This is a genomic window from Knoellia sp. 3-2P3 (genome assembly GCF_029223115.1).
Classification (GTDB): Bacteria; Actinomycetota; Actinomycetes; order Actinomycetales; family Dermatophilaceae; genus Pedococcus_A.
Genome location: NZ_JARGZE010000002.1, coordinates 1 through 114,936, shown reverse-complemented (window position 1 = coordinate 114,936; position 114,936 = coordinate 1). Strand labels below are relative to the sequence as shown.

The window sequence follows — 114,936 nt, the reverse complement described above, 5'->3', positions numbered from 1 at the left end:
GTCACGGAAGAGCAGCGCCCACCGCCACCCGGGGCTGCCCACCTCGCGCACGTGGATGTGCACCGGCCGGCCGGGGTCGGCAGCACCGTGGAACCGCTTGGGCCACGTGCCGCCGTCCTTGGCGTTGTCGGCGCGGGGCGCGTCGACCGGACGGGGGAAACCCGCCCGCGCGAGTCGGTCGAGCAACTCAGGGTCGTCGGCGGCGTGCAGGTCGGCGACCCCGACCTGAAGGTCGATGACGTCCTTCGCCACGAGCCCGGCGACAGCCGTGCTCCCGATGTGGTCGGCCGTCCACAGGGCGTCACCGAAGGCGAGGCGTAGCCGCTCGAGGAGGCGCTGTGCCTGCGCCGCCCACGTGGGGTCGTGCGGCACCAGCTCCAGTCGCTCCGGCCGGCGCACCCGTATGCCGTGGCGCACGTTGTGCTCGAAGGGCACCAGCCGCTCGTGCCAGAGCTCGTCCACCGCGCGCCGGAGCTCGTCCCTGGTGCCGCCGTTGTCGAGCCACACGTCGGCAGCGGCCCGTCGCTCCGCGTCGCTGGCCTGGGCGGCCATCCGACCGCGCACGTCGTCCTCGGTCATGCCGCGGCCCTCCATCAGCCGGCGCAGCCGGGTGCGCTGGTCGGCCCCGACGATGACGACCAGGTGGTACGACGGGCCGTAGTGCTTCTCCACCAGGAGCGGCACGTCGTGGACGACGACGGCGTCCTCGGGTGCCGCGGCCACGAGCTCGGCCGTTCGTTGGGCGATCCGCGGGTGGGTGAGCTGCTCGAGGTCGTGTCGCGCACGCTCGTCGGCGAAGACCACGGCTCCGAGCGCGGCACGGTTCAGGCTGCCGTCCTCCTCGAGGACGTCGTCGCCGAACCGGTCGACGATCGCAGCCAGTCCCTCCGAGCCGGCGGCGACGACCTCGCGGGCCAGCTGGTCCGCGTCGATGACCACGGCCCCGAGCTCGGAGAACCGCTGTGCGGCGCAGGACTTCCCCGACCCGATGCCCCCGGAGAGGCCGACGCGCAGCATGGGCGCCACTGTAGCGGCGGCGGCGTCGGCTCAGTCCGCGAGGCGGGCCGGGAAGCCGCCGGTGGCGACCGGCGACCAGCGCGTGGGCGTGATGCGCAGCAGCGACTTGCCCTGGTCGCGCATCGCCTGGCGGTACTCCTCCCAGTCGGGGTGCTCCCCGGAGATGCAGCGGAAGTACTCCACGAGGGGCTCGACCGAGTCGGGCGCATCGATCACCTCGCAGTCACCGTCGACCTGCACCCAGGCACCGCCGAAGTCGTCGGACAGCACGACGACGCTCACCGCGGGGTCGCGTCGCGCGTTGGCCGTCTTGGCCCGCTCGGGGTAGGTGGAGACGACGATCCGGCCGGCCCCGTCCACTCCCCCGGTCACCGGCGAGGCCTGCGGCCTGCCGTCCGAACGCGTCGTGATCACCACCATGTGGTGCCTGGGGCGCACGAAGTCGAGCAGTCCCTCGAGGTCGACCTCGGTGTTCGTCGCGATGGTGCGTGCCATGCCGGCCATCCTGACACGGCAGGCACGGCACGCAACGCCCGCGCACGGCGAAGGCCCGGCCCCCTCGCGGGGACCGGGCCTTCACGGCATACCGACGAAGGTCAGTTGCCGGTGAGCTTCTCACGCAGAGCAGCCAGCGCCTCGTCCGAGGCCAGGGTGCCCTCGGAGGCCGGGGCGCTCGGGCGACCCGCGCCCTCGTCGGACGAGCCGGCACCCGAATCCGAGGAGTAGGACGTCGAGGTGCTCGCACCCGCAGCGGCCTCGGCGTCGGCAGCGTGAGCCGCCTCGACCTGGGCCTTGTGGGCCTCCCAGCGGGCGTGGGCCTCGGCGTACTGCTTCTCCCACTTCTCGCGCTGGGCGTCGAAGCCCTCGAGCCACTCGTTGGTCTCCGGGTCGAAGCCCTCCGGGTACTTGTAGTTGCCCTGCTCGTCGTACTCGGCGGCCATGCCGTAGAGGGTCGGGTCGAACTCGGCGACCGGGACGCTCTCGTCGTTGGCCTGCTTGAGCGACAGCGAGATGCGGCGACGCTCGAGGTCGATGTCGATGACCTTGACGAAGATCTCGTTGCCGACGTTGACGACCTGCTCCGGCAGCTCCACGTGGCGCTCGGCCAGCTCGGAGATGTGGACCAGGCCCTCGATGCCGTCGTCGACGCGGACGAACGCACCGAACGGGACGAGCTTGGTGACCTTGCCCGGCACGACCTGGCCGATCGCGTGGGTCCGGGCGAAGTGCTGCCACGGGTCCTCCTGCGTCGCCTTCAGCGACAGGGAGACACGCTCGCGGTCCATGTCGACGTCGAGCACCTCGACGGTGACCTCGTTGCCGACCTCGACGACCTCGGACGGGTGGTCGATGTGCTTCCAGGACAGCTCGGAGACGTGGACCAGACCGTCCACACCACCGAGGTCGACGAACGCACCGAAGTTGACGATCGACGACACGACACCGGAGCGGACCTGGCCCTTCTGGAGCTCCTTGAGGAAGGTCGTGCGGACCTCCGACTGGGTCTGCTCGAGCCACGCACGGCGCGACAGGACCACGTTGTTGCGGTTCTTGTCGAGCTCGATGATCTTGGCCTCGATCTCCTTGCCGACGTACGGCTGGAGGTCGCGGACCCGGCGCATCTCGACGAGGGACGCCGGGAGGAAGCCACGCAGGCCGATGTCGAGGATGAGACCACCCTTGACGACCTCGATGACGGTGCCGGTGACGACGCCGTCCTCCTCCTTGATCTTCTCGATCGTGCCCCAGGCGCGCTCGTACTGCGCACGCTTCTTGGACAGGATCAGGCGGCCTTCCTTGTCCTCCTTCTGGAGGACGAGGGCCTCGACCTCGTCGCCGACGGCAACGACCTCGGACGGGTCGACGTCGTGCTTGATTGACAGCTCACGCGAGGGGATGACGCCCTCGGTCTTGTAGCCGATGTCGAGCAGGACCTCGTCCCGGTCGACCTTGACGATGCGACCCTCGACGATGTCGCCGTCGTTGAAGTCCTTGATGGTCGCGTCGATCGCGGCAAGGAGGTCTTCCTCAGAGCCAATGTCGTTGATGGCAACCTGAGGGGCGGTCTTTTCGACCGTGCTGGCAGTCATGTAGTAGGAACTCCGATGGTGGACAGTGAATAGAAGGTGTTCGGTTGTGGGCACGCTGTCGGACATGCCAAAGCGCGCACACGGATGTGCCCGACCAGACTACCGATGCCGTCAGGGCGAGGTCAAAAAGCGGGAGGTGTGCGGGTGAGCGGGTTTGCGCAGGTCAGCCGTCGGGTCGCCGGGCCCGAGGAGACCGCGGTCGCCAACCGCGGGTGGTGGGACGCCGAGGCCGGCGAGTACTACGCGGAGCACGGCGCCTTCCTCGGCGACGCCGAGCTCACCTGGGGCCCGGAGGGCTGGCGGGAGGCGGAGCTGCACCTCCTGGGAGACGTGGCCGGTCGCCGCGTCCTCGAGATCGGCGCCGGCGCGGGCCAGTGCTCCCGCTGGCTGGCCACCCAGGGGGCGACCGTCGTGGCCACGGACCTGTCCCTCGGCATGCTGCGCACCGGCCTGACCCTCAACTCGAGGGTGAGCGACCCGCGCGCGGCGGTTCCCCTCCTGCAGTGCGACGCCACGGCCCTTCCCTTCGGTGACGCGTCCTTCGACGCCGTGTTCACGGCATACGGTGCGGTGCCGTTCGTGGCGGACTCTGCGCTGCTCGTGCGCGAGGCGGCCCGCGTGCTGCGGCCCGGCGGCCGCTTCGTCTTCTCCACCACCCACCCGTTCCGGTGGGCCTTTCCCGACGACCCCGGTGAGCCCGGCCTGACCCTCACCCAGTCCTACTTCGACCGCACGCCCTACGTCGAGGCGGACTCGGACGGCGAGGCGACCTACGTCGAGCACCACCGCACCGTCGGCGACCGGGTGCGCGAGGTCGTGGCCGCGGGGCTGGTGCTGACCGACCTCGTCGAGCTCGAGTGGCCCGAGCGCAACACCGCGACCTGGGGCGGGTGGTCACCGCTGCGCGGCCGGCTCTTCCCCGGGACGGCCGTCTTCGTCTGCGACAAGCCCTCCGCCTGATCCGCGGCGGCCCGGGTCAGCGGTGGCCGAGGAAGGCGTCGACCTGCTCGCCGAGGTGTCGGTCGGCCACGGTGGCGGCGTGTCCGGCCCCCGGGAGGAGGACGAGGTGGCCGAACGGCAGTGCGTCGGCGGTCTCGCGGAAGACGCCCTCGCCGTAGTAGGCGTCGCGGTCGCCGCCGATGACGAGGGTCGGCGCGCTGATCGACTGCAGCCGGTTGGCGAGGTCGAAGGCGTCCTCGGCCTGCATCGTGACCCGCAGGTCGTGGGTGTCGCGGGCGACGACGAGCGACGGCACGAGCCAGCCGACGGCCCGCAGAGCGGCGCGGGTGAGGCGTCCCGCGGCGGCCAGCTCCATGAGGATGGCCGCCGCCGCCCGACGGTCCCCGCGCTCCAGTGCCTCGATCGCGCGACGTTGCCCGGCGTGGCCCTGCGGCCCGAGCCGACAGCCGGAGGCGACGAGGACCAGCCGTCGCACGACCTGCGGGTGGTCGGCAGCGAGCTGCAGGGCGACGCTGCCGCCCGTGGAGACGCCGACGACGTCGATCGGTGACGCCTGCCACTCCCGCAGCATCGTCGCGTAGTCCTCGGCGAGGTCGGCCATGGTGGTGCCCTCGGCGAGCCCACGCCTGCGGTTCACCCACCAGACCTGGCGAGCCGGTGCGAGGCGGCGCATCGACCGCAGCTGGAACCAGCGGTCCGCGCCGGTGGGCGGCTCGTGGTCCGGGGTGAGCCCGGGCAGCAGCAGCAGCGGCTGGCCCGCCCCGAGGGACAGGCTCGCCATGCCGACCGGCTGCCCGTTCACCTCCGCCTCCCCAGGGCGCCCGGCCACCTCGTCACGCGAGAACGCTAGGCGCCGGAGCGCTCCGGCCGCATCACCCCATCAGAGCAGCGCCCGGTCATGCATTTGCGGTGAGTGGAGGGCGCAGACGGGTGTGGGGCCGGTCCGAGATGGACCGACCCCACAGTCCTGCCCGCTCTGGTCAGATGACTCTGGTCAGATGAAGCGGCGCCGCAGGAACGCGGCGGCCCCGGCGAGTCCGAAGACCGCGGCGGCGCCCAGGCCGCGTCCGAGGTTGCGGCTGCCCTCCCCCGACATGGCGGCCAGCTCGAAGCTGTATGCCGTGTTGCCCGCGGCATCCGCCGGTGCGCCGTAGGCCATGCCCTCGGCCTTGGCCCGCTGGGCGCCGGCCTCGATCAGGGCGTACTTCTGCCCGTAGTCGGCCGCGGTCGACTTGCCCGCCTCGACGAGCTTCTTGGTGCCCTCGTCGGACAGGCGCTGGGCGCCGTCCTTGATCTGCGGGGCACCGTCGGCCGCCTTCTCGAGGCCGTCGGCGATCTGGCCAGAGCCCTCCGCCGCGTCACCGAGACCGGACGAGAGCTGGTTCGCGCCGTCGGCGATCTGCTGGTTGCCGTCAGCGAGCTGGCCGGCGCCGTCGCGGGCCCTGCCCGTGCCGTCGGCCAGCTGGCCCGCTCCGTCGGACAGCGTGCCGGCACCGGCGTCGAGCTTGTCTGCACCGGCGGCCAGCTCGTCGGCACCGCCGGCGATCTGGTACACGCCGTCGGCCAGTTGGGCGTTGCCCTCGGCCACCAGGCCGGCCCCGTCACTCAGCAGACCGAGCCCCTCGAGGAGGTCGCCACCACCGACGGACAGCAGGCCGACACCCTCCTGGAGCGAGTGGACGCCGCCACGAAGGGTCTCGTCCTCCTTGGTGTCGTCATCGTCGCCGATGCCACCCTGCACATTGCCGATCACGCCGTTCACCAGCGCGGTGAGACCTGCGTCGACCGCTCCGATGCCCTCGAGCAGGCCCGGCTTGGCCGGGTCACACACCGGCAGCGAGGCCGAGCTGAGCCCGCACTCGATCTTCGCCAGGCCCACGGCACCCTCACTCAGGCTCGTCTTGAGCTGGGCCAGTCCGGGAGAGACCTGCGTGCTCAGCCCGCCGGACAGCTTCTGCAGACCAGGGATGGCGGTACCGCTGAGACCACCGCTGATCTGTCCCAGCCCCATCGATGCCGCGGTCGAGCTGTCGCGCAGCTTGGTCTCGATCTGCGCGGCAACCCCGTCCACAGTGCCGAGGCACACCGGGTCGGCACTGCACGACGGGACGCCCTTGATCGACTTGATGCCGAGCTCGACCTGGTCGATGCTGCCGCCGGCGGCGAGCGCGTCGTCGTGGCCCTTCTTCACTGCGTCGATGCCGGCAACTGCGTCCGCAACGCCCGCTGCAAGGTCCAGCGCACCCTGCGCCGATGCGTCGACCCCACCCTTGAGCTGGTCGAGGCTACCGCCGCGACTTGTCGCAGCTGCGAGTCCGGCCCGCAGCTTCTCCACGCCGCCGATGAGGGTCTGGTCGTTGTCCGTCGTGCCGAGACCCTTGATCATCGCCCCCATGCCCTCGTGCATCTTGACCACGCCCGGGTGCTCGTGGAGGCCTCCGATGGACGTGTACATCTTGACCAGGCCGCCGTCGACGAGCTTCAGCCCGTCGGAGACCTGGGTAAGGCCGTCGATGAGGGCCGGTGCCTTCGCGCCCGCCTCGAGGAGGCCGTCGGCAACCTGGGCCGAGCCCTCGGCGAGGGCATCGGCGCCCACACTGGCCTCGGCCGCGCCGTCGGCCAGCCGGTCCGCGCCGCCCGCGAGCTGGCCGGTCCCGCCCGCGAGCTCCTTCGAGCCCGCCGACAGCTTCTTGGCACCGTCGTCGAGCTGGCCCACACCGTCGCTCAGCTCGCCGGCGCCTGCTGCGGCCTGGGTTGCCCCGTCGGCGAGCTTCCTGGCGCCGGGTGCGGCCTCGCCGGACAGCCCGGCGTTGAGCTTGTTCGCGCCGTCGCGCAGCTGGATGAGGCCCGCGAGGAGCTCGCCTGCGCCGTCACGCAGCTTCAGGAGGTTCGCGTCGATCTCCGTGGCACCGGCGGTGAGGGTGGCACCGGTCTGCGCCCCACCTTTGTAGGACTCGGCGCCACCCTTGAAGGAGGGGCTGTCCAGGGGGCTGACCGGCAGGGCCGAGATGGACGCCTTCGGGACCACGCCGTCGGTGATCTGCGCCTCGTAGCCGAACGTCGCCTCGGGCTTCCCGATCGGGCCGAAGAGGGTCATCGTGAAGGACATCTTCGTGCCCCCACGCCCGTCACCGGCCATGTTGGCCTCGGCCGAGCGCACGTCGGTGAAGTTCGACGGCAGGACGGTCGACAGGGACCCCACCATGGGGATGACGACGTCCTCGGTTGCCGTGACCATCGTGCCGGTGCCGTCGTCGAAGGTGACTTCCTGCGGCTTGCCGGTCACGTTGCGGACGGTGTACTGCACCTTGAGCACGCCGGACTTGCCGACGACGTCGCCCGGCTTCACCTCCTTGCCGTCGAGCGTGTAGGTCACGTCGACGTCGAGCGGGAGTTCCCTGGTGAAGTCGCTCACGGTGCGCAGGCGCTTCTCACCGTCGACCTCGTAGGTGCCGACGACGTTGCCGTCGCGCACCTCGAAGCCGCCGAACTCGTCGAGGTTGCGCAGACCGTTGGCCTCGACGGGGTTGGACAGCTCGACCGTCCCCTTGCCCTTCATGGCCACCTGCTCGTAGACGCGCGCGACCTCGAGCCGGCCGGTGGCGCTCAGGTAGGCCTGGACGGTCTCGGTGTTGGTGACGAGCACGTCACCCGATGACGCGGCCATGGACGGACCAGCCGCCATGACGACCGCAGCGGGCACGGCGAAGAACGAGGCGCCGGCGCGTGCGGCGGTCTTCCTGCTGATCACTTGCTCTCTCCTACAAGAAGGTGGTCCATGGCGTTGGTCGTGGGGGCGTCATCGTCGGCACGGCGCACGTGGCGGCCCCGCTCCTGCTCGCCCTCCGTGGCGACGACCTGCTCCTCGCGCTCACCCACCAAGGTGGTGGCGAGGTAGCCCAGGGCCGCCGCGAACAGGACCGTGGTCGCCGCCGTCGGCGACTCCTTGAGGAACTGCGAGGGGGCGTTGGTGTAGATCTCCTCGTAGGCGCCGGCGATCGCCACGGCACCCAGCAGAGCGCTCCAGACAGGGACGCGGCCCGCACTCAGGGCGCAGCAACCAGCGATGACGGCGACGACGACGAACACAGCAACGGCTCGTCCGGCAGGCGCGTCCGGCAGCACCGCGGCCCGCAGCGCGTAGCCCACCCACGCCACCACGAACCCCAGGACGAACCCGCCCAGCTTGCCCAACGGGAAGCGGTGGGGCACCAGCCCGAGAACACCGCCGAGTGCCGCACCGAGCAGCGCGACGGGCTGCAGGTCAAGGCCGAAGAACTGCCCCAGCCCGATGACGAGCGCTGCGAACACGGCCAGGACCAGCCCGGAGATCAGGCTCCTTCGCATTTCCACCTCACGTAAAAAGGCACCCGGCTTCTGCGGCGGGTGCACGGTTACCGGGAAGTATGGGGGAAAGTCGGGTCGCTCAGCCCCAAACCCCGCAAAAACGCTCGTGTCGTGGCGAAGACGGAACCGAACGGCTGATGCCCCACGAGCACCAGCCGCCGGGATGCGCCCCCGACCGCCCGCTCAGTGAGCCGCGTCGTGCCAGGAGTGCCCGACGCCCACGCTGACCTCGAGCGGCACATCCATCGCGATGGCCTCGCCCATCTCCTTGCGCACCAGCGCCTCGACGTCGCCCTTCTCCCCCGGCGCGATCTCGAGCACGAGCTCGTCGTGCACCTGGAGCAGCTGGCGCGACCTCGCACCGGCCTTGCTGAGGGCGTCCTCCACCCGCAGCATGGCCAGCTTGATGATGTCGGCGGCCGAGCCCTGGATGGGGGCGTTGAGCGCCATCCGCTCGGCACCCTCGCGGCGCTGGCGGTTGTCACTGGTCAGGTCCGGCAGGTAGCGGCGGCGCCCCAGCATCGTCGCGGTGTAGCCCGTGGCGCGGGCCTCGGCCACCACGTCGCGCAGGTAGTCGCGGACGCCGCCGAACCGGGCGAAGTACTCATCCATGAGCCCCTGCGCCTCACCGGTGGAGATGGTCAGCTGCTTGCTCAGGCCGAAGGCCGACAGCCCGTACGCCAGGCCGTAGGACATCGCCTTCACCTTGCTGCGCATCTCGGGCGTGACGTCCTGCGGGTCGACGCCGAAGACCCGCGACCCGACGAAGCGGTGCAGGTCCTCCCCCGTCCGGAACGCCTCGATGAGACCGTCGTCGCCGGAGAGGTGGGCCATGATCCGCATCTCGATCTGGCTGTAGTCGGCCGACATCAGCGACTCGTAGCCCTCCCCCACGACGAAGGCGTGACGGATGCGACGGCCCTCCTCGGTGCGGATCGGGATGTTCTGCAGGTTGGGGTCCGTCGAGCTCAGCCGCCCGGTCGCGGCGATGGTCTGCTGGTAGGTCGTGTGGATCCGGCCGTCGTCCGCCACGGACTTGAGCAGTCCCTCGACGGTCACGCGCAGCCGCGTCGCGTCACGGTGGCGCAGCAGGGCCTCGAGGAAGGGGTGCTCGGTCTTGGCGTAGAGGTCGGTGAGCGCGTCGGCGTCGGTGGTCCAGCCGGTCTTGGTCTTCTTCGTCTTCGGCATGCCGAGGGTGTCGAAGAGCACGACCTGGAGCTGCTTCGGCGAGCCGAGGTTGATCTGCTCGCCCCCGATGGCGTCGTAGCAGTCCTCCTGCGCCTCGCGCACCTTCGTGGCGAAGTCGGACTCGAGCCGCTGCATCTGCTCGCAGTCGACGGCGATGCCGGTGCGCTCCATCTTCGCGAGCACGTAGACCAGCGGCAGCTCCACGTCCTTCTGCAGCTGCGCTCCCCCCGTGGCCTCGAGCTGCTCGCCGAGGGCACCGGAGAGGTCGAGCACGGCCCGGGCCCGGACCATGGCGTCCTGAGCCTCGCTGTCGCCGTCGGCGCTGAAGTCGAGCATCCCCTGACCGTCGCTCTCGGCCTCCGCGCGCAGCTCGCGGCCGAGGTTGCGCAGCACGAGGTCGGCGAGGTCGTACGAGCGCTGGTCGGGCCGCACGAGGTACGCCGCCAGTGCGGTGTCGGTGGCGATGCCCTGCAGGTCCCAGCCGCGGGCCGCGACGGCCTGCAGCGGTCCCTTGGCATCGTGCAGCACCTTCGGCCGGGTCGCGTCCGACAACCAGGACGCCACCGCCTTCTCCGCCGTGTCGTCGAGGGTGGCCACGTCGATGTATGCCGCCGGGCCGGCTGCCGTGGCCACGGCCAGTGCCTGCACGTCACCCGTCCCGCGCGCCCAGGTGCCCACCAGGTGCAGGCCGACCGGTCCGCCCGGAGCGGCGTGCTCGTCCAGCCAGCCGGGCACGTCGGCGGGCGCCAGGGTGACGCCCTCGACCTCGAAACCGGACTCGGCCTCCTGCTCGGGGGCCTCGATGGTCGAGAACAGCCGGTCGCGCAGCACCCGGAACTCCAGGCCGTCGAAGACGGTGTGGACCTTCTCGCGGTCCCAGTTGTGCCGCTCGAGCTCCCTGACGCCGACCGGGAGTCCCAGGTCGCGGACGAGTCCGTTGAGGCGCCGGTTGCGCAGCACCCCGTCGAGGTGCTCCCGCAGCGACTCCCCCGCCTTGCCCTTGATCTGGTCGACGTGGGCCACCACGCCGGCCAGGTCGCCGTACTGGCCCAGCCACTTGGCTGCCGTCTTCGGGCCGACGCCCGGCACGCCGGGGAGGTTGTCGGACGACTCGCCGACGAGCGCGGCGAGGTCGCTGTAGCGGTCGGGCCGCACGCCGTACTTGGCCTCGACGGCCTCCGGCGTCATGCGGGCCAGGTCGGAGACGCCCTTGACCGGGTAGAGGACCGTGACCTTGTCGGACACGAGCTGCAGGGTGTCGCGGTCGCCCGAGCAGATGAGGACGTCCATACCCTCCGCCACGGCCTGCGTCGTCAGGGTGGCGATGACGTCGTCGGCCTCGTAGCCCTCGACCTCGACGTGCCTGATGTTGAGGGCGTCGAGCACCTCGTGCAGCAGCGACACCTGCCCGTTGAACTCGTTCGGGGTCGCGGACCGGCCGGCCTTGTACTCGGCGTACTCCTGCGTGCGGAACGTCTGCCGGGAGACGTCGAAGGCCACGCCCACGTGGGTCGGCTGTTCGTCCCGGAGCACGTTGATGAGCATCGAGGTGAAGCCGTAGACGGCGTTGGTGTGCTGCCCGGTGCTGGTGGAGAAGTTCTCGACCGGCAGCGCGAAGAACGCCCGGTAGGCAAGCGAATGGCCGTCAAGGAGGAGAAGTCGACTCACGCATGGCAGCCTAGGCCCCGCCACCCACAGCGACCCAGCACACCCCGCCGACCGGAGGAGGAGACGCCATGAGCGCCGGCCCCCAGAGCGACCACGACGCCTTCATGCACGCCGTGATGGAGATGAACCCCAACTCGCTGATGAAGCGGATGCACATCGAGGTGCTCGAGGCGAGCCCCGAGCGGCTCGTGGGCCGGATGCCGGTCGAGGGCAACACCCAGCCCTACGGCCTGCTGCACGGCGGCGCCTCGGTCGTGCTCGCCGAGACCCTCGGCTCCCTCGGGTCGGCGATGCACGCCGGCCCGGAGCGCGTCGCGGTGGGCCTGGACATCAACGCCACCCACCACCGCGCCGTGCGCACCGGGTTCGTCACCGCCACGGCGACTGCGATCAGCCTCGGCAACACGCTGGCCTGCTACGAGGTGGTCGTCACCGACGAGAGCGACCGGCGGGTCTGCACCTGCCGCATCACCTGCCTCATCCGCGACACCGCGCCCGCCAGCTAGCCGTCCTCGGTCACGGCAGGTCTTGACCCGGGGGCGCCCGCGGGTCAGGGTCGTGGGGAGCGCGGGCACGCCACCGGCCCGCCGACCGCAGGGAGGGACCCATGGCTCACGGCGACATCACCCACATCGACATCCCGGTCAGCGACCTGAAGCGCGCCGCGTCGTTCTACTCGGGGCTCTTCGGCTGGCAGATCGCCGAGTACCCCGGCTTCGAGGGCTACCCCATGTGGCAGGCCCCCAACACGGTGTCGGGCGGCGGCCTGGCCTCCCGCTCAGAGGACTTCACCCAGCCGCGCTCCTACGTCGAGGTCGACTCGATCGACGAGGTGCTCGCCAAGGCTGTCGACAGCGGCGCCACGGTCGTCATGGACAAGCAGCCGATCAGCGAGACCAGCTGGTGGGCGATCTTCCAGGACCCCGACGGCAACCACGTGGGCCTCTACGAGGGCACCACCGCGACCTGACGCTCAGCCGGCCAGCCGGCTCGCCCCGGCGCTCGCGCGGGCCCGCAGCGACCGGCGCTTGTGCAGGATCTGGTCGAGGCTGATGCGCGGCTCGTCCGCGCCGAGCCGGCGGCGCAGCGCGCTGGTGCTGGTGACCCGGCGCACGACCTGGGAGCTGAACCCGAGGCGGGCGAAGAAGCGGTTGGCGTCACGCTGCTGGCTGGGCACGTTGCAGCCGATCTGCTCGCAACCCTGCTTCTCGGCATACGCCGTCACCGCGGCGAGGAGGTGCCGGGCGATGCCGTGCCGGCGGGCCTTGGGGGCCACGTAGAGCTGGTCGATGGCCACGCTCGGCGAGTCGGTGAGTCCCGAGAACGGGCTGTGGGTGGCGACGACGAACCCGACGGGCAGGCCGCCCTCGCCGAGGGCGACGAACGCGCGCACGTCCTCGCGCTGCAGTGCGGACCGGACCTTGCCCTCGGAGGCGGCCCGGGCCGCGACCTCGGGGCTGACGCCGCTCTCGACCCGCGAGGACATCCACAGCTCGGTGAACGACCGCTCCAGGTCGTCAGACACCCGCTTGACGCAGACTCCCGGCCGGCTCACAGGCACTCCTCCATCGTCGTGGCACACCATGCAGTTCTTCCTGCGGCGTCCCCCGGCGCTCGCCGGAGCCTCCCCGGGGGTGACGTCCGGGGGGAGACTCTATGCCCACAATGCCGCCGTGGTGAAGGGGTCCGGAGGAACCGGTCGAATCGCTGCATAGGGTGTGCCCCGTGACACTCGACTTCCCCGGGCTCGGGACCGTCATCAACGTGGCCACGGTGGTCGTGGGCTCCCTGCTCGGCATGGCGGTCGGCCACCGCCTGCCCAGCCACACGCGCTCCGTGGTCACCGACGTGCTCGGCCTGACCACGCTCCTCATGGCGGGGCTGTCGGCCGTCAGTGTGGGCGACGCATCGCTCCGGGAGGCGACCGGTGCCGGCGCCCCCGTGCTCATCGTGCTGGGGTCGCTGCTCATCGGCGGCATCAGCGGCTCGCTGCTGCGCATCGAGGAGCGGCTGGAGAGCCTGGCCGGCGTGGTCCAGTACCGGCTCGCGAGGAAGCCGGCCCTGGTCGGAGCTGAAGAGGCGGGGGTCGACCACGCCGCCCGCGAACGGTTCATCGAGGGATGGATGAGCGCGTCGCTGCTGTTCTGCGTCGGGCCCCTGACCATCCTCGGCTCGCTCTCCGACGGCCTCGGCCGCGGCATCGAGCAGCTCACCCTCAAGGCGGTGCTCGACGGCTTCGCCGCGATGGCCTTCGCCTCCTCGTTCGGCGTCGGCGTGCTGTTCTCGGCCGTCTCGGTGGCAGTGGTCCAGGGCCTGCTCACGCTGCTCGGCGTGCTGCTGGGCTCGGTGCTGCCCGACGCGCACATCGCCGCCCTGACCGCGACCGGCGGCCTGATGCTGGTGGGCATCAGCTTCCGGCTGCTCAACATCAAGCAGGTGCCGGTCGGCGACATCCTGCCGGCGCTCGTGGTGGCGCCACTGCTGACCCAGCTGGTGGTCGCCCTCCGCTGACCCCACAGCCGCGGCGGCGGCGCCACGGTGTCCACAGGCCGAGGGCGCGCCCTCCTGGTGTGCACCGACCAGCACCACCCTCGGCCGGTGCTCTTCGACCTTGCCCCGAGTCCCCGGCGACGCCGGCTCACCGCCGTGCCCGGTTACGCCGAGCGCCTGTATGCCGTGCGTGCGGTGCTCGGCGACGCGCCCGTGTTCGTCGGACCCAGCGCCGCGTGGGCGCACGGCAGCGAGGTCGCCTGGGACACCGATCCGGTGCACGTCAACGTCGACAGCCCGCACGCCCTCGACCACCGCGACGGACTCACGGTGCACCGGAGCCAGCTGCTCGGCTCGGAGGTGGGGCTGACCCCGTTCGGGAGGACGACAACCGTCCGCCGCACCGCCCTCGACCTCGCCTGCACGGGCAGCCGTGCGACCGCGCTCTCCCGTCTGGACGCGCTGGCCCGGGCACACCCGCTCGACCTCGAGCTGCTCGTCGCCGACGCGCACGCGGTGCGTGGTCGACGCGGCATACGGCAGGCTCGCGAGCTCCTGCCGCTGGTGGACCGGCGGGCGGAGAGCCCCCGGGAGTCCATGTTGCGCCTGGCGGTGCACGACGCGGGTCTGCCGCCGCCCACGCCACAGCTCGAGGTGCATGACGCGGGTGGGCGGTTCCTGGCCCGGCTCGACCTCGGGTGGGAGGAGGAGCGGGTCGGCGTCGAGTACGACGGCGCGGCCTGGGCGGGGTCGCGAGGACACCTCGACGCGCAGGTGCACAGCCGCGACCTGCGACGCCACAACGGGCTGCGGCAGGAGGGCTGGATCGTCTTCCAGGTCGACGCCGCCGGCTACCGCACCCCCGAGCGCGTGCTCACGGCGGTCGCGGGGGCTCTGCGCTCACGCCGAGCTGGGGCTCGGTAACGCGACACGCCGGGCCCCGCTGTGGCGGAGGTCCATCTCGGCGAAAGGAGTCGGGGCTACTTCATCCCGGAGATGACGGCGTCGGCGACCTCTTTCATGCCCAGTCGGCGGTCCATGGCCGTCTTCTGGATCCAGCGAAAGGCGTCGGCCTCGGAGATCTTGAGCTTCTTCATGAGGATGCCCTTGGCGCGGTCGACCTGCTTGCGGGTCTCGAGCCGCTCGCCCAGGTCGGCGATCTCGCTCTCGAGCGCCTTCATCTCGGTCCACCGCGACCGCGCGATGTCGATGGCGGGGGCGAGGTCGGCTGCCGTGAACGGCTTGACGATGTAGGCCATCACGCCGGCGTCACGGGCACGCTCGACCAGCTCGGTCTGGCTGAAGGCGGTGAGCATGACGACCGGGCAGATCTTGGCCGCGCCGATCTCCTCGGCCGCGGTGATGCCGTCCATGACCGGCATCTTGACGTCCATGATGACCAGGTCGGGCGTGAGCTCGCGGGCCATCTCCACGGCCTGCTCCCCGTTGCTGGCCTGACCCACGACCTCGTAGCCGGACTCCCCGAGCATCTCGGCGAGGTCCATGCGGATGAGGGCCTCGTCCTCGGCCACCAGGATGCGCGTGCCCTTCGGGCCGGGCTGCGACGGGTCGGGCTGGGACGGCTCGGGCTGGGACGGCTCGGGCTGGGCGGCGTCGGGCTGGGCGGCGTCGGGCTGGTTGTCGCTCACGCGGGGCAGCCTATTGGATGCGCCGGGTGGAGCCATCGGGCGCCCGCAGTGCGGTCGGCGACCCGTCGCACTAGCGTCGAACCACCCAGGGAACGCCCCGGAAGGAGAAGTGCATGCACGTCACCCGCGAGACCATCCTCGACATGATTCGTGCCCGCGCCGACGAGGAGGGTGCGCTCGAGCGGGCGCAGCAGGTGCTGCCCGAGTCGTTCGACACCGACGACCACCTCGGGGAGCTGGAGAAGCTGGGGATCAACCCCGCAGACCTCCAGACCGAGGGCGCCGGGTCGTTCGGCCAGGCCGGTCGGGCCGACGACCAGGGCCAGGAGCCGGACGAGGGACCTGCCGCCACCTGACGGTGGGGCGGTCGCCCCTGGTGCCGAAGGCGGGACTTGAACCCGCACGCCCTTGCGGGCAGAGCATTTTGAGTGCCCCGTGTCTGCCATTCCACCACTTCGGCGAGCAGCCGGCGGCGTCACCGCCCGGACTGCGGCGGCCAGCATACCCGGCACCACGGCATACCCCGTCGTGCGGCACACGGGGAGGGGACGTCAGGACGCGACGGTCATCTCGTCGTCGTCGATGTCCTCGTATGCCGGGGCGACCCGGTTGATGGCGTCGCCCATCCGGTGCACGCGCAGGGCGTTGGTGGAGCCGGGGATGCCGGGCGGGGAGCCGGCGACGATGACGACGAGGTCACCCTCCTGGAGGCGCCCCTCCTTCAGCAGCACCTGGTCGACCTCCATGGCGTAGTGGTCGGTGTGGCGCGGCTTGGGCCCGAGGTAGGTCTCGATGCCCCACGAGAGCGCGAGCTGCGAGCGGACGGCCGGCTCGGGCGTGAACGCCAGCGTCGGGATCTGGGTGCGCATGCGGGAGAGGCGCTTGGCGGTGTCGCCGGACTGCGTGAACGTGATGAGGTACTTCGCGCCGACCAGGGTGCCGATCTCGACCGCGGCCGCGGCGACCGCCCCGCCGATGGTGCTCGGCCGGGTGCCCAGCGGGCGGATCCGGTCGAGGCCGTGCTCCTCGGTGCTGGCGATGATGCGGGCCATCGTCTGCACCGCCTCGACGGGGTAGGAGCCGACGCTGGTCTCCCCCGAGAGCATCAGCGCGTCGGCGCCGTCGAGCACGGCGTTGGCGGCGTCGGAGGCCTCGGCCCGGGTGGGACGCGGGGCGTCGATCATCGACTCGAGCACCTGGGTGGCGACGATGACCGGCTTGGCGTTGCGGCGCGAGAGCTCGACGGCCCGCTTCTGCACCAGCGGCACCTCCTCGAGCGGCAGCTCGACGCCGAGGTCGCCGCGGGCCACCATCACGCCGTCGAAGGCGCGGATGATCTCGACGAGGTTCTCGACGGCCTGGGGCTTCTCGATCTTGGCGATGACCGGCAGCCGCACCCCCACCTCGTCCATGATCCGGTGGACGTCCTTGATGTCCTCGGCCGAGCGGACGAAGGACAGGGCGATCATGTCGGCGCGCAGGCCGAGCGCCCAGCGCAGGTCCTCCTTGTCCTTCTCCGACATCGCGGGCACGCTCACGGCGACGCCGGGCAGGTTGATGCCCTTGTTGTTGGAGCAGGTGCCGCCGACGACGACCTTCGTGCGGACGTCGGTGTCGGTCACCTCGACCGCCTCGAGCACGACCTTGCCGTCGTCGATGAGCAGGCGGTCGCCGGGCTTCACGTCACCGGGTAGGCCCTTGTAGGTCGTGCTGACCTCGGTCTCGGAGCCGTCGATGTCGCGGGTCGTGATGGTGAACTCCGCGCCGGGTGCGAGGTCGACCGGCCCCTCGGAGAAGCGCCCGGTGCGGATCTTGGGCCCCTGCAGGTCGACGAGCACGCCGACGGCGCGGCCGCTCTCGTCGCTGGCCTTGCGGACCTCCTCGTAGACCTTCTCGTGGTCGGCGTACGAGCCGTGCGAGAGGTTGAGCCGGGCGACGTCCATCCCTGCGGCCACGAGGGCGCGGAGCTTCTCCGGGGAGGAGCAGGCAGGACCGAGAGTGCAGACGATCTTGGCGCGGCGCATGGCCCAAACCCTATCGGTCGGACCCTCACCAACGTGATGGAGGTCACCTGTCGGGACGGTGTGCGGCCGTGGTACGCCGGGTGGCCGGCGCCCGCTCAGACGACGAGCGGGCGGTCGGTCGGGTTGATGGGCCGCGGCAGCGCCGTGGTGCCCGTCAGGAACCGGTCCACGCCCGCGGCGGCCGCCCGGCCCTCGGCGATCGCCCAGACGATCAGCGACTGCCCACGCCCGGCGTCACCGGCGACGAAGACACCCGGGACGGAGGACATGTAGTCGTTGTCGCGCTTGACGTTCGAGCGCTCGTCGAGCTCGACGCCGAGCTGCTCGACCACCCCGGGTCCTTCAGGGCCGAGGAAGCCCATGGCGAGGAGCACGAGCTGCGCCGGCAGCTCGCGCTCGCTGCCCTCGACCTCCTGGAAGCGGCCGTCGACCATCTCGACCTGCACGAGGCGGATGCCGCGGACGCGGCCCTGCTCGTCGCCGAGGATCTCCTTGGTGCTCATGGAGTAGAGCCGCTCGCCGCCCTCCTCGTGCGCGGAGGCGACGCGGAAGATCATCGGGTAGGTCGGCCACGGCTGGCCCGCAGCACGCTCCTCCCCCGGCTGCGGCATGATCTCCAGGCTGGTCACCGACTTCGCGCCCTGGCGGATCGACGTGCCGAGGCAGTCGGCGCCGGTGTCGCCACCGCCGATGATGATGACGTCCTTGCCCTCAGCGGTGACCTGGCCCTCGACCGTCTCCCCCAGCGCCACGCGGTTGGCGGGCGGCAGGAAGTCCATCGCCTGCATCACGCCGTCGAGCTCGCGGCCCGGCACTGGCAGGTCGCGCGGCACCGTGGAGCCGATCGCGAGCACCACGGCGTCGTATCGGTCGCGCAGCTGCTTGCCGGTGATGTCCTCGCCGACCTTCACGCCGTTGCGGAACCGGGTCCCCTCGGCCTCCATCTGGGCCAGGCGGCGGTCGAGGACCGACTTCTCCATCTTGAACTCGGGGATGCCGTAGCGGAGCAGACCGCCCGGACGGTCGGCCCGCTCGTAGACGGCCACGGTGTGCCCGGCGCGGGTCAGCTGTTGGGCTGCCGCGAGGCCGGCGGGACCGGAGCCCACGACGGCGACGGTCTTGCCCGAGAGGCGCTCAGGAGCCTGTGGCTTGACGTAGCCGGCGTCGAAGGCCTCCTCGATCACGGTGACCTCGACCTGCTTGATCGTCACCGCGGGCTGGTTGATGCCGAGCACGCAGGCTGTCTCGCAGGGCGCCGGGCAGAGCCGGCCGGTGAACTCCGGGAAGTTGTTCGTGGCGTGCAGCCGCTCGATCGCCTCCCGCCAGTCGCCCTTCCAAGCCAGGTCATTCCACTCGGGGATGAGGTTCCCCAGCGGGCAGCCGCTGTGGCAGAACGGGATTCCACAGTCCATGCAGCGGCCGGCCTGGCGCTGGAGGGTGCCGAGCTTCTGCTCCTCGTACACCTCTTTCCAGTCCCGGATGCGGACGGGGACGGGGCGACGGGTCGGGAGCTCCCGCTCGCGAGTCCTGAGAAAGCCCTGCGGGTCAGCCACGAGATGCCTCCATGATCCGCTCCCACACGTCGGAGCCGTTGACGTCGAGGCCCTCGGCCTCGGCTGCCGCGCGCACGTCGAGCACGCGCTGGTAGTCACGCGGCAGGACCAGGGTGAAGCGCTGGCGCGCGGCCTCCCAGTCCTCGAGCAGCCGCGCCGCAACGGACGACTCTGTCCACTGCTGGTGCGCACCGAGCAGCTCACGGACGACCGTCTCGTCGTCGGGCCGCAGCGGCGAGAGGTCCACGAGCTCGGGGTTGACCCGGTCGTGGTCGAGGTCGAGCACGTAGGCGACGCCGCCCGACATGCCCGCGGCGAAGTTGCGCCCGGTCGGGCCGAGCACGAGCACGGTGCCGCCGGTCATGTACTCGCAGCCGTGGTCGCCCACGCCCTCGACGACCGCGGTGGCGCCGGAGTTGCGCACGCAGAACCGCTCGCCGACCTGCCCGCGCAGGAAGATCTCGCCGGACGTCGCGCCGTAGCCGATGACGTTGCCCGCGATGACGTTCTGCTCGGCCTGCAGCGGGGCGGCCCGGTCGGGGCGCACCACGACCCGGCCACCGGAGAGGCCCTTGCCCACGTAGTCGTTGGCGTCGCCGAGCAGCCGCAGGGTCACGCCCCGGGGCAGGAACGCCCCCAGGGACTGGCCCGCCGAGCCGGTGAGGGTGAGGTCGATCGTGTTGTCGGGCAGGCCGTCCGGGTGGTTCTTGGTCACCTCGTGACCGAGCAGCGTCCCGACCGTCCGGTTCACGTTGCGCACCTGGGCCTCGCCGGTGACCGGCGTGCCCTCGGTGATCGCCTCCCGGGCGAGGTCGATCAGGCTGTGGTCGAGCGCCTTCTCGAGCCCGTGGTCCTGGCCGGTGGTGTTGCGCCGTGCTGCGCCGTCCGGGCTCTGGACGTCGGCGAAGATCGGCGACAGGTCCAGGCCCGAGGCCTTCCAGTGGTCGATCGCCTTGCCGGCGTCGAGCGCCGACACCTGGCCGACCGCCTCCTCGACCGAGCGGAAGCCGAGCGCGGCCAGGTGCTCGCGCACCTCCTCGGCGATGTACTCGAAGAAGGTCTCGACGAACTCGGGCTTGCCCGAGAAGCGCGCCCGCAGCTCGGGGTTCTGCGTGGCGATGCCGACCGGGCAGGTGTCGAGGTGGCAGACGCGCATCATGATGCAGCCGCTGACCACCAGTGGCGCGGTGGCGAAGCCGAACTCCTCGGCGCCGAGCAGCGCTGCGACGACCACGTCGCGGCCGGTCTTGATCTGGCCGTCGACCTGCACGACGATCCGGTCGCGCAGGTTGTTGAGCACCAGGGTCTGCTGCGTCTCGGCGAGGCCGATCTCCCACGGACCGCCCGCGTGCTTGAGGGACGTGAGCGGCGAGGCGCCGGTGCCGCCGTCGTGACCCGAGATGAGCACGACGTCGGCATGCGCCTTGGACACGCCTGCGGCCACCGTGCCGACGCCCACCTCCGAGACGAGCTTGACGTGGATCCGCGCCTCGGGGTTGGCGTTCTTGAGGTCGTGGATCAGCTGCGCGAGGTCCTCGATCGAGTAGATGTCGTGGTGCGGCGGCGGGCTGATGAGGCCGACACCCGGCGTGGAGTGCCGGGTCTTGGCGACCCACGGGTAGACCTTGTGGCCGGGCAGCTGGCCGCCCTCGCCCGGCTTGGCGCCCTGGGCCATCTTGATCTGGATGTCGCCGGCCTTGGTGAGGTACAGCGACGTGACGCCGAAGCGGCCGGAGGCGACCTGCTTGATCGTCGAGCGCCGCTCGTCGTCCATGAGCCGCTCGACGTCCTCGCCGCCCTCGCCGGTGTTGGACCGGCCGCCGAGGCGGTTCATGGCGATGGCGAGGGTCTCGTGCGCCTCCTGGCTGATGGACCCGTAGCTCATCGCGCCGGTGTTGAAGCGCTTGACGATCTCGCTGGCCGGCTCGACCTCCTCGAGGGGCACCGGCGGACGCGGGTTCGCGCCACCGAGCTCGAACAGGCCGCGCAGCGTCATCAGCCGCTCCGACTGCTCGTCGACCCGCTGGGTGTACTGCTTGAAGATGTCGTAGCGCCGGGACCGGGTCGAGTGCTGCAGCCGGAAGACCGTGTCGGGGTCGAACAGGTGGGGCTCGCCCTCACGCCGCCACTGGTACTCGCCGCCCACCTCGAGCTTGCGGTGCGGCAGGCGCACGCCGTCCGGCGGGTATGCCGCGGCGTGCCGGGCCGCGGTCTCCGCGGCGATGACGTCGAGGCCCACGCCGCCGAGCTGGGAGACGGTGCCGGTGAAGTACCGGTCCACCAGCTCCTGGGACAGGCCCAGCGCCTCGAACACCTGGGCCCCGCGGTAGGACGCCACCGTGGAGATGCCCATCTTCGACATCACCTTGAGCACGCCCTTGCCGAGCGCCTTGATGAGGTTCTTGACGGCCTGCTCGGGGGTCACGTCGGGGATGGAGCCCGCGCGCGCGAGGTCCTCGACCGACTCCATCGCCAGGTAGGGGTTGACCGCGGCGGCGCCGTAGCCCACCAGGAGCGCCACGTGGTGGACCTCGCGGACGTCACCGGCCTCCACGAGGAGGCCGACCTGGGTGCGGGTCTTCTCGCGGATGAGGTGGTGGTGCACCGCGGAGGTGAGCAGGAGCGACGGGATCGGAGCGTAGTCGCGACCGGAGTCGCGGTCGGAGAGCACGATGAACCGCGACCCCCTGGCGATGGCCTCGGAGACCTCGGCGAAGATCTCCTCGAGCCGGGCCTGCATGGCCGCCGCGCCGCCGGAGACGTCGTAGAGCCCGCGGACGACGTGGGTGGCGTAGCCGGGCAGGTCGCCGTCGGCGTTGACGTGGACGATCTTGGCGAGCTCGTCGTTGTCGATCACCGGGAACGGCAGCACGACCTGGCGGGCATGGGCGGGCGTGGCGCTGAGGGCGTTGCCCTCGGGGCCGATCGTCGTGCCCAGCGAGGTGACGAGCTCCTCGCGGATGGCGTCGAGCGGCGGGTTGGTGACCTGCGCGAAGAGCTGCGTGAAGTAGTCGAAGACCAGCCGGGGACGCTCGGACAGCACCGCGATGGGGGTGTCGGTGCCCATCGAGCCGAGGGCCTCTCCCCCGGTCCTGGCCATGGGCGTGAGCAGGACGCGCAGCTCCTCCTGCGTGTAGCCGAAGGTCTGCTGGCGCCGCGCCACCGAGGCCGCCGTGTGCACGATGTGCTCGCGCTCGGGCAGGTCGTCGAGGTGCATGAGGCCGGCGTGCAGCCACTCCTCGTAGGGGTGCTGGGCGGCCAGGCCGGCCTTCACCTCGTCGTCGGGCACGATGCGTCCGTGCTCGGTGTCGACGAGGAACATCCGGCCCGGCTGGAGGCGGCCCTTGCGCACGACCCGCGACGGGTCGAGCTCGAGCACGCCGGCCTCGGAGGCCAGCACGACGAGGCCGTCGTCCGTGACCGAGTACCGGGCCGGCCGCAGGCCGTTGCGGTCGAGCACGGCACCGATCAGCGAGCCGTCGGTGAAGCACACGGCGGCGGGGCCGTCCCACGGCTCCATGAAGGTCGAGTGGAACTCGTAGAAGGCCCGGCGGGCCGGGTCCATCTCGGCGTGGTTCTCCCAGGCCTCCGGGATCATCATGAGCACCGCGTGCGGCAGCGAGCGCCCGCCGAGGTGCAGCAGCTCGAGCACCTCGTCGAAGGAGGCCGAGTCCGAAGCGTCCGGGGCGCAGATCGGGAAGAGGCGCTCGAGGTCGCCGGGGATCAGGTCGGAGGCGAGCTGGCTCTCGCGGGCCCGCATCCAGTTGCGGTTCCCCTTGACGGTGTTGATCTCGCCGTTGTGGGCGATCATCCGGTAGGGGTGCGCGAGCGGCCACGACGGGAAGGTGTTGGTCGAGAAGCGCGAGTGCACGAGAGCCATCTGGGTGGCGAAGCGCCGGTCCGACAGGTCGGGGAAGAACGGCTCGAGCTGCCCGGTGGTGAGCATGCCCTTGTAGACCAGCGTCCGCGACGAGAGCGAGGGGAAGTAGACCTCGACCTCGTGCTCGGCGCGCTTGCGCAGGCAGTAGGCGAGGCGGTCCAGGCCGACGCCGACGAGGCGACCGGACGAGGCCGCGACGAAGAGCTGGCGGAAGAACGGCATGCAGTCGCGCGCCACCTGCCCGACGATCTCGGTGTCGACGGGCACGTCGCGCCAGCCCAGGACACGCAGCCCCTCCTCGGCGGCGAGGGCCTCGATCGCCGCGGTCGCCTCGGCACGCTCGGCCTCGCCGGCCGGCAGGAACGCGGTTCCCACGGCATACGCGCCGGTCACCGGCAGGTCGAAGTCGACCACCTCGCGGAAGAAGGCGTCCGGCACCTGGGTGAGGATCCCGGCACCGTCACCGACCAGCGGGTCGGCCCCGGTGGCGCCGCGGTGCTCGAGGTTGCGCAGCGCCGTGAGGGCGTGGTCGACGATGTCGTGTCCTGCGCTGCCGCGCATCGTGGCCACCATGGCCACACCGCACGCATCGTGCTCGAACTCGCGGCGGTACAGCCCGGTGTTGGCAGGCTGGGCGGAGAAGCGCGCAGAGGACACTCAGGTCACCGTCCTTGGGGGTACAGAGGCGGGCGTGCCTGCAGAGCATGCACACGGGACTGCGCGTGGACGGCGTTGGCCACGGCTTGCCCGAGACCATAGCCGAGCCCGCCGGAAGCGTCCTAGTATGTGAACGTCTTTATCCCGGATTCTGAGACGCTTCCAGGGGCTCCCGCTCGGCCCGCGCCCGCTTCCCGAAGAGCCAGAAAAGGGTCAGGCCCAGGGCGAAGACCAGCACCGAGGTCCACACGTTGACGCGCAGGCCGAGGATCTCGTTGGCCTTGTCGCTGCGCATGAACTCGAACACGATGCGCCCGACCGGGTACCCCGCCACGTACAGGGCGAACACCTGGCCGCGTCGCAGTGCGAAGCGTCGGTCGGCCAGCACCAGCGCCAGGGCCAGGAGCAGGCACCAGAGGGACTCGTAGAGGAACGTGGGGTGGTAGGTGCCGAGGACGACAGCCTTCCCGCTGGCGTCGCGCACGGCCTCCCCCGCGCCCTGGTCCCACTGGTGGATCGTGAGCGCCCACGGCACGTCGGTCTCGCGTCCGTAGAGCTCGTTGTTGAACCAGTTGCCCCAGCGGCCGAGAGCCTGGGCGACCGCGACGCCGGGCGCCGCGCTGTCGGCGAAGTCGAGGAAGCGCACCCCGTTGCGCCGGCACCCGATCCACGCCCCGAGCGCCCCCAGGGCGATGGCCCCCCAGATGCCGAGCCCGCCCTCCCAGATGAACAGCGCCCGCACCGGGTCCCCGCCCTCACCGAAGTAGGGCTGGGGGGTGGTGATGACGTGGTAGAGGCGGCCCCCGACGATGCCGAACGGCACCGCCCAGGCTGAGATGTCCAGTGCCTGCTCGGCGCTCCCGCCCCGGTCGGCGAGCCGGCGCCCCGTGATCCAGACGGCGACGACGATGCCCGCGAGGATGCACAGGGCATAGGCACGGAGCGTCAGCGGGCCGATCTGCCACGCGGCGTCGACCGGGCTCGGGATGGCCGTCCTCACTGCGAGGCGGCCTTCACCCGGTCGGCGAACGACTGCGGGGTCAGGCCCCTGAGCTCGAGGGCCTCACCGTCCAGCTTCAGGGTCGGCGTCCCGTTGACGCCGTCCTTGGCCGACTGGGTCTGCACCGACTCGACGTACTGGTTGTGCTCGCGGGCGTCGTAGCACTTCTGCCACGTCTCGAGGCCGGCACCGGTGATGCCGGAGGCCTCGGCCACCTGCCGCAGCTGCTCGTCGGTGTAGCCGTCGCCCTCCTGGGCGGGCTGGATGGCGTACACGCCGCGGTAGTACGGGAAGAATGCCTTCTGGTCGGCGGCGCAGAACGCGGCGTTGGCGGCGCGGTTGGACGAGTCGTTGCCCAGGTTCTGGTCGAGGAACGAGAGCACGTGCACCACGAGCTTGACCTCGTTGTTCTGGGCCATCTCGTCGAGCTGGCCGCCGAAGGAGTCCTCGAACGACTTGCAGGCGGGGCACTGGAAGTCGGCCCACAGGTCGAGCGTCGGCACGTCGGCCGGTGCGGACGGGTTGACCACGAGGCCGGCCCCCATCGCCGCGGCTCCCGCCGGGATCGAGCTCCCGCCGGCGGCGAGGTCGGACTTCTTGCTCTGGTCGGCGATGATCACGCCGGCGACGACGGCCGCGATCGCGAGGACGGCGACGACGGTGGCCACGACGATCCTGTTGGCACCACCCCGGCTCTTCGGCGCGGCCGCCTCGATCTTGGCGCGGCGGTCCGCGGGCTTGGTTGCCATCTGCTCGTTGCCTTTCGTCACGTGAACAGGGTGCGTTCGAGGCTGTATGCCGTGCGCGGCCGGATCGCGAGCCACGCAGCGCACAGGACAAGCCCGACATCCCGGAGTATTTCCTCCAGATAGCGGGTCTGGGAGGGGTCGATGGTCCCGCCCTCGCCGAAGCAGCCACAGTCGATGTTCAGGCCGCGCGCCCAGGCCGACGCGATGCCGATGATGAACGCCACCAGCAGGACGCCGGACACGGCCGCGCCGGCGCGGGTGAACAGGCCCAGGACGAGCAGGCTGCCGAGGACCACCTCGAGGATGGGCAGGCCGTAGCCCACGTAGGTCGCCACGTCGAAGGGCAGGAGCTGGTAGGCCTGCACGGCCCGTGCCGAGACCTCGGGCTTGGTGACCTTCAGCAGCCCCGCGACAAGCATCACGCCACCGAGGGCCAGCCGGGCGAGCAGGCCGATGGCGTCGAGCGTGCGCGGACGGCGCAGCAGGTCCGCCTCCCCCGTGGGCGGCCGCTGCGAGAGCAGGCTCATGCGCGGGCGGCCTCTCGGACGCCGGCGGCAAGCTCCCCGACCACCTCACGCAGCCGGGCGATGCCCGCGTCGAGGTCGTCGGCCTCGGTCAGGCACCGGACCAGCGCAGAACCCACGATCACGCCGTCGGCGAACGCGGCGACCTCCGCCGCCTGCTCGCGCGTGGAGACCCCGAGGCCCACGCAGACCGGCTTGTCGGTCACCTTCTTCGTGCGGCCCACGATGACCTCGGCCGCGTCTCCCAGGCTCGTGCGTGCGCCAGTGACACCCATGTGCGAGGCCGCGTAGACGAAGCCCCTGCAGGCCTGGGTGACCGCGGCGAGGCGCTGGTCGGTCGAGCTCGGCGCGACGAGGAAGACCCGGTCGAGACCCGTCGCCTCGGTCGCCTCGATCCACGCCCCGGCCTCGTCGGGGATGAGGTCGGGGGTAATCATCCCCGCCCCGCCGGCCTCCGCGAGGTCGTGGGCGAACGCCATCGGGCCGTAGTGCAGGATCAGGTTCCAGTAGGTCATGCCGAGGGGCGGGGCACCCGCGTCGCGAACGGCGCGGGTGGCCGTGAAGAGGTCGCGGACCCTGGCCCCGCGCTTGAGCGCCTGGTCGGCGGCATACGCGATGACGGGGCCGTCCATGAGCGGGTCGCTGTAGGGCACGCCGACCTCGACGATGTCGACGCCGGCCTCGACCATGGCCACCATGGCGCGGACCGATCCGGGGACGTCGGGGAACCCGACGGGCAGGTATCCGACCAGTGCTGCGCGGCCCTCCTCCCGGCAGCGCTCGAGCACTCCGCCCACCCCGACGCTGACAGGGCTCACCAGGCTCACTGGGCGTTGCCCTCCTCGTCGATCAGCCCGAACCATCGGGCAGCAGTGTGCACGTCCTTGTCCCCGCGTCCGGAGAGGTTCACCAGCAGCAACGCGTCAGGTCCGAGTTCGGTGCCCAGCTCCATGGCGCCCGCCAGGGCGTGCGCCGACTCGATGGCCGGGATGATGCCCTCGGTCTTGCACAGCACCTCGAAGGCCCGCATGGCCTGCTCGTCGGTCGCGTACCGGTACTCGGCGCGGCCCGAGTCGCGCAGGAACGCGTGCTCAGGCCCCACGCTGGGGTAGTCGAGCCCGGCCGAGATCGAGTGCGACTCGATGGTCTGGCCGTCCTCGTCCTGCATGAGGTAGCTGAAGGTGCCGTGGAGGACACCCGGCTCGCTGCCGGCGAACCGCGCCGCGTGGCGGCCGGACTCGATGCCCTCTCCCCCGGCCTCGACCCCGACCAGGCGCACTCCCTCGTCGTCGATGAAGCGGTGGAAGATGCCCATGGCGTTGGAGCCGCCGCCGACACAGGCGACCACGGCGTCGGGAAGCCGGCCCGCGAGGTCGAGCACCTGCGCGCGGGCCTCGACGCCGATGATGCGGTGGAAGTCGCGCACCATCTCGGGAAACGGCGCCGGACCGGTCACGGTGCCGAGCAGGTAGTGGGTGTTGTGGACGTTGGTCACCCAGTCGCGCAGCGCCTCGTTGATCGCGTCCTTCAGGGTGGCGCTGCCGGTGGGCACGGCGACCACCTCGGCACCCAGCATGCGCATCCGGGCGACGTTGAGCGCCTGCCGCTCGGTGTCGACCCTGCCCATGTAGATGCGGCACTCCAGGCCCATCAGGGCGGCCGCCGTGGCGGTGGCGACACCGTGCTGGCCGGCGCCGGTCTCGGCGATGACGCGGGTCTTGCCCATCCGCTTGGTCAGCAGGGCCTGTGCCAGCACGTTGTTGATCTTGTGCGAGCCGGTGTGGTTGAGGTCCTCGCGCTTGAGCAGGACGCGGGCGCCGCCGCAGTGCTGGGCGAACCGCGGCACCTCGGTGACCAGGCTGGGTCGGCCGGTGTACGTGCGGTGCAGGTGCTCGAGCTCGCCGAGGAAGCCCGGGTCGACCATGGCCTTCCTGCGGGCCTCGTCGAGCTCCTCGAGCGCCGGGATGAGCGCCTCGGGCACGTAGCGCCCGCCGAACTCGCCGAAGCGGCCCGGCCGGGGCACGTCGACGGGGGCGTGCTCGTGCTGCTGGGTCATGCGTGTGCTCCCGCCGTGATGAGGTCATGGGCTGCCGCCCGGGGGTCGCCACCGACGACGAGCGCCTCCCCCACGAGCACCGCGTCAGCGCCCTGGGCTGCATAGGCGGCCGCGTCCTGCGGCCCCCGGACCCCGGACTCCGCCACGCGGACGCAGGTGTCGGGGATGAGCGGCACGAGCCGGCCGAAGGTGTCGGGGTCGACCTCGAGGGTCTTGAGGTTCCGCGCGTTGACGCCGATGACGCTGGCGCCGGCGTCCACCGCCCGGCGGGTCTCCTGCTCGTCGTGCACCTCGACGAGCGCGGTCATGCCGAGCGAGCGGGCGAGGTCCTGCATGCGCACGAGCTCGTCCTGGGTCAGCGCGGCGACGATCAGCAGGATGATGTCGGCGCCGTGCGCCCTGGCCTCCCAGACCTGGTAGTCGGTCACCATGAAGTCCTTGCGCAGGACGGGGATGCGCACAGCAGCGCGGACGGCGTCGAGGTCGGCCAGGCTCCCCCCGAACCGGCGGTGCTCGGTGAGCACGCTCACGGCCGTCGCACCCCCGGCCTCGTAGGCCGCGGCGAGGGCGGCGGGGTCGTCGATGGCGGCCAGGCTGCCCTTGCTGGGGCTGGCACGCTTCACCTCGGCGATGAGGGACAGACCGGTGCGGCGCAGGGCCGCCTCGGCGTCGAGCGCGACCGGCGCCTGCTCGGCGAGGCGGCGCACCTCATCCACGGAGACGGCGGCCTGCCGCGTGGCGAGGTCCTCGCGCACGCCAGCGATGATCTCGTCGAGGACGGTGGGCATGCGGCAAGGCTAACCGCCGGGGCGCGAACGCCCGGGTCAGGGTCGCAGTCCGGACAACCCCGGCAGCAGGCGCAGGAGGCCGAAGGCGACGAGCCCGGTGAACCAGGCCACCAGCAGCGGGGTCCCGTGGCGGCGCAGCGGTAGCTCCCGGCCGCGGGCGGCCGCCACGGTCCACGCCGTGAAGGCGACGGCGGCGAGGCCCGCCGTGCCCACGGCATACAGGTTGGACCCGGCGGCCTCGGCGAACCGCCCGTGGAGCAGGTCGTTGGCCGCTCGCATGCCGCCGCAGCCGGGGCAGGGCACGCCCGTGAGGAGGAGGAAGGGGCACCAACCCCAGGACCCGTCGTCGTGGGGGTCGCGCAGGACGAGCGCGGCCCCCAGCGCGGCGCCGGCCAGGGCGACCACCGCAGGAGCGCGCAGCCGCGACGAGAGCGTCGAGGTCATCGCCGCCGGAGCGTCGGCGTCAGCGGACGCCGGACTCCTGCTCCGTCTGGCGGGGCGCCGGCACGTCCTTGGCGCCGTAGCCGGCCATGCCGAGGACCTTGCCCGCGACCGCGCCGAGGACGGCCACGCCAATGCCGACCCAGAAGAGGACCGGGCTGGCCACGACGACGGCCCAGGAGGCGATGGCGCTGCCGATGAGGATGATCGTCACGGCAGTCCAGGCGGCGACGCTGTGGCCGTGGTCTTCGTGGTGCTCGTGCTCTGCCATGGTGGCGACATCTCCTGTGCTGCGAGAGGCGTGGGGTCTGGGCGCCATTGTGTCAGGTGCTGCTGCGGTCGTCGCGCACGGCCGGGCCTGCGGTGTCCGCGTCCTCGCCGGTGGCGTGCTCGCCCTCACCGGTGGCGTGCTCGCCCTTGTCGGTGGCGTGCTCGCCCGTGTCGGTGGGGTCCTCGCCCGTGTCGGTGGGGTCCTCGCCCGTGTCGGTGGGGTCCTCGCCCGCGTCGGTGGGGTCCTCGCCCGCGTCGAGCCGGTCCCAGTCGCTGGCGACGCGCTGGCCCCGTGCGCCCGCGCGGTCGGCGTCGGGGGCCTCGTAGCGTGCCCCGAGGCCCCGCCACCGGCCCGAGCCCAGCCACCCCCCGACCGCCGCCACGACCAGGAGGACCACGGCCCCGAGGGCGAGCCACGCCCACGCGGTCGCCGCGGCCCGGGTCTCGATCGTGCCCGTGCGGCCGGTGCTCGCGGCCGCGACCGACCCCAGCACCCCGGAGGGGTCGAGCAGCACGCGGCCGACGAAGGCCGCCTCGGCGAGCGCCGCGAGCAGCAGCAGGGCCAGGGTCACCCGACGGACGACCCGCCCCGAGGTGGTGCTGGCGATGGCGGCGGCCAGGGCGGCCAGGGCCAGGGCCACCACGCCGGAGGCGACCTGCGTGCCGGTGCCGCTGATCCGGCTGGCCCCCAGCACCGCGTCGTCGACGGTGCCGGTGACCCACGTGCGGGAGCCGCTGACCAGCAGCAGGCCCGCCCCGAGGATCGCCAGCAGTACCACGCCGGACTTGGTCAGGGGGTTGAGACGGCTCACCGCACGGTCCTCAAGGCGCTCGCCGCGGCCACGGCCCGCAGCGCGGCGGCGGCCTTGTTGACCGTCTCCTGGTACTCGGCCCGCGGGACGGAGTCGGCGACGATGCCGGCACCGGCCTGCACGTGCGCGACGCCGTCCTTGACCACAGCGGTGCGGATCGCGATGGCCATGTCGAGGTCGCCGTGGAAGTCGAGGTACCCGACGACCCCTCCGTAGACGCCTCGGCGGCTGGGCTCCCACTGCTCGATGAGCTGCAGGGCGCGCGGCTTGGGGGCACCGCTGAGCGTGCCCGCCGGGAAGGTGGCCGCCAGCACGTCGTAGGCGGTGCGGTCGTCGGCGATCTCGCCGACCACCGTCGACTCGAGGTGGGTGACGTGGCTGTACCGGCGCACCGTCATGAACTCCACGACGTCGACCGTGCCGGGCTTGCAGACGCGCTGCAGGTCGTTGCGACCGAGGTCGACGAGCATCACGTGCTCCGAGCGCTCCTTGGGGTCGGCCAGCAGGTCCTCGGCCAGCACGCGGTCCTCCTCCGGCGTCGCACCCCGGGGCCGCGACCCGGCGATCGGGTGGGTGATGGCCCGACGACCGGTCACCTTGACCAGCGCCTCCGGCGACGAGCCCACGACGTCGTATGCCGTGCCGTCCGGCGAGGGGAGCCGGAACAGGTACATGTAGGGGCTGGGGTTGGAGGCCCGCAGCACCCGGTAGACGTCGAGGGCGTCGGTGGTGCAGGGGGTCGAGAACCGCTGGGACACGACGACCTGGAAGACCTCGCCTGCCCGGATGGCCTCCTTGGCCTCCTCGACCATGGCCTCGAACGCCTGCTCGGTGAAGTTGCTCTCGACCTCGGCCAGCGCCGTCGACACCGCGTCGGCGTCGATCACCGCGACCGTGCTCTCGGCGGGCTGGGCCAGGTCGGCGGTCATGCGGTCGAGCCGGTCGACCGCATCCGCCCAGGCGGCCTCCACCCGCTCGTCGGTGGCGTCGTAGTTCACGGCGTTGGCCACGAGCAGCAGCGAGCCGTCGGCGTGGTCCAGCACGGCCAGGTCGGTGGCCAGCATCATCGCCAGCTCCGGCAGGTGCAGGGCGTCGAGGGCGACGGACGGGACCCGCTCCCAGCGCCGCACGGCGTCGTAGCCGACCACGCCCACCATGCCGCCGGTGAGCGGGGGCAGCCCCTCCACCGGGTCGGTCGCCAGGGCGGCCACGGTGTCGCGCAGCGCCTCGAGCGGGTTGCCCGTCGTCGGCACCCCGACGGGGGGCTCACCGATCCAGAACGCCTCCCCGTCGCGCTCGGTCAGGGTCGCCCGGCTGGCGGCCCCCACGATCGAGTAGCGGGACCAGACGCCGCCGTGCTCGGCCGACTCCAGGAGGAAGGTGCCCGGCTGGTCCTTGGCGAGCTTGCGGTAGACCCCGACCGGCGTCTCGGCGTCGGCCATGAGGCGCCGGACGACAGGGATGACCCGGCGTCCGCGGGCCAGTTCCGAGAACTCCTCGAGTGCCGGCCAGGTGGCGCCGAACGACAGGGGCGCTCGCGGGTCAGCCACGGGCGCCGCTCTCGCCCGTGGGCTCCGTGGGGGCAGCGGGCAGGTCGCGCCCGTCGAAGCAGGTGCGGGTGCCGGTGTGGCAGGCCGCGCCGACCTGGTCGACCTGCACGAGCAGGGCGTCGCCGTCGCAGTCGAGGGCGACGGACCTCACGTGCTGGACGTGCCCGGACGTGTCGCCCTTGCGCCAGTACTCACCCCGCGACCGCGACCAGAAGGTGACCCGGCCCTCGGTGAGCGTGCGGCGCAGTGCCTCGTCGTCCATCCAGCCCAGCATCAGCACCTCTCGGGTGTCGTGCTGCTGGATGATCGCGGCGACGAGGCCGCTGCCGTCACGCTTGAGGCGCGCGGCCACGGCCGGATCGAGGACGGGTGTGGCGTCGGGGGTCACCCCGTCATTCTGCCGTGCCGCCCCGGGGCGCCGGCCGCCCGCCCACGGCCCGGACCCCGCGGCATATCCGGTGCCGTTCATCGGGTGACCCGATGAACCGTCGCTCCACCCCGGGTGGCACCTCGGGTCAAGCGCACCTTCATCGGGTGACCCGATAAAGGTGCAGCGGCGTCAGTGGCGCTGCTGGGCGGCCCACGAAGCGTGCAGCGCGGCGTACACGCCGTTGTTGCGGACGAGGTCGCGGTGCGGTCCGCGCTCGACGACGCGTCCGGCGTCGACGACGACGACCTCGTCGGCCGCCTCGGCCGTGGAGAGCCGGTGCGCGATGGCGATCGACGTGCGGCCCCGAGTGAGCCCCTCCAGCGCCCGCTGGAGACGGACCTCGGTGGACGGGTCGACGGCCGAGGTGGCCTCGTCGAGCACCAGGAGGTCCGGGTCGGCGAGGTAGGCCCGGGCCAGCGCCACCAGCTGCCGCTCCCCGGCCGACAGCGACTCGCCACGCTGGCCGACGTCGGTCAGCAGGCCGCGGGGCAGGCCGTCGAGCCAGTCGGCGAGACCGAGCTCGGTCAGGGCGAGACGCACGTCGTGGTCGGTCGCGTCCGGTCGTCCGAAGCGGATGTTCTCGAGCAGCGAGGCGTCGAAGAGGAAGCCCTCCTGCGGCACGAGCACCACGCGCTCGCGCAGCGACGAGAAGCGGACGTGACGCACGTCGACGCCGTCGAGGCGCACGACGCCCTCGGTGGGGTCCATGAGGCGGGTCAGCAGCTTGGCCAGCGTCGACTTGCCCGAACCGGTCTCGCCGACGACCGCGACGCGGGAGCGCGGCGCGATGTGGAGGTTGACGTCGTGGAGCACCGTCGCGCCGCCCGGGTAGGCGAAGGAGACCCCGTCGAAGTCGACGGTGATCGGCCCGCGCGGCAGCACCTCGCCCTCGTCGCCGGGGTCGGCCACGTCGGCGGGCGTGTCGATGACGCCGATGACGCGCCGCCACCCGGCGACGGCGTTCTGCAGCTCGTTGAGCACCTCGGTGGCCTGCATCACCGGCTGGGTGAACAGGTTGACGAGGAAGAGGAAGGCCAGCAGCTGGCCGAGGGTCAGCGCGTCGCGGGTGGCCAGCACCGTGCCCACGACCAGCACGACGGCCAGGGTGAGGCCGGCGACCAGCTGCCCGGAGGAGAAGGCCACGACCGAGCGGATCTGCGCGCCCACCGCGGCCTTCCGGTGCGCCTCGACGGCCTCGTCGATGCGGGCCGCCGTGCGCTCCTCAACGCCGTAGGCGCGGATCGTCGCGGCCCCCACCACCGACTCGGAGATGGCGGCCAGCATGTCACCGACGCGCTCACGCACCTGGGTGTAGGCCCGGCCCACCGCCGTCTGGAAGCGGCGGATGACCAGCAGCAGCGGCAGGAAGCACAGCCACACCACGGCGGTGAGGGCCGGGCTGTAGACCAGCATCAGCGCCGTGGCGATCGCGATCTGGCCGAGGCTGAGGATGAGCAGGATGCCGCCGAACTGGACGAACATCGAGATGGTGTCGACGTCGGACGTCACGCGGGAGACCATCGACCCGCGCCGCTCGGTGTTCTGGGTCAGCATCGACAGGTCGTGCACGTGACGGAAGGCCTTGAGCCGCAACGTCGCCAGGCCCGACTCCGAGGCGCGGAACAGGCGGACGTTCACGGCATACGAGGTCAGGGCGGTGAGCAGCACCGCCACCGCCGCCAGCCCGACGTAGCGCCACACCAGCGCGGTGTCGGGGCCGCCCTCGGCCAGCAGGCCGTGGTCGGTGACCTGCTGCACGGCGAGCGGGACGACCACCCGTCCCAAGGTCGTGAGGCCGGCCAGCACCAGCGTGACGCCCAGGCCGCGGCGCAGCTCGGGCGAGAGCTCCAGCCCGCGGCGCAGCGTCGCCCGGGTGCCGAGGTGGGAGGTGGAGCCGATCGTGGTGCTCACCGGGCCTCCTCGTCGGCCGCGACAGCGGCTCGTTCCGCGGCCTCCCGCGCGTATGCCGTGACGAGCCGCTCGTAACCCTCGCACCTCGTGCGCAGCTCGCCGTGGGTGCCGTGGTCGACGACCCGGCCCCGCTCGAGGTAGATGACCTCGTCGGCGAGCACGATGGTCGACATGCGGTAGGCGACGACGAGGACGGTGGTGCCGGCGCTGGACTGCCGCAGCGCGGAGAGGATCGACTGCTCGACGGAGGGGTCGACGGCACTCGTCGCGTCGTCGAGGACGAGCAGCTGCGGACGGCGGATCACCGCTCGGGCCAGGGCGATTCGTTGCCGCTGGCCGCCCGAGAGGCTGGCGCCGCGCTCGCCCACGCGGGTGTCGAGCCCGTGCTCGAGGTGCTGGACGAAACCGGTGGCCTGGGCGATGCGCAGGGCCTCCCAGACCTCGTCGTCGGTGAAGTCGGCGCCGAGGGTGACGTTGCCGCGCACCGTGTCGTCGAACATGAAGGTCTGCTGCGGCACCAGCACCCCGACGGAGGGGACGCCGCCGCGGGTGACCTCTCGGACGTTGACGTCGTCGATGGTGACCGACCCCCGGTGCGGGTCGACGAGCCGCAGCGTGAGGTTGGTGAGGGTGGACTTGCCCGAGCCCGTCGGACCGACCAGCGCGGTCGTCGACCCCGCCGGCACCTCGATGGTGACGCCGTGGATGGCCTGGTGCTGCGAGACGTGCCCCTGCTCGTCGACGACGTCGTAGAGGTAGTCGACCCCGCTGAGGTGGGCGGCGGAGGCCCCCTCCTGCGGGATGTCGCGCTGGCCGTAGGCCATCTCCCCCGTGGCCCGGAGCACCGCGTCGACCCGGTCCCAGCCCACGACGGTGCGGGGCAGCTCACCGAGCACCCAGCCCAGGGCGCGGACGGGGAAGGCGAGGATCGAGATGAGGTAGGCCATCTGGACCACCTCGGCCGGTGTGATGTCGCCGCTCGCGACCCGTCCCGTGCCGACGGCCAGGACGAGCAGGGTGCCGATGGTCGGGATCGCCTCGATCACCGGGTCGAAGGTGCCGCGGGTTCGACCCACCGCGATGTTGGCGTCCCTCAGCTCGTTCGCGACGGCGGCGAACCGCTCGGCCTCCTCTGCCTCCCTACCCATCGCCTTGACCACGAGGCCCGCCTCGAAGCTCTCGTGCGCCACCTCGGAGACGTCGGCGCGCAGCTGCTGAGCTCGGGTGACCCGGGGGGACATGTGGCGCTGGAAGACCATGTTGGCCAGGAACAGGGCCGGGAAGACCGTCAGGCCGATGAGCGCCATCACCTCGTCTACGGCCAGCATCTGCACGATCCCGGCGACGAGCATGATCACGACGCCGAGCGCCATCGGCAGCGGCGCGAACACGTTCCACGTGGCCTCGACGTCGGCGTTGGCGTTGGAGAGCAGCTGCCCCGAGGGGTGCCGGTGGTGCCACGACAGCGGCAGGCGGAGGTACTGCCGGGTGACCTGGCGGCGGAAGTCCGCCCCGACGTTGTACATCGTGATGCCGGCCGCGACGCGGCGGATGACGACACCGATGACGTTGAGGAGCACCACCCCGGCCATCCACCCGCCGATGGCGAGCAGCTGGTCGGCCGTGACCTCCCCGGCCTGCACCGCGGGGGTGACGTAGTCGCGGGTGACCTTGCCGATGACCCAGGCGGTGCCGACGGTCATCACGCCGTACAGGGCGCTGCCGGCGACGGCCAGGGCGAACCACCAGGGCTGCCGGCGCACCCCGATGCCGATGATGCCGAAGCTGCGCCGCAGCGTCGGCACGGCCGCAGTGGACACACGTGCTCCTGGGGAAAGCGGTGGAGGGGGCGGGGAGCAAGCCTCTCACGCGGCAGGCATGATGGCCCGCATGACCCATCACGCCCAGGCCGAGCGCGCCGCCCTCTGCGACACCTTCGAGGCGCTGGGTCCCCACGCGCCGACCCTGTGCTCACCCTGGGACACCTCCGAGCTCGCCGCGCACCTCGTCATCCGGGAGCGGCGGCCCGACCTCGCGGCCGGCATCGTCCTGCCCGGCCTGCGCGCCCGCACCGAGCGGGTGCAGCGCGACTACGCGGCGAAGCCGTGGCCCGAGCTGGTGCACCTGGTGCGGTCCGGCCCCCCGATCTGGTGGCCGACGCGGCTCGGCCCGGTCGACGAGGCCACCAACCTGCTCGAGTTCTTCGTGCACCACGAGGACGTCCTGCGGGCCGAGGCCACGGGACCCCAGCGCGAGGTGGGCGACGACCTGCAGGCCGCCCTGTGGACCTCCCTCGGTCGCATCGGGCGGCTGCTCTTCCGCCGGGCCCGCGCCGGCGTGGTGCTCATCGCCCCCGGGCACGGCCGCCACACCGTCCACGGCCCGACCGGGCTGGGCACGGTGATCCTCCAGGGCGCGCCGAGCGAGCTGGTGCTGTTCGGGTTCGGGCGTCCGCAGGTGGCCGCGGTCGAGCCCCAGGGCGCCCCCGAGGCGGTCGAGGCCCTGCACGCCAGCCCGCTCGGCCTGGCCTGACGCGGTCTCGGGTGTCGGTGTCCACGCCTAGCATCGAGCCATGGGCGCGACCTGCCGTTTCACCGCCGAGCTCTGGCCCTGGAAACCGGACGGCGGCTGGTACTTCCTGACGCTGTCGGCCGACGCCGCCGAGGTCGTCCGTGAGCGGCCCCGGCCGCATCGCGGCTTCGGCTCCGTGCGGGTCAGGGCGACCGTCGGGAACACCACCTGGGCGACGTCGGTGTTCCCCGACGCGGGCAGCGGGAGCTACGTGCTGCCGGTGAAGAAAGCGGTCCGGCGTGCGGAGGGACTCGAGGACGGCGAACCCGTCGAGGTCGACCTCGACATCCTCGAGTAGCCGGGCGCTCAGCGCACGCAGATGCCCTCGGCGCGCATCGCGGCCTTCACCTCGCCGACGGTCAGCTCGCCGAAGTGGAACACGCTGGCGGCGAGCACGGCGTCGGCCCCCGCCTGGACTGCCGGGGCGAAGTGCTCCACCGCGCCGGCCCCGCCGCTGGCGACGATCGGGATGTGCACCTCGCGGCGCACCTCGCGGATGAGCTCGAGGTCGTAGCCGTCCTTGGTGCCATCGGCGTCCATCGAGTTGAGCAGGATCTCCCCCGCCCCGAGCTCGGCCGCCCGGGCACACCACTCGATCGCGTCGATGCCGGTGCCGGTGCGACCCCCGTGGGTCGTCACCTCGAACCCGCCGAGCAGGCTGCCGTCGTCGGCCCGGCGACGCCGCACGTCGGCGGACAGCACCAGCACCTGGGCTCCGAAACGGGCGGCGATGTCGTGGATGAGCTCGGGGCGCGCGATGGCTGCGGTGTTGACACCGACCTTGTCGGCACCGGCGCGCAGCAGCTTGTCGACGTCGTCGACGGTGCGCACTCCCCCACCGACGGTCAACGGGATGAACACCTGCTCGGCCGTGCGGCGCACGACGTCGTAGGTCGTCTCGCGGTTGCCGCTGCTCGCCGTCACGTCGAGAAAGGTCAGCTCGTCCGCGCCCTGGCGGTCGTAGGCCTTGGCCAGCTCGACCGGGTCACCCGCGTCCCGCAGGTCCTGGAACCTCACGCCCTTGACCACACGCCCGGCGTCGACGTCGAGACAGGGGATGACACGGGTGGCGACGCTCACCCGCAAAGGGTATCCGTCTAGGCTGCCGACCATGGCGGGCGACCTCATGGCTGAGCGGCTGGCCGCCATCATCACGCTGGTCGACACCAGCGAACCGCGTTGCGGCACAACCCGGCTGGTGGCCATCGACGGCCCCAGCGGCGCGGGCAAGACCACCCTCGCCCGCAGGGTCGCCGAGGCGCTCTTCGCCCCGACCATCCACATGGACGACCTCTACCCCGGCTGGGACGGCCTCTCCGAGGGTGTCCAGCGGGCCCAGGAGTGGGTCGCCGAGCCACTGGCTGCGGGGCGGCCCGCACGCTACCGGACGTGGGACTGGGTGGCCGGCCGGTACGGCCCCTGGGTGCAGGTGCCGGCCAGCGAGGTCGTCGTCCTCGAGGGCTGCGGCTCGGGGGTCCACCCGGTGGGTGCAGCGGTGTCGACGCTGGTGTGGGTGGAGGCCGACGAGGCGGTCCGGCACGCGCGCGGCCTGGCGCGCGACGCGGCATACGAGCCGTTCTGGGACCGCTGGGCGGCACAGGAACAGAGGCTGTATGCCGCGGACGGCACCCGGGCCCGCGCCCACCTGGTGGTCGACACCACCGCCGACGGGTACGTGCCCCTGCGCTGAGGCGGGCACGGGACCGTTGCCCCGCGAACCTCGTCCTTCTGCATCTGTCGGGGGCTTCCGGGGCGCACCTAGCCTGCGAGACGTGGGCCAGCTCGGCCACCGGGAACGCGTCACCCTGCCCACCGGGGTGACGGTGCCGGTCACGGAACAGGGGGACCCGACGGGGCCCGTCCTCGTGCTGCTCCACGCCTGGGCGGAGGCGACGGGGAGCTTCGACCGACTCGTCCCCCGCTTCCCGCGCTGGCTGCGTGTCGTCGCCTTCGACCAGCGGGGGCACGGCGGGGCGTCGAGACCCCCGGACGGGTACCGGCTCATGGACTTCGCCAACGACGTCGCCGCCGTGCTGGACCACCTCGGCATCGAGCGCGCCACGCTGCTCGGCTCCTCGAGCGGCGGCTACGTCGCCCAGCAGGTCGCACGGCTGCACCCCCTGCGGGTGTCGGGGCTCGTGCTCGTCGGAGCCCCGCACAGCCTGCGCACCCGGCTCCCCTTCGCCGACGAGGTGGAGGCGCTGCGCGACCCGGTGGACCCCGGCTGGGTGCGGGCGTCGCTGTCGTGGTTCCCCCTGTACGCACGGGTGCCCGAGTGGTACCTGAGGGACCGCGTCCAGGACGGGCTGCAGGTGCCTGCACTGGTCTGGCGCAAGACCTTCCAGGGACTCGTCGAGGCGGAACCGCCCACCCTGCGGCAGAAGCTGCGCGGCCCGGGGCTCGTTATCTGGGGAGCCCACGACCGCACGCTCTCGCGGGCGAGCCAGGAGGCGCTGGTGCGCTCGATCGAGAACTCCAGCCTGCTCGTCTACGAGGACACCGGACACCTCGTGTTGTGGGAGCAGCCCGGCCGCGTGGCCAACGACGCGACCCGCTTCATGGAGACCGTGGTGCTCGCCAGCCAGTCGCACGGCTAGTCGCGGCTCGCCAGCTCGAACAGGCGGTGGTCCACACCCCGGCGAGTGACGTCACTCCGTCCACAGGCGCCCGTCCTCGGGTTGCACTGAATGGGCAGGTATGCCGTCGCATCTCGTTGTGGCACAACGCTTGTCGATCGCATCCAGTCACCCTGGCTTGTCGGTGGTCGGCTCTACTGTGGTCGTCATGGAGGGGAAGCAGCAGCTGAGCATGGCCGAGTGCCGCGAGCGGTTCGCGGCTGCCCGGACGGCGATGGCTGCCCTCGGCGACGTGCTGTGGCAGGCGCCGTCGGGCGGTGGTCCGGACGGGCTGGCTGGGTTGTTGAGCGAGGTGGACGCGCTGGTCGTGGCCGGCGAGGCCGGACGGGTGGCGGTGGTCGGTGAGGCGATGGAGCGCGGGGAGACCTCTGGTGGACCCGCGGCGATGTCGGTGACCCAGTGGGTGCGCCACCATGCGCCGTCGACTCGGGCCGGTGGGGCGGGCGCGATCGTCAGCGTCGCGCAGGCGTTCCAGAAGCGGGTCAACGCCCCCGTGAAGGAGGCGGTGGACACCGGCCGGCTGCCGGCGACCTCCGCTGCCGCGGTCGTGTCCGAGCTCGAGAAGCTGCGGCCGCTGCTGGCCGAGGGCGCCGAACCGCACGTGCTCGAGGGGCTGATCGGCCTGGCCGCCGAACAGGGCCCGCGGGCCTGCCGGCAGCTGCGCCCGGCGATGCTGGCCCGCTACGGGCTGACCGACGTCCTGCAGGACCAGCAGAACCTGGGCAAGTCCTTCATCGCCCTGTCCCAGCCGAGGGACACCGGGACCGACACGTTCGAGTACCGGCTCACCCTCGACGTCGAGGGCAAGGCAGTCCTGGAGGCCGCGCTGGGCCCGCTGTCGGCGCCGAAGCCGGTCGACGGCGAACGCGACCTGCGCTCCAGCGACCGCAGGCGCGGCGACGCCTTGGTGACCCTGGTCCGGCGGGCGGTCGCGGCCGGTGACGAGGTCGGCAAGACGAACAAGACGACCCTGCTGCTCACCATGGACTGGGAGTCCTTGCGCGACGGGCTGGGCGCGGCCACCACCCTGGGCGGGCTCGACGCCGGCACCCACCTCGCCCCGGAAACAGTCCGGCGGCTGTGCTGCGACGGCTCCGTCATCCCGATCGTCCTGAACGGCCAGGGCGAGGTGATGGACTGGGGCCTGGAGAAGCGGTACTTCACCGACGCCCAGACCAAACGGCTCTGGCTGCGCGACGGGGGCTGCACCTACCCGGGCTGCGACGCCCCGCCGCAGTGGACCGACGCCCACCATCTTGCCCACTGGGCAGACCTCGGCCCCTCGGGCCTCGACAACGCCGCCCTGCTGTGCGAGCGGCACCACACGATCGTGCACACCCGCCGCTACGCCGGCCGGGTCGTCCGCGACGCGCACGGCGAACGGGTCGAGTGGGACCTGGTCCGCGGGTCCTACGACGAGCTCCTGGCCCGTCGCGCCGCCCAGGAGCCAGCGTGACCCCGCCCCACACCCCGCCAACCGCCGGCGGGGCCCCACCCCTGCGCCGAACAGGATGCGGCCTCGAGCACGTCGCACGGCGCGGCCGGCGGTGTCGCCCGCCATAATCGCCGCATGGAACCGGCAGACATGATGGCCGCGGTCACCGCCTCCCTGGAGGAGCGCACCGGTCGCACCCTCGAGGACTGGGTGGAGGAGGTGCACAAGGCGGGGCTCGATCCGCTGGACCAGAGGTCCGTGCGCGCGTGGCTCAAGGAGGTGCACGGCGTGCCCCAGAACTCCCAGTGGGCCATCGCCGACGCTGCCGCGCGCAACGCCGGCTGGGTCCGGCCCGACACCGACACCTACACGGACAACCTCTACTCGGGGGCGAAGGCCCACCTGCGACCGGTGCACGACGCCGTCATCGCCCTCGCCGAGGGCTTGGGCGACGATGCCCACCGCGAGGGCCGCAGCACCTACATCCCGGTGGTCCGCAAGACGCAGTTCGTCGCCGTGGCCCCCGGTCCCCGTGACACGGTGCGCGTCGGCTTCCGGTTCCGCGGCACCGTACCCGATGACGAGCGCCTCTCCCCCGCCAAGGGGTTCGCCCAGGCCACGCACTGGCTGCACCTGCCGGCCGACGCCGACGAGGACGACCTGCGCTCCCTCGAGCCGCTCCTCGAGGCGGCATACGAGCAGAACGCCTGAGCGTGCCCACAGGGGACCGACTCTTCCCCCGTCCCGGGGGTCTGGCACCGCGCGCTGCGCGGCGGTCACGCTCCGAGCTGCGGGCCAGGCTGCAGCGGCTGCGCCAGCGCAGCTTCCTCATCCTGCAGTGCGCCATCGGCGCCAGTGCCGCCTGGTACATCGCCAGTGACGTGCTGCACCACCGGGAGCCGTTCTTCGCGCCTGTCACCGCGGTCATCTGCCTCGGCATGTCCTACGGCCAGCGGGTCCGGCGCGTCGCAGACGTCATGCTCGGCGTGGCGATCGGCGTGCTGATCGGTGACATCTTCACCCACTTCTTCGGCTCCGGGGCCTGGCAGATCACCGTCGTCGCCGTGCTGGCCATGAGCGTGGCGACCCTGCTCGGAGCCGGTCTGCTCCTCATCACCCAGGCGGGGCTGCAGGCGGTCATCGTCACGACCCTGGTCGCCCAGCCGGGCGAGGCGTTCTCGCGCTGGATCGACGCCGTCATCGGCGGGTCTCTCGCCCTCGCCCTGACGCTGCTCGCACCCGCGGCACCGGTGCGCCGTCCGCGCCAGCGCGCAGCGGCAGTGGTGCGGGAGCTGGCCGCGATGTTGCGGGACACCGAGCGGGCGCTCCGGGAGGGCGACCACGACCTCGCCTCACGGACCCTGAGCCGGGCCCGCGCCTCGGAGTCCATGCTCAGCGACCTGCGCTCGGCCTCGGAGGAGGGCATGGCGGTCGTGCGCCTGTCTCCCTTCCGACGCCGCGACCTGCCGTCGGTGCAGGTCATCGCGGGGCTGCTCGAGCCCCTCGACCGCGCCATCCGCAACCTGCGCGTGCTGGTGCGCAGGGCCTCGATCGCCACGTGGCGCCGCGAACCGGTGCCCGCGGCATACCTGGGCCTGCTCACCAGCCTGGCGGAGGCGACCGAGGAGATCGCCGGCGAGCTCGAGGAGCGCCGCATCCCCGAGCACTCCCGCCGGGGCCTGGCCGCCATCGCTGAGGTCAGCGCCGTCATCGACCCGACGGCCGGGCTCTCCAGCGAGGTGATGCGGGCGCAGATCCGCTCCATGGTCGTCGACCTCCTCATGCTCACGGGCCTGCCGTACGAGGAGGCTCGGGAGTACATGCCGGAGTCGATGGGTGGCGAGGGCCCCGACGACCCCGATGAGGAGCTCACCGACCGCTGAGGCAGACTGCGCCGGTGAGCTCTGAGCGCCACCACCTGCCACCGCTGTGGGTCATGGTCCTCGGTCTGGTGGCCGTGGCCGCCAACCTGCGCACCGTCATGGCGAGTGTCCCGCCGCTGGTGCAGACCATCTCGAGCGACCTGGGCCTGTCCAACGCGGCGATGGGCGCCCTGACCACCCTGCCGGTGCTCTGCATGGGCGTCTTCGCCCCCTCGGCCCAGCGCCTGGCGGCCCGCGTCGGGACGGCCGGCGCGGTGGAGCTCGCTGCCGCGTGCCTCGCCGTCGGCACCGCGCTGCGGTTCTTCGGAGGGCACGTGTGGCCCCTGTATGCCGGCACGTTCGTCGCCGGGGTCGGCATCGCCGTGGGGGGCACCCTGCTGCCCGGCCTGGTCAAGGAGATGTTCCCACCGCGCCGCTCGGGCCTGGTCACCGGGCTCTACATGTTCGCCATGATGGGTGGGGCCACCGCCTCCTCGGCGCTGGCGGTGCCCCTTCGGGACTGGCTGGGCTCCTGGCAGGGGTCGCTCGCCTCCTGGTCGCTGCTCGGCGCCGTCGGCCTGCTCGCCTGGTTCCCCGTGGCCCGGGGCGCCGAGCGGCACCGGGCCGCCCACCCGCCGGCCTCGGTCGACCACCGCCTGCCGTGGCGGCACGCCACCGCCTGGCTGGTCGCGGCCTACCTCGCCGCGCAGTCGTGGCAGTTCTACTCCTCGCTGGCCTGGCTGGCGCCCACCTACGTCTCCGAGGGCTGGACCCCCACCCACGCCGGCTACCTGCTGTCGGCGTTCTCCTTCGCCCAGCTGGTGTCCGGCCTCGTCGGCCCGATGCTCACCGACCGGGTGCACGAGCACCGGATGCTCCTCCTCGGGGCGGGTGGTCTGGGGCTGCTCGGCCTGCTCGGCCTGTGGCTGGCCCCGGAGGCGGCTCCCTGGGTGTGGGCGGTCGTGCTCGGTCTCGGCCAGGGCGCGGCGTTCTCGCTCGCCCTGGTGCTCATCGTCGACTACGGCGCGACGCCCTCCGGCAGCGGCCGGCTGGCGGGCATGGCGTTCCTCATCAGCTACACCCTCGCCTCACTGGGCCCCACCACGATGGGCGCCGTGCGCGACGCCACCGGTGGCTTCGACGCGGTGTGGCTCTCCCTCGTCGCGGTGATGCTCGTGCAGCTCGCCCTGGTCCGCCAGCTGCGTCCGGGGCTGCGCCAAGTGGGGTGACCAGCGGGCCGAGCCCCGCCTCAGTCGGCGGTGACCTCGGGGCTCTGGGCGCTCGGGCCCAGGGCCTGGACCAGCGCCGCCAGGCGGCTGGCCTCGGCACGCCCCCAGGGTCCGTCGGCCTTCTGCACGGCCATGACGGCCAGGGTGTCGGCGTCGTCGAGCTCGAGGGTCACCCACGGGTCACCGCCGGAGAAGCGCAGGTCGACCACGCTGCGCCACGACACGGTGCGGGTCGTGAACAGGTTGCGCACCGTCAACGCCTCCCGCGTCGGGGTGGCGCGGATGGTCGCGTAGCGCCACAGCAGGGCCCCGATGGACAGGCCGACCGCGGCGACCAGCACCCGGTCGGCCGGTCGCCAGAGTCCGTCGGGCGGGCCCGGCAGCAGCAGCGCGATCACGCCGAACACCAGCACGCTCAGCACGGCGAACGTCCCGGAGACGACCCTGCCCCGGCGTGGGCGGAAGGTGGCGAAGGCCCCCTGACCCGAGTCGCCGGGTCCCTGCCCCGGCTCACGGGATGCGGCTCGGTGTGGCACGCTCACCCGGCCCTCAGAGCCGGCACGCGGCGATGTCCGTCACGAGGATGGCCCGGGCGCCGAGGTCGTAGAGCTCGTCCATGATCGCGTTGGTGCGGTTGCGCGGCACCATGGCGCGCACGGCCGACCACTCCTTGTTCTGCAGCTGCGACACGGTCGGCGACTCCAGGCCCGGCGTGATCGCGCACGCCTGCTCCACGAGGGCGGCCGGCACGTCGTAGTCGAGCATCACGTAGTGACGCGCCGTGATGACGCCGGTCAGCCGGCGGCGCAGCACGTCCACCGCTGCCGTCTCGTGCGTTCCCTCGCGGCGGATGAGCACGGCCTCGCTGCGCAGGATGGGCTCCCCGAAGACCTCGAGGCCCTGGCTGCGCAAGGTGGCGCCGGTCTCCACGACGTCGGCGATGACGTCGGCCACACCCAGCGTGATGGCGGTCTCCACGGCGCCGTCGAGGCGCACGACCTGGGCGCTCACGCCGTGCTCGGCCAGGTGCTTCTCCACCAGGCCGGCGTAGCTCGTCGCCACGCGGTGCCCCGCGATGTCGGCGACCGACGCGCACTGGCCCGGCCGGCCGGCATACCGGAACGTCGACCCGCCGAAGCCGAGCGTCATCACCTCGATCGCGGCGCTGCCGGAGTCGAGCAGCAGGTCACGGCCGGTGACGCCGCAGTCGACGGTGCCGGATCCGACGTAGACCGCGATGTCGCGCGGCCTCAGGTAGAAGAACTCCACCTCGTTGTCGGCGTCGATGAGCACGAGCTCCTTGGAGTCGCGGCGGACCCGGTAGCCGGCCTCCCGCAGCATCTCGGCGGACGACTCGGCAAGAGAGCCCTTGTTGGGCACGGCAATTCGCAGCATGAGTGGTGTTTCCTACAGGTGGGCGTAGACGTCGTCGAGGGTGATGTCGCAGGCCTTCATGAGCACCTGCAGGTGGTAGAGCAGCTGGCTGATCTCCTCGGCCGCACGGTCCTTGCCCTCGTGCTCGGCGGCCATCCACACCTCGGCGGCCTCCTCGACGATCTTCTTGCCGATGGCGTGCACGCCAGCGTCCACGGCTGCGACCGTGCCCGAGCCCTCCGGCCGGGTCGCCACCTTCTCCGTCAGCTCGGCGTAAAGCTCATCGAACGTCTTCACGGGACAAGGGTACGGGGCGCCAGGGAGGCCAGGGTCACCGCCGTGGCCACTGCGGCCATGGCCGCCTCGTGCCCCTTGTCCTCCGAGGAGCCGGGCAGCCCTGCGCGGTCGAGGGCCTGCTGCTCGTCGTCGCAGGTGAGCACGCCGAAGCCGACGGGCACGCCGGTGCGGGTGCTCACGTCGGTCAGCCCGTGCGTGACGCCCGAGCAGACGTAGTCGAAGTGCGGTGTGCCACCACGGATCACGACACCGAGCGCGACGAGCGCGTCGTGTGTGGGTGCGAGACGCGCGCACGCGACGCTCAGCTCGACCGTGCCGGGCACCCGCACGAGCGTGACGTCGGTGACGCCGGACTCCTGCAGCGCCCGCTGGGCCCCGTTGACGAGGCCGTCCATGACGACGGTGTGCCACGACGCGGCGACGACGGCCACCCGCAGGCCGGTGCCGTCCGCGGTCACGACCGGGGCTCCCCTGCCGCTCACGCCGTGGCCCCGGAGTCGTGGGCGCCGAGGATGAGGTCGTGGCCCATCCGGTCGCGCTTGGTGCGCAGGTAGGTCGCGTTGCTGGCGACCGGCGCGATGCTGATCCGCTCGACCGCCGCCACCTCGATCCCGTGCTCTCGCATGGCGTTCACCTTCACCGGGTTGTTGGTGAGCAGGCGCACCGCGTGGATGCCCAGCTCGGTGAGGATGGCGGCCCCGGCCGCGTACTCGCGGGCGTCGACGGGCAGGCCCAGCTCGACCTGGGCGTCGATGGTGTCGAGACCGGCGTCCTGGAGGGCGTAGGCCTGGAGCTTGGCGAGCAGCCCCACCCCGCGCCCCTCGTGGCCGCGCAGGTAGACCACCACACCGCCCTCCGCGGCCACCCGCTGCAGGGCTCGCTGCAGCTGGGGCCCGCAGTCACAACGCTGCGAGCCGAGCATGTCGCCGGTGAGGCACTCGGAGTGCAGCCGCACCAGCGGAGCCTTGCCGCCGAGCCCGCGCGGGCTGACCAGCGCAAGGTGTTCGTCGCCCGTGATGACGTCACGGAAACCGGTCACGGTGAAGGTCCCGTGCTCGGTCGGCAGCACCGTCTCGGCCAGCCGCTGCACCCTGTCGTGCCGCTGCCGCCAGGCCGCGAGCTGCTCGATGGTGATGACCGGCAGGTCGTGCTCCTCGCCGAGGGCGAGCACCCCCGGGAGGCGCATCATCGTGCCGTCGTCGTTGACCAGCTCGCCGATGGCCCCGACCGGAGCCAGTCCCGCGAGCCGGCAGAGGTCGACGGTGGCCTCGGTGTGCCCGGGGCGCACCAGCACGCCGCCCTCCCTGGCACGCAGGGGCACGACGTGGCCGGGACGGGTCAGGCTGTCGGCCGTGGACGCCGGGTCGGCGAGGGTGCGCACGGTGTGGGCTCGGTCGGCCGCGGAGATGCCGGTGGTGACGCCCTCGGCCGCGTCGACCGTCACGGTGTAGGCGGTGCGCAGCGGGTCGCGGTTGTCGGGCACCATCAGCGGCAGGTCGAGCCGGTCGGCCACGTCGTCGGTCATCGGCGCGCAGATGTAGCCGGAGGTGTGCCGGATGGTCCACGCCATCCACTCGGCCGTGACGGTCTCGGCGGCGAGGACGACGTCGCCCTCGTTCTCGCGGTCCTCGTCGTCGGTGACGAGCACGGGCCGCCCCGACCGCAGGGCGGCCAGTGCCTCCTCGACGGTCGCCAGCCTGCTCATGCGCGTGCCCCCTCGAGCTCGGGGGCTGCGGCGCCCTCGACCCGCGAGGCGCGCAGCCAGACGAAGAACCCGTAGACGACCAGGACGCCGTAGACGATGAAGAGGATCGCCGTCGGGTAGTAGCCGGAGTGCCACAACAGCGGGACACCGACGAGGTCGACCGCGATCCACGCGAGCCAGAACTCGTTCCAGCCGCGCGCCATCGCGTAGGTCGCCAGCATCGAGCCGACGAAGATCCACGCGTCGCACCAGTAGTACCAGCGTGGCGCCGGCCACCCCGCACCCACGACCGAGAAGACCCACTGCAGCACCACCACACCGCCCGCGGCGGCCAGGAGGTATGCCGTCCGCTCGCGGGGCGTGGCCCAGCGGGGCGTGATCGCGTGGCCGCTCGCGTCGTGCCGGGCCCTCTTCTGCTCGCTCCACCGCCACCAGCCGTAGACGCTGGTGATGATGAAGAACACCTGGCGTCCGGCCTGGCCGAACAGCGGCTGCTGGGCTTGCGCGTCGAACGTGGCCGCGATGAACACGGTGAAGAGCAGCACGTTCCCGACGATGCCGACCGGCCACGCCCAGACCCGGCGACGCAGGCCCCCGATGGCCGAGGCGAACCCGAAGCCGTTGCCGATGATCTCCCGCCAGGCGATGTCGTGACCGGCGATGGTCACGTGCGCCTCGTAGAGCCACTCGAGGATGTTCATGCGGGGTCCTTCGCTGTGGGGGCCGTGGTGGAGGCAGTGGACGTGGACGGTGAGGTGGACGTGGGGGTCCCGGGGCTCGTGGTCGCGGTGAGCAGGCGCTCGACGTACTTGGCCAGGACGTCGACCTCGAGGTTGACGAGGTCGCCGACGCCCTTGCGGCCCAGCGTCGTCAGGTCGAGCGTGGTGGGGATGAGCGAGACGGTGAACGAATCGTCGTCGACCGAGGCGACGGTCAGGCTCACGCCGTCGACCGTGATCGAGCCCTTCTCCACGACGTAGCGCGCGAGGTCGTCCGGGAGGCTGAACCGCACCACCTCCCAGCGGTCACCGGGCACGCGTTCGACGACCTCGGCCGTGCCGTCGACGTGGCCCTGGACGACGTGTCCGCCGAACCGGCTGCTGGCCGCCATGGCCCGCTCGAGGTTGACACGGTCGCCCGGGCGCAGCGCCCCCAGGCTGGAACGGCGCAGCGTCTCGGCCATGACGTCGACCGTGAACTCGCCGGCACGGTGCTCGACGACGGTCAGGCACACCCCGTTGACGGCGATCGAGGCGCCGTGGACGGCGTCGCTGGTGACCAGCGGTCCGCGCAGGGTCATCCGGGCCGAGTCCGCGCCGGGCTCGATCGCGGCCACCTCGCCGAGCTCCTCGACGATGCCGGTGAACATCAGTGCTCCTCCTTCGCGGAAGCGTCGTGCAGGTCGGCGGTGATGCGCACGTCGTCACCGATCAGGGTGATGTCGGTGGGACGCAGCCGCAGGGCGGCGTCGATGGTGGTGATGCCGAGGTCGGTCACGGCCTGCCGACCCCGGCCGAGCAGCACCGGCGCCACGTAGGCGACGACCTCGTCGACGAGACCGGCGCTGAGGAAGGCGGCGGCGACCGTGGGGCCGCCCTCGAGCCAGAGCCGGTGCACCTCGGCGTCGGCCAGGGCCCCCAGCACGGCCTTGGGGTCCCGGGTGCGCAGCAGCCACGTGGGCGCCGCGTCGTCGAGAACCCTTGCGCCCGCGGGCAGCTCCCGCTCCCCCATCACCACGCGCATCGGCTGGCGCGGGTAGAGGCTGCCGTCGGGGCGCCGGGCGGTCAGCTGCGGGTCGTCGACGAGCGCGGTGCCGGTGCCGACCAGGATGGCGCCGCACTCCGCGCGCAGCCGGTGCACGTCGGCACGGGCGGCCTCGCCGGTGATCCACTGGCTCGTGCCGTCGGCGGCGGCGCTGCGGCCGTCGAGGGTGGCCGCCAGCTTCCAGGTGACCCAGGGGCGGCCGGTCGTGACGAGGTGGGTCCAGGAGCGGTTCAGCGCGTGCGCCTGCTCGGCCAGCACTCCTCCTTCGACGGTCACTCCCCTGCCCCGCAGCACGTCGGCGCCACCAGCAGCCCGGGGGTTGGGGTCGGACTGGGCATGGACGACGCGGGCCAGCCCCGCGGCATACAGCGCCGTGCTGCACGGCTGCGTGCGGCCGGTGTGGTTGCACGGCTCGAGGGTCACGTAGGCGGTGCCGCCACGGGCGCGCTCACCGGCGTGGCCCAGCGCGTCGACTTCTGCGTGGGCCGTGCCGGCCCCGCGGTGCCAGCCCTCGCCGACCACCTCACCGTCGACGTCCGTGACGACGCAGCCGACGCGGGGGTTGGCGTCAGCAGCCGGTCCCCGCGCAGCCAGCTCGAGGGCACGGCGCATGTGGGCGAGGTCGGTTGCCTGCGCGGCGGTCGTCTCCATGGTCCTTCCCTGTGGCTCCAGACGATCGTGGTCGTCGAGCTCCGGGGGGACGTGCAGGAGGGCGAGGGCGGCGCGCTCGAGGCGACGGATGTCGACCCCGAGACCCACCGGTCCCGCTGTCAGCGCGTGCTGCCTCCCATCCGGACTTTCACCGTCGGTCCTGGAGTTCCACCAGGTCAACCGGCCGCTGGCTGCGGTCGGGTCGCGGACTGTCACCGCCGGTTCGGAATTGCACCGACCCCGGAGCACGTACCGCCAGTATGGCACCGGTGCTGGGGCAGGTCGCGGTCACGTCCGGGTGATGGTCCTCACGCGAGGCCCCGCTCGCGTCAGTGCCGGTGCTTCTCCGCGAGCCGGCGCAGCTCGTCGACCGCGCCTGCCGCGTCGTCGGCGCCGTAGACGGCCGAGCCGGCGACGAACACGTCTGCCCCCGCCTCGGCGCACTGCTCGATGGTCGACGCGGACACACCCCCGTCCACCTGCACCCAGATCTCGCCGCCGTGGCGCCGGACGGCCTCGCGCACCTGCGCCACCTTCGGCATCTGGTCGGCCATGAACGACTGCCCGCCGAAGCCCGGCTCGACGGTCATGACGAGCACCATGTCGAGTTCGGGCAGCAGCTCCTCGTAGGGCGCGAACGGCGTGCCGGGCTTGACCGCCATGCCCGCCCGGGCACCGGCCGTCCGCAGGTCACGGGCGACCTGGCGGGGGTCGGCGGCAGCCTCGACGTGGAAGGTGACCGACGTGCCCCCGGCCTCGGCGTACTGCGGCGCCCAGCGGTCCGGGTCGTCGATCATGAGGTGGCAGTCGAGCGGGATGGGGCTGACCCTGGCGAGCGCCTCGACGACGGGCAGGCCCAGGGTCAGGTTCGGCACGAAGTGGCCGTCCATGACGTCGACGTGGGCCCAGTCGGCGTTGCTGATCCGCTTCAGCTCCGCCTCGAGGTTGGCGAAGTCGGCGGACAGGATGCTCGGGGAGATCTGCACGTGCTCACCCTAACGGCTGGTTTTGGGCCGTTTCGACGACGAGGGAGCGCTGTCGTCATGCACGATCTCGGGCGTGCTGTGGCTGATCTCGGGACTGGTGGCGATCTGGGTGCTCAGCCATGCGCTGGTGACGACCTCGCGCGACCGGCGGATCGTCAACTCGTTGAACTCCCTTGCGGCAGAGGGCCGCCACGCCGAAGTGCTCGACCACCCGCTGCCCTCGCGAGTGAACCGGCCGGCCGTGCGGGTGCTCCAGGCGGCCAGTGCGGTCCAGACCGGTCGGTATGCCGTGGCGCTGGCGCTGCTGCACCGCCTCGACCCGCGGGTCCGCGGCTCGGACCCCCAGGCGCCGATGCTCATGCGGGCGGCGGCGCTGGTCGGGCTCGGGCGGTACCTCGAAGCGGCCACCATGCTGGGCGACCGCCCCGTGCCGGGCGCCGTGAGGCGACTGCGGGCTGCTGTGGCGGTCGAGCTCGGCGACGACGCGCTCGCCGAGGAGCTGCTGGGCGGGCCACACCTCGACCTGCTCGAGGAGTCCGGACGGCTGCGGCTGCTCGGCGACTTCCGGATGCGCCGGGGGCGGCTGCAGGAGGCCGCGGAGCTGGTGACCCAGAGCGCGGCCCTGAACGCCCGCCTGGACATTCCCGGTGCCGACGTCGACGGCGCCTACTGCCAGGTGCTGCTCGGCAAGATCGCGCTGCGCGCCGGGGACGTCGTGCGGGCGGTGGCCCTGACCACACAGGGCCTGGCTGCCATGGAGCAACGCCCGGACAACGCCCCCGGCCTGGCCGAGGCCCACGCCGTCGCCGCCCAGGCCGTGGCTGCCTCCGGCGACGCGGCGGGCGCCCAGCAGCACCTGCGCGCGGCCCACCATCATGCTTCGTCCTGCGGCTCCCCCGCCCTCGACGCCGAGCTGGCCCACGCCACTGCGCAGGTGTCGCTCCACCTGTGCCAGCCGGCGGAGGCTCGGCGCTGGCTGCAGGAGGCACTGCGACGTCGGCTGGACCTCGGCGAGAAGCCGGCTGCCGACGAGATCCGCGACGCCCTGGCAGCACTGGAGGTCGAGGGGGTCCGCGAGGCTGACGCTGCCCTCGACTCCTGAGCGCCGGGGAAGCCTCAGCCCAGCGCCTGCTCGAGGTCGGCCTGCAGGTCGGCAGCGTCCTCGAGCCCGATGGACAGGCGCAGGACGTCGGCCGACGGCCGGGCCTCGGGCGCCACGGGCCGGTGGGTCAGCGCGGCCGGGTGCTGGATGAGCGAGTCGACCCCGCCGAGCGAGACCGCATGGGTGAACAGGCGCACCCGCTCGGCCACCCGCGCCGCCTGCTCGTAGCCGCCGGCGACCTGGATGGCCACCATCGCTCCCGGGCCGCGCATCTGGCGTCCCACCAGTCCCATGGGGTCACCCTCGGGCGTGCCCGGGTAGAACACCCGGCGCACTGCGGGGTGCGCCGACAGCCAGGCCGCCATCTTCTCGGCCGACGCCTGCTGCGACCGCACGCGGACGGGCAGGGTGGGCAGGCCACGGTGGAGCAGGTAGGCGGCCATCGGGTGCAGGATGCCGCCGGTCACGGCACGGACCCGGCGCAGGGCCGCAGCCCAGTCGGCATCGCCGGCGACGATGCCGCCGACCGCGTCACCGTGCCCGCCGAGGTACTTCGTGGCGCTGTGCAGCACCAGCGAGGCGCCCTGGTCGGCGGGGTTCTGGAGCACGGGCGTGGCGAAGGTGTTGTCGACGAGCACCGGGCGACCTTGGGCCGCCTCGACCACGGCCGCGACGTCCACCAGCTCGAGAGTGGGGTTGGCCGGGGTCTCGACCACCACGAGGCAGGTCTGGGGTCGCAGCGCCGCGGCGACGCCGAACGGGCTGCAGAACGTCGTCTCGACGCCGAGCAGCCCCGACGCCAGCAGGTGGTCGGTGCCGCCGTAGAGCGGACGGACAGCGACCACGTGGCCCACCGCTGCGCCGCTCTCCTCGCGTGAACGGACTGCGGCAGCCAGCACGGTCGCGGTGACCGCCGCCATCCCCGACGAGAACGCGACCGCCTCCTCCATCCGCTCCAGCGACGCCAGCGCGGACTCGAAGCGGGCCACCGTGGGGTTCCACAGGCGGGCGTAGACGTTGCCGCCCTCGGTGGGGTGCCCTCCCGTGGCCATCGCCTCGTAGGACCCTCCGCCGCAGTCCACCCCCGGCAACGGGTTCGTCGACGACAGGTCGAGCGGTGGTGCATGGACCCCCAGGGTCACGAGGTCGTCGCGGCCGGCGTGCACCGCGAGGGAGTCGAGCGTCAGGTCGTGTGCTAGGTCCGGGGCCCCATTGCCCCGCAGGCTGCTCATGGCCGCAGGCTCGCGGATTCCGCGACTGGTCTCAACCGGCACCGAAGAACCCGAGGACCATCCGCACGATCCTGCGGCTTCCTGCACAATCGACGGGTGGCCACCCCGTCGTCGCCGAAGAAACCGCGCACTGGCGCTCTCGACCGCACCGACCTGCGCATCCTCGCCGAGCTCGAGGAGAACGGCCGGCTGACCAACGCCGCCCTCGCGAGCCGCGTCGGCATCGCGGAGTCGACCTGCGTCCAGCGGGTCCGCGCCCTGCGCGAGGCCGGCGTCATCACCCGCTTCCGGGCGGAGGTCGACCCCGCCGCGCTCGGGCTCGGCATCCAGGCGGTCATCAAGGTGCGGCTCGGCAGCCACAGCCGCGACCACGTGAAGAGCTTCCACGCGACACTGGCCGACATCCCCGGGGCGCTGACGATTTTCCACGTCGCGGGCGAGGACGACTACCTCGTGCACGTGGCCGTCGAGTCCGCGGCGGCCCTGCGCGACCTCGTGCTCGAGCACATCACCGTGCACCCCGCCGTGCGCCACACCGAGACCCAGCTGGTGTTCGAGGTCATTCCCGGCGCCGGCGTCCTACCCCGTCACTGAAGGGCGCTTGCGCGCCACCGCCCCGACACCAGCGCCCTTCGGGTCAGCGCTTGCGCAGCAGGGTGAGGAACATCCCGTCGGTGCCGTGCAGGTGCGGCCATATCTGGGCGGTGGGCCCGTCTCCAAGGTGGTCCAGGGGCGTGCCGGACGCATCGACGAGGAAGGGTCGGGCGTCGATCGGCTCCACGTCGTCGCGGCGCTTGAGCACGTCGGAGACGACGAACTGCGTCTCGGCCAGGTGCGGGCTGCACGTGGCGTAGGCGACCACCCCGCCGGGTGCGGTGGCGTCGATGGCCGAGGCCAGCAGCTCGCGCTGCAGCCGGCCGAGCTCAGGCAGGTCGGCGGGGGTGCGGCGCCAGCGAGCCTCGGGCCGCCGGCGCAGGGCCCCCAGACCGGTGCAGGGGGCGTCGACCAGCACCCGCTGGTAGCGGCCGGGCTCGGCCTCCCCCACGTCGCGCCCGTCGCCGGTGCGCACCTCGAGCCGCCTGCCCTGCTCCCGGGCACGCGTCGCCGCCGCCCGCAGGGTCTGTCGCACCAGGTCGGCCCGGTGTGGGCTCACCTCGTTCGCGGTGAGGTCGGCGCCGGCCCCGAGGGCAAGGGCGGCCAGCAACCCCGCCTTGCCGCCGGGTCCGGCACACAGGTCCAGCCACTCCTCGGTGCCGGCCGACTCGACCGGAACCGCGGCCAGCGCGAGGGAGAGCAGCTGTGAGCCTTCGTCCTGCACCGCGGCGCGCCCCTCGCGCACCGCCGGTATGCCGCCCGGGTCGCCGCTGCCGAGCACCGCACCGACCGGTGAGAGGGGCGAGCGCTCCGCGCCGGCCTCGACGAGCTCGTCGACGTCGGCGAGGCCCGGGCGGGCCACCAGCGAGACCCGGGGGGCGGCGTTGTCGCTGGCGAGCAGGGCGGCCAGGTCGGCATCCACCGACTCGGCCGTCGAGGTGTGGTGGCCGAGCAGCGCCGCGCGCATCGCCTTGACGACCCACTCCGGGTGCGACTGCTCGACGGCCAGCCGGGCGGTCGGCGTCGCCTCCGGCGGCACGACCGCGGCCAGCCACTCGGCGAGGCTGCGCTCGCTGATCCGTCGCATGACGGCGTTGACGAACCCGGCGGCGCCGGCGCCGTTGACCTTGCGGGCCAGGCCGACGGTCTCGTCCACCGCCGCGTGGGCGGGCACCCGCATGCCCAGCAGCTGGTGGGCGCCGAGGCGAAGGGTGTCGAGCACGTTCGCGTCGACCTTCGCCAGGGGACGCCCCGCTGCGGCGGCGATGATCGGGTCGTAGAGGCCCTGGAGGCGGATGGCCCCGTAGAGCAGCTCCGTGGTGAAGGCTGCGTCGCGGCCGGTGATCCGCTTCTCCCGCAGCACTCTCGGGAGCTCGAGGTTGGCGTAGGCGCCCTCGGCGACGGCGCGCATGACGGTGTAGGCGGCCAGCCGCTGCGGGTCGGTCGTCCGTGACCGCTCGCTGGGTTTCTGGGCCGAGTAGCGCCGTGGGGGTCCCCCGCGACCACCGGGCCGTCCGCCCGACCGGCCGCCGCTGCGGCGGGACTGCTCACTCATCGTCGAACCTCTCGCCCGTCTGGATGCGCACGCCGCGGGCCCAGTCCGCCGCGGGCATGGCCTTCTTGCCGTGGGGTCGTACCTCGCCCAGCACGACGGCCCCCGAGGCGGCGCCCACCGCCACGGCGCGCTTGGTGACGTGGAGCTCGCCGGGCGCGAGTCCGACCGGGACATCCGCCTCGTGCGAGCCCCCCACCGGGGCAACGGGGCCGAGCTTCAGGCGCTCTCCCCGGAAGAGCGTCCACGCACCGGGTGCGGGGGTGCAGCCGCGCACCAGCCGGTCGACGGCGGTCGCCGGCTTCGACCACCGGACCCGCGCGTCGTCGACCTCGATCTTCGGCGCCAGCGAGACGCCCTCGCCGGGCTGGGGCCGAGGCACCAGGGTGCCGTCCTCGATGCCGTCGAGCGTGGCCACCAGCAGCCCCGCGCCGGCCTCGGCGAGGCGGCCCAGCAGCTCTCCGGCGGTGTCCCTCGGCCGGATGGTCTCGGTCATCACGCCGAAGACCGGACCGGTGTCGAGACCCTTCTCGAGCAGGAAGGTGGACGCGCCGGTGACCTCGTCGCCGGCCATGATGGCGTGCTGGACCGGGGCCGCCCCGCGCCAGGCGGGCAGCAGCGAGAAGTGCAGGTTCACCCAGCCGTGGCGGGGGATCTCCAGCGCCGACGGGGGCACGAGGGCGCCGTAGGCGACGACGGGGCAGGCGTCCGGAGCCAGCTCCCGCAACCGCTCCTGGAACTCCGGCTCCGACGGCTTCGTGGGCGTGAGCACCTCGAGGCCGGCCTCCTCCGCGCGCTGTCGCACCGGTGACGGCACCAGGGACCGGCCGCGTCCGGCGCGGGCGTCCGCGCGGGTGACGACGCCCACCACCTCGTGGCGGGACTCGAGCAGGGCGTCGAGCGACGGCAGGGCGACCTCGGGGGTGCCGGCGAAGACCAGCCGCATCGTCACATGCCCCGGCCGAAGGTGCTGTGCGGGCTGACCTTCACGGTGGGTCGCGGCTGCCCGGCCCACTCCGCCTCCCGCACGGCCTTCATGGCGAGCTTGCGCTGCTCGCGGTCGAGCCGGTCGATGAAGAGGACCCCGTCGAGGTGGTCGGTCTCGTGCTGGATCGCGCGGGCGAGCAGCTCGGACCCCTCGATGAGCACGGGCTCCCCGAACTGGTTGAAGCCCTTGGCGACCACGCGCAGCGCGCGAGGGGTGTCGAACTGGAGCCCGGGGAAGGACAGGCACCCCTCAGGACCCTCCTGCAGCTCGCTGGACAGGTCGAGGTCGGGGTTGACCAGGTGGCCGAGCTCCCCGTCGACCCAGTAGGTGAAGACCCGCAGGCCGACGCCGATCTGCGGGGCCGCGAGGCCGGCGCCGGGGGCGTCGACCATGGTGTCGGTCAGGTCCCGGACGAGCTGGCGCAGCTCCTTGTCGAAGTCGACGACGGGCTCAGCCGGGGTGCGCAGCACCGGGTCGCCGAAGAGGCGGATGTTCTGGATCGACACGCGGCCAGTCTAGGTGGGCCGGTCAGGAGCCGATGTCCGGCGGGTCGACCCGCACGGCCACGGTGACGGCCTCCTTGTGGGCGCTGCGGATGCCGCGCAGCGCGGCCAGGGCAGCGGTCAGCTCGACTCCCGACTCCAGCGGCACGCGCAGCAGGTCACGCTGTGCCTCGTCCCCCGCCGGCAGCGGCCCGAGCACCTCGGCCTCGGCCGGCAGCCCCAGCGCCCGCAGCGACTCCACCGCCTCCTCGAGCACCCGACGCGGGGCGACGAGGGAGGCCATGCGCACGGTGGGCGGCAGCCGAAGCTCGCGCCGCTCGCCCAGCTCGCGCTCGGCGAACCACGCCGGGGCCCAGCGCACCAGCGCCTCGACCGCGGGCAGCGCCGTGTGGGTGGGCGCGCCGCACAGCACGGCGACACCACCCTCGCCGGAGCCGTGCCCCAGCGCGGCGGCACCCAGCCAGCGGCGGACCGCCTCCTCTCCCGCCGTGAGCACCGGGCGGTCGAGCGAGGCCCAGGCGTCGAGCAGGAGGACGGCGGCGTACCCGCCCTCGGCCACCGGCTCCGCTCCCGGGGTGGCGATCACCAGGCTCGGTGTCGCCGCGACCCGGTGCAGCACCTCCCCCGAGCCCGAGGTGTGCACGGGCACGCCCGGGAAGGCGCGGCCGAGCTCCTCGGCCGTGCGCCGGGCTCCCACCACCGAGGACCTCAGTGCGTGCCCTCCGCACCGGGCGCACGCCAACCCGGCCGCCCCCCGGCCGCACCAGCGGCAGGCCGGCGCGGCCCCGGGCGCGGGCAGCGCGATGGGCCCGTGGCACTGGGGGCAGCGGGCAGGGGCACGACAGGTCTGGCAGGACATCGACGGCAGGTAGCCCCGGCGCGGGACCTGCACCAGCACGGGGCCGCGGGCCAGCGCCTCCTTCGCCGTGCGCCACGCCACTGAGGGCAGGTGCGCGCTGGCGGCCGCCGGGTCCCGCTCGAGCTCGGCGCCCTCACCGGCGACGCGCACGTGCGGCGCGGCCCGGCGGACCTCGGGCGCCGGGGCCTCGAGCGGCTTGACCGCGCCGCTCTCCACCCAGGACTGCACGGCCGTGGTGCGCGCGAACCCCGCCGACAGCAGGGCCGCCCGCTCGATCCTGGCGCGGGTCGCCAGCACCTCGCGCACGTGCGGGTAGGGGGCCCGCGGCTCCTCGTGCAGGTCGTCGCCGTCGTCCCACCAGGCGGCCAGGCCGAGGTCACGAACCGGCGCGAAGGCTGCCGAACGGGTGCCGACCACCACCTGCACGTGGCCACGGAGCACCTTGAGCCAGGCGGTGTACCGCGCCTGCGGCCCCTGGTCGGCCGTCAGCCGGACATGCCGGCCGGGTCCGAGGGCATCGGTGAGGGCTGCGTCGACCCGGGACACGTCGCGGTGGTCCGGGACCACGATGACCGACCCCCGACCGCCGGCCAGTGCGGCCCGGGCTGCCTCGGCCAGCGCGGCCGGCCAGTCGGCTGAGGGAGTGGTCGACGGCAGGGCCAGCCACGAGGCCGCCGGGTCTCCCCCGCCCTCGAGGTGGGCGAGGAAGTGCCGTCCGGCGGGATACCTCTCCCACGCCGACGGCTCGGGCGCGGCCGGCAGCCCGCCCTGCTCGGACGGCTCGACGGGCAGGGCCTTCTCTGCTGCGGCATGGCGCGGTGGGATGGCGAGCCGCAGCACGTCACCCAGCGTCCCGGCATACCGCTCCGCGGTGGCGCGCGCGACGGCCAGCACGGGCGGGACGAGGACGGGCTCGGGCGAGACCACCCTGCGCAGCGGCGCGAGGCGGCCCCCGTGCTCGGCCTCCGCCCTGCGTTCGAGGACGAAGCCGTCGAGGTCCTGGCCCGCGAACCGCACCTTGACCCGCACCCCCGGCTGGGCCGTCTCGGCGAGCGACTCCGGCACGGAGTACTCGAAGGGGCGGTCGAGGTGCGCCAACCCGGTGTCGACCTGCACCGAGGCGACCGGCAGGTGTGCTGCGGTCGCCTCGGTCGCGGTCGTGCGACGGGGCTTGCGGGGCAGGCCGGAGCGGATCAGCTCGAGCTGGCCCGTCGTCTCCTGCCCGCGGATGTCACCCACGCCGTGAACCTAGCGGGGAGCGCCGACGCTCAGTCCTTGGCTGCCTTCTGGAGCGCGTCGACGCGGTTGGTCCGCTCCCAGGTGAAGGCGTTGGTGACGCCGTCGGCGTGGGTGCGGCCGAAGTGGCCGTAGGCCGCGGTCGGCTTGTAGATCGGGCGCAGCAGGTCGAGGTCCTCGACGATCGCGAGCGGGCGCAGGTCGAAGACCGACGAGATGGCGCCCTGGATCTTGTCGACCGGCACGCTCTCGGTGCCGAAGGTCTCGACGTACAGCCCCACCGGCTGGGCCTTGCCGATGGCGTAGGCGACCTGCACCTCGCAGCGACGAGCGAGGCCCGCGGCGACGACGTTCTTGGCAACCCAGCGCATGGCGTAGGCGGCCGAGCGGTCGACCTTCGAGGGGTCCTTGCCCGAGAAGGCGCCGCCACCGTGGCGAGCCATGCCGCCGTAGGTGTCGACGATGATCTTGCGTCCGGTGAGGCCGGCGTCGCCCATCGGCCCACCGATCTCGAAGCGACCGGTCGGGTTGATCAGGGTGCGGTACTTCGAGACGTCCAGGTCGGTGCCGTGGTCGGCGAGCTCCTCGAGCACCGGGCGGATGACGTGGTGCTCGATGTCGGGCGTGAGCAGGTCGTCGAGCGAGACGTCGGCGGCGTGCTGGGTCGACAGGACCACCGTGTCGAGGCGCACCGCGCGGTCACCGTCGTACTCGATGGTGACCTGGGTCTTGCCGTCGGGCCGCAGGTAGGGAACCTCCCCGGCCTTGCGGACCGCGGTGAGGCGCTCGGAGAGCCGGTGCGCGAGGAAGATCGGCAGCGGCATCAGCTCGGGGGTGTCCTCGCAGGCGTAGCCGAACATCAGTCCCTGGTCGCCGGCGCCCTGCTTGTCGAGCGGGTCGTAGCCGCCGGTGCGGTTCTCGTAGGCGGTGTCGACGCCCTGGGCGATGTCGGGGCTCTGCTGGCCGATGGAGACCTCGACCCCGCAGGACTCGCCGTCGAAGCCCTTCGTGGAGGAGTCGTAGCCGATGGCCAGGACCGTGTCGCGCACGATCCGCGGGATCTCGACGTAGGCCTCGGTCGTGACCTCGCCGGCGACGTGCACGAGCCCGGTGGTCACCATGGTCTCGACTGCCACGCGGCTGCCGGGGTCCTGCTCGAGCATGGCGTCGAGGATCGCGTCGGAGATCTGGTCGCAGATCTTGTCGGGGTGTCCCTCGGTGACGGACTCGGACGTGAACAGGCGTGCGGACACCCGGGCATCTCCTTCGTGGCAGCGGCTGCTGGCTTCCTGGGCGCGGGCAGTGGCCGCGCAGGCACCGGCGAGTCTAGCCCCGCCTACAGGATCTGCTGCACGGCGTCCCACACCGCGGCCGCGATCTCCTGCTTGGACGCGGGCCCGGCGTCGACGACGTGCGAGGACCCCTGGCGCAGGATGTGCACCGTGTTGTGGTCCTGGCCGAAGGTCCTGTCCTCCCCGACCTCGTTGACCACGAGCAGGTCACAGCCCTTGCGGGCCAGCTTCGCCCGTCCGTGGTCGAGGACGGAGCCGTCGGCGTCGCCGGTCTCGGCCGCGAACCCGACGATGACCGGCGAGGCCTGGTCGCCCCTGGCGGCGACGAGACCGGCGAGGATGTCGGGGTTGCGCACCAGCTCGATCGTGGGGGCCGCCTCCGGCGCCGCGGGGTCGTGCGACTTCTTGATCTTGGACGCCGCGTACTCGGCCGGGCGGAAGTCGGCCACCGCCGCCGCCATGATGACGACGTCCGCCTCGTCGGCAGCCTCCGACACCGCCTGCTGCAGCTCCAACGCGGTCTGCACGGGCACGACCCGCACCCCCGCGGGCGGCGCCAGCGAGGTGTTGGCCGCCACCAGGGTCACGTCGGCGCCCCGTGCGGCGGCCACGGTCGCGAGGGCGTAGCCCTGCTTCCCCGAGGAGCGGTTGCCCAGGAAGCGCACCGGGTCGAGCGGCTCCCGGGTGCCGCCCGCCGACACGACGACGTGGCGACCGGCGAGGGGCAGCGCCGCCTCGGCGGCGTCCTCGGGTATGCCGCCGGGCTGGGTTCCCGGCCCATCAGGCCGGAAGTGGCGGTGGGCGAGCATGCGCTCGCACACGGCATACAGCTCCTCCGGCTCGGGCAGGCGGCCCGGACCGGTGTCGGCCCCGGTGAGGCGCCCGGAGGCGGGAGGGATCACGTGCACGCCCCGCTCGCTGAGCGTCGCCACGTTGGCCTGGGTGGCGGCGTGCTCCCACATCTCGGTGTGCATCGCCGGCGCCATGACCACCGGGCAGCGGGCGGTCAACAGCGTGGTGGTGAGCAGGTCGTCGGCCATGCCCGCAGCGGCCTTCGCGAGGAGGTCGGCGGTGGCGGGAGCCACGACGACGAGGTCGGCCTGCTGCCCGAGCCGGACGTGCGGCACCTCGTGGACCGACGTCCACACGTCGGTCTGCACCGGCCTGCCGGACAGCGCCGCCCAGGTGGGGGCGCCAACGAACTGCAGGGCGGAGGCGGTGGGCACGACGGTGACCTCGTGCCCCGCCTCGGTGAACAGACGCAGCAGCGAGCACGCCTTGTAGGCCGCGATGCCCCCGCTGACTCCCAGGACGATGCGCACGCCCGTGTGTCCCCGCCCCCGCAGCCCGGGCGTCAGCCCTCGGTGGGCTCGGAGGTGAGCAGGCCCTGGTTGATCTCGCGCAGCGCGATCGACATCGGCTTCTCGTGGACCTGGGCGTCGACGAGCGGGCCGACGTACTCGAGCAGGCCCTCCTGCAGCTGGGAGTAGTACGCGTTGATCTGGCGGGCCCGCTTGGCCGAGTAGATGACCAGGGCGTACTTGGAGTCCGCCTTCTCGAGGAGGTCGTCGATCGGCGGGTTGGTGATGCCGATGGGGTTGGCGACGGTTCCAGACACGGTGGCTCTCAGTTCTGTCGGATTCAGATGGTCGTTCAGTGGGATCGCATCAATGATACGAGCTGTTCGGCCGCGTGCCGAACTTCGTCGTTGACGATGGTGACGTCGAACTCCGCGGCGGCCTCCAGCTCGCGCCGCGCGGTGGCCAGCCTGGCCTCGCGCTCCTCCTCGTCCTCGGTGCCCCTGCCGACCAGGCGGCGCACCAGCTCGTCCCAGCTCGGTGGGGCGAGGAAGACGAAGTAGGCCTCGGGCATCGCCTCACGCACCTGCCGCGCCCCCTGGAGGTCGATCTCGAGCAGCGCCATGCGCCCCTCGTCCAGCGCCTGCTCAACGGGCCTGCGCGGCGTGCCGTAGCTCGCCCGGCCGTGCACGACGGCCCACTCGAGCAGCTCGCCCGCCTCACGCATGCGCTCGAACTCGTCCTCGTCGACGAAGTGGTAGTGGACTCCGTCGCGCTCGCCCGGCCGGGGCTGCCGGGTGGTCGCGGAGACCGAGAGCCACACCTCGGGGAAGTTCTCGCGGATGTAGGCCGCGATCGTGCCCTTGCCGACTGCGGTCGGCCCGGCGAGGACGACCAGACGGTGGGGGCGGCTCACGCCTGGTCGAAGCGCGAGAGGAGGGCGGTGATCTGGTTCTGACCCAGGCCACGCACGCGCCGGCTCTCGGAGATGCCGACCTCCTCCATGATCTGGCGCGCCCGCACGCGGCCGACGCCCGGCATCGACTCGAGCAGCGCGGAGACCTTCATCTTGCCCACGACGTCGTTGTCCTTGCCGTCGGCAATGACGTCCTTCAGCGAGCCCTGGGCGTACTTGAGCCGGTTCTTCACTGCGGCCCGCTCACGGCGGGCGACCGCTGCCTTTTCCAGGGCTGCTGCCCTTTGCTCGGGGGTCAGCGGGGGAAGGGCCACGGTCAGATCTCCTCCGTCAGGGCGGCGACAGCCGCAGGGCTTGGACTGCCTTGCGACTCTAGCAATGCCGGACGCCCTCGCGCCTCCCGGGGAGCCCCCTTCCTCCGGGCTCAGCCGCCGCTCAGCCCCACCCCGCACTCGGGGATCAGGCTGGTGTCGAGCTCCTCCGCCGCCCGGGCCATCAGGGTCAGCTCGCGCTGGGCCTGCTCAACCTTGTCGACGTCGACGCGACCGTCCGTCATGACCGACTCCAGGCCCTCGCGCAGGGTCTTCCACCGGCCCTCGTCCCCGCGTGGCGCGAGCTCCTCCAGCGCCCGCACCTGCTCGAGGTAGGCACGCACCGCGGCGTCCTCCCCCGTCCCGGGCGCGGTCAGGTCCGTCGGCGCGTTGACCTCCCTGACCGCGGCACAGTAGGCGTTCCGGTCGTAGCCGCCGCACGCCGCCGTCGCGAGGGTGGCCCCGAGGGCACCGGCCAGGGCCACCACCCGCCAAGGCCGGGTCTTGGCACCCATCTACGCCAGCAGCTCCCGCAGGCCCTCGGCGGTCGTGCGCGCCCGATCCCGCAGCGCGGCGACGTCCGGGCCGGCGGCGAGGACCTCCCGGCTCGAGGTCGCCAGGACGTTCGGCAGGGCGGCGCCGAAGACGCGGCGCAGGTCCTCCGCGGTGCCGCCCTGGGCGCCGATGCCCGGGGCCAGCAGGGGTGCGTTGGCGGAAGCGAGGTCGAGCCCGAGGTGCTCCACCGCTCCCCCGGTCGTGGCCCCCACGACCATGCCGACGCTGCCGAGCTGTCCCGTGCGGGCGGCCCGGTGGTTGTCCTCGCGGGCCGCGGCCACGATCCCGCCGGCCACCGAGGCGCCCGGTCCACCCGCGTGCTGCACGGAGGCACCCTCGGGGTTCGAGGTCAGGGTGAGCACGAACACGCCGCGCCCGGTGCCCAGTGCGGTGTCGATCGCGGGCCGCAGGGACCCGTAGCCCAGGTAGGGGCTCAGGGTCACGGCGTCCGCCCGCAGCGGGGCGTGGTCGGAGAGGTAGGCCAGCGCGTAGGCCGCCATGGTGGAGCCGATGTCACCGCGCTTGGCGTCCAGCACGGTCAGCGTGCCGGCGTCCCGCAGGGCTGCCAGCGCCTTCTCCAGCACCGCGATGCCGGCGGCGCCGAACTGTTCGTAGAAGGCCGACTGCGGCTTGACCGCCGCGACCGTGCCGGCGAACGCCTCGACGCACTGCATGGTGAAGCGCTCGAGGCCCTTCGGCGTGTGCGGCAGGTCCCAGTGGTCGAACAGGCCGGCGTGCGGGTCGATCCCCACGCACAGCGGTCCGTGCTCGTCCATCGCCGCCCGCAGGCGCGCGCCGAAGCTCGCGCGCTCGGTCGTGACCTCGGTGGTCTCGTCGTCCGCCATCTACCCCACCCTCTCGTGTGCGATGCCCACCACGTCCGTGAAGCGGGCGAACCCCTTGTCCTGCAACAGCCCCCGCAGCTCGCGCCCCACCCGCACGGGCGCCGTCGGGTCGTTGAACGTGGCCGTGCCGACCTGCACGGCGCTGGCGCCGGCGGCCACGAGCTCGAGCGCGTCGCGCCCGGTGCGCACTCCCCCGACGCCGATGATCGGCACCGAGGGAAGCCGCCCCTGCAGCATGGCGGCGCGCACCTGCCACACCGCCCGCACGGCCACGGGACGCACCGCGGGCCCGGAGAGCCCGCCGGTGACGCCGCCGAGCTGCGGCCGCAGCAGGTCGGTGTCGATGACCATGCCGAGCAGCGTGTTGATCATGGTGAGCCCGTTCGCGCCGGCCTTCACCGCCGCCTGGGCGATGGTCACGATGTCGGTGACGTCCGGGGTCAGCTTGGCGAAGATCGGTGTGTCGCGCGGGAGCTGCTCGCGCACCAGCGCGATGACCTTCGCCGAGGCGTGCGGGTCGCAGGCGAAGACGAGGCCGCGGTTGGCCACGTTCGGGCACGAGATGTTGACCTCGACCCCCACGACCGCGTCGAAGGCGTCGCTGGCGCGCAGGGCCGCCGCCACGTCGGCGAACTCGCCGCTCGTGGAGCCGGCGATCGACACCAGCGCGCGGGCGCCTGCCTTCTTCAGCCAGGGCAGGTCGTGCTCGACGAAGGCCTTGATGCCCGGCCCCTGCAGGCCGATCGAGTTGAGCATCCCCGAGGGCGTCTCGGCCATGCGGGGCGTGCCCCGCCCCGACCGAGGCTCGGCCATCACCGACTTGGTGACGAAAGCCCCGAGCTCGGTGACGTCGAAGAACCGGTGCAGCTCCTTGCCGTTCGCCGCGCAGCCGGAGGCGGTCATCATCGGGCTGGGCAGCACGGCTCCGGCGAGGTCGACGGACATGTCGACAGTGGGCACCGGCTCCGCGCCCCGGGCTGCCGCGTCGTCGGCGGCATCCGACGTGGAGTGGCCGTGGTGCGCCCTCGTCTCCTCCGTGGCTCGCGTCACGAGCCCGGGCAGTCGGGTGCTTCCGAAGACCCCCATCAGTGGCCACCCTCCTTCGGTGCGCCGAGCGCATCCCCCGGGACCTTGCAGTACCCGTTCTCGAACGACTCCCACCGCACGCGGTCACCCCGGAAGACGGGACCCTCGACGCACGAGCGCACCATGCGGGTCGTGCCGTCGTTGCCGCGCACCGGCATGACGCAGGTCATGCACACGCCGACACCGCAGGCCATCGACTCCTCGACCGCCACCTGGGCGACGGCCCCCTCGGCGGTGGCCACCTCCGTGACGGAGCGCAGCATCCCCATCGGCCCGCAGCCGTAGACGACTGCGGCTCCGGTGCTGCGGATCAGCTCGGGCAGGACGTCGGAGACCCACCCGCGATGTCCGAGCGAGCCGTCGTCCGTGGTGATCGTCACGCCGTCGGCGCAGCGGCGGGCCTCAACGACACCGAACAGGCGTGACTCGGTGGCCGCGCCCAGCACCATCTCCACCCGGCAGCCGCGCTCGCGCAGGGTCTCGGCGAGCCAGAAGAGCGGGGCGCTGCCGTAGCCACCACCGACCAGGACCGTCGCCACCGGCTCCTTGGGGAGGGGGAACGGACGGCCGAGCGGGCCGACGATGTCGACCTCGTCGTGGGCCCGCAGCCCGGTGAGCCACTCGGTGCCCGGCCCGTGTGCCGCCACGACGACGTCGACGGTGCCGCCGTAGGTGCCCGACGGGCTGACCCGGTGGATGGAGAAGCAGCGGCGGAGGAGGTTGGCAGAGGTCGGGCCGCCGACGGCGACCGCGACGAACTGGCCGGGCCGCGCGTGCTCGGCCAGGCCGGGCGCCACGAAGGTCAGGTGGTGGTAGGCCCCGGCGCGGCGGGTGGCGATGAGCTCGGCCGTCACCTGCACGACGCCGGCACCCGGGCGTGCGGCGGTGGTGCTCACGCGCGCACCCCCTGCCCGTAGAGGTCGAGGTCCCGGGCGTGCTCCTGGAGCGGCTTGACCCGCAGCTCGCCGTGCAGCTGGGCCTCGATGCCCTGCACTGCGGCGGCCAGCTCCTGCACGGTGGTGATGATCGGCTTGTCCATCGAGGTCGTCGCGGCCCGGATGGCGTAGCCGTCGGCCCGTGCGTTCGGTCCCGAGGGCGTGTTGACCACCATCGCCACCTCGCCGCTGAGGATGAGGTCGACGATCGTGGGCTCGTGGGCGGCGCCGTCGGCGGGTGTGGTCACCACCCCACCGCGCTGGCTCACCTTGCGCACCACCTGGGCCGTGATGCCGTTGCGGCGCAGCACCTCCGCGGTGCCGGCCGTGGCGATGAGCGTGAAGCCGAGGTCGGCCAGCCGCTTCACCGGGAAGATCATCGCCCGCTTGTCGCGGTTGGCCACCGACACGAAGATCGTCCCGCGCGTGGGCAGCCCGCCGAACGAGCCGAGCTGGCTCTTGGCGAAGGCGGAGCCGAAGTCCTGGTCGATGCCCATGACCTCGCCGGTGGAGCGCATCTCCGGCCCGAGCAGGCTGTCGACGACGAGACCCTCCTTGGTGCGGAACCGCTTGAACGGCAGCACCGCCTCCTTGACCGCGACCGGGGCGTGGCTCGGCATGTGGCCGCCGTCGCCGTGGGGCGGCAGGAGGCCCTCCTCGCGCAGCTCGCGGACCGTGGCGCCGAGCATGACGCGGGCCGCGGCCTTGGCGATCGGCACGCCGGTCGCCTTGGCCACGAAGGGGACCGTGCGGGAGGCGCGGGGGTTGGCCTCGAGCACGTAGAGGACGTCCTGGGCGAGGGCGAACTGCACGTTCATCAGGCCGCGCACACCGATGCCCTTGGCCAGCTCGAGGGTCGCCACACGGACCCGCTCGAGCTCCTCGTCGCCGAGGGTGACCGGCGGCAGGGTGCAGGCCGAGTCGCCGGAGTGGATGCCGGCCTCCTCGATGTGCTCCATGATCCCGCCGAGGTACATCTCCTCGCCGTCGTAGAGCGCGTCGACGTCGATCTCGATCGCGTCGTCGAGGAAGCGGTCGACCAGCACCGGGTGCTCGGGCGAGGCGACGGTGGCGCGGGTGACGTAGGCGGCGAGGGTCTCGTCGTCGTAGACGATCTCCATGCCGCGGCCGCCGAGCACGTAGGAGGGCCGCACCAGCACCGGGTAGCCGATGTCGCGCGCGACCTCGACGGCCTCGTCCGCGCTGTAGGCCGTGCCGTGCTTCGGGGCCGGCAGCTTCGCCTCATGGAGCACGCGGCCGAACGCGCCGCGGTCCTCCGCGAGGTCGATGGCCTCCGGCGAGGTGCCGACGATCGGCACGCCCTCGTCCTTCAGCGCCTGGGCGAGGCCGAGGGGCGTCTGCCCGCCGAGCTGGACCACCACGCCGGCGATCGGGCCGGCCTGCTCCTCGGCGTGGTAGACCTCGAGCACGTCCTCGAGCGTCAGCGGCTCGAAGTAGAGGCGCGAGCTCGTGTCGTAGTCGGTCGAGACGGTCTCGGGGTTGCAGTTGACCATGACCGTGTCGTAGCCCGCCTCGCGCAGGGCGAAGGACGCGTGCACGCAGGAGTAGTCGAACTCCACGCCCTGCCCGATGCGGTTGGGGCCGGAGCCGAGGATGAGCACGGCCGACCTCTCCCGGGGCTCGACCTCCGTCTCCTCGTCGTAGGACGAGTAGTGGTAGGGCGTCTGCGCGGCGAACTCGGCGGCACAGGTGTCGACGGTCTTGAACACCGGCCGTACGCCGAGGGCGTGCCGCACCCCCCGGACCACGCTCTCCGGCATACGCCGCAGCGAGGCGATCTGCGCGTCACTGAAGCCGTGCCGCTTCGCGAGCCGCAGCAGCACCGGTGTCAGCTGCGGCGCCGCGGCGATCCGCTCGGCGAGCTCGTTGACGAGGGCCATCTGGTCGAGGAACCACGGGTCGATTCCGGTGGCGTCGTGGACCTCCTCGACGGACAGGCCGCCGCGCAGCGCCTGCTGCACCGTGACGATCCGGCCGTCGGTCGGGGTGCGGGCCTGGTCGAGCAGCGCTCGTGCCTCCTCCGTGGTGGGCGTCTCGCCGTCCCAGTGGAAGGTGGCGCCCTTGCGCTCGGTGGAGCGCAGCGCCTTCTGCAGCGCCTCGGTGAAGTTGCGGCCGATCGCCATCGCCTCGCCGACCGACTTCATCGTCGTGGTCAGCGTCGGGTCGGCCGCCGGGAACTTCTCGAACGCGAAGCGCGGCACCTTCACCACGACGTAGTCGAGGGTCGGCTCGAAGGAGGCGGGCGTCTCGCGGGTGATGTCGTTGGGCACCTCGTCGAGCGTGTAGCCGATGGCCATCTTCGCGGCGATCTTGGCGATCGGGAACCCCGTGGCCTTCGACGCCAGGGCCGAGCTCCGCGACACCCGGGGGTTCATCTCGATGACGATGATGCGGCCGTCCTGCGGGTTGACCGCGAACTGGATGTTGCAGCCGCCGGTGTCGACGCCGACCTCGCGGATGACGGCGATGCCGATGTCGCGCAGCCGCTGGTACTCGCGGTCGGTCAGGGTCAGCGCCGGCGCCACCGTGATCGAGTCGCCGGTGTGGACGCCCATCGGGTCGAGGTTCTCGATGGAGCAGACGACGACGACGTTGTCGGCGTGGTCGCGCATCACCTCGAGCTCGTACTCCTTCCAGCCGAGGATCGACTCCTCGAGGAGCACCTCACTGGTGGGGCTCGCCTGCAGGCCGGCGCCGGCGATGCGGCGCAGCTCCCCCTCGTCGTGCGCGAAGCCGGAGCCCAGGCCGCCCATGGTGAACGAGGGGCGCACGACCATGGGGTAGCCGAGCTCCTCGGCGGCGGCGAGGCACTCGTCCATGCTGTGGGCGATGACCGAGCGTGCACTCTCGGCGCCGCAGCGCTCCACGACGCCCTTGAACGCCTGGCGGTCCTCACCGAGCTGGATCGCCTCGACGTTGGCGCCGATGAGGTGGCAGCCGTACTTCTCGAGGACTCCGTTCTCGTGCAACGCGATCGCGGTGTTGAGCGCGGTCTGGCCACCGAGGGTGGCGAGCACCGCGTCGGGGCGCTCGCGGGCGATGATCGCCTCCACCACGTCGGGGGTGATCGGCTCGACGTAGGTGGCGTCGGCGAACTCGGGGTCGGTCATGATCGTCGCCGGGTTGGAGTTCACCAGCACGACCCGGATCCCCTCCTCCTTGAGCACCCGGCACGCCTGGGTGCCGGAGTAGTCGAACTCGCAGGCCTGGCCGATGACGATGGGACCGGAGCCGATGACGAGGACCGACTCGATGTCGGGGCGGCGGGGCATCAGGCGCGACCTTCCTTGTCGTCCATGAGGGTGGTGAAGCGGTCGAAGAGGTAGGCCGCGTCGTGCGGACCGGCCGCGGCCTCCGGGTGGTACTGGACCGAGTAGGCAGGGATGTCGAGGCATTCGAGCCCCTCGACGACGTCGTCGTTGAGGCACACGTGGGAGACCCGCACCCGCCCGTATGCCGTGCCGCTGGCGGCGTCGCTCGGCGCCGGCACCGGCCCGTCGAGGGGTGCGTCCACGGCGAAGCCGTGGTTGTGCGCGGTCACCTCGACCTTCCCGGTCGCCTTGTCAAGCACCGGCTGGTTGATGCCGCGGTGGCCGTACTTCAGCTTGTAGGTGCCGAACCCGAGGGCGCGCCCGAGCAGCTGGTTGCCGAAGCAGATCCCGAAGAACGGGATCCGGGCGGCGAGGACCTCGCGGAGCACCCCGATCTCGTGCTCGGTGGCGGCCGGGTCGCCCGGGCCGTTGGAGAAGAAGACGCCGTCGGGACGCACGGCCTGGATGTCGGCGAAGGTCGCGGTGCACGGCAGCACGTGGACCTCGATGCCGCGCTGGGCCATCAGCTGCGGGGTCATCGCCTTGATGCCGAGGTCGAGGGCGGCGACGGTGTAGCGCTTCTCCCCCACCGCCGACACGACGTACGGCTCGGTCGTCGTCACCTCGGCGGCCAGCGCCGCGCCGCTCATCTGCGGCGCCTCCTGCACGGTCGCGCGCAGCTCGGCGTCGGGCTGGGCCGCACGCTCGCCGGAGAAGATGCCGACGCGCATGGCCCCGCGCTCACGCAGGTGGCGGGTCAGGGCACGGGTGTCGATGCCGCAGACGCCGACCACGCCCTGCTCGCGCAGCTCGTCCTCGAGGGTGCGGCGCGAGCGCCAGTTCGACGGCCGCAGCGCGGGGTCGCGCACGACGTAGCCGGCGACCCAGATGCGCCGCGACTCGTCGTCCTCGTCGTTGACGCCGGTGTTGCCCACGTGGGGCGCGGTCATGACGACGACCTGCCGGTGGTAGCTCGGGTCGGTGAGGGTCTCCTGGTAGCCGGTCATCCCCGTGGAGAAGACAGCCTCGCCCACCGTCTCGCCGAGTGCTCCGTAGGACTCGCCGCGGAACACCCGGCCGTCCTCGAGGACGAGCACCGCCGGCTCGCGGTCGACGTCGAAACGGCTGGTGACGCTCGTGCTGGTTTCCGTGGTGGTCACGTGCGGGGTTCCCCTTCCGGGCTGTCGATGTCGGTGGGTCGGGGCTGGTCGGCCGTGATGCTGCTGCCCGCCTGGTGCCACCAGAGCGCCGACTCGAGGCGCTCGAGGTCGGCGCGGTAGCGGGGCAGGAAGCCCGTCTCGTAGATGGCCCCGTCGTCGGCCGTCCAGCGCACGACGAGCAGGCGGTTGGCCCCGACGAACTTGCCGGCCATGCCCCGGTCGCGGCGCACCTCGAGCAGCCGCGCCCTGGGGACCACGACGTCGGACTCCCCCTGCCGCTCGAAGCGGACCAGCTCGTCCGGCGCACCGCGGCGGACGGTCATGGTGGCCCTGGCGCGGTTTCCCAGCCCCTCGACGGCGACGCGCTCGTGTCGCGACGCGGCCGTCGTGGTGCTGACGTAGGTGCCCTCGGCACGCACGACGCTGCCCGCGGGCTCGTCACGCGTCGCGTCAGAGCCCTCCCTGCCCGGGGCCACGGCCACCGACGCCGAGGTGTGCCGGCGGCGCTTGCGCAGCCACGCGGCATACAGCAGGGCGTAGGTGAGGCCCAGGGCGATCAGCATGACCCCCACCGCCTGCGGTCGGCTCACGCCACGGCCCCCTTCTGGGCGGTCACGCGACCGCGGAGCACCGTCGCTTCCACGGCACCCTGGAGGGTGCGGCCGTGCCAGGGGTTGTTGCGCGAGAGCGACAGTGAGGCGGACCGGTCGACGGTCACCCGTGCGCCCGGGTCGACCAGGGTGATGTTGGCCGGCGAGCCGACGGCCAGCGACTGACCGTGACCGTCGAGGCCGGCGATACGGGCCGGGTTGGCCGACATCACCCTGGCCACGCCGGCCCAGTCGAGCAGGCCGGTTCGCACCATGGTGTCGCTCACCACCGAGAGGGCCGTCTCGAGGCCGAGCATGCCGAAGGCGGCGTCGACGAAGGCGTGCTCCTTGTCGTGGCGGGCGTGCGGGGCGTGGTCGGTGGCGACGGCGTCGATGGTGCCGTCGGCCAGGGCCGCACGCAGCGCGTCGACGTCCCCCTGCGGGCGCAGCGGCGGGTTGACCTTGAACGTCGGGTCGTAGCCGGTGAGCAGGTCGGTGGTGAGGACGAGGTGGTGCGGCGTGACCTCGGCGGTGACGTCGATGCCCTGCGCCTTGGCCCAGCGGACCACCTCGACCGAGCCGGCAGTCGAGACGTGCGCGATGTGGACGCGGCTGCCGGTGTGGCGGGCGAGCATGACGTCGCGGGCGACGATGGTCTCCTCCGCGATGCCCGGCCAGCCCGGCAGGCCCAGACGTCCGGACAGCTCGCCCTCGTGGCAGCAGGCGCTCGGGCCGGCCAGGTGCGGGTCCTGCGCGTGCTGCGAGACCACGCCGCCGAAGGCGCGCACGTACTCCAGCGCGCGGCGCATGACCCTGGCGTCGTGGACGCACTTGCCGTCGTCGGAGAACACCCGGACGCGCGCCCGGCTCCGGTGCATCAGCCCGAGCTCGGCGAGCTCCTCGCCGGCGAGGCCCTTGGTGACCGCGCCGACCGGTTGCACGTCGACCAGGCCGGCGGCCCGTCCGAGGTCGAACACGCGCTCGGCAGCCTCGGCCGTGTCGGTCACCGGGCTCGTGTTGGCCATCGCCAGCACCGCGGTGAAGCCGCCGACCGCGGCGGAGGCCGAGCCGGAGGCGATCGTCTCGGCGTCCTCCCGCCCGGGCTCGCGCAGGTGGGTGTGCAGGTCGACCAGCCCGGGCAGCGCGACCAGGCCGTCGGCGTCGAGCACCTCGGCGCCCTTCGCGGCGCGGATGGTCCCCACCTCGGTGATGACCCCGTCCTCGACGAGTAGGTCCTGGGCTCCGGAGCCGGTGAGGTCGGCTCCCGTGATCAGCAGGGCGCTCACTGGGCGCTCCCTTCCTCACCTGCGAGCAGGTGGTAGAGGACGGACATCCGCACGGCGACGCCGGCCGAGACCTGGTCGAGGATGAGCGACTGCGCGTTGTCGGCCGCGTCGGCGGCGATCTCGAGGCCGCGGTTCATCGGGCCGGGGTGGCAGATGACGGCCTCGGGGTTGGCGGCCACGAGGGCGTTCAGCCGGTCGCGGGTCAGGCCGTAGCCGACGGTGTACTCGCGCGGCGTGGGGAAGAAGCCGCCGCTCATGCGCTCACGCTGCACGCGCAGCATCATCACGGCGTCGACGGTCGGCAGCACCGCGTCGAGGTCGTGCGAGAGCTCGAAGCCGTCGGCGGCGGCCCAGGCGCCGATGCCGGCCGGCATCAGCGTCGGCGGGGCCACGAGGGTGATCCGCGCGCCGAGCCTGGCCAGGCAGAGCAGGTTCGAGCGGACGACCCGCGAGTGGGTCAGGTCGCCGACGATCGCGACGTGCCGTCCCTCGAGGCTGCCGAGCCGCCGCTCCATCGTGTAGGCGTCGAGCAGGGCCTGGGTGGGGTGCTCGTGCGTGCCGTCGCCGGCGTTGATGACGTGCGCGTCGATCCACTGGCTGACCTGCTGCGCCGCCCCGGAGGCGCTGTGCCGGATGACGAGGGCGTCGACACCCATCGCCGCCACCGTCAGCACGGTGTCGCGCAGGGACTCGCCCTTGGAGGTCGACGAGCCCTTGCCCGAGATGTTGATGACGTCGGCCGAGAGCCACTTGCCGGCGAGCTCGAAGGAGCTGCGGGTGCGGGTCGAGTCCTCGAAGAAGAGGTTGACCACCGTGCGGCCGCGCAGGGTCGGCAGCTTCTTGACCTCGCGCTGCTGCACGCCGTGCATCTCGGCGGCGGTGTCGAGGATGGTGCGGATCTGCGCGACGTCGAGGTCGGCGATGGAGAGCAGGTGGCGGCGACCACCCCTCGGGGCCGACGCGGACGGCGTGCTGAGCGTCGTGGTCATCGGGGCTCCCCTCCGGCGATGCGGACCTCGTCGTCGACGCCGTCGTGCTCGCTCAGGCGCACCTGCACGCGCTCCGAGCTGGACGTGGGCAGGTTCTTGCCGACGTGGTCGGCGCGGATCGGCAGGTCACGGTGGCCGCGGTCGACCAGCACCGCGAGACGCACCGCTCGCGGCCGGCCGAGGTCCGACAGCGCGTCGAGCGCGGCGCGGACGGTGCGGCCGGAGTAGAGCACGTCGTCGACGAGCACGACGACCTTGTCGTCGATGCCGCTCGGCGGGATGTCGGTGTGCATCGGCGAGCGGGTCGGCTGCCGGCGCAGGTCGTCGCGGTGCATGGTCACGTCGAGCGCGCCGACCGGGACGGGCCGGCCCTCGACCTCCTCCATCACCGAGACGAGCCGCTTGGCCAGGGCCACTCCCCTGGTCGGGATGCCGAGCACGACGAGGTCGTCGGCGCCCTTGTTGCGCTCGAGGATCTCGTGGGCGATGCGGCGCAGGGCCCGGGAGACGTCACCGGGACTCATCACTGCGCGGGCGGGGGCGTCGGCCGGGCTGCTCGCCGGGTGGGTGGCTGCGGAGCCACTGTCGGTGGGGACGCCGTCGGGTACACCAGAGTCAGGACGCATGTGCGTCAGGACCTCCTTCCCTGCCTCACGGGACAGGTCGTTAAAGGATGTCGAACGCTGGACACTCTAGCCGGTCGCCCGACCGCTCGGGACGTGGCCCGGACGCTGAGACGGGCCGCCCACGAAAAACGGGAGCGGCTGGAAGGCGGCGGACGCCCTCCAGCCGCTCCCACGGCATACGGTCTGTGCGGCTCAGGCGAGGGTCGGCTTGACCTCGGCGAGCCGGGCCAGCAGCCCGTTGACGAACTTCGGCGACTCGTCGGTGCTCAGGGTCCTGGCGAGCTCGACCGCCTCGGCGATCGCCACCCCCTCGGGGACCTCCTGCGAGTACAGCACCTCGAAGGCCCCGAGCCGCAGGATGGCGCGGTCGACGCTCGGCATCCGCTCGACGGTCCAGCCCTGGCTGTAGGTCGCCAGCAGCTCGTTGATGTCGGTCCAGTGCGCGACGACGCCCTCGACGAGGTCGGCGGTGTACTGGTTCAGCGGCGCCTCGGTGACCGGCTTGGCCAGGCGCTCGGCGAGCAGGTCGCGGGCGTTGATCCCGCGCTGCTCGGCCTCGAAGAGCAGGTCGACCGCGCGCTTGCGGGCCTTGGTGCGAGCCGGCAAGTCAGTTCACGCGACCGAGGTAGGAGCCGTCGCGGGTGTCGACCTTGACCTTGGTGCCGGTCTCGAGGAACAGCGGGACCTGGATCTGTGCGCCGGTCTCGAGGGTGGCGGGCTTGGTGCCACCGGTGGACCGGTCGCCCTGCAGGCCCGGCTCGGTGTAGGTGATCTCGAGGACGACCGAGGCGGGCAGCTCGACGTAGAGCACGGTGCCGTCGTGGGTCGCGACCTGGGCGGTCTGGTTCTCGAGCAGGTAGTTGGCGGTGTCGCCGACGGTGGCCTCGGGGATGTGGATCTGGTCGTACGTCGTCCCGTCCATGAAGACGAAGTCGGTGCCGTCCTTGTAGAGGTACTGCATGTCGCGGCGGTCGACGGTCGCGGTCTCGACCTTGACGCCGGCGTTGAAGGTCTTGTCGACGACCTTGCCCGACATCACGTTCTTGAGTTTGGTGCGCACGAAGGCCGGGCCCTTGCCGGGCTTGACGTGCTGGAACTCCACGACGGACCACAGCTGGCCCTCGAGGTTGAGCACCATGCCGTTCTTCAGGTCGTTGGTCGATGCCACGTGTCAGTCGCTCTCTTCTGGTGTCGTCGTGTGCCGGCACGCGCGGGCGCGCGCAGGACCGGACACGTGCAGGAAGGGGATCGGGGCGAGTCTAGCCGCCCCCTGCTGCGGACCCCCAATCGCGCGCGGTCCCCGCGGCGCGGCACCTGCACGGAAACACACGCATCCGCAAAGGTGGGATTCGGACGTGCGCGAACCGCCCCTATGGTACTTTTCGCGGAGAACGGGACCGTTCTCACATTTCTTGCAGGGGAGAAATCATCATCATGCGTGCTCTCAAGGTGGCCGCCGCCACCGTCGGCCTGTCCGCCGCTCTCACCGGCACGGCTGTCGGCCTCGCCGGCCCCGTGAACGCCGCCCCCAACGGTGGTTGCGCCGCCGGCGCCTACCCGCCCGCCAGCTCCACTGCCGCCCTCAGCCGCAGCCGTGCGACCGTGGGCATGACCATGTCCTACGAGGCCCGCTGCTTCGCGCCGGGTGAGCAGGTCCGGGTGACCGTCTACTCGACGCCTACCTACCTGCACACCAAGACCGCCTCCGCGACGGGCGAGGTGTCCGGCTCGTTCACCGTGCCGAACACCCTCGAGCCGGGTCGCCACACCCTCGAGCTGGCTGCCGCCACGGGCACCCAGACCGCGACCTTCGTGGTGGTCCCGAGCGAGTCCGCTGCCGGCAAGGGCAACAAGAAGGACAGCGACTCGCTGGCGTTCACCGGCTCCGACGCTGCCAAGACCGCCGGTGCCGGCGCGGTCCTGCTGCTCGGTGGTGGCGCGCTGATCGTGGCCGCCCGCCGTCGCAAGACCGCCAGCGCCGCAGCCTGACGCAGCTTCCCCTTGCAGGGCCGTCGGCGACGCATCCGCCTCAGCGCGTATGCCGTCGCCGCGGTCCTGCTGCTGTATGCCCTGGCTCTCGGGTGGACCGCCTTCAAGACCACCGCACACCTGCGCGATGCGCAGGCCGCGGTCGGCCCGTTGCGCTCCGCCCTCGTCGACCAGCGCACCCCCGCCGCGGAGATCGACCGCCGGCTGCGCGCCCTCCAGCATGAGGCGGACGCGGCCCGGTCGCTGACCGACGGCCCCCTCTGGGGTCTCCCCGCCGCCCTGCCACGGGTCGGCGAGGCCTTTGAGACGGTCCGGGGGGCGTCGGTGGCGGTCAGCCGGGTGGCGCACGAGGTGCTGCCGCCCGTCAGCCGTGCCCGCAACGGCCTTTTCGGGGTGAGCCTCGAGAACCCCAGGGGCGGCATCGACCTCGCCCCGATCCAGGCTGCCCAGCAGCCGCTCGGCGAGGCCCAGCGGGCCGCCGAGGCGGTGCGCGCCGACGTGGGCGCGCTGCCCACCTCCGGCATCGGGGCGGTCGACGCCGCCCGCCGCGACTTGGTGACGCAGCTCGACGAGGTGGCCGCGCAGCTGTCCTCCAGCCACGACCTCGTGTCCCTGCTGCCGCCCATGCTCGGGTCGCAGGGTTCGCGCCGCTACCTCGTGGCCTTCCAGAACGATGCCGAGGCCCGCGGGGCCGGCGGCCTGCCCGGCGTGTATGCCGTGGTGCGGGCCGACAAGGGGAAGCTCGACTTCGTCCGCTACGGGGTCAGCGGGGACTTCGCCGGCGTGCATGTGCCGCTCGACGGACTGGGTGAGGACTACGCCAAGCTCTACCGGGGCGCGGCTCCCGGGCGGTTCTTCGGGAACGCCACCGTGAGCCCGCACTTCCCCTCGGGTGCCACCCTGCTCCTGCGCTACCACGAGGCGAGGTACCACGACCGTCTCGACGGCGCCGTGGCCATCGACCCGACAGCGCTGTCCATGCTGCTCGCGGTCACCGGGCCGACGACGCTCGAGGACGGGACTCGGGTGGGGGCCAACAACGTGGTGGCGCTGACGGAGCGTGACGCCTATGAACGCTTCCCCGATCCGGTCCTGCGCAAGCTCTACCTCATCGAGGTCGCCAAGGCGGTGGCCGACGACATCCTCGAGCGCGGGCCCCGGATGGGCATGGCCCTCGCCAGTGCCCTGGGCAAGGCCGTGGATGCGCGAAGGCTGCTGGTTTTCAGCACGCACGAGCCGGAGCAGGTCCTCCTCGCCAGCCGCAAGGTGGGGGGTGCCCTCAGCGACACCGACGGGCTTTTCTCGGGGGTGGTCATCAACAACGGCGGAGGCAACAAGCTCGACTACTACCTCGAGCGCGCGGTGACCTACCAGGCCGCGTCCTGCTCATCCTCGACACCGCACAAGGCGACGGTGACCGTCCGGCTGACCAACACCGCACCGAAGTCCGGGCTGAGCGACTACGTCGCGGGGCGGGCTGACCAGCCCGTGGTACCTGTTAAGAAGGGAACCAACCGGCTGCTGGTCTCCTACTACGCCACCAAGGGAGCCGGCTTCACGCAGGCCACCCTCGACGGAGAGCCGGCCCTGCTGGCCTCCGACACCGAGCGTGGACGGCCCGTGTTCACGTCCACGCTGGACATCGGCCCGGGGCAGACCCGGGTGCTCCGGCTGACGATCGAGGAGCCGCCGCAGGCCAAGGGGCCGGTGATCACCCTGGTGCAGCCGCTCGTGCGGCCCCAGAAGACCGTGGTCGACGCCGCGGGCTGCCCGGCCTCCTAGAGCTCACACCTAGAGCGAGATGGCCCGACCGGACACGTCGGCGCTGACCTCGGCGTAGGCCGCCTGTAGCAGCGCGGGGTCGGGCCCCTCGAGGCGGGTCGGCCGGGCCAGGCCCTGGAGGACGACGAACCGCAGCATCGACCCGCGCGTCTTCTTGTCGCGCTTCATCGCGTCGAGCAGCTGGCCCCACCGGTCGCCCCGGTAGGTGGTCGGCAGCCCGAGGGCGGTCAGCAACGAGCGGTGCCGGTCCACGAGGTCGTCGTCGATCTTCCCTGCCAGGCGGGCCAGCTCGGCGGCGTAGACCATGCCGATGCTCACCGCGGCGCCGTGCCGGAAGCTGTAGCGCTCCACCTGCTCGACGGCGTGCCCGAAGGTGTGGCCGTAGTTGAGCACCTCCCGCAGCGACGACTCCCGGAGGTCCTGGGCGACGACCTCGGCCTTGACCCGCACCGCCCGCTCGACCAGCTCGCGCACGTGCTGGCCCTGCGGCGTCCGCGCTCCCTCGATGTCGGACTCGACGAGGTCGAGGATGACCGGGTCGGCGATGAAGCCGCACTTGACGACCTCGGCCAGCCCGGCGACGAAGTCGTGCTGCGGCAGCGTCTCGAGCGTTGCGAGGTCGCACAGCACCCCCGCCGGGGGGTGGAAGGCGCCGACGAGGTTCTTGCCCTCGGGCGTGTTGATGCCGGTCTTGCCTCCGACCGCGGCGTCGACCATGCCCAGCAGGGTGGTGGGCACGTGCACGACCCGTGTGCCGCGCAGCCAGGTCGCGGCCACGAAGCCGGCGAGGTCTGTAGTCGCTCCCCCGCCCACGGAGACGATCGCGTCCGAGCGGGTGAAGCCGGCCTGCCCCAGGACGCCCCAGAGGAAGGCGGCGACCTGCGCGGTCTTGGCCTCCTCCGCGTCCGGCACCTCTGCGGCATACGCCTCGAAGCCCTTGCCGAGCAGGTCCTCCCGGATCGCCTCGCCGGTGGCCGCGAGGGCACGGGGGTGCACGACGAGCACCCGCTGCACGCCCTCCCCGACGAGGCCGGGCAGCTCGTCGAGCAGGCCGGTGCCGACCACGACGTCGTAGTCGCCGCCGACGCTGATGCGGGTGGTGCTCATCTCTGCTCCTCCAGCTCCTGCAGGCGCGCCGCGATCTCGTCGACGACGGCGGCCGGCTTGCGCCCGGCGGTGTCGACGCGCAGCGTGGCCAGCCGCTCGTAGGTCGGGCGGCGCTCGTTCATCATCTTGGTCCACTGGGCGCGAGGGTTGACCATGAGCAGCGGCCGGGTGCCGTCGAAGCCGATCCGCCGCGCGGCATCAGCGATGCCGACGTCGAGGAAGACCACGGTGTGCCCCGCCAGCGCCTCCTGCGTCTGCGTGTCCATGGGCGCCCCGCCACCGAGGGACAGCACGCCGTCGAAGGCCTCGAGCGACCGGGAGACCTCGGCGCGCTCGAGGTCGCGGAAGTAGGGCTCGCCCTCGTCGACGAAGATCTCGGAGATGGCCCGGCCCTGCGCCTGCTCGATCGCCTCGTCGGTGTCGTGCCACTCCACCCCCAGCCGGGTCGCCAGCCGCCGGGCGACGGTGCTCTTGCCCGCCCCGGGCGGCCCGATGACGACGACGCGGGGCCCTCCCCTGCCGCTGGTCACCACGTGCGCATCGCCTCCGGGACCGCTGCGAGGTAGGCCGCGTGGTTGCGCGCCGTCTCGGCCACCGAGTCGCCGCCGAACTTCTCGAGGCAGGCCTGGGCGAGCACGAGCGCGACCATCGCCTCGGCCACCACGCCGGCCGCCGGCACCGCGCACACGTCCGAGCGCTGGTGGATCGCCTTGGCCGCCTCCGCCCCGGTCGTGTCGACGGTGTCGAGTGCGCGCGGCACCGTGCTGATCGGCTTCATGGCCGCCCGCACGCGCAGCACGTCACCGGTGGACATGCCGCCCTCGGTGCCGCCCGCACGGCCGGTGCGCCGGCGGATCGTGCCGTCGGCACCACGCTCCATCTCGTCGTGGGCCGCCGACCCTCGGCGGGCGGCGGTGCGGAACCCGTCGCCGACCTCGACGCCCTTGATCGCCTGGATGCCCATGAGCGCTGCGGCGAGCTGCGCGTCGAGGCGCCGGTCCCAGTGCACGTGCGACCCCAGGCCCGGCGGCAGCCCGTAGGCGAGCACCTCGACGACGCCGCCGAGGGTGTCGCCGTCCTTCTTCGCCGCCTCGACCTCGGCGACCATGGCGGCCGAGCCCTCGGCGTCGAGGGTGCGCACCGGGTCGGCGTCGAGCCGCTCGACGTCGTCCGGCGTGGGCAGCACGGCGTGGTCGGAGACGCCCGCAGAGCCGATGGCGACGGTGTGCGACACGAGCCGGATGCCGTAGGCCTGCCGCAGGAAGCGGGCTGTCACCTCGCCGAGGGCCACCCGGGCCGCGGTCTCCCGGGCGGAGGCGCGCTCGAGCACGGGGCGGGCGTCGTCGAAGCCGTACTTCTGCATGCCCACGAGGTCGGCGTGCCCGGGGCGCGGGCGGGTGAGCGGCCTGTTGCGGGCGATCTCCTTCTCGGCGTTCACGTCGTCGGCCGCGGCGAGCGCGTCGGCGCTCACCGGGTCGGCCGACATCACCGTCTGCCACTTGGGCCACTCCGTGTTGCCGATGCGGATCGCGATGGGCGACCCCATGGTGACGCCGTGGCGGACACCGCCGAGGAAGTCGACCTCGTCCTGCTCGAACTTCATGCGGGCGCCTCGGCCGAAGCCGAGCCGCCGGCGCGCCAAGGCTGCCGCCACGTCGGACGTGGTCACCTCGACCCCCGCCGGCAGACCCTCCAGGGTCGCGAGCAGGGCAGGGCCGTGGGACTCACCGGCAGTCAGCCAACGCAGCATGGCCAGAATCCTGCCACGCGGCGCTCAGCCGCCTTCGGCCGCGCCCGTCATCTGGTCGAGGGCAGGGTCGTCGCGCGCCAGGAGTCAGCCCCTGCTCGCCCGGCCCGCCTCCAGCCGCGCCACCGGCACCCGGAAGGGCGAGCACGACACGTAGTCGAGGCCCACCTCCTCGAAGAAGTGGATCGACTCGGGGTCGCCGCCGTGCTCCCCGCACACGCCCAGGTGGAGGTCGGGGCGCACGCCGCGACCCTTCTCCACGGCATACCGGACCAGGGAGCCGACTCCGTCGCGGTCGAGGGTCTCGAAGGGCGACACCGCGAAGATCCCCTTCTCGAGGTAGGCCGAGAAGAACGAGGACTCGACGTCGTCGCGCGAGAAGCCCCACGTCATCTGCGTCAGGTCGTTGGTGCCGAAGGAGAAGAACTGCGCCGTCGCGGCGATCCGGTCGGCGGTGAGCACCGCGCGCGGCAGCTCGATCATGGTGCCCACCGAGAAGGGGATGTCGCGGCCGGCGGCCTCGATGACCTCCGCGGCCACCTTCTCGATCTCCGCGCGGACCAGCTCGAACTCCTCCGCCGTGGCCACCAGCGGCACCATGATCTCGGGCCCAGGGTCGCCGCCGGCCTCGAGCCGGGCCGCCGCCGCCTCGAGGATGGCGCGTGCCTGCATGGTGAACAGTCCCGGCATGGCGATGCCGAGCCGGACGCCCCGCAGGCCCAGCATCGGGTTCTGCTCGTGCAGCCGCTTCACCGCCTCGAGCAGCTTGTGGTGCCGGCTGTCCGGGTTGCCGGCGTCGTCCTCGTGCGCCACGAGCACGGCGAGGTCGGTCAGGTCGGGGAGGAACTCGTGCAGCGGCGGGTCGATGAGCCGCACCGTGACCGGCAGGCCGTCCATGGCCTCGAAGATGCCGATGAAGTCCTCGCGCTGCTGGGGCAGCAGGGCCGCCAGCGCCGCGTCGCGCTGCTCGTCGGTCTCGGCGACGATGAAGTGCTCGACCAGCTCGCGGCGCTCCCCGAGGAACATGTGCTCCGTCCGGCAGAGCCCGATGCCCTGGGCGCCGAAGCGGCGGGCGCGTGCGGCGTCCTCCGGGGTGTCGGCGTTGGCCCGCACACCGAGCCGCCGGCGCTTGTCGGCGTGGTCCATGACCCGGGCCACCGCCCGCACGGTGTCGTCGTCGGTGGAGGTGTCGCCCTCGAAGTGGCGAACCACGTGTGAGGACATCACGGGGACCTCGCCCTGCCAGATCTCGCCGGTGGTGCCGTTGATGGAGATGACGTCGCCCTCACCCACGACCGTGCCGTCGGCGCAGGTGAAACGCCGGGCCCGGACGTCCACGTCGAGGGACTCGGCGCCACAGACGCACGTGCGCCCCATGCCGCGCGCCACCACGGCCGCGTGGGAGGTCTTCCCGCCCCGGCTGGTGAGGATGCCCTGGGCGGCCACCATGCCCTTGAGGTCGTCGGGGTTGGTCTCGCGCCGGACCAGGATGACGTCCTCCCCGCGCTCGGCCCAGTCCGCTGCCGTCTGGGAGTCGAAGACGGCCCTGCCGACCGCCGCCCCGGGCGACGCGTTCATGCCCGTGCCCAGCAGGTGGCGCTCGTGCTCGCTGTTGAACTGCGGGAACATCAGCGTCGCCAGCTGGGCACCGTTGACCCGCTGGAGCGCCTCGTCCATGTCGATGAGGCCCTCGTCGACGAGCTCGACGGCGATGCGGAACGCAGCCTGGGCGGTGCGCTTGCCCACCCGCGTCTGCAGCATCCAGAGCCTGCCGTGCTCGATGGTGAACTCGATGTCGCACAGGTCGCGGTAGTGCTGCTCGAGGGTCTGCATGTGCTGCATCAGCTGCTCGAAGCAGGCCTGGTCGATCTGCTCGAGGTCGTGCAGCGGCACGGTGTTGCGGATGCCGGCGACGACGTCCTCGCCCTGGGCGTTCTGCAGGTAGTCGCCGTAGACACCCTGCGCACCGGTCGCCGGGTCACGGGTGAACGCCACCCCGGTGCCGGAGTCCATCCCCCCGTTGCCGAAGACCATGGTGCCGACGTTGACGGCGGTGCCGAGGTCGGCGGGGATGCGCTCGCGGCGCCGGTAGATCGTCGCCCGCTCGGTGTTCCACGAGTCGAACACGGCGCGCACGGCGAGGCCGAGCTGCTCCCGGGGGTCCTGCGGAAAGTCACGGCCGGTGTGCTCGCGGATCGTCCGCTCGTAGGCCCGGGTCAGCTCGCGCAGGTCGTCGGCGGTGAGGTCGAGGTCGTTGGCGGCGCCGCGCTCGGCCTTGAGCCGGTCGATCTCGTCCTCGAAGGCGTCCTTGTGCACCCCGAGCACCGTCTGGCCGAACATCGAGAGCAGCCGGCGGTAGGAGTCCCACGCGAACCGCTCGTTGCCTCCGCTCTGGCGCACCAGCCCCTCGACGGAGCGGTCGTTGAGGCCGATGTTGAGCACCGTGTCCATCATGCCGGGCATCGAGAACTTCGCCCCCGAGCGCACCGACACCAGCAGGGGGTCGTCGACGTCGCCGAGGCGCCGGTCCATGGTCTCCTCGAGCAGGGCGAGGTGCCGGTCGATCTCCTCCGAGAGGCTCTCGGGCTCGTGGCCCTCGGCGAGGTAGGCCCGACAGGCCTCGGTGGTGATGGTGAACCCCGGCGGCACCGGCAGCCCCAGCCGGGTCATCTCGGCGAGGTTCGCGCCCTTGCCCCCCAGCAGGTCCTTCAGGTCCTTGTTGCCCTCAGCGAAGTCGTAGACGTAGCGCCCCATGTGCCGATCATCGTCACTCCGAGAGGCGGTGGGAACAGGCCTTTGGACCCCCGGGCTAGTCCCTTCGGCGTAGCCCGCGGGTGGGTCACACGGGCACCAACCGGTACTCGAACGCCAGGGCCAGCAGGGCGCCGACGACCATGGCGGGCCCGAAGGCGATGTGCGAGCGCAGCCCCGCGCGCTGCGCCACCAGCATCACGAGCGCGATGACGCCGCCGGCGACGAAGCCGGCCAGCAGCCCGAGCAGCGCGGTGCCGAGACCCAGCCAGCCCAGGACCAGCCCGATGAGCCCCGACAGCTTCACGTCGCCGAAGCCGAGCGAGGACGGGGAGACCATCGCCATCACGAAGTACAGCGCGTAGATCCCGGCCATGGCGATGAGCGCGTTGCGCATCGGCACCCAGTCCCCCGCACCCAGGGACGCGCACCCCAGCAGCACCAGCAGCGCAGGGTAGGCCGGCAGGACCAGTCCGTCGGGCAGGCGGTGGACGTCGAGGTCGATCCAGACCAGTGCCACCGCCAGCCAGGCGAAGAAGAGGTATGCCGGCAGCGCAGCCCACGCCGCCAGGTCGCCGATGCCCCAGGCGAGGAAGCCCCACAGCACCCCGAGGGCCGGGACCGGCCACCACGGCGCCCGCGGCTGCGCGGTGGCGGGCTCGTCCGACTCGATGCGGTAGCCCCCGCTGCGCAGCGCCCGGGCGGTGGCGACACCGAGGAGGGCGCCCGCCATCGCCAGGACGCCGATGACCCACCCGGCGGTGCCGGCCCCCGACACCGGGGCGAGCACTAGCCCACCGCCTCGCGGGCCGCGGCGAACATGGCCTCGAGAGGCGCCTCGTGCCCGGTCATGAGCCGCACCTGCTCGCCCGCCTGGTGCACCAGCATGTCGAGGCCCGAGACGACGTCCATCCCCGCGGCAGCGGCGGCGCGGGCCAGCGGCGTGGGCCAGCCCGCGTAGACGACGTCGAGCAGCGTCCCGGACAGGTTCCGTCCCCGGATGGCCTCGGCCGCCGCGCCGCCGGCGGCGGGCGGCAGCGTGCTGACCACCAGCGCGGGCTCACCCGGGCTCTCGCCCACCGCCCAGTCCCACAGCGGGACCTGCTCGACGGTGACCCCCAGGTCGGCGGCCAGGCGCACGGTCGAGGCGCGGGCGGACGCGCGCACGGCCAGGCGCACCCGTGAGACACCGAGCCGGGCGAGGGCCGCGACCGCGGAGCGCGCGGTGGCGCCGGACCCGAGAACCGTCGCCGAGCCGACCCCGTCCGTCGTGGGCCGCGGCGAGGTGGCGCCCGACAGGGCGGCCACGATGCCGTGCACGTCGGTGTTGTGCGCGTCCCACTGCCCCGTCTCCCGACGCACCAGGGTGTTGACCGACCCGGTGGCTCGCGCGGTCGGCGAGACGTCCGCGGCCACGTCGAAGCCGACCTCCTTCAGCGGCATCGTGAGGCTCAGGCCGCGCCAGGTCTCGTCGAGCCCTGCCACGAAGGGGAGGAAGGCCGCCTCGTCGACCTCGTGGGCGGCATACCGCCACCGGGTGAGGCCGAGCGTGCGGTAGGCGGCCCCGTGCAGCACCGGTGAGAGCGAGTGCGCGACCGGCGAGCCGAGGACGGCCGCGTTCAGCACGGTCTCGGTCAACACTGACCCGCGTGTTCCCGGCACCACTTGTTGAAGAGGTTGACGTTGGCCTGGTGCTCCGAGGTCGTCGTGGCGAACCGGGTCTCACCGGTGTCGGGGTTGACCGTCACGAAGAAGAGCCACGGGCCGTCGGCCGGGTTCGCGGCGGCGGCGATCGATGCCGCGCCGGGGCTGTTGATCGGTCCCGGCGGCAGGCCCTGGTGGCGGTAGGTGTTGTAGGGGCTCGTGCTGGCCCGGTCGGCGTCGGTGGTGCCCGCCCGACCGCGCTTCTTGACCGCGTAGTGCACGGTCGAGTCCATCTGCAGGAAGCCCTTGGTCGGGCCCGACTTCTGGACGAGCCGGTTCTCGATCACCCGCGCCACCTTGGCGCGGTCGGCCTCGCCGTTGACCTCGCCCTCGACGATGGAGGCCACGACCATGGTGCGCTCCATGTCGTCCTCGGCCACCCCCGCCTTGGCGAGCTCGGCCACGGTCTTCTCGACCATGCTCTTGAGCTGCTCGGAGGCGGTCGACTTCGCGGGGAACTCGTACGTCGCCGGGAAGAGGTAGCCCTCGAGGTTGCCCTTGGCCGAGGCCGGGAGCCCGAGCGAGCCGGTGTCCTTGGCAGCCGCCTGGTACTCCTTGAGCGGGATACCGGTGGACTTCGACAGCGTGGCCAGGATCTCGGAGAGCCACAGGCCCTCGGGGATGGTCACCCGCGGAACCGTGCGGTTCTTGGGGTTCACGAGGATGGCCAGTGCGTCCTTGGCCGTCATCTGCTTCTTGAGGGTGTAGGTGCCCGGCTGGATGGAGGCGGACCGGCTGTCGGCCGCAGCGGCGTCGAGGAAGGCCTTGCTCGTCTTGACCACATCGGCCTTCTGCAGCGACACGCCGATCGCGCGGCCGGTGTCCCCGTCGTTGACGGTGACCTGCACCTCCCCCGCCCCCGGCCCGGGGTAGTCGTTGCTGGCGGTGAGCTGGGTGACCAGCGGCCACAGCGCCCGGTAGGCGCCGTAGACGGCTCCGCCGACCAGGACGACGGCCAAGAGCAGCACCAGGAACCGGCGGCGGCGGCGCACCGGTCGGCGGCGGTGCTGCTGCCGCTGCCGACGCAGCTGGGGGGCCTCGTGCGGCGGATCCTCAGCACCGAAGATCGAGTGCTCGAGGTGCGGCTCGGTCATCGACGCCTGTCCTTCGTCCGGGGCTTGCGCCCGTCTGGCCTCACCAGCTCGCCGGGCGGTCGCCCGGAGCTGCGTTCCGCGTCGAGCGCCGCCTGGAGGATCAGCACGGCGGCTGCCTGGTCGACCACCGAGCGCTGCCGCCGGCCGTCGACCCCGCTCTCGCGGAGCGAGCGGTGGGCATCGACCGTCGTGAGCCGCTCGTCGACGAGCCGCACCGGCACGGGTGCGACGCGCACCGCCAGCCGACGAGCATACTGCCGCGCCTCCGCCGCCGCGGGACCCTCGCCGCCCGCGAGTGTCCGCGGCAGGCCCACGACCACCTCGATGGCCTCCGCGTCGGCCACGAAGGCCGCCACCTCGGCGATGTCGGTCGCGACGTCAGGCTCGCTGCCGGGCACCCCCGCGTCGGTGGTGCCGGGCACGACCGCGTCGGACTGCCCACGCGCCACCGTGCGCACCGGGGTGGCCAGCAACCCCGAGGGGTCGCTCGAGGCCAGCCCGACGCGGACCGAGCCGACGTCGACACCGACCCGCACGCCGGTCCGCGTCACCGTCAGCTCACCCGGCGGCCGCGGCGATCTCGGCGTCGACGCGGCCGAGGGCCTCGCCGGTCCTGGCTGCGTCGGTCCCGCCGCCCTGGGCGAGGTCGTCCTTGCCCCCGCCGCCGCCACCCAGGGTCTGGGCAGCGACGCGCACCAGCGCACCGGCCTTGATGCCCCGCTCGCGCGCCGCGGCGTTCGTGGCCACGACGACGACCGGGCGGCCCTTGGCCACACCGGTGAGGGCGACGACGGAGGGCGCCTGCTCGCCGAGCCGGTGCCGCAGGTCGAGCGCCATGGTGCGCAGGTCGTCGGCGCCGGCGCCCTGGCCCGCGTCGTGCGTCAGCACGCGGATGCCGCGCACGTCACGGGTGTAGTCGAGCAGCTTGCCGACCTGCGCCATGACCTGCTCCTGGCGCATCTTCTCGATCTCGCGCTCGGCGTCCTTGACCCGGGCCAGCAGCGAGGAGATGCGCTCCTTGAGCTCGCCCGGCTGCACCTTGACCATGTCGGTCAGCTCGGCCACCAGGGCCCGCTCCTTGGCCAGGTAGCGCAGCGCCTCCATGCCCACGAACGCCTCGAGGCGGCGCACGCCGGAGCCCACGGACGACTCGCCGGTGACCGTGAGGGCGCCGATCTGCGAGGAGTGCTGCACGTGGGTTCCACCGCAGAGCTCACGCGACCACGGGCCGCCGATCTCGACGACGCGCACCTGCTCGTCGTAGGTCTCGCCGAAGAGCGCCAGGGCGCCCCACTCGCGGGCCTCGGGCAGGGTCATGAACTGGGCGGAGACGGGCAGGTCCTTGCGGACGGCGAGGTTGGCCACCTCCTCGATCTCGCTGCGGGTCTCGGGCGAGAGCGCCTGGCCCCACGCGAAGTCGAGACGGAGGTAGCCGGGCTTGTTGTAGGAGCCGGACTGCAGCGCCGACGGGCCGAGCACCTGGCGCAGCGCGGCGTGCACGACGTGGGTGCCGGAGTGCGCCTGGCAGGCCGAGATGCGCCACTCCTGGTCGACCTCGGCGATCACCTCGGCTCCCGAGCGCACGGCCCCGTCGAGCACCTCGACGGTGTGCGCGATGAGTCCCTTGACCGGGCGCTGGACGTCGACGACCTTCAGCCGCGCGCCGTCGGCGGTGATGATGCCCTCGTCGGCGATCTGGCCGCCGGACTCGGCGTAGAACGGCGTGCGGTCGAGGACGACCTGGCCGCGCTGGCCGGGCTCGAGCTCCTCCACGAGCTCGCCGTCGCGCACGAGCCCGACGACGTACGCCTCACTGGTGAGCTCGACGTAGGCGCGGAAGTCCGTCGCACCGGTCTCGCGCAGCTTCTTCCACACCTCGGTGTTGGCGTGGCCGGCCTTCTTGGCCTTCGCGTCGGCCTTGGCCCGGTCGCGCTGCTCCTGCATCAGCGAGCGGAAGCCCTCGCGGTCGACCTCCAGCCCCTGCTCGGCGGCCATCTCCAGGGTCAGGTCGATCGGGAAGCCGTAGGTGTCGTGCAGCGAGAAGGCCTCGCTGCCCGCAAGCGTGGTGCCGCCCGCAGCCTTCGTCCTGGCCACCGCGGTGTCGAGGATGGTCGTGCCGGACGCCAGCGTGCGCCGGAATGCCTCCTCCTCGGCATACGCGATCTGGGAGATCCGGCTGAAGCCGGTCTCGAGCTCGGGGTAGGAGTTCTTCATCCGCTCCATCGACACCGGCAGCAGGTGCGGCAGGCTGGGCTCGTCGAAGCCGAGCAGGCGCATCGAGCGCACCGCGCGGCGCAGCATCCGGCGCAGCACGTAGCCGCGGCCCTCGTTGCCCGGGGTGACGCCGTCGCCGATGAGCATCAGCGAGGAGCGGATGTGGTCGGCGACCACGCGCAGCCGCACGTCGTCGGGGTGGCTGTGCGCCGCGTCGTGGCCGGAGTGGGCGCCGTAGCGCTTGCCGGTCATCTCTGCGGCCTTCTCGAGCACCGGGTAGACCTCGTCGATCTCGTACATGTTGTCGACGCCCTGCAGGATCGAGGCGATCCGCTCCAGGCCCATGCCGGTGTCGATGTTCTTCTTCGGCAGGTCGCCGGCGATGTCGAAGTCGACCTTGGTGCGCACGTCACCGAGCGAGGACTGCATGAAGACGAGGTTCCAGACCTCCATGAAGCGGTCCTCGTCGACCGCCGGGCCGCCGTCGAGGCCGTACTCGGGCCCGCGGTCGACGAAGATCTCGCTGCACGGGCCACCGGGGCCGGGGACGCCCATGTGCCAGTAGTTGTCGGCCAGCCCGCGGCGCACCACGCGCTCCTTGGGGATGCCGGTCAGCTGCACCCACAGGTCGGCGGCCTCGTCGTCCTCCTCGTAGACGGTGGCCCACAGCTTGTCGGGCTCGATGCCGTAGCCGCCCTGCCCCTGCGGGGTGGTGAGCAGTTCCCAGGCCATCTCGATGGCGCCGGCCTTGAAGTAGTCGCCGAACGAGAAGTTGCCGTTCATCTGGAAGAACGTGCCGTGCCGGCTGGTCTTGCCGACCTCCTCGATGTCCCCGGTGCGCACGCACTTCTGCACCGAGGTGGCCCGGTCCCACGGAGGCGACTGCTGGCCGAGGAAGTAGGGCTTGAACGGCACCATGCCTGCGTTGACGAACAGCAGGTTGGGGTCGTCGTAGACGAGGGGGGCGGAGGGGACCACGGAGTGTCCCTTGCTCTCGAAGAAGGAGAGCCAGCGGCGCCTGATCTCGGCGGTTTCCATCAGGTGTCAGATCCTCAGTTGCATGCTCACGCGGGCATGACGATGGTACGTGCAGGGGACGTGGGTGGCGGCGGGGCGCAGCCGGGGCCGTCGGCGGGGGCGGCTGGCCCCTAGCGAGCTCGGGAGTCGAAGCGCCCGGTTGGGTCCTCGATCAGGCGGCGGGCGGTCTCGGCGTCGAGCCGGCGGGCGGTCGTCTCGGCTCCGGAGTCCTCGGTGCCGGCGTCGATGCCGAGGGCGAGCCGCAGCTCCTCCTCGCGCTCCGACATGCCCTCGCGCACGGCGTCGGCGAGCTCGCGCAGACCGTCGGCGAAGTCGGAGAGCCCGTGCGCGACCCCAGCCGGCGTGTAGGCCTCGGCGGCCTTGGTGACCTTGCGGACGGCGTAGACCCCGGCGGCGGCGCCGAGGGCGACCCAGAACAGGCGTGCCATGGCGATCAGCCCCTGCGCCGGCGGCCGCGGGTGCCCCGGCCCGAGCGGGCCGAGCCGGACAGGGCGGTGCGCACGCCGTAGGTGAAGGCGGCGACCTTGACGACGGGCGAGCCCAACGTGGCCGCGAAGAGCGCCGTCAGGGCGCTGGCGTTGGTCGTGATCGCCGAGACGTTGGTGGTGATCCCGTCCACCCGCGTGAGCTGCTCGTTGGTGAGGGAGACCGTGTCGGTCAGCTTGATCAGGGTGGGCTGGACGTTCTCGGTGGTGCTGCGCACGCTGAGGCGCGTCTCGTCGAGCACCTTGCCGGCCTTGCCGATCACGCTGCCGAGGCGGAACACGAGAAACGCGAACGCCAGGGCCGCGATCATTCCGGCGATATCGCCCAAACTCACATCCATGCCGGCAACCCTACCGGTTGGCCGCGCACCTGCTCAGTCGCGGCCGAGGCGGGTCTTCAGCCACGCCCACCGCGCGGCGAGCCGCTCCTCGAACCCGCGGCCGGTGGGCCGGTAGTAGTCGGTCGCGCCGTGCAGGTCGTCGGGCAGGTACTGCTGTCGCGCGACGGCGTCCTGCGCGTCGTGGGCGTACTGGTAGCCCTTTCCGTGCCCGAGCCTGGCCGCACCGGCATACCCGCTGCCGCGCAGGTGCGCGGGCACCTGCCCGCCGCGCCCGGCCCGCACGTCGGCGATCGCCTCGTTGATGCCGAGGTATGCCGCGTTGCTCTTGGGTGCGAGCGCGTTGTGCACCACCGCCTGGGCCAGGATGAGCCGGGCCTCGGGCATGCCGATCTGGGCGACGGCCTGCATGGCGGCCACCGAGGTCTGCAGTGCCGTCGGGTCGGCCATGCCGACGTCCTCGCTCGCGGCGATGACGATGCGCCGGGCGATGAAGCGGGGGTCCTCCCCCGCCTCGAGCATCCTCGCCAGGTAGTGGAGGGAGGCGTCGACGTCGGAGCCGCGCATCGACTTGATGAGCGCCGACGCCACGTCGTAGTGCTGGTCGCCCGTCTTGTCGTAGCGGACCATGGCGTGGGCCACCGCCTGCTCCACGTGGGCGAGCGTGATCGGCACGGGACCCTCGTCCTGCGAACCGGGGGCGACGTCGTCGAGGGCGACCCCCGCCGCCGCCTCGAGCGAGGTCAGGGCCCGGCGGGCGTCGCCGCCGGCGACGCGCACGAGGTGCGCGCGGGCCTCCTCGGCCAGGGTGAGCTCGCCGGCCAGGCCCCGCTCGTCGGCGACCGCCGAGTCGAGCACTTCGGCCACCTCCTGCTCGGACAGCGGCCCGAGGGTGATGAGCATGGAGCGGGACAGCAACGGGGCGATGACGGAGAACGAGGGGTTCTCGGTGGTGGCCGCCACGAGGACGACCTGCCGGGTCTCCACGCCCGGGAGGAGGGCGTCCTGCTGGGCCTTGGTGAACCGGTGGATCTCGTCGAGGAACAGCACGGTCTGGCGGTCGTACAGGTCGCGCTCGCGCGCGGCCTGGTCCATCACCGCCCGCACGTCCTTGACCCCGGCGGTCACCGCGCTCAGCTCCACGAACCGGCGGTCCGCCGCCGTCGCCACGAGGTGGGCCAGCGTCGTCTTGCCGGTGCCCGGCGGGCCCCAGATGATCGCCGAGAGCGGGCCAGCCGCGCCGCCGGAGCCCTCGATGAGCCGCCGCAACGGGCTGCCCGGCCGCAGCACGTCGGCCTGCCCGCGCACCTCCTCCAGCGAGCGTGGACGCATCCGCACCGCCAGCGGCGGCAGCGACGCGTCGGAGCCTGCACCACCGTCGCGGCGCTGCGCCGTCGACGAGGCGAAGAGGTCGTCACCTGCCTCGATACCCACGGGTGGCAGGCTATCTCCCGTGACCGACCTGCACCCCGACCGCCGCAACTCGGCGCTCTCCCACCTCGGCGCGTCGATGGCCCGTCACCCGCGGGTCGTCGTGACCGTCTGGCTGCTCGCCGTGGTCGCAGCCTTCGGCAGCGCCCTCGGGGTCTTCACCGACCAGTCGCTCTTCGACCGGCTCGAGTCGGGCGAGCCGACCGTCAGCGGCGAGAACCTCACCGGTCGCGACCTGCTCACGGAGGCCGGGGAGGCGGCCACCGACCGGTACATGCTCCAGGTCTCGGGCGTCGACGCGGACTCCCCCGAGGTCGCGCGGACGGCGGTGGCGACCGCACGGACGATCTCGGAGATCGAGGGCGTCGAGAGCGTGGGTATGCCCTACGTGGTCCCCGAGGGCCTGCAGAGCCCGCAGGCCAAGGCCTTCCTCAAGGACGAGGACCCCGGCTCGGACGGGTTCCTCACGGTCGTGTCCCTCGACCCCGACCTCAGCGGCACCGAGGGCGAGCGGGTGCGGGCGCAGGTCGACCGCGAGCTCGACGCCATGGTGGAGGCCCTGCCGGGCGCGACGGGCCAGACCGGCGGCCTCACCGAGCTGATCGACGACATCACGCACCAGGTGGAGCAGGACCTGCGCACCGGGGAGGGCGTCGCCCTGCCGGTCAGCTTCCTGCTCATGGTCGTCGTCTTCGGCGGCTTCGTGTCGGCGGGCATGCCTGTCCTGGGCGCGGTCGCGGCGATCGGCGGGGCGCTGGCCTCGCTGCTGGGCTTCTCCTACCTCATCGACCTCGACGCCACCGTCGTCAACGTGGTCACCGTCCTCGGGCTGGGCCTGTGCATCGACTACGGCCTGCTCACCGTCAGCCGGTTCCGCGAGGAGCTGCGGGCCCGGGCCAGGGGCATGCCGGCCAGGGACATCCCCCAGCAGATGGTGGTCGACGCGACGGCCCGCACCGTCGACGCGGCCGGCCGCACCGTCATCTTCTCCGGGCTCACCGTCGCCATCTCCCTGGGCGGACTGCTCGTCTTCGAGGCGCCGATCATGCGGGCCATCGGCTCGGCCGCCCTGTCCGTCGTGCTGGTGGCCATCCTGGTGGCCATCACCCTCATCCCTGCCCTCGCGGCCCTGGGAGCGCGCAGGCTGCTGAGGAAGGGCACCGAGGAGGCGCCGGAGCACGGGGTGTTCTCCCGGCTGGCCATCTGGGTGCACGACCGGCCCGTCCCCATCATCGCCGGGGTGCTCGGGCTGCTGGTGTTCCTCGCCCTGCCGGCCCTCGACATGCGGCTGACCTCCTCGGGTGCCGAGCTGCTCCCCCGCGACGCGGCCCAGCGGGTCTTCTTCGAGGACCTCGCCGAGCACTACCCGACCCTCAACGGGCCCGACCTGCGGGTGGTCGCGCAGAGCACGCCCGAGCAGGCCGCCGAGTACGCCCGTGACCTCCCCACCCTCGACGGGCAGGAGGTCACGGCCACACCGCAGCGGGTCAACGACCAGCTGAGCACCATCGGCATCGACGTCCCCGGCGGCCCCCTCGACGACGGCGCCCGCGAGATGGTCCGGGCCCTCCAGGCGGACCGGCCCGACTTCCCGACCTACGTCGTCGGCCAGGCCTCGGCACTGCAGGACTTCACGGACTCGATGTTCGACCGGGCCGTCATCGCCTTCGCCCTGGTGGCGATCGCGACGCTCGTGCTGCTGTTCCTCATGACCGGGTCTGTCGTCATCCCGATCAAGGCCCTGCTCATCAACGTCGTCTCGCTCGGCGCCAGCCTCGGGGTGCTCGTGTGGGTGTTCCAGCAGGGGCACCTCGAGGGCCTGCTGCGGTTCGACTCGGTGGGCGCGCTCGAGTCGATGATCCCCCTGCTGATCCTCGCGTTCGGCTTCGGCCTGTCGATGGACTACGAGGTGTTCCTGCTCTCGCGCATCGTCGAGCTGCACGAGCAGGGCTACAGCAACGACGACGCCGTCGTGATGGGCCTGCAGCGCTCGGGCCGCATCATCACCTCGGCGGCGCTGCTGGTGGTCATCGTGTTCTCCGGCTTCGTGGCCGGCCAGCTGCTGGTCATCAAGCAGACGGGCGTCGGCCTCGCGGTCGCCGTGCTCATCGACGCCACCTTGGTCCGCATGCTCCTGGTGCCGGCGACCATGGCGGTCCTCGGTGACTGGAACTGGTGGGCGCCGGCCCGGCTGCGGCGGCTGCACGCGCGCTTCGGGATCACCGAGTGACCCTGCGCGAGCTGGGCACCCACGCCGAGCTGCTCGACGCGTCCGGCGGCAGCCCCTTCATCCGCTACGACATCCCGGCACCGCTCGAGCACCCGGCCTGGGCGCTCGGCGCGGCCGTGGCGCTGCCGCGCCAGACGCACACCCGCCGGCTCGGGCTGCTCGTGATGGGGCCACCGGACGACGCGGGCCGGCTCGTCGCCGCCATGGCGGCGCAGGCACTGCACCCGGGCGACCTGTCCGGAGTCACGGTGCAGCGCGGTTCGCTGCCCGCCGTCGCCCCGCACCTGCCGATCGGCGACGGCGACGAGTGGGAGTGGATGTATGCCGTGGCGTCGCCACCGCGCGTGCCCGGCGAGGACCGCCTCGTCCCCCTCTCGGAGGAGGACCTCCCCGACATCGCCGCCCTCCTCGACGAGGCCAACCCACGCACCGACGCCCGACCCTTCCACCACCCCGGCCAGCACTGGCTCGGGGCGCGTGACGACGAGGGCCGGCTCCTGGCCTGCGGCGTGCGCGAGACGAACGTGGCCGGCCACCCCCTGCTGGCCGGCATCACCGTGCACCCCTCGGCGCGGGGCACCGGCCTGGGCCTTGCGGTGACGGCGGCCCTGACCCGCGCAGCGATCGCGGACAGCGGCGTGTGCACCCTGGGCATGTACTCCGACAACGACGTGGCCCGACGGGTCTACCACGGCCTCGGCTTCACCGGCGACCACCTCTGGTCCAGCCGCCGACTGGTCACCCGCTGACCGTCACCGCGGGGGTCGTGCGACGACCCGCAGCAGCGGCGGCTCACCGTCCGGCACGTCGACGTCGGCCCTCCAGCCCGCCCGCTCGAGGTTCGCGACCAGAGCGGCCCGCAGTGGCGCCCGACGACCGACGGAAGGCGGCTGGTAGACGAGGTGCAGCTCACCGTCGGCGTCGAGGACGCGCTCGAGCACTGCCAGCTCCCGCGCGGCCGACGCGGTCCAGAAGACGTTGACGTTGACCCCCAGCACCCGGTCGAAACGGCCGTGCGCCGCGGGGTCGAGGTCGGCGAGCTCCGCCGTCACGAAAGCCGCCGTCCCTGCGGCGACGGCCGCGGCGTTGCGAGCCGTCGCCGCAGCGGTGGCCACGGCCGAGCGGTCCACGCCGAGCAGGAGGCCCTCCCCGGCACGCAGGACGGGCACCATCACCGACGCCGCGACGCCGTTGCCCCCGCCGACCTCGAGCACCCGGCTGTCCGGGTGCAGGCCGAGGCCGCCCACGGCATACCGGATCCGGTCGGGGACGGCGGGGCGCGCGCCCGTGCCCCGCCCTGGACCCCCGCCCGGCATCAGGCGAAGTCGGCCGGCGTGTAGTCGCGGGGCTCGACGAGCACGAGCCAGTTGCCCGAGTTGTCGCGGCAGACGGCCTCGACGCCGTAGGGCCGCTCGGACGGGGGCTGGAGGAACTCGACGCCACGGGCCGAGAGCTCCTCGTAGGTCTTCTGGCAGTCGTCGACGTTGAGCCCGAGGCCGTGCATGCTGCCCTGGTCCTGTGCGCGCTTCATGGCCTCGACGAACTCCGGCGAGTGGGGCGGACCGGGGATGGCGAGGCTGACGTTGAGCTCGGGTTGGCTCGGGTGCACCACGGTGCACCAGCGGTAGCCCTCCCCCAGGGTGATGTCGTCCTTCTCCTGGAAGCCCAGGACGTCGGTGTAGAACTTCTTCGACTCGTCGATGTCCTTCACGAAGACGCTGACGATGGAGATGTTGGTGATCATGGGCTCCACGCTAGGGCTGCGGGTCGGCCGCGGGCTTCTCCTCGATTGCTGAGCCGGTCGCCCGGGCGTCGCGCTCGGCGAGGCCCCACATGAAGACGAAGCAGCCGGGGATGTGGGGCGCCCCAGCAGCCGCGTAGCGGGCCTGGAACTCGCTCGGGCTCTCGCCCACCACCGTGCGGAACCGGCTGCTGAACGAGCCCAGGCTGTTGAAGCCGACCGCGTGGCAGACCTCCGTCACGGTCAGGTTGGTGGCCCGGAGCAGGTCCTGCGCGCGCTCGATCCGCCGCCTCGAGAGGTACTCCCCCGGCGTGACGCCGTAGGTGGCCCGGAAGAGCCGCAGGAAGTGGAACTTCGAGAGCCCCGCGACGCCGGCGAGGCGGTCGAGGTCGAGCGGCTCGGCGAACTCGAGGTCGGCGAGGTCTCGCGCCCGGCGCAGGTGCACCAGGACGTCGGTCGGCGCTCGCCTGGTCTCCTCCGGCACCTTCACATGGTGACGCAGGTCAGGGGTGCACCGTGTCACCCCGACGCAGGTCGCGTGTTGCCGGGAGCCGCCCGGGGAACGACACAGGCCTCCCGGCGCCACCAGCGTGGCACCGGGAGGCCTGCGCACCCAGCGGCTCGTGCAGCCAGGGGTCAGCCCTGCTCGCGCGGCTCCGGCGTGGCGTCGACGCCGGCCTCCTTGCGCTGCTCCGGGGTGATGGGAGCGGGCGCAGCGGTCAGCGGGTCGTAGCCGCCACCGGACTTCGGGAAGGCGATGACGTCGCGGATCGACTCGGACCCGGCGAGCAGGGCCACGATGCGGTCCCAGCCGAAGGCGATGCCGCCGTGCGGCGGGGCGCCGTACTGGAAGGCGTCGAGCAGGAAGCCGAACTTCTCCTGCGCCTCCTCCTCCGACAGGCCCATGACCTCGAAGACCCGCTCCTGGACGTCACGGCGGTGGATACGGATCGAGCCGCCACCGATCTCGTTGCCGTTGCAGACCATGTCGTAGGCGTACGCGAGCGCCGCGCCCGGGTCGGTGTCGAAGGTGTCCTCGAACTCCTTCTTCGGCGACGTGAAGGCGTGGTGCACCGCGGTCCACGCGCTGTAGCCGAGCGCCACGTCGCCCGAGGCCGTTGCCTCTGCCGTCGGTTCGAACATCGGCGCGTCGAGCACCCACAGGAACGACCAGGCGTCCTCGTCGATGAGGTTGCAGCGCCGGCCGATCTCGAGCCGGGCGGCGCCGAGCAGGGCTCGCGAGGCCTTCGTGGCGCCGGCCGCGAAGAAGATGCAGTCGCCCGGCTGGGCACCGACGTGGGCGGCCAGGCGCTCACGCTCGGTGTCGCTGAGGTTCTTGGCCACCGGACCGCCGAGGGTGCCGTCCTCCTGGACCAGCACGTAGGCCAGGCCCCGGGCGCCGCGCTGCTTGGCCCACTCCTGCCAGGCGTCGAGCTGCTTGCGCGGCTGGGAGGCGCCGCCGGGCATGACGACCGCGCCGACGTACTCCTGCTGGAAGACTCGGAACGTCGTGTCCTTGAAGAACTCGGTGCACTCCACGAGCTCGTTGCCGAAGCGCAGGTCGGGCTTGTCGGTGCCGAAGCGGCGCATGGCTTCGTGGTAGGTCATCCGCTCGAACGGCGCCTTGAGGTCGACGTCGACGAGCCGCCAGATGGCGCTGACGATCGCCTCGCCGAGCTCGAGCACGTCCTCCTGCTCGACGAACGACATCTCGATGTCGAGCTGGGTGAACTCCGGCTGGCGGTCGGCGCGGAAGTCCTCGTCGCGGTAGCAGCGCGCGATCTGGTAGTAGCGCTCCATGCCGGCGACCATGAGCAGCTGCTTGAACAGCTGCGGGCTCTGCGGCAGGGCGTACCAGCTGCCGGGGGCCAGGCGCGCGGGCACCAGGAAGTCGCGGGCGCCCTCGGGCGTCGACCGGGTCAGGGTCGGGGTCTCGATCTCGACGAAGTCACGCTCGGCGAGCACGGTGCGGGCCGCGGCGTTGACCTTCGAGCGCAGGCGCAGCGCGTACCCGGCGGACCCGTTGCCGGGGCGGCGCAGGTCGAGGTAGCGGTGCTTGAGCCGGGCCTCCTCGCCGACGGTGACGCGCTCGTCGATCTGGAAGGGCAGCGGGGCGCTCTCGTTGAGCACCTCGATGCGCTCGGCGATGACCTCGATCTCACCGGTCGGCAGGTCGGGGTTGGCGTTGCCCTCCGGGCGCAGCCGCACCTCGCCGACGACCTTGACGACGTACTCGTTGCGCAGGTCGTGGGCGTCGCCCTCGGTCAGCACCTCGTCGCGCACGACGACCTGGGCGACGCCGGAGGCGTCCCGCAGATCGAGGAACGCCACTCCGCCGTGATCGCGCCGACGGGCGACCCAGCCCGTGAGCGTGACGGTCTGGCCGGAGTGGTCGGCACGCAGGGTGCCGGCCTCATGGGTGCGGAGCACGAGTGGTTCCTTCGGGTCGGGGGCTGTGGGTGATGCGGACAACCCGCCCATCCTACGGAAGGCCGTGCCCGGCATACGAACCGCAGCCCGTATGCCGGGTGTCCGGCCGGTCTCACCCGGCCTCCGTCACCGCACGGTGAAGGCTTTGCTGTCCCACAGCTTCAGGCTGCCGTCCTTGCCGCTGTCGTTGTAGGCCCGCAGCTCATAGCTGCCGGCCGGCAGCTCGATGCTCGTCCCGGCCTCCCGGTAGCCGCCCATCATCGTCGTGACCTGGGTCGAGGCGACCTCGGTGCCGGCCTTGAAGACCTTGAGCGGGACGTTGCCCTCGAACCCCGTGCCGTAGACCTTGATGGCCACCGGCGACGACACCGTGGCGCCCTGGACGGGGGCCAGGATCCACACGTTGGAGAGGGTCTCGAGCGGTGCGGACCGCTTCACCGGCTCCGACCAGTCCATGTGCCCCGACGGCGGGGTGGCTCCGTTGACCAGCAGCTTCACCTGCGTGTTCGACGGCTCGGCCGCGGTGGCCGTGTGCACCAGCTGCTGCACCGCGGCACCCTCGAAGGAGGCACCGAGCTGCACGAAGCCGGAGACGTCGACCTGCACGACACCGGCGCCGAGACGCTCGACCGACAGCACGCGCGTCGAGGTGGGCCACAGCGACTGGTAGTCGGGGTCCCGCGGGGCGCCGGTGAACATCTCGGTCACTGCGGCCGACACCGGGTCGCCCGTGGCGGGGACGCGGTGGAACTCGCGGTACAGCCGCGGGCCGACGCCCTCCACGTCGACCACGTAGTAGACCGGCACCGTCAGCTGGCCGGGCACCGGCGACGAGGGCGTGGCGGTCGTCGTTGACGGCGTGGCGGTGGTGCTCGTCGCCGAAGGGCTCGCCGAGCCCGTGGCGGTCGGGGTCGACGTGGTGGCGCCCGCCCCCGGCCCGTCGCCGCCGTTGCCGTCTCCCAGGAAGAGCACCGCCACTGCCACCAGCACCAGCACCGTGGCCGCCGCCAGGACGGGCCACAACCACCGTGACCGTCCGGCACCCGCATCGGGCCCGCCCGGGCCCGAGACCGTCTGGCTGTTCGACATCGACTCCACCGCCTTCGTCCGCCGGGCACTGCGGCCACGGCACCTCGTCCCCCTGCGCCCTTTGGACGCGCTGAGGACGTCCGGGGTTGAGGGACGAAGGTCCTGTCGTGCTCCTGGGCGAGAGCCTCAGTCGACGGCGCCCTCGAGGTAGAGCCAGCGACCGCCCCGCCGGGTGAAGCGGCTCCGCTCGTGCAGGCTGCCGCGCCGGCCACGCTCACGGTGGTGGGCGGTGAACTCGACCTCGCCGTGGTCGTCGCTTTCCCCTCCACCGGAGACGCCGAGCACCTCGAGGTGCAGCCACTCGACGGCGGGGTCGAGCGCCAGCGAAACCGGTCGGGTCGCCGGGTGCCAGGTCGCGAGCAGGTAGTCCTCGAGCCCGCGGGCGTATGCGGCGTACCGGCTGCGCATCAGCTGCTCGGCCGTCGACGCGACCGCCTCACCGCGGTGGAGCGCGCCGCAGCAGCGGTCGTAGGGCGCCCCGGAACCGCACGGGCACGGGTCGAGGGTGCCGGGGCCGCCGCCGAACGCGCTGCTCATCCGGTGCCCCGCTGCCGGCCGGTCAGCGTCGGGCGGGGTGCTCGGGCCACGGCGCGTCGTGGGGCCGCAGGGTCGCCCAGCCGCGCTCGCGTGCGGCGTGGGCAGCGAGGATCCCGATAACGGCACTGGGGTTGTGGATCCGCCCGGCGAGCACCGCGTCCTGGGCCTCGTCGAGGTCGACCCAGCGCGCCGGCATACCGAGCTCCTCCCCCTCGCGCTCGTGCCGGTCGTCCTCCGGGACGTGGCTGAGGCCACGCGCGAGGTAGACCCGCAGCGCCTCGTCCACGCCGCCCGGGGAGCTGAAGTAGTCGACGAGGACATGCCACTCCTGCGCCTGCAGGTCGGCCTCCTCGTGGAGCTCGCGGGCGGCGGCCACCCACGGGTCCTCGCCGTCGACGTCGAGCAGGCCGGCGGGCACCTCCCACTCCAGCACCCGCACGGGGTGGCGGTACTGCTGCAGGAGGACGACGCGGTCCCGGTCGTCGAGGGCCACCACCGAGACGGCGCCGGGGTGCCGCACGAACTCGCGCGTGACCTCGCCCGCCTCGCCGAGGTCGACCGTCTCGCGCAGGACGTCCCACACCATCCCGTGGTGCACGACCTCCGACCGCACGATCGGCCGGTGCACGATCCGGTCGGCGAGCTCCTCGTCGGCGCCGGGCACGTCAGGCGGTGGCGTCGGCGGTCTCGCGCGGCCGCTCGACGTCGAGCAGCCGCGACTGGCGCTGCCGGTCGATGGCCGCCCCGACCAGCCCGGCGAACAGCGGGTGGGCCCGGTGCGGGCGCGACTTGAACTCCGGGTGCGCCTGGGTCGAGACGTAGTAGGGGTGCACGTCTCGCGGCAGCTCGACGAACTCGACGAGCCCGAGGTCGGGGTGCGTGCCGCTGATCACGAGCCCTGCCGCCTCGAGCTGGGGGCGGTACTCGTTGTTGACCTCGTAGCGGTGCCGGTGCCGCTCGTGCACCGTCGTGGTGCCGTAGGCCTCGGCGACGACCGAGCCCTCGACGAGCGTGGCCGGCTGCGAGCCGAGCCGCATCGTGCCCCCGAGGTCGCCGGCGCCCTCGACAAACGCCTTCTGCTCCTCCATCGTGGCGATGACCGGCGCGGGGGTCTGCGGGTCGAACTCGGTGGACGACGCGCCCTCGATGCCGGCGACGTTGCGGGCGTACTCGATGACCATGCACTGCAGGCCAAGGCAGATGCCCAGAGTGGGCACCTCGCGCTCCCGCGCCCACCTCAGCGCACCGAGCTTGCCCTCGATGCCACGGACGCCGAACCCGCCGGGCACGAGCACGGCGTCCACGCCGCCGAGCGCCTTCTGCGCGCCAGCCTCGGTCTGGCAGTCGTCGCTGGCCACCCAGCGGATCTTCACCTTGGCGTCGTGGTGGAACCCGCCCGCGCGCATGGCCTCGGTCACCGAGAGGTAGGCGTCGGGCAGGTCGACGTACTTGCCCACGAGCGCGATCTCCACGGTGTGCTCGGGGTTGTGCACCCGGCGGAGCAGCAGGTCCCAGTCGGTCCAGTCGACGTCGCGGAAGTTCAGTCCGAGGCGGCGGATGACGTAGGCGTCGAGGCCCTCGGCGTGCAGCACCTTCGGGATGTCGTAGATGCTCGGCGCGTCGACCGCGGCGGCGCACGCCTCGGCGTCGACGTCGCACATGAGCGAGATCTTGCGCTTGATGTTCTCGGGGATCTCACGGTCGGCCCGCAGCACGAGGCCGTCGGGCTGGATGCCGACCTGGCGCAGGGCTGCCACCGAGTGCTGCGTGGGCTTGGTCTTCAGCTCGCCGCTGGGGGCGAGGTAGGGCACGAGCGAGACGTGCAGGAAGAAGACGTTGTCGCGGCCCACGTCGTGGCGCACCTGGCGGGCGGCCTCGAGGAAGGGCAGCGACTCGATGTCGCCGACCGTGCCGCCGATCTCGGTGATGATGACGTCCGGGGCCGGCTCACCCTTCGGGGCGAGGGGCGAGCCCGCCGCCTCGGCGCGCATCCGTTCCTTGATCTCGTTGGTGATGTGCGGGATGACCTGCACGGTGTCACCGAGGTACTCCCCGCGCCGCTCCTTGGCGATGACCTGGCTGTAGACCTGCCCGGTCGTGACGTTCGCCGTGCCGTGGAGGTTGCTGTCGAGGAACCGCTCGTAGTGGCCGATGTCGAGGTCGGTCTCGGCACCGTCCTCGGTCACGAAGACCTCACCGTGCTGGAACGGGTTCATGGTGCCCGGATCCACGTTGAGGTACGGGTCGAGCTTCTGCATGGTCACACGCAGGCCGCGCGCGCGGAGCAGGTGTCCGAGGCTGGAGGCCGTCAGGCCCTTGCCGAGCGAAGAGGCGACGCCTCCGGTCACGAAGATGTGTTTCGTCTGCACCACGGGCTTTAACTCTACGTCATCGAGCGAGCCCGCCGAGCCAGGGCTCGCCGCGCGTCACGTGACGGACTCGTAGACCTCGAGGGCGGCGACCACGGCGTCGGCCTCCGTGGGCAGCGTCAGGGACCGCCGGCGCGACAGGGACCGTCGGCGCGCCCGCTCCCCCTCGTCGGTGACGAGGAGCCGTATGCCGTCGGCGAGCGCGTGCGCGTCGCCTCCCGGCACGAGCACCGCGGCGTCACCGAGGACTGCGGCAGAGCCGCCCACGTCAGTGGCCACGATGGCCGCTCCGGCGTGCAGGGCCTCCTGGAGGTTGATGGGCTGACCCTCCCACACGGCGCTGGAGACCACGAGGTCGGCAGCCGCGCAGAGGGCGGGCACGTCGTCACGGTGCCCGAGCAGGCGCACGGGCAGGCCGTCTGCAGCGATGCGGTCGCTCAGCTCCACCCCAAGGGGCCCCTCGCCGGCCACCACCACGGTCAGCGGCAGGTCGGGCACGAGGGCGACGGCGTCGAGCAGCAGGTGCAGCCCCTTCTGCGGCGCCAGGCGCGCTACGACCACGGCCAGGACCTGCCCGGGCGGCACACCCAGGTCGTCTCGGACGGCCGCGGCGTCCACGGTGCCCGTCGGTGGCGGCGGCCCGGGGATCACGGCGAGGCCGCCGACGCGGGCGCCCAGGTGGGCCATCCGGTCGACGAGGTCGTCGGAGACCCCGAGCACGAGGGTGGCCCGGCGGGCCACGACCCGCTCCAGCACGGCATACAGCCTGCCGGTGAGGCGTCCACCCGGGGCGGCGTTGTGGAGGGTGACGACGACCGGAGCCTGCGACCCCGTGGCTGCCAGGGAGGCCAGCGCCCCCGCCCGCAGCCCGTGCGCGTGCACGACGTCGGCGTGCCGCAGCAGGTCTCCGAGGGTGGACATCGCACGCAGGTCGCGCAGCGGGTGCGGCCGGTCGGTGACCGTGAGCGGCACGTGCCTGGCGCCGGTGGCGCCGAAGCCGAACCGGTCCTCCACCTCCGGCGGACAGGCGACGACCACGGAGTGGCCGCCGGCCACCAGGCCCGAGGTGAGCCCGTGGACGTGGCGCCCCACTCCCCCGGCGCTCGTGCCGAGCACCAGCAGGATGCGCATCAGGGCCTCCCCCGGCGCCGGCGGCCGCGTGCCAGGGCAGCCTGCATGGCCTGCCGGTCGGCCACGACCATGACCGCCAGGTAGAGCACGGTGACGGCCACCGCCACGACGACGCCGGCGACCACCGCCCCGGCCAGTCCGGAGGCGTCCCAGTAGAAGGCGAGCACGTCGCCGACACCGCCGGCGACCGCGGCGGACACGACCACGGCGCCGAGGGTCCGGCCCGCACCCCGGGTGGCCTCGAGCCCCCACGCCCGCCGGACGAGCACGCCGAGCGCGACGGCGGACAGGGTCATGCCGACCGACGACGCGGCACCCAGGCTGCGCAGCGTGCCCGACGGGCCGGCGTCGTCGGGGAGCGTCAACAGGGGCCAGAGGGCCGCCACGAGCCAGCCGCCTGCCACGGCGAGCGCGGCCAGGGCCGGCCGGCCCCGCACGTAGAGGGCACGGGTCAGCAGGGCCGCCGCGCCGAAGCCGACCAGGCCGGGCGCGTAGGCCACGAGGGTCGCGGGCATGGCGGCGAGGGCCTCCCCGCCCCCCAGGTCGGCACCACGGTCGAGGGACGCGAAGAACGCGCCGACGGGTCGGGCCACAGCCACCAGCACGGCCGCCGCCCCGCCGCACAGCAGGAGGATGGCCTGCAGCGAGCGGGCCAGCGTGCCCTGCTCCCGGACCCCGGCCCCCTCGCCGTGGGCGAGGGCCGGGAAGGCGGACGTCGCGATCGGCACGGCCAGCAGGGCGTAGGGCAGCAGGTAGACGGCCTGGACGTAGGCGTAGACGTTGACGGCGCCCTGTCCGCCCCGGTTGTTGGCGAGCCAGAGCGTTGCCAGCACGGCAGCCTGCTGGGCCACCAGCGCCAGCACCCCGGCTCCGGCCAGGGCTCCGACCCGCCGGACGGTGCCCTCCGGGAAGCGGAACGTCGGGCGCAGGCGCGCACCGGCGCGCCAAGCCGGCACGAACAGCGGCAGGCTCAGCACCGCGACCCCCAGGGTGGTTCCGCCGGCGAGCACCAGCACGGCGGCGCCCGAGACGGACTCCGGGGAGCCGTCGGCCTCGGTGAGCTGGCCGTAGGTGACGTACGCGGCGATGACGACCAGGCTCGAGAGCAGCGGGGCCAGCGCGGGGGCGAGGAAGCTGCGCCGGGCCTGCAGAACGCCGGTCAGCACGATGCCGATGCCGTAGAGCACGACCTGCGGCGCGAAGACCACCAGCATCCGGGTGCCGAGGTCCACGGCCTCCTGGGAGTACCGGTCCCCGAGCATGAACGCGCTCAGCGCGGGGGCGGCGAGCGCCAGCAGCGCCGACAGCGGCAGGAGCACCGCCACGGCCCAGGTGAGCAGCGCGGAGGACGTCTGGTCGGCGTCCTCGTGACGGCCCGCGCCCAGCTGGCCGGCGACGAGCGGCACGGCGGCGGCGGCCAGCACCCCTCCCGCGGCAACCTCGAAGACGGCGTTGGGGATCGTGTTGACCGTCTGGTAGACCGACCCCACGCCCGAGGTGCCGACGCTGTCGGAGAACACCAGGGTGCGGACGAAACCGGCCACCCGGGCGAGCAGGGTGGCCACGGCGATGATGCCGGCCGCGCGGGCGATCGAGGTCGTCACGCCGCGGGGCGCGGGTCGCTCCCTCCCCGCGGACTCTGCGCTCATCGGCGACCCAGCGCGTCGAGCTCGCGCAGGACGGGGGTGGACTCGATGAACTTCGTGAAGCTGACCCGCTCCGACGCCAGGGTCAGTCCCGCCAGCACGGCGAGGGCCCCGAGGCGCGCGCCACGGCCGCTGCGCTGCACCAGGGCGGTGCCCAGCAGGGCCCCGGCGCTGTTGGCCCCGGTGTCGCCGAGCATGGACTCCCCGGCCAGGTCGGGCCCGAGCAGCGCGGCCGCCGCGCCGACGGCGGCCCCTGCCGCCGCCTCGCTGCGGGCGTCGGTCGCGAGCAGCGTCCCGGCCAGCACGGTGACCTTGAGCGCGCGCCCCGGGCGCAGGTCGAGCAGGTTGAGCAGGTTGGCCGCGCCGGCGATGACCGCGCCCCCCACGAGCGTGTCGAGGGTCGTCGGCCGACGACCGCTCGTGTCGGCCCCGGCGGACCTGCGGGTCGAGCGGTCGACCAGCGCGGCCGAGATCAGGCCGGTGAGGCCCAGCCCGAGGATCTTCACCGCGCCCGTGGTGACCTCACCGCGGGCCAGCGCGCCCAGGTGGCCCTTGAGGCCCTTGCTCCGGGAGTCGCCGGCCAGGTCGTCGAGGGCGCCGAACCCGCCCGCCGAGACCGTGGCGAGCACTGGCGCGACGGCCCCTGCCGGTCCGGTCGCGACGGCGAGGGCGCCCGCCGCCGCCCCCGACACGTAGGCCGGTCCCTCCAGCAGGGTCACGGTCCGGCCTGCGTGGTTGGTGCGCTCCCATGCGGCAGCGCCACCGGGCGGGGCGGCGCGCAGCAGGCGCAGGGCGGCCACGGCGGCCGCCCCGGCGATGCCTCCGGCCAGCAGGGCTCTGCGGGTCACGTGGTGCTACTTCGTCGCCAGGGTCGGGAACGCGGCCGTCGCGTCGGCGCCGAGGCCGTACTGGCCCACGTTGCCGGCGAACTGCTCGAGGAGCCCGAAGACGACACTGGCCTGGCCCATGGGAATCGCCCCGTTGTCGACCGTGGACAGCTCCTTGGCCTGGTCCGCCTCCTGGCGTGCCACCGCCACGACCGAGGTCTGGGGGCTGTCGCTGGCCGCGGCGTCCTGCGCCACGAGGACGGCCCCGCTGCCGGCGGCGTCCAGCGCGCCGGCCAGGCTGCTCAGCGCCTCGGCCCGCTCCGTGCGCTCCGCCGCGGTGCCACCGCTCACCGGGCCGCCGATGACGACCGCACCGGTGGCGACCTCGATGTCGTCGGGGGTGTAGCGGATCAGGTCGCCGGTGCGCAGGCCCTCCAGGGCCGCGGCGCTGCCCGCGCCGTTGCCGCCCGCCTTGGTGAGCAGGGCCCGGGCCAGCACGTCGTCGAGGATGTTTCCGCCCTCGTCGACCGGCACCTGGACGCTCGGCGCGAGCTGGTCGCCCAGGGTCGAGCGGAAGGTCTGCTTGTCCGGGTCCACCCAGCTGTCGAGCACCGTCACCGTCGAGCCGATCTTCGCGCCCGCCAGGGCCAGGCTGCTCGTCGTCGCCTTCACGAGGTTCTCGTCGGCGCCGGGCAGCACCACGACGGTCAGGGTGCTGTCCTGGAGCCGTCCGGCGAGGAGGGACTTGTTGCTCGCCTCGGTGAAGTCGTCGCGGGCCTGGGCGGCCTTGTCGGCCTCCTCGAGCTGCGCCCGCAGCTGGGTGCGGTCCTCCCGCAGCCGGTTGACCTCGGAGGTCAGCGTGTTGCCGATGTCCTCCTTCAGCGGGCCGGCACCGAGCACGATCCCCACGGCCAGGGCCAGGAAGATCGAGACGATGGAGACGAGGTGGTACCGGAAATCGATCACGTGAAGATTCCTACGATGAAGGACCAGAGGTCGTCCCAGCGTGCCCCGATGACCTGCAGGAAGGCGTGTCCGCCCGGGGTCGCCCAGAGGGCGGCGAAGAGCGCCGACAGGCCCACGAGGAGCATGACGGCGAGGGACAGGTTGGAGATGCGCGAACGGTAGAGGCGGCTGACGCCCTTGGCGTCGATGAGCTTGCCGCCGACCCGCAGCCGGGTCAGGAACGTGCTCGCCATGCCGGAGCGGCCCTTGTCGAGGAACTCGACCAGGGTGGCGTGCGTGCCCACCGCCACGATCAGCTCAGCGCCCTTGTCGTCGGCCAGCAGCATCGCGACGTCCTCGCTGGTGCCGGTGGCCGGGAAGACGACCGGCTCCACGCCGAGGCGGCGCACCCGCTCCAGGCCCGGCGCGTTGCCGTCCCGGTAGGCGTGCACCACGATCTCGGCGCCGCTGCGCAGCGTGGAGTCCGACACCGAGTCCATGTCGCCGACGATCATGTCCGGCTTCAGGCCGGCCTCGACGAGCGCGTCGGCGCCGCCGTCGACACCGATCAGCACCGGGCGGTACTCGCGGATGTAGTGCTTGAGGGTCTGCAGGTCCTCCTTGTAGTGGTACCCGCGCACGACGACGAGGGCGTGCCGCCCGTCGAGGTCGGTCGTGATGTCGGGCACGCCGACGCCGTCGATCAGGAGCTCGCGCTCGCGCCGGAGGTACTCCATCGTGTTGGCGGCGAACGCCTCGAGCTGCACGGCGAGGCCCGCGCGCGCCTCGGTCATGGCGGCCTCGACCTGCTCGAGGTCGAAGGCGGTGCCGCGGGCCACCACGGTGTCGTCGACCAGGATCTCGCCCCCGTCGACGCGGACGTGCTGGCCCTCGCGCACGTCGTGCATGACGGCCTTGCCGGCGTTGTCGACCAGCGGGATGCCCGCCTCGACCAGGATCTCAGGGCCGAGGTTCGGGTAGCGCCCCGAGATCGACGGCGACGCGTTGACCACCGCCGCCGGCCGGCAGGCCAGCAGGGCCTCGGCGCTGACCTTGTCGATGTCCTGGTGGTCGATGACGGCGATCTCGCCGGGGCGCAGCCGCTTGGTCAGGTTCTTCGTGCGGGGGTCGACGCGCGCAGTGCCGCGGACACCGGGGCTCTCCGGTTCGCGGGCACGCTGGCGGGGGATCTTCAAAGGCATCGAACCCATCGTGCCATGCCGTGATCGGTATGCCGTACGCACACGCGGGGGCCCGGGTGTGACGCAGACCCCTGCTGCGACCCTGCGCGGCGGAACCCACGACCGCGCTCGGGGCCGGCTCCGGGGCGGTACCGGTGCGCTACGCGGTGGCCGCCGCCTCACGCCGCTCGCCGGCCTGGGCCAGCAGCTCGCCCGCGTGCTCGACCGCCGTGTCGCTGTCGACGCCAGCCATCATCCGGGCGAGCTCGCGCAGCCGGGCGTCGCCCTCGACCGCGGCGACGCCGCTGGAGGTGACATGGCCGTCGCTGCTCTTGGTGACCACGAGGTGGCGGTCGGCGAAGGCCGCGACCTGGGCAAGGTGCGTGACCACGATCACCTGGGCGTGCCGGGCCAGCGCGGCCAGCCGGGCACCGATGTCGAGCGCGGCCCGTCCCCCGACGCCCGCGTCGACCTCGTCGAAGACGAAGGTCGGCACCTCGCCCGAGCCACGGGCCCCGGTCACCACCTCGAGGGCGAGCATGACCCGCGACAGCTCACCACCGGACGCGGCCTTGGCGACCGACCGTGCCGGGGCGCCCGGGTTGGCGGCCAGCAGGATCTCGACGTCGTCGACGCCCTGGCGGGTGAAGCGGACCGGCTCGTCTCGACCCGCCAGCAGCAGGCCGTCCGGTGCGGCCCGGTCACAGACACCCACCTCCACCACCGCCTTGCCCATCGCGAGGTGGGCAAGCTCGCCCGTGACGGCCTCGGCGAGCCCGGTGGCGGCCCGGCGGCGGGCGCTCGTCAGCGTGGCGGCCGCCTCCGCGAGGTCGGCCCGGAGGGCCTCGAGCCGGGCGCCGAGCCCGGCGAGGGCGTCCTCGGCGTTCAGCAGCACGTCGAGCCGGGCCGCCGCCCGGCGTCCCCACTCGAGCACCTCGTCGACGCTGTCGCCGTACTTGCGCATCAGCCCGCCGAGGTCGGCCCGGCGCTGCTGCACCCAGGCCAGGCGGGCAGGGTCGAGCTCGATGTCGGACACGTAGCCGGTGAGGTCCGCCCCGAGGTCGGCGGCGAGGTAGCCGAGGTCGGCGAGGCGCCGGTCGAGCTCGCGCAGCGCGGGGTCGTGCTCGACGAGGCCGCCCAGTGCGGCCCGGGCGTCGGCGATGGCGCCGATGACGTTCGGGGCCGTCTGGGCGGCATACTCCTCCTCGGCCCCGGCGAGCAGCGCCCGGGCCGTCTCGGCCCCGGCCCGCAGGCCCTCGGCGTGGCTGAGCCGCTCGTCCTCGACGCGCAGCTCGGAGTCCTCGCCCGGCTGGGGGTCGAGCGCCTCGATCTGCTCGAGCCCGACCTGGAGGATCTCGACCTCGCGGGCCCGGTCACGCGCCGCCTCGGTGAGCTCGGCCAGCTCGCGGCGCACGCGGTCGTGCTCGTCGTACAGCTCCTGGTAGCGGGCCAGCGCCTCGGCGACCGGCTCCCCGGCGTACTGGTCGAGCAGGGCGCGGTGCTGGTCGGGCTGGCGCAGCCGCCACTGGTCGGCCTGGCCGTGCACCGCCACGAGGTGCTCGCCGATCTCGGACAGCACCCCGACCGGCGCGGTGCGGCCACCGACGTGGGCCCGTGAGCGGCCCTCGGCGGACACCGTGCGCAGCAGCACCAACCCCTCGTCGGTGTCGGCGCCCGCCTCGGCGGCTCGGCGAGCGGCCGCGTGGTCGGCGGGCAGGTCGACCACGCCCTCGACCGCCGCGGCACGGGCGCCGGCACGGACCAGCCCGGCATCGGCGCGGGCCCCGAGCAGCAGCCCCAGGCCGGAGACGACCATGGTCTTGCCGGCGCCCGTCTCGCCGCTGACGACGTTGAGTCCGGGGTGCAGCTCCAGCACGGCGTCGTCGATGACGCCGAGGTTCTGGATGCGGATCTCCTGCAGCACGCGCCCAAGACTGACACACCGCCCCGACGGTGCCGGTCACGACACAGCGCAGCGGTGCCGGGCGGCCGGCGCCCGGTGGCCGGATCAGCCCCCGGCGGCCCCCGCGGCGGCGCGAGCCGCTCCCCGCCAGCCGTGGATCGACAGCGCGAACTTGGCGACGAGGCGGTCGGTGAACGGCGACGAGGTGAGCCGCGCGAGGCGCACGGGGGTCTCGGACCTGACCACCTCGATGCGCGCGCCCGGCGGCAGGTCGACGGCCCGGCGCCCGTCGCACCACAGGACCCCCGTGCCCTCGGTCGAGGGGACGACCTCGAGCGCGAGGTGGCTGTTGGGCCCGACCACCATGGGGCGCGCGAACAGGGCGTGGGCGCTGATGGGCACCAGCAGCATGGCCTCGACATCGGGCCAGACCACGGGCCCCCCGGCCGAGAACGCGTAGGCGGTCGAGCCGGTCGGCGTGGCCATCACCACTCCGTCGCAGCCCCAGGTGGACAACGGCCGGCTGTCGATCTCGACGGTCAGCTCGATCATCCGCTCCCGGGCAGCCTTCTCGACCGACGCCTCGTTGAGCGCCCAGTTGGAGTACACGAGGTCGCCGTCGTGGCGCACCGTGACCTCGAGGGTCATGCGCTCCTCCACGGTGTAGTCCCGCGAGACGATGCGCTCGACCGTGGCGTCGAGGTCCTCCCGCTCGGCCTCGGCCAGGAAGCCGACGTGGCCGAGGTTGACCCCGAGCAGGGGCGCCCCCGTGCCGCGTGCCATCTCGGCACCGCGCAGGATCGTCCCGTCCCCTCCGAGCACACACACCAGCTCGCAGTCGACGGCGGGGCTGTCGGGGTCGGCCAGGGTGACGTTCGGGCTCCCCACGAGGTCGACGGCGGCGGCCTCGTCGGGCAGCACCACCACCTCCATGCCCGCGTCGTGCAGGCGTTGCACCACCCCGGCCGCGAGGTCGTGGGCCTCCTTGCGTCGCGGGTGGGCGACGAGCAGGATGCGGCGGCGCTCGGCTGGGCTCACTCAGACTCCCTTCAGGGTCACCTGGTCGGCGGTGCTGACCAGAGCCTCCCATCCCATGGACTCGCCTGCACGAGGGGTCAGCCACAGGAGGTACTCCGCGTTGCCCTCGCCACCATGGATCGGGCTGGCCGCCAGGGCGCGGGGATGCAACCCGGCCGCGACGGCAGCGCGGGCGACCTCGGTGATGGCCCAGGCGCGGTCCCCCTGGGTGCGCACGACCCCGCCCTTGCCCAGCCTGGTGCGCCCGACCTCGAACTGCGGCTTGACCAGCACGACGGCGTCCCCGTCGTCGCGCAGCAGGCCGCGGAAGGTGTCGAGGACGAGGGTGAGCGAGATGAAGCTCAGGTCGGCCACGAGGAGGTCCACCGCTCCCCCGATGTCGTCGGCCGTCAGCCCTCGTACGGTCGTCTGGGAGCGCTCGGTCACCCTCGGGTCATCGCGCACGGCCGGGGCCAGCTGGTCGCGGCCGACGTCGAGGGCCACCACGTGGGCGGCGCCGTGGTGCAGTAGCACCTGCGTGAACCCACCGGTCGAGGCGCCGACGTCGAGGCAGTGCCTCCCAGCAACGACCAGTCCCAGCGGGCCGAACACCTCGACCGCGCCCACGAGCTTGTGGGCTGCCCGGCTCACCCAGGTGGGCCCGGCGTCGCGGACGGCCACCTCGTCCCCCGCCGCGACCGGCGCGGCCGGCTTGGTGGCGGGACGGCCGGCGACATCGACCAGGCCGGCGTCGATGAGCTCACGGGCATGGCCGCGTGAGCGGGCCATGCCGCGCCGCACCAGCTCGGCGTCGAGGCGGCTCGTGCCGCTCACTGCCCTCCGAGGTCCGACAGGCGCGACTGGAGGGTGCGGTGCACCCGCTGCCCGGCCTCGATCTGGGCGTCGAGGTCGTCCGGAGCCGCAGCGTCGAGCTCGGCAATGGCGGCGTCGATCTGGGCGTCACCCGTGGGGCCGTCACTCGAGGGCGCTCCCGGCGGCGCCGGTTTCGGGGGCGGTGTGGGGGTGGGCGTGGGAGTAGGCGCCCCTGCCTCGAGGTGCTGGGGCTGCTGGACGTGCTCGCTCATGCGGGGCTGTTTCCGTTCGAGGTCGTGCTGTCGCTGGTGCTCGGGGTCGGGGTCGGCGAGGCGGCCTTGGTCGCCGTGCTCTTCGCCGAGGCCTTCTTCGCCGTGCCCTTCTTGGCCGTGGCCTTCTTCGCCGTGGCTTTCTTGGCGGCCTTCTTCGCCGTCTGCGTCCCCGCGGTCTTCGCGGCGGTCCTCTGTGCTGACGCCTTCTTCGCCGAGGTCTTCTTCGCCGTACTCTTCCTGGCGGCGGTCTTCTTCGCGCCGGGCCGCGTCGTCTCACGGGTCGTCGGCGCGGAGGTCGTGGCAGCGGCCGCGACAGACTCCGTGGCAGGCTGCACCGCTGACGGCACCGTGGCTCGGGATGGCGCACCGGGCAGGGCACGCCCCAACGGGCTGCGCGAGGCCTCGGCCATCAGGGAGGCACGCAGGTCGTCGACCTCACGGGTCAGGGCCGCCAGCGCCGTGCGCGCCCGGTCGAAGTCGGCCAGGCGAACGACGTCGGAGCGGCCCAGCGCCGACTCCACCTCGCTGCGGATGAGGGCCAGCAGGCTCTCCCTGTTCGCGCGGGCCGCCTCGAGGAGCTGGTCGGCGAACTCGGTCACCTGCATGGCCCGCCTGCCCACCTCCCCCGCGCCGGGCAGCGACAGCAGGCCCTGGGCAGCCTCCGTGGCCCGGGCCTTGGTCAGCTCCCCCAGCCCGGAGGCCAGCTGCACGTAGCCCCGCACGTACTCGAACGCCATGACGACTCCTCCCTCGGCGACCCGCTGTCGCTCGTCTGCGGTCACGCTACTGCCGGTGGTCGGCATCCGACACCAGGGAGCGGGCGACGTCGGCCTCGAGCCCTCCGGCGTCGAGCGCCTCGTGGACGGCGGCGACGGCAGCGCGCAGGGCCTCGATGCGTTCGGAGGGCTCCCCCTCGACCTTCCAGCGGCCGTCCACGATGCGGCGGCGGTGCCTCCCGCACGCCCACCACCCGTCGGGGTCGCGCTCCGCCGGCGTGTATGCCGTGGACAGGCCTCGCAGGTCCTCCAGGAGGTAGGTGGGACGCTGGGACGACGGGGCCGTCGCGAGCGAGACGGCCGAGTCGACCCCGGTCAGCACGAGCGCGGAGTCCATGCCGGTCTCCACGGCTCCCGCGATGTCGGTGTCGAGGCGGTCCCCGACCGCGAGCAGCTCCTCCGGCCGGTGGCACACCCGCTCCGCGCAGAGCAGGTAGAGGGGCGCGTGCGGCTTGCCGACCACCACGGGCGGCCTGCCCACCGCCGCCTCGACGGCAGCCACCAGGGTCCCGTTGCCGGGGGCCGTGCCGCGGTCGGTGGGAAGGGTCCGGTCGGTGTTGGTGGCCACCCACAGCGCTCCCGCCTGCACGGCATACGCGGCCTCCGCGAGGTCGGACGCCGAGACGTCGGCGCCATAGCCCTGCACCACCGCCGCCCACGTCGCAGCCGACCCGCGGGCGTTCCGCACCGGCACCGCAGCCAGGCCCAGCTCCCCCAGGGCGTGCAGCACGCCCTCGCCGCCGACGGCCAGCACGGCTGAGCCCGCCGGCAGCCGTTGCGCGACGTAGCGGGCAGCGGCCTGCGAGCTGGTCACGACCGCGTCGGGAGCCACCGCCAGCCCGAGGGCCACGAGGTGCTCGGCCACCGCCTCAGGCGTCCGCGAGGCGTTGTTGGTGGCGTAGAGGACGGGGACCGGGCAGTCCCGCAGGGCGTCCACCGCATGGGGCACCGGCGCCGGCCCGCGGTAGACGACGCCGTCGAGGTCGCACACCACGGCGAGGTAGGGGTCGAGGAGAGCCATCGTCACAGGTGGCCCGGGTCAGCCCCGCTCGTCCGCCGTGCCGCCCCGGGGGGTCCGGCCCTCGCGGGCGTCGTCCTCGGCCTCGAGGCCGGTCTCGGCCTCGTCGTCCTCGCCCTCGAGCAGGTCCACCAGCACCACACCGTCGAGCTCGGCGAGCCGGTCGGCCGCGTCGGTCTCACCCTCGTCGTCGAAGTCCGCGGCCCGGGCGAACCAGTCGCGGGCCCTGCCCTCGTCGCCGGTCTCGAGCAGCGCGTCGGCGTAGGCGTACGCCAGGCGGGCCGACCACGGCTTGCGGCTCGCGGACTTCAGCTGCGGGATCTGCAGCGCCAGGACGGCCGCATCCGGCTGGCCCAGGTCACGCCGGATGCCGGAGATGACGATCGCCAGCTCGATCCGCTCCTCGAGCGTCAGGGTCCGCGCCTCGGGCGAGGTCGCCAGCTCCAGTGCACGCTCCGGGCGTCCGAGGCCCCGCTCGCAGTCCACCATGAGGGGCAACATGTGCGAGGAGCCGCTGAGACGACGCGCGGTGCGGAACTCGCTCAGCGCCCGGGCCCACTCGCCCTTGCGGTAGGCGACCAGCCCCAGCGCCTCACGAGCAGCGGGAACGCGTCCGGCCCGGCGCACCGCCGTCTCTGCGTGCGCCTCGGCGCCCGCGATGTCATCGGCCTCGAGCATCGCAGCCACCATCACCAGGTGCTGGGCCACGCCCTCGGCGTTCTCCTTGCTCAGGGTCCGCAGCTGCTGGTGGACCGACCGGTCGAGCTCCTTGCCGGTGACGCCCTCGGCGATCCGGGGGTCCGGCAGGCGAGGCGACTTCGGGGCCAGCCTGCTGCCACCGCGGCGCTCGCTGTTGTCGAACGTGCCGACCGGGCGCGCTCCCCGCTGCCCGCCGTCGCGGGCATCGCCACGGGGAGCACCTCCACGCGCAGAGCCTCCGCGCGGGGCGCCCGCGCGCCTGCCGTCGCCGCTGCGCTCACCACCCGCACCACCCGCGCCCGCACCACCGCGCCGGGCTCCGGGCTGGTCGCCGTCCCTGCCCCGGTAGCTCCCGCCGCCGCGGCCGGCTGAGCTGCCGCCACGACCTGCGGCACCGCCGCGGGCCGACCCTGCGCGGCCACCGCCCCTGGGGGGACGTCCCTGGGCGTCGTCTCGTCGGCCGGGCTGGTTCTCGGGCACGAAGTCTCCTCGGTGTGCAGTGGATCGGTCAGCAGTCTACGGACCGGCTCGCCCCCGACCGAACCGGCGGCCGGTGTGCGCTGCCGGCATACGCCGGTCCCCTTCCACGACCGATCGGTTCGCGGACAGGGAAATGCAAAAAGGGGGCTCTGCGCTGCAGAGCCCCCTTTTCGGAAAGTATGTTCGGCTGCGTCCTACTCTCCCACACCGTCACCAGTGCAGTACCATCGGCGCTGAAGGGCTTAGCTTCCGGGTTCGGAATGGGACCGGGCGTTTCCCCTTCGCTATGACAGCCGAAACT

At 72.8% G+C, this 114,936-nt stretch carries 109 protein-coding genes, 1 tRNA gene, 1 rRNA gene and 1 riboswitch (1 of these 112 only partly in view); of the genes, 20 read left to right on the top strand and 91 right to left on the bottom strand.

All coding sequences use genetic code 11. From position 1 onward, the window contains the following. The 3 genes from coaE to rpsA form a co-directional block, all read right to left on the bottom strand. Positions 1–1,017 carry the 5' portion of a dephospho-CoA kinase gene (gene coaE / locus P0Y31_RS05930; RefSeq protein WP_275867329.1) on the bottom strand. The gene continues 177 nt to the left of window position 1, outside the view, so only the first 1,017 of its 1,194 coding nucleotides appear in the window; it begins with the start codon at positions 1,015–1,017; its stop codon lies off the left edge, out of view. A 30-nt stretch (positions 1,018–1,047) separates the two neighbouring features. Then, positions 1,048–1,512: a PPOX class F420-dependent oxidoreductase gene (locus tag P0Y31_RS05925; RefSeq protein ID WP_275867327.1), complete on the bottom strand. Its 465-nt coding sequence runs from the start codon at positions 1,510–1,512 to the stop codon at positions 1,048–1,050. A gap of 101 nt (positions 1,513–1,613) precedes the next feature. Further along, complete coding sequence (gene rpsA / locus P0Y31_RS05920) at positions 1,614–3,107, bottom strand: 30S ribosomal protein S1 (protein ID WP_275867324.1); 1,494 nt, start codon at positions 3,105–3,107, stop codon at positions 1,614–1,616. Positions 3,108–3,251: 144 nt separating this feature from the next. Between rpsA and P0Y31_RS05915 the strand changes: the two genes are divergently transcribed. After that, positions 3,252–4,067, top strand: coding sequence for a class I SAM-dependent methyltransferase (locus tag P0Y31_RS05915; protein ID WP_275867323.1), 816 nt, complete (start codon positions 3,252–3,254; stop codon positions 4,065–4,067). Positions 4,068–4,083: 16 nt separating this feature from the next. Here the strand turns inward: P0Y31_RS05915 and P0Y31_RS05910 are convergent, their stop codons facing one another. The 4 genes from P0Y31_RS05910 to polA all read right to left on the bottom strand — a co-directional run bounded on the left by P0Y31_RS05910 (position 4,084) and on the right by polA (position 11,270). Then, entirely contained in the window at positions 4,084–4,869 is a 786-nt protein-coding gene (locus tag P0Y31_RS05910) for an alpha/beta hydrolase (protein ID WP_275867321.1), read from the bottom strand. 192 nt (positions 4,870–5,061) lie between these two features. Then, on the bottom strand, positions 5,062–7,818 hold the full coding sequence (locus tag P0Y31_RS05905) for a hypothetical protein (RefSeq protein ID WP_275867319.1): 2,757 nt from the start codon (positions 7,816–7,818) through the stop codon (positions 5,062–5,064). Next, a complete protein-coding gene (locus tag P0Y31_RS05900) occupies positions 7,815–8,414 on the bottom strand; it encodes a hypothetical protein (RefSeq protein ID WP_275867317.1) in 600 nt (199 codons plus the stop codon). Before P0Y31_RS05900 ends, P0Y31_RS05905 begins: the two co-directional genes overlap by 4 nt. Before the next feature lie 183 nt (positions 8,415–8,597). Continuing rightward, positions 8,598–11,270 carry a DNA polymerase I gene (gene polA / locus P0Y31_RS05895; RefSeq protein ID WP_275867316.1) on the bottom strand — a complete coding sequence of 891 codons (2,673 nt, stop codon included), beginning with the start codon at positions 11,268–11,270 and terminating at the stop codon, positions 8,598–8,600. Between the two features lie 104 nt (positions 11,271–11,374). Between polA and P0Y31_RS05890 the strand changes: the two genes are divergently transcribed. Both P0Y31_RS05890 and P0Y31_RS05885 read left to right on the top strand, forming a co-directional pair. Continuing rightward, a complete protein-coding gene (locus tag P0Y31_RS05890; RefSeq protein ID WP_275868864.1) occupies positions 11,375–11,776 on the top strand; it encodes a hotdog fold thioesterase in 402 nt (133 codons plus the stop codon). A gap of 101 nt (positions 11,777–11,877) precedes the next feature. Continuing rightward, positions 11,878–12,240, top strand: coding sequence for a VOC family protein (locus P0Y31_RS05885; RefSeq protein ID WP_275867314.1), 363 nt, complete (start codon positions 11,878–11,880; stop codon positions 12,238–12,240). A 3-nt stretch (positions 12,241–12,243) separates the two neighbouring features. Here the strand turns inward: P0Y31_RS05885 and P0Y31_RS05880 are convergent, their stop codons facing one another. Next, positions 12,244–12,825, bottom strand: a complete 582-nt coding sequence (locus tag P0Y31_RS05880) for a GNAT family N-acetyltransferase (protein ID WP_275867312.1) — start codon at positions 12,823–12,825, stop codon at positions 12,244–12,246. A 170-nt stretch (positions 12,826–12,995) separates the two neighbouring features. Here P0Y31_RS05880 and P0Y31_RS05875 point away from each other — a divergent pair, with 170 nt between their 5' ends. Further along, positions 12,996–13,781 carry a DUF554 domain-containing protein gene (locus P0Y31_RS05875; RefSeq protein WP_275867310.1) on the top strand — a complete coding sequence of 262 codons (786 nt, stop codon included), beginning with the start codon at positions 12,996–12,998 and terminating at the stop codon, positions 13,779–13,781. 87 nt (positions 13,782–13,868) lie between these two features. Beyond that, complete coding sequence (locus tag P0Y31_RS05870; protein WP_275867308.1) at positions 13,869–14,684, top strand: hypothetical protein; 816 nt, start codon at positions 13,869–13,871, stop codon at positions 14,682–14,684. A gap of 56 nt (positions 14,685–14,740) precedes the next feature. Here P0Y31_RS05870 and P0Y31_RS05865 read toward each other — a convergent pair whose 3' ends face one another. Then, on the bottom strand, positions 14,741–15,298 hold the full coding sequence (locus P0Y31_RS05865) for a response regulator (RefSeq protein WP_275868861.1): 558 nt from the start codon (positions 15,296–15,298) through the stop codon (positions 14,741–14,743). Positions 15,299–15,522: 224 nt separating this feature from the next. Here P0Y31_RS05865 and P0Y31_RS05860 point away from each other — a divergent pair, with 224 nt between their 5' ends. Next, positions 15,523–15,765, top strand: coding sequence for a hypothetical protein (locus tag P0Y31_RS05860; protein WP_275867306.1), 243 nt, complete (start codon positions 15,523–15,525; stop codon positions 15,763–15,765). A gap of 18 nt (positions 15,766–15,783) precedes the next feature. On the opposite strand, the gene P0Y31_RS05855 is transcribed toward P0Y31_RS05860, so the two are convergent. The 17 genes from P0Y31_RS05855 to P0Y31_RS05775 form a co-directional block, all read right to left on the bottom strand. Next, positions 15,784–15,869, bottom strand: a tRNA-Leu gene (locus tag P0Y31_RS05855). A gap of 91 nt (positions 15,870–15,960) precedes the next feature. Next, a complete protein-coding gene (gene pyk / locus P0Y31_RS05850) occupies positions 15,961–17,433 on the bottom strand; it encodes a pyruvate kinase (protein WP_275867305.1) in 1,473 nt (490 codons plus the stop codon). A 95-nt stretch (positions 17,434–17,528) separates the two neighbouring features. Then, positions 17,529–18,986 carry a glutamate synthase subunit beta gene (locus tag P0Y31_RS05845; protein ID WP_275867303.1) on the bottom strand — a complete coding sequence of 486 codons (1,458 nt, stop codon included), beginning with the start codon at positions 18,984–18,986 and terminating at the stop codon, positions 17,529–17,531. Then, complete coding sequence (gene gltB / locus P0Y31_RS05840; RefSeq protein ID WP_275867301.1) at positions 18,979–23,523, bottom strand: glutamate synthase large subunit; 4,545 nt, start codon at positions 23,521–23,523, stop codon at positions 18,979–18,981. Before gltB ends, P0Y31_RS05845 begins: the two co-directional genes overlap by 8 nt. A 139-nt stretch (positions 23,524–23,662) precedes the next feature. Further along, positions 23,663–24,523 (bottom strand): prolipoprotein diacylglyceryl transferase, encoded by an 861-nt coding sequence (gene lgt / locus P0Y31_RS05835; protein WP_275867299.1) that lies wholly within the window; start codon positions 24,521–24,523, stop codon positions 23,663–23,665. Continuing rightward, entirely contained in the window at positions 24,520–25,293 is a 774-nt protein-coding gene (locus P0Y31_RS05830) for a thioredoxin domain-containing protein (protein ID WP_275867298.1), read from the bottom strand. The genes lgt and P0Y31_RS05830 overlap by 4 nt, the downstream gene beginning before the upstream one ends. Then, positions 25,290–25,799, bottom strand: a complete 510-nt coding sequence (locus P0Y31_RS05825; RefSeq protein ID WP_275867296.1) for a MauE/DoxX family redox-associated membrane protein — start codon at positions 25,797–25,799, stop codon at positions 25,290–25,292. Before P0Y31_RS05825 ends, P0Y31_RS05830 begins: the two co-directional genes overlap by 4 nt. Further along, positions 25,796–26,617: a tryptophan synthase subunit alpha gene (gene trpA, locus P0Y31_RS05820; RefSeq protein WP_275868858.1), complete on the bottom strand. Its 822-nt coding sequence runs from the start codon at positions 26,615–26,617 to the stop codon at positions 25,796–25,798. The genes P0Y31_RS05825 and trpA overlap by 4 nt, the downstream gene beginning before the upstream one ends. A gap of 2 nt (positions 26,618–26,619) precedes the next feature. Further along, positions 26,620–27,852 (bottom strand): tryptophan synthase subunit beta, encoded by a 1,233-nt coding sequence (gene trpB, locus P0Y31_RS05815; RefSeq protein WP_275867294.1) that lies wholly within the window; start codon positions 27,850–27,852, stop codon positions 26,620–26,622. Continuing rightward, a complete protein-coding gene (gene trpC, locus P0Y31_RS05810) occupies positions 27,849–28,640 on the bottom strand; it encodes an indole-3-glycerol phosphate synthase TrpC (RefSeq protein WP_275867293.1) in 792 nt (263 codons plus the stop codon). Before trpC ends, trpB begins: the two co-directional genes overlap by 4 nt. Before the next feature lie 36 nt (positions 28,641–28,676). Continuing rightward, entirely contained in the window at positions 28,677–29,084 is a 408-nt protein-coding gene (locus tag P0Y31_RS05805; RefSeq protein WP_275808031.1) for a DUF2752 domain-containing protein, read from the bottom strand. Between the two features lie 19 nt (positions 29,085–29,103). Continuing rightward, positions 29,104–29,352 carry an HGxxPAAW family protein gene (locus P0Y31_RS05800; protein ID WP_275867292.1) on the bottom strand — a complete coding sequence of 83 codons (249 nt, stop codon included), beginning with the start codon at positions 29,350–29,352 and terminating at the stop codon, positions 29,104–29,106. A gap of 52 nt (positions 29,353–29,404) precedes the next feature. Continuing rightward, positions 29,405–30,163: a Trp biosynthesis-associated membrane protein gene (locus P0Y31_RS05795; protein ID WP_275867291.1), complete on the bottom strand. Its 759-nt coding sequence runs from the start codon at positions 30,161–30,163 to the stop codon at positions 29,405–29,407. Further along, positions 30,160–31,713, bottom strand: a complete 1,554-nt coding sequence (locus P0Y31_RS05790; RefSeq protein WP_275867290.1) for an anthranilate synthase component I — start codon at positions 31,711–31,713, stop codon at positions 30,160–30,162. The genes P0Y31_RS05795 and P0Y31_RS05790 overlap by 4 nt, the downstream gene beginning before the upstream one ends. Further along, on the bottom strand, positions 31,706–32,182 hold the full coding sequence (hisI, locus tag P0Y31_RS05785) for a phosphoribosyl-AMP cyclohydrolase (protein WP_275867288.1): 477 nt from the start codon (positions 32,180–32,182) through the stop codon (positions 31,706–31,708). The genes P0Y31_RS05790 and hisI overlap by 8 nt, the downstream gene beginning before the upstream one ends. A 90-nt stretch (positions 32,183–32,272) precedes the next feature. Further along, complete coding sequence (locus P0Y31_RS05780; RefSeq protein WP_275867286.1) at positions 32,273–34,054, bottom strand: ABC transporter ATP-binding protein; 1,782 nt, start codon at positions 34,052–34,054, stop codon at positions 32,273–32,275. Continuing rightward, positions 34,051–35,874, bottom strand: coding sequence for an ABC transporter ATP-binding protein (locus tag P0Y31_RS05775; protein ID WP_275867284.1), 1,824 nt, complete (start codon positions 35,872–35,874; stop codon positions 34,051–34,053). The genes P0Y31_RS05780 and P0Y31_RS05775 overlap by 4 nt, the downstream gene beginning before the upstream one ends. Positions 35,875–35,944: 70 nt before the next feature. Between P0Y31_RS05775 and P0Y31_RS05770 the strand changes: the two genes are divergently transcribed. Both P0Y31_RS05770 and P0Y31_RS05765 read left to right on the top strand, forming a co-directional pair. Then, on the top strand, positions 35,945–36,586 hold the full coding sequence (locus tag P0Y31_RS05770) for a TIGR03085 family metal-binding protein (RefSeq protein ID WP_275867282.1): 642 nt from the start codon (positions 35,945–35,947) through the stop codon (positions 36,584–36,586). A gap of 40 nt (positions 36,587–36,626) precedes the next feature. Further along, positions 36,627–36,923 carry a DUF1905 domain-containing protein gene (locus tag P0Y31_RS05765; RefSeq protein ID WP_275867280.1) on the top strand — a complete coding sequence of 99 codons (297 nt, stop codon included), beginning with the start codon at positions 36,627–36,629 and terminating at the stop codon, positions 36,921–36,923. An 8-nt stretch (positions 36,924–36,931) separates the two neighbouring features. On the opposite strand, the gene hisF is transcribed toward P0Y31_RS05765, so the two are convergent. Then, positions 36,932–37,705 (bottom strand): imidazole glycerol phosphate synthase subunit HisF, encoded by a 774-nt coding sequence (gene hisF, locus P0Y31_RS05760; protein WP_275867278.1) that lies wholly within the window; start codon positions 37,703–37,705, stop codon positions 36,932–36,934. A gap of 31 nt (positions 37,706–37,736) precedes the next feature. Between hisF and P0Y31_RS05755 the strand changes: the two genes are divergently transcribed. The 6 genes from P0Y31_RS05755 (at position 37,737) to P0Y31_RS05730 (ending at position 43,787) form a co-directional block, all read left to right on the top strand. Further along, the gene (locus P0Y31_RS05755; protein ID WP_275867276.1) at positions 37,737–38,315 is read left to right on the top strand and encodes a (d)CMP kinase; all 579 of its coding nucleotides are present in this window, start codon (positions 37,737–37,739) and stop codon (positions 38,313–38,315) included. Positions 38,316–38,397: 82 nt separating this feature from the next. After that, a complete protein-coding gene (locus tag P0Y31_RS05750; protein ID WP_275867274.1) occupies positions 38,398–39,222 on the top strand; it encodes an alpha/beta hydrolase in 825 nt (274 codons plus the stop codon). Positions 39,223–39,409: 187 nt separating this feature from the next. Next, entirely contained in the window at positions 39,410–40,717 is a 1,308-nt protein-coding gene (locus P0Y31_RS05745; protein WP_275867273.1) for an HNH endonuclease signature motif containing protein, read from the top strand. A gap of 114 nt (positions 40,718–40,831) precedes the next feature. Next, complete coding sequence (locus P0Y31_RS05740) at positions 40,832–41,407, top strand: DUF5655 domain-containing protein (protein WP_275808064.1); 576 nt, start codon at positions 40,832–40,834, stop codon at positions 41,405–41,407. Between the two features lie 2 nt (positions 41,408–41,409). Continuing rightward, positions 41,410–42,579 carry an FUSC family protein gene (locus P0Y31_RS05735; RefSeq protein ID WP_275867271.1) on the top strand — a complete coding sequence of 390 codons (1,170 nt, stop codon included), beginning with the start codon at positions 41,410–41,412 and terminating at the stop codon, positions 42,577–42,579. 14 nt (positions 42,580–42,593) lie between these two features. Further along, positions 42,594–43,787 (top strand): MFS transporter, encoded by a 1,194-nt coding sequence (locus tag P0Y31_RS05730; RefSeq protein WP_275867269.1) that lies wholly within the window; start codon positions 42,594–42,596, stop codon positions 43,785–43,787. 20 nt (positions 43,788–43,807) lie between these two features. Here P0Y31_RS05730 and P0Y31_RS05725 read toward each other — a convergent pair whose 3' ends face one another. The 9 genes from P0Y31_RS05725 to rpe form a co-directional block, all read right to left on the bottom strand. Continuing rightward, entirely contained in the window at positions 43,808–44,329 is a 522-nt protein-coding gene (locus P0Y31_RS05725; RefSeq protein ID WP_275867268.1) for a PH domain-containing protein, read from the bottom strand. Between the two features lie 7 nt (positions 44,330–44,336). Beyond that, complete coding sequence (hisG, locus tag P0Y31_RS05720) at positions 44,337–45,182, bottom strand: ATP phosphoribosyltransferase (protein WP_275867266.1); 846 nt, start codon at positions 45,180–45,182, stop codon at positions 44,337–44,339. Between the two features lie 12 nt (positions 45,183–45,194). Continuing rightward, positions 45,195–45,458 carry a phosphoribosyl-ATP diphosphatase gene (locus P0Y31_RS05715; protein WP_275867264.1) on the bottom strand — a complete coding sequence of 88 codons (264 nt, stop codon included), beginning with the start codon at positions 45,456–45,458 and terminating at the stop codon, positions 45,195–45,197. Further along, a complete protein-coding gene (gene ribH / locus P0Y31_RS05710) occupies positions 45,455–45,940 on the bottom strand; it encodes a 6,7-dimethyl-8-ribityllumazine synthase (RefSeq protein WP_275867262.1) in 486 nt (161 codons plus the stop codon). Before ribH ends, P0Y31_RS05715 begins: the two co-directional genes overlap by 4 nt. Next, positions 45,937–47,163, bottom strand: coding sequence for a bifunctional 3,4-dihydroxy-2-butanone-4-phosphate synthase/GTP cyclohydrolase II (locus tag P0Y31_RS05705; RefSeq protein WP_275867260.1), 1,227 nt, complete (start codon positions 47,161–47,163; stop codon positions 45,937–45,939). The genes ribH and P0Y31_RS05705 overlap by 4 nt, the downstream gene beginning before the upstream one ends. After that, entirely contained in the window at positions 47,160–47,864 is a 705-nt protein-coding gene (locus tag P0Y31_RS05700) for a nicotinamide mononucleotide transporter family protein (RefSeq protein ID WP_275808089.1), read from the bottom strand. The genes P0Y31_RS05705 and P0Y31_RS05700 overlap by 4 nt, the downstream gene beginning before the upstream one ends. Further along, on the bottom strand, positions 47,861–48,532 hold the full coding sequence (locus tag P0Y31_RS05695) for a riboflavin synthase (protein ID WP_275867258.1): 672 nt from the start codon (positions 48,530–48,532) through the stop codon (positions 47,861–47,863). Before P0Y31_RS05695 ends, P0Y31_RS05700 begins: the two co-directional genes overlap by 4 nt. Next, on the bottom strand, positions 48,532–49,578 hold the full coding sequence (gene ribD / locus P0Y31_RS05690) for a bifunctional diaminohydroxyphosphoribosylaminopyrimidine deaminase/5-amino-6-(5-phosphoribosylamino)uracil reductase RibD (RefSeq protein WP_345803629.1): 1,047 nt from the start codon (positions 49,576–49,578) through the stop codon (positions 48,532–48,534). The genes P0Y31_RS05695 and ribD overlap by 1 nt, the downstream gene beginning before the upstream one ends. A 123-nt stretch (positions 49,579–49,701) precedes the next feature. Then, positions 49,702–49,830: riboswitch (FMN riboswitch) on the bottom strand. 77 nt (positions 49,831–49,907) lie between these two features. Further along, the gene (rpe, locus tag P0Y31_RS05685; RefSeq protein WP_275867256.1) at positions 49,908–50,564 is read right to left on the bottom strand and encodes a ribulose-phosphate 3-epimerase; all 657 of its coding nucleotides are present in this window, start codon (positions 50,562–50,564) and stop codon (positions 49,908–49,910) included. A 73-nt stretch (positions 50,565–50,637) separates the two neighbouring features. Here rpe and P0Y31_RS05680 point away from each other — a divergent pair, with 73 nt between their 5' ends. Then, positions 50,638–51,666 carry a hypothetical protein gene (locus tag P0Y31_RS05680; protein ID WP_275867254.1) on the top strand — a complete coding sequence of 343 codons (1,029 nt, stop codon included), beginning with the start codon at positions 50,638–50,640 and terminating at the stop codon, positions 51,664–51,666. A 14-nt stretch (positions 51,667–51,680) separates the two neighbouring features. On the opposite strand, the gene P0Y31_RS05675 is transcribed toward P0Y31_RS05680, so the two are convergent. Beyond that, the gene (locus P0Y31_RS05675; protein ID WP_275867252.1) at positions 51,681–52,898 is read right to left on the bottom strand and encodes a PLP-dependent transferase; all 1,218 of its coding nucleotides are present in this window, start codon (positions 52,896–52,898) and stop codon (positions 51,681–51,683) included. Between the two features lie 96 nt (positions 52,899–52,994). Between P0Y31_RS05675 and P0Y31_RS05670 the strand changes: the two genes are divergently transcribed. Next, entirely contained in the window at positions 52,995–53,492 is a 498-nt protein-coding gene (locus P0Y31_RS05670) for an Lrp/AsnC family transcriptional regulator (protein ID WP_275867250.1), read from the top strand. A 43-nt stretch (positions 53,493–53,535) separates the two neighbouring features. Here the strand turns inward: P0Y31_RS05670 and P0Y31_RS05665 are convergent, their stop codons facing one another. The 21 genes from P0Y31_RS05665 to efp form a co-directional block, all read right to left on the bottom strand. After that, the gene (locus P0Y31_RS05665) at positions 53,536–55,047 is read right to left on the bottom strand and encodes a transcription antitermination factor NusB (protein ID WP_275867248.1); all 1,512 of its coding nucleotides are present in this window, start codon (positions 55,045–55,047) and stop codon (positions 53,536–53,538) included. After that, positions 55,040–55,990: a methionyl-tRNA formyltransferase gene (fmt, locus tag P0Y31_RS05660; RefSeq protein ID WP_275867247.1), complete on the bottom strand. Its 951-nt coding sequence runs from the start codon at positions 55,988–55,990 to the stop codon at positions 55,040–55,042. The genes P0Y31_RS05665 and fmt overlap by 8 nt, the downstream gene beginning before the upstream one ends. Positions 55,991–55,992: 2 nt before the next feature. Further along, positions 55,993–56,538, bottom strand: a complete 546-nt coding sequence (gene def / locus P0Y31_RS05655; protein ID WP_275867245.1) for a peptide deformylase — start codon at positions 56,536–56,538, stop codon at positions 55,993–55,995. A gap of 22 nt (positions 56,539–56,560) precedes the next feature. Beyond that, positions 56,561–58,633: a primosomal protein N' gene (locus tag P0Y31_RS05650; RefSeq protein WP_275867243.1), complete on the bottom strand. Its 2,073-nt coding sequence runs from the start codon at positions 58,631–58,633 to the stop codon at positions 56,561–56,563. Positions 58,634–58,662: 29 nt separating this feature from the next. Further along, positions 58,663–59,883 carry a methionine adenosyltransferase gene (gene metK / locus P0Y31_RS05645; RefSeq protein WP_275867241.1) on the bottom strand — a complete coding sequence of 407 codons (1,221 nt, stop codon included), beginning with the start codon at positions 59,881–59,883 and terminating at the stop codon, positions 58,663–58,665. 83 nt (positions 59,884–59,966) lie between these two features. Beyond that, positions 59,967–61,244, bottom strand: coding sequence for a bifunctional phosphopantothenoylcysteine decarboxylase/phosphopantothenate synthase (locus tag P0Y31_RS05640; RefSeq protein WP_275867239.1), 1,278 nt, complete (start codon positions 61,242–61,244; stop codon positions 59,967–59,969). Between the two features lie 32 nt (positions 61,245–61,276). After that, positions 61,277–61,540, bottom strand: a complete 264-nt coding sequence (gene rpoZ, locus P0Y31_RS05635; RefSeq protein ID WP_275808127.1) for a DNA-directed RNA polymerase subunit omega — start codon at positions 61,538–61,540, stop codon at positions 61,277–61,279. Between the two features lie 35 nt (positions 61,541–61,575). Beyond that, the gene (gmk, locus tag P0Y31_RS05630) at positions 61,576–62,136 is read right to left on the bottom strand and encodes a guanylate kinase (RefSeq protein WP_275867237.1); all 561 of its coding nucleotides are present in this window, start codon (positions 62,134–62,136) and stop codon (positions 61,576–61,578) included. Next, positions 62,133–62,450, bottom strand: coding sequence for an integration host factor, actinobacterial type (mihF, locus tag P0Y31_RS05625; RefSeq protein WP_275808132.1), 318 nt, complete (start codon positions 62,448–62,450; stop codon positions 62,133–62,135). The genes gmk and mihF overlap by 4 nt, the downstream gene beginning before the upstream one ends. Before the next feature lie 110 nt (positions 62,451–62,560). Next, positions 62,561–62,962: a hypothetical protein gene (locus tag P0Y31_RS05620; protein ID WP_275867235.1), complete on the bottom strand. Its 402-nt coding sequence runs from the start codon at positions 62,960–62,962 to the stop codon at positions 62,561–62,563. Further along, positions 62,963–63,847: an orotidine-5'-phosphate decarboxylase gene (gene pyrF / locus P0Y31_RS05615; protein ID WP_275867233.1), complete on the bottom strand. Its 885-nt coding sequence runs from the start codon at positions 63,845–63,847 to the stop codon at positions 62,963–62,965. Then, positions 63,848–64,933 carry a dihydroorotate dehydrogenase gene (locus P0Y31_RS05610; protein ID WP_275867230.1) on the bottom strand — a complete coding sequence of 362 codons (1,086 nt, stop codon included), beginning with the start codon at positions 64,931–64,933 and terminating at the stop codon, positions 63,848–63,850. Beyond that, on the bottom strand, positions 64,933–65,829 hold the full coding sequence (locus P0Y31_RS05605; RefSeq protein WP_275867228.1) for a dihydroorotate dehydrogenase electron transfer subunit: 897 nt from the start codon (positions 65,827–65,829) through the stop codon (positions 64,933–64,935). The genes P0Y31_RS05610 and P0Y31_RS05605 overlap by 1 nt, the downstream gene beginning before the upstream one ends. Then, positions 65,826–69,161, bottom strand: a complete 3,336-nt coding sequence (gene carB / locus P0Y31_RS05600; protein WP_275867227.1) for a carbamoyl-phosphate synthase large subunit — start codon at positions 69,159–69,161, stop codon at positions 65,826–65,828. Before carB ends, P0Y31_RS05605 begins: the two co-directional genes overlap by 4 nt. Then, positions 69,161–70,360 (bottom strand): glutamine-hydrolyzing carbamoyl-phosphate synthase small subunit, encoded by a 1,200-nt coding sequence (carA, locus tag P0Y31_RS05595; RefSeq protein WP_275867225.1) that lies wholly within the window; start codon positions 70,358–70,360, stop codon positions 69,161–69,163. Before carA ends, carB begins: the two co-directional genes overlap by 1 nt. Then, positions 70,357–70,950, bottom strand: a complete 594-nt coding sequence (locus P0Y31_RS05590) for a hypothetical protein (protein ID WP_275867223.1) — start codon at positions 70,948–70,950, stop codon at positions 70,357–70,359. The genes carA and P0Y31_RS05590 overlap by 4 nt, the downstream gene beginning before the upstream one ends. Further along, positions 70,947–72,236 (bottom strand): dihydroorotase, encoded by a 1,290-nt coding sequence (locus tag P0Y31_RS05585; RefSeq protein WP_275867221.1) that lies wholly within the window; start codon positions 72,234–72,236, stop codon positions 70,947–70,949. The genes P0Y31_RS05590 and P0Y31_RS05585 overlap by 4 nt, the downstream gene beginning before the upstream one ends. Next, on the bottom strand, positions 72,233–73,225 hold the full coding sequence (locus P0Y31_RS05580; protein WP_275867219.1) for an aspartate carbamoyltransferase catalytic subunit: 993 nt from the start codon (positions 73,223–73,225) through the stop codon (positions 72,233–72,235). The genes P0Y31_RS05585 and P0Y31_RS05580 overlap by 4 nt, the downstream gene beginning before the upstream one ends. Continuing rightward, positions 73,222–73,851, bottom strand: a complete 630-nt coding sequence (pyrR, locus tag P0Y31_RS05575; protein WP_275867217.1) for a bifunctional pyr operon transcriptional regulator/uracil phosphoribosyltransferase PyrR — start codon at positions 73,849–73,851, stop codon at positions 73,222–73,224. The genes P0Y31_RS05580 and pyrR overlap by 4 nt, the downstream gene beginning before the upstream one ends. A 192-nt stretch (positions 73,852–74,043) precedes the next feature. Further along, on the bottom strand, positions 74,044–74,457 hold the full coding sequence (gene nusB, locus P0Y31_RS05570) for a transcription antitermination factor NusB (RefSeq protein ID WP_275867215.1): 414 nt from the start codon (positions 74,455–74,457) through the stop codon (positions 74,044–74,046). A 1-nt stretch (position 74,458) separates the two neighbouring features. Beyond that, positions 74,459–75,019 (bottom strand): elongation factor P, encoded by a 561-nt coding sequence (efp, locus tag P0Y31_RS05565; RefSeq protein ID WP_275808167.1) that lies wholly within the window; start codon positions 75,017–75,019, stop codon positions 74,459–74,461. A 266-nt stretch (positions 75,020–75,285) separates the two neighbouring features. On the opposite strand from efp, the gene P0Y31_RS05560 reads away from it, so the two are divergent. Both P0Y31_RS05560 and P0Y31_RS05555 read left to right on the top strand, forming a co-directional pair. Then, the gene (locus P0Y31_RS05560) at positions 75,286–75,840 is read left to right on the top strand and encodes a hypothetical protein (RefSeq protein ID WP_275867213.1); all 555 of its coding nucleotides are present in this window, start codon (positions 75,286–75,288) and stop codon (positions 75,838–75,840) included. Positions 75,841–75,852: 12 nt separating this feature from the next. Then, positions 75,853–77,622, top strand: a complete 1,770-nt coding sequence (locus tag P0Y31_RS05555; RefSeq protein WP_275867211.1) for a DUF4012 domain-containing protein — start codon at positions 75,853–75,855, stop codon at positions 77,620–77,622. Positions 77,623–77,631: 9 nt separating this feature from the next. Here P0Y31_RS05555 and aroB read toward each other — a convergent pair whose 3' ends face one another. The 12 genes from aroB to P0Y31_RS05495 all read right to left on the bottom strand — a co-directional run bounded on the left by aroB (position 77,632) and on the right by P0Y31_RS05495 (position 91,453). Beyond that, positions 77,632–78,729: a 3-dehydroquinate synthase gene (gene aroB, locus P0Y31_RS05550; protein ID WP_275867209.1), complete on the bottom strand. Its 1,098-nt coding sequence runs from the start codon at positions 78,727–78,729 to the stop codon at positions 77,632–77,634. Beyond that, positions 78,726–79,262: a shikimate kinase gene (locus P0Y31_RS05545; RefSeq protein ID WP_275867207.1), complete on the bottom strand. Its 537-nt coding sequence runs from the start codon at positions 79,260–79,262 to the stop codon at positions 78,726–78,728. Before P0Y31_RS05545 ends, aroB begins: the two co-directional genes overlap by 4 nt. Then, positions 79,256–80,479 carry a chorismate synthase gene (gene aroC, locus P0Y31_RS05540; RefSeq protein WP_275867205.1) on the bottom strand — a complete coding sequence of 408 codons (1,224 nt, stop codon included), beginning with the start codon at positions 80,477–80,479 and terminating at the stop codon, positions 79,256–79,258. The genes P0Y31_RS05545 and aroC overlap by 7 nt, the downstream gene beginning before the upstream one ends. Before the next feature lie 84 nt (positions 80,480–80,563). Beyond that, positions 80,564–83,230 carry a pyruvate, phosphate dikinase gene (ppdK, locus tag P0Y31_RS05535; RefSeq protein WP_275867203.1) on the bottom strand — a complete coding sequence of 889 codons (2,667 nt, stop codon included), beginning with the start codon at positions 83,228–83,230 and terminating at the stop codon, positions 80,564–80,566. A gap of 85 nt (positions 83,231–83,315) precedes the next feature. Continuing rightward, positions 83,316–84,017 (bottom strand): prepilin peptidase, encoded by a 702-nt coding sequence (locus P0Y31_RS05530; RefSeq protein WP_275867201.1) that lies wholly within the window; start codon positions 84,015–84,017, stop codon positions 83,316–83,318. Further along, positions 84,017–84,868 carry a shikimate dehydrogenase gene (locus P0Y31_RS05525; RefSeq protein ID WP_345803614.1) on the bottom strand — a complete coding sequence of 284 codons (852 nt, stop codon included), beginning with the start codon at positions 84,866–84,868 and terminating at the stop codon, positions 84,017–84,019. Before P0Y31_RS05525 ends, P0Y31_RS05530 begins: the two co-directional genes overlap by 1 nt. Continuing rightward, a complete protein-coding gene (mltG, locus tag P0Y31_RS05520) occupies positions 84,862–86,025 on the bottom strand; it encodes an endolytic transglycosylase MltG (protein ID WP_275867198.1) in 1,164 nt (387 codons plus the stop codon). The genes P0Y31_RS05525 and mltG overlap by 7 nt, the downstream gene beginning before the upstream one ends. Continuing rightward, positions 86,022–86,582: a Holliday junction resolvase RuvX gene (gene ruvX / locus P0Y31_RS05515; RefSeq protein ID WP_275868851.1), complete on the bottom strand. Its 561-nt coding sequence runs from the start codon at positions 86,580–86,582 to the stop codon at positions 86,022–86,024. The genes mltG and ruvX overlap by 4 nt, the downstream gene beginning before the upstream one ends. 1 nt (position 86,583) lies before the next feature. After that, the gene (alaS, locus tag P0Y31_RS05510) at positions 86,584–89,277 is read right to left on the bottom strand and encodes an alanine--tRNA ligase (RefSeq protein ID WP_275867196.1); all 2,694 of its coding nucleotides are present in this window, start codon (positions 89,275–89,277) and stop codon (positions 86,584–86,586) included. A 110-nt stretch (positions 89,278–89,387) separates the two neighbouring features. Next, positions 89,388–89,705 (bottom strand): DUF6167 family protein, encoded by a 318-nt coding sequence (locus P0Y31_RS05505; RefSeq protein ID WP_275867194.1) that lies wholly within the window; start codon positions 89,703–89,705, stop codon positions 89,388–89,390. A 5-nt stretch (positions 89,706–89,710) separates the two neighbouring features. Further along, a complete protein-coding gene (locus P0Y31_RS05500) occupies positions 89,711–90,097 on the bottom strand; it encodes a DUF948 domain-containing protein (RefSeq protein ID WP_275868849.1) in 387 nt (128 codons plus the stop codon). A 39-nt stretch (positions 90,098–90,136) separates the two neighbouring features. Further along, entirely contained in the window at positions 90,137–91,453 is a 1,317-nt protein-coding gene (locus P0Y31_RS05495; RefSeq protein ID WP_275868846.1) for a replication-associated recombination protein A, read from the bottom strand. 100 nt (positions 91,454–91,553) lie between these two features. Here P0Y31_RS05495 and P0Y31_RS05490 point away from each other — a divergent pair, with 100 nt between their 5' ends. Both P0Y31_RS05490 and P0Y31_RS05485 read left to right on the top strand, forming a co-directional pair. Beyond that, positions 91,554–93,761: an MMPL family transporter gene (locus tag P0Y31_RS05490; RefSeq protein ID WP_345803613.1), complete on the top strand. Its 2,208-nt coding sequence runs from the start codon at positions 91,554–91,556 to the stop codon at positions 93,759–93,761. Further along, positions 93,758–94,510, top strand: a complete 753-nt coding sequence (locus P0Y31_RS05485) for a GNAT family N-acetyltransferase (RefSeq protein ID WP_275867192.1) — start codon at positions 93,758–93,760, stop codon at positions 94,508–94,510. The genes P0Y31_RS05490 and P0Y31_RS05485 overlap by 4 nt, the downstream gene beginning before the upstream one ends. Before the next feature lie 3 nt (positions 94,511–94,513). On the opposite strand, the gene P0Y31_RS05480 is transcribed toward P0Y31_RS05485, so the two are convergent. From P0Y31_RS05480 to rrf, 21 genes are all read right to left on the bottom strand, one after another. Further along, a complete protein-coding gene (locus P0Y31_RS05480) occupies positions 94,514–95,077 on the bottom strand; it encodes a class I SAM-dependent methyltransferase (RefSeq protein ID WP_275867191.1) in 564 nt (187 codons plus the stop codon). Then, on the bottom strand, positions 95,077–95,505 hold the full coding sequence (locus tag P0Y31_RS05475) for a VOC family protein (RefSeq protein ID WP_275867189.1): 429 nt from the start codon (positions 95,503–95,505) through the stop codon (positions 95,077–95,079). Before P0Y31_RS05475 ends, P0Y31_RS05480 begins: the two co-directional genes overlap by 1 nt. 10 nt (positions 95,506–95,515) lie before the next feature. Continuing rightward, positions 95,516–95,986 (bottom strand): helix-turn-helix transcriptional regulator, encoded by a 471-nt coding sequence (locus tag P0Y31_RS05470; protein WP_275867187.1) that lies wholly within the window; start codon positions 95,984–95,986, stop codon positions 95,516–95,518. 152 nt (positions 95,987–96,138) lie between these two features. Beyond that, a complete protein-coding gene (gene aspS, locus P0Y31_RS05465; protein WP_275867185.1) occupies positions 96,139–97,932 on the bottom strand; it encodes an aspartate--tRNA ligase in 1,794 nt (597 codons plus the stop codon). 126 nt (positions 97,933–98,058) lie between these two features. Continuing rightward, complete coding sequence (locus tag P0Y31_RS05460; RefSeq protein ID WP_275867183.1) at positions 98,059–99,021, bottom strand: GerMN domain-containing protein; 963 nt, start codon at positions 99,019–99,021, stop codon at positions 98,059–98,061. A gap of 126 nt (positions 99,022–99,147) precedes the next feature. After that, a complete protein-coding gene (locus P0Y31_RS05455) occupies positions 99,148–99,558 on the bottom strand; it encodes a YchJ family protein (RefSeq protein WP_275867181.1) in 411 nt (136 codons plus the stop codon). A gap of 22 nt (positions 99,559–99,580) precedes the next feature. Beyond that, positions 99,581–100,222 (bottom strand): NUDIX hydrolase, encoded by a 642-nt coding sequence (locus P0Y31_RS05450; RefSeq protein ID WP_275808226.1) that lies wholly within the window; start codon positions 100,220–100,222, stop codon positions 99,581–99,583. A gap of 1 nt (position 100,223) precedes the next feature. Further along, a complete protein-coding gene (locus P0Y31_RS05445) occupies positions 100,224–101,930 on the bottom strand; it encodes a CTP synthase (protein ID WP_275808229.1) in 1,707 nt (568 codons plus the stop codon). Between the two features lie 54 nt (positions 101,931–101,984). Next, positions 101,985–103,058, bottom strand: a complete 1,074-nt coding sequence (locus tag P0Y31_RS05440; protein ID WP_275867179.1) for a glycosyltransferase — start codon at positions 103,056–103,058, stop codon at positions 101,985–101,987. Next, a complete protein-coding gene (locus tag P0Y31_RS05435; protein ID WP_275867176.1) occupies positions 103,058–104,707 on the bottom strand; it encodes a lipid II flippase MurJ in 1,650 nt (549 codons plus the stop codon). The genes P0Y31_RS05440 and P0Y31_RS05435 overlap by 1 nt, the downstream gene beginning before the upstream one ends. After that, positions 104,704–105,552 (bottom strand): hypothetical protein, encoded by an 849-nt coding sequence (locus P0Y31_RS05430; protein WP_275867174.1) that lies wholly within the window; start codon positions 105,550–105,552, stop codon positions 104,704–104,706. The genes P0Y31_RS05435 and P0Y31_RS05430 overlap by 4 nt, the downstream gene beginning before the upstream one ends. 6 nt (positions 105,553–105,558) lie before the next feature. Next, on the bottom strand, positions 105,559–106,497 hold the full coding sequence (locus tag P0Y31_RS05425; RefSeq protein WP_275867171.1) for a copper transporter: 939 nt from the start codon (positions 106,495–106,497) through the stop codon (positions 105,559–105,561). Next, on the bottom strand, positions 106,494–107,678 hold the full coding sequence (steA, locus tag P0Y31_RS05420) for a putative cytokinetic ring protein SteA (protein WP_275867168.1): 1,185 nt from the start codon (positions 107,676–107,678) through the stop codon (positions 106,494–106,496). Before steA ends, P0Y31_RS05425 begins: the two co-directional genes overlap by 4 nt. A 139-nt stretch (positions 107,679–107,817) precedes the next feature. Continuing rightward, a complete protein-coding gene (gene recN / locus P0Y31_RS05415) occupies positions 107,818–109,581 on the bottom strand; it encodes a DNA repair protein RecN (RefSeq protein WP_275867165.1) in 1,764 nt (587 codons plus the stop codon). An 84-nt stretch (positions 109,582–109,665) separates the two neighbouring features. Next, on the bottom strand, positions 109,666–110,598 hold the full coding sequence (locus tag P0Y31_RS05410; protein ID WP_275867162.1) for an NAD kinase: 933 nt from the start codon (positions 110,596–110,598) through the stop codon (positions 109,666–109,668). Further along, positions 110,599–111,411 carry a TlyA family RNA methyltransferase gene (locus P0Y31_RS05405; protein WP_275867159.1) on the bottom strand — a complete coding sequence of 271 codons (813 nt, stop codon included), beginning with the start codon at positions 111,409–111,411 and terminating at the stop codon, positions 110,599–110,601. Then, the gene (locus P0Y31_RS05400; protein WP_275867156.1) at positions 111,408–111,662 is read right to left on the bottom strand and encodes a hypothetical protein; all 255 of its coding nucleotides are present in this window, start codon (positions 111,660–111,662) and stop codon (positions 111,408–111,410) included. Before P0Y31_RS05400 ends, P0Y31_RS05405 begins: the two co-directional genes overlap by 4 nt. Continuing rightward, positions 111,659–112,444: a hypothetical protein gene (locus tag P0Y31_RS05395; RefSeq protein ID WP_275867154.1), complete on the bottom strand. Its 786-nt coding sequence runs from the start codon at positions 112,442–112,444 to the stop codon at positions 111,659–111,661. The genes P0Y31_RS05400 and P0Y31_RS05395 overlap by 4 nt, the downstream gene beginning before the upstream one ends. A gap of 1 nt (position 112,445) precedes the next feature. Beyond that, positions 112,446–113,459: an HAD-IIA family hydrolase gene (locus P0Y31_RS05390; protein ID WP_275868842.1), complete on the bottom strand. Its 1,014-nt coding sequence runs from the start codon at positions 113,457–113,459 to the stop codon at positions 112,446–112,448. Positions 113,460–113,477: 18 nt separating this feature from the next. Then, complete coding sequence (locus P0Y31_RS05385) at positions 113,478–114,635, bottom strand: tetratricopeptide repeat protein (protein ID WP_275867152.1); 1,158 nt, start codon at positions 114,633–114,635, stop codon at positions 113,478–113,480. Positions 114,636–114,816: 181 nt separating this feature from the next. Next, positions 114,817–114,933: ribosomal RNA gene (rrf, locus tag P0Y31_RS05380) — 5S ribosomal RNA — on the bottom strand. Positions 114,934–114,936 lie beyond the last annotated feature (3 nt).

Bases quoted from the DNA above. Each gene is read 5' to 3' on its own strand.
- P0Y31_RS05925 (WP_275867327.1), bottom strand. From the start codon at position 1,512: ATGGCACGCACCATCGCGACGAACACCGAGGTCGACCTCGAGGGACTG.
- rpsA (WP_275867324.1), bottom strand. From the start codon at position 3,107: ATGACTGCCAGCACGGTCGAAAAGACCGCCCCTCAGGTTGCCATCAAC.
- P0Y31_RS05900 (WP_275867317.1), bottom strand. From the start codon at position 8,414: ATGCGAAGGAGCCTGATCTCCGGGCTGGTCCTGGCCGTGTTCGCAGCG.
- P0Y31_RS05890 (WP_275868864.1), top strand. From the start codon at position 11,375: ATGCACGCCGTGATGGAGATGAACCCCAACTCGCTGATGAAGCGGATG.
- P0Y31_RS05885 (WP_275867314.1), top strand. From the start codon at position 11,878: ATGGCTCACGGCGACATCACCCACATCGACATCCCGGTCAGCGACCTG.
- P0Y31_RS05860 (WP_275867306.1), top strand. From the start codon at position 15,523: ATGCACGTCACCCGCGAGACCATCCTCGACATGATTCGTGCCCGCGCC.
- pyk (WP_275867305.1), bottom strand. From the start codon at position 17,433: ATGCGCCGCGCCAAGATCGTCTGCACTCTCGGTCCTGCCTGCTCCTCC.
- P0Y31_RS05825 (WP_275867296.1), bottom strand. From the start codon at position 25,799: ATGAGCCTGCTCTCGCAGCGGCCGCCCACGGGGGAGGCGGACCTGCTG.
- trpB (WP_275867294.1), bottom strand. From the start codon at position 27,852: ATGACCCAGCAGCACGAGCACGCCCCCGTCGACGTGCCCCGGCCGGGC.
- trpC (WP_275867293.1), bottom strand. From the start codon at position 28,640: ATGCCCACCGTCCTCGACGAGATCATCGCTGGCGTGCGCGAGGACCTC.
- P0Y31_RS05805 (WP_275808031.1), bottom strand. From the start codon at position 29,084: ATGACCTCGACGCTCTCGTCGCGGCTGCGCGCTCCTGCGGTGGTCGCC.
- P0Y31_RS05800 (WP_275867292.1), bottom strand. From the start codon at position 29,352: ATGGCAGAGCACGAGCACCACGAAGACCACGGCCACAGCGTCGCCGCC.
- hisI (WP_275867288.1), bottom strand. From the start codon at position 32,182: ATGAACGGCACCGGATATGCCGCGGGGTCCGGGCCGTGGGCGGGCGGC.
- P0Y31_RS05770 (WP_275867282.1), top strand. From the start codon at position 35,945: ATGACCCATCACGCCCAGGCCGAGCGCGCCGCCCTCTGCGACACCTTC.
- P0Y31_RS05765 (WP_275867280.1), top strand. From the start codon at position 36,627: ATGGGCGCGACCTGCCGTTTCACCGCCGAGCTCTGGCCCTGGAAACCG.
- P0Y31_RS05755 (WP_275867276.1), top strand. From the start codon at position 37,737: ATGGCGGGCGACCTCATGGCTGAGCGGCTGGCCGCCATCATCACGCTG.
- P0Y31_RS05745 (WP_275867273.1), top strand. From the start codon at position 39,410: ATGGAGGGGAAGCAGCAGCTGAGCATGGCCGAGTGCCGCGAGCGGTTC.
- P0Y31_RS05740 (WP_275808064.1), top strand. From the start codon at position 40,832: ATGGAACCGGCAGACATGATGGCCGCGGTCACCGCCTCCCTGGAGGAG.
- hisG (WP_275867266.1), bottom strand. From the start codon at position 45,182: ATGCTGCGAATTGCCGTGCCCAACAAGGGCTCTCTTGCCGAGTCGTCC.
- P0Y31_RS05705 (WP_275867260.1), bottom strand. From the start codon at position 47,163: ATGAGCAGGCTGGCGACCGTCGAGGAGGCACTGGCCGCCCTGCGGTCG.
- P0Y31_RS05700 (WP_275808089.1), bottom strand. From the start codon at position 47,864: ATGAACATCCTCGAGTGGCTCTACGAGGCGCACGTGACCATCGCCGGT.
- P0Y31_RS05695 (WP_275867258.1), bottom strand. From the start codon at position 48,532: ATGTTCACCGGCATCGTCGAGGAGCTCGGCGAGGTGGCCGCGATCGAG.
- ribD (WP_345803629.1), bottom strand. From the start codon at position 49,578: ATGGAGACGACCGCCGCGCAGGCAACCGACCTCGCCCACATGCGCCGT.
- P0Y31_RS05675 (WP_275867252.1), bottom strand. From the start codon at position 52,898: ATGAGCAGCCTGCGGGGCAATGGGGCCCCGGACCTAGCACACGACCTG.
- P0Y31_RS05665 (WP_275867248.1), bottom strand. From the start codon at position 55,047: ATGAGTGAGCAGTCCCGCCGCAGCGGCGGCCGGTCGGGCGGACGGCCC.
- fmt (WP_275867247.1), bottom strand. From the start codon at position 55,990: ATGCGGCTGGTCTTCGCCGGCACCCCCGAGGTCGCCCTGCCGTCGCTC.
- P0Y31_RS05620 (WP_275867235.1), bottom strand. From the start codon at position 62,962: ATGGGTGCCAAGACCCGGCCTTGGCGGGTGGTGGCCCTGGCCGGTGCC.
- pyrF (WP_275867233.1), bottom strand. From the start codon at position 63,847: ATGGCGGACGACGAGACCACCGAGGTCACGACCGAGCGCGCGAGCTTC.
- P0Y31_RS05610 (WP_275867230.1), bottom strand. From the start codon at position 64,933: ATGGGGGTCTTCGGAAGCACCCGACTGCCCGGGCTCGTGACGCGAGCC.
- carB (WP_275867227.1), bottom strand. From the start codon at position 69,161: ATGCCCCGCCGCCCCGACATCGAGTCGGTCCTCGTCATCGGCTCCGGT.
- P0Y31_RS05580 (WP_275867219.1), bottom strand. From the start codon at position 73,225: ATGACCACGACGCTCAGCACGCCGTCCGCGTCGGCCCCGAGGGGTGGT.
- pyrR (WP_275867217.1), bottom strand. From the start codon at position 73,851: ATGCGTCCTGACTCTGGTGTACCCGACGGCGTCCCCACCGACAGTGGC.
- P0Y31_RS05560 (WP_275867213.1), top strand. From the start codon at position 75,286: ATGCGTGCTCTCAAGGTGGCCGCCGCCACCGTCGGCCTGTCCGCCGCT.
- aroB (WP_275867209.1), bottom strand. From the start codon at position 78,729: ATGAGCACCACCCGCATCAGCGTCGGCGGCGACTACGACGTCGTGGTC.
- aroC (WP_275867205.1), bottom strand. From the start codon at position 80,479: ATGCTGCGTTGGCTGACTGCCGGTGAGTCCCACGGCCCTGCCCTGCTC.
- ppdK (WP_275867203.1), bottom strand. From the start codon at position 83,230: ATGGGGCGCTACGTCTACGACTTCGCTGAGGGCAACAAGGACCTGAAG.
- mltG (WP_275867198.1), bottom strand. From the start codon at position 86,025: ATGACCGAGCCGCACCTCGAGCACTCGATCTTCGGTGCTGAGGATCCG.
- alaS (WP_275867196.1), bottom strand. From the start codon at position 89,277: ATGGAAACCGCCGAGATCAGGCGCCGCTGGCTCTCCTTCTTCGAGAGC.
- P0Y31_RS05505 (WP_275867194.1), bottom strand. From the start codon at position 89,705: ATGGCACGCCTGTTCTGGGTCGCCCTCGGCGCCGCCGCCGGGGTCTAC.
- P0Y31_RS05480 (WP_275867191.1), bottom strand. From the start codon at position 95,077: ATGCCGGGCGGGGGTCCAGGGCGGGGCACGGGCGCGCGCCCCGCCGTC.
- P0Y31_RS05475 (WP_275867189.1), bottom strand. From the start codon at position 95,505: ATGATCACCAACATCTCCATCGTCAGCGTCTTCGTGAAGGACATCGAC.
- P0Y31_RS05460 (WP_275867183.1), bottom strand. From the start codon at position 99,021: ATGTCGAACAGCCAGACGGTCTCGGGCCCGGGCGGGCCCGATGCGGGT.
- P0Y31_RS05455 (WP_275867181.1), bottom strand. From the start codon at position 99,558: ATGAGCAGCGCGTTCGGCGGCGGCCCCGGCACCCTCGACCCGTGCCCG.
- P0Y31_RS05440 (WP_275867179.1), bottom strand. From the start codon at position 103,058: ATGCGCATCCTGCTGGTGCTCGGCACGAGCGCCGGGGGAGTGGGGCGC.
- P0Y31_RS05435 (WP_275867176.1), bottom strand. From the start codon at position 104,707: ATGAGCGCAGAGTCCGCGGGGAGGGAGCGACCCGCGCCCCGCGGCGTG.
- steA (WP_275867168.1), bottom strand. From the start codon at position 107,678: ATGCCTTTGAAGATCCCCCGCCAGCGTGCCCGCGAACCGGAGAGCCCC.
- P0Y31_RS05400 (WP_275867156.1), bottom strand. From the start codon at position 111,662: ATGAGCGAGCACGTCCAGCAGCCCCAGCACCTCGAGGCAGGGGCGCCT.
- P0Y31_RS05390 (WP_275868842.1), bottom strand. From the start codon at position 113,459: ATGGCTCTCCTCGACCCCTACCTCGCCGTGGTGTGCGACCTCGACGGC.